This window comes from Bombella apis (genome assembly GCF_018221685.1).
GTDB classification, from domain to species: domain Bacteria; phylum Pseudomonadota; class Alphaproteobacteria; order Acetobacterales; family Acetobacteraceae; genus Bombella; species Bombella apis.
In genome coordinates, this window is sequence record NZ_JAGJTM010000004.1 from 340274 (window position 1) to 438266 (window position 97993).

Below are 97993 nucleotides of genomic sequence, written 5' to 3' on the forward strand. Positions count from 1 at the left end.
CGGAGGATGCGGAATGAATCGTGCCTCGGCCCGGACCTGGAGGGCGGCCCCTCATCATGCGGGGGCGGGCAAGGCCCTTCCGGCCTCTCCGCCCATATTGGGATAGGGGCGGCGGGTTATGCAACCACCTGTTCTTCTTTTTGGTTTTGAGACGGGAGAAGAGTATGCTCAGCTCAACTCTCAAGGAGAACAAGGACAGACATCATGGCTGATTCACAGACCAGAAAAATCCCCGTCACGGTTCTTACCGGCTTTCTGGGAGCGGGCAAGACCACGCTGCTCAACCACATCCTGACAGCCGATCACGGGCGGAATTACGCCGTGGTGGTCAATGAGTTCGGGGAGCTGGGCATCGACAATGATCTGGTGGTCGATGCTGACGAAGAAATCTTCGAGATGAACAATGGCTGCATCTGCTGCACGGTGCGGGGCGATCTCATCCGGATTCTCAGCCGTCTGCTGCGCCGCCGTGGCAAATTTGATGGCATCATCGTCGAGACTACCGGCCTGGCCGATCCGGCCCCCGTGGCGCAGACCTTCTTCGTGGATGAGGGCATCCGTGAAAAAGCCGAGCTGGATGCCGTCGTGACGGTCGTGGACGCCTACAACGTGCTCCAGACCCTCAAGGAAAGCCCGGAAGCCGTCAATCAGGTGGCTTTTGCCGATGTCATCATCCTGAACAAATGTGACCTTCTGGATGAGGCCGCACTGGCCGGGGTGGAGCAGAAGCTGCGGGCCATCAATTCCGTCGTGCGGATTCATCGGGCCGAGCGGGGCAAGGTGGCTCTGGATGACATCCTCAACCGTGGCGGGTTCGACCTCAGGCGTGCCCTGTCCACCATGCCGGACTTCCTTGAGGAGGACGGGCATGACCACCATCATCACGATCACGATCACGATCACGATCACGACCATTGCCATTGTCATGACCACGACCACCATCATGAGGCAGCCCACGGGCCGGGCGGGCATCATCACGCCCATAGCGAGGATGTGACGAGCCACTCCTTCACCGTCACGGAACCGCTGGATGAGGAACGTTTCCACGCCTGGATCGGCCTTGTCCTGCAGGAGCAGGGACCGGACATCCTGCGGGCAAAGGGCATCCTGCATTTCAGGGGCAAGGACGAGCGTTTTGCCTTCCAGGCCGTGCACATGATGGCGGATGGCGACTATATCGGGCCGTTCAGGGCGGGAGAGACGAAACAGTCCCGCATCGTGTTCATTGGCCGCAAGCTGGACTGTGCCCAGCTTCAGCGTGGCTTTGAAGGGTGTGTGGCCGTATGAGTGCGCCGCAGAGCAGGACCCTGTTGCAGACCCGTGGGGCCGAGCGTCAGTTTGAGGCTCCGATCACCGGCGTGCAGGCCAGCCGTGATGGCCGGACCTTTGCCGCCCTGACGATGGATGGAGAGCTCATCCTCATCTCCCGGGACGGCCTGCGGGCTTCCGAAGACTGGCAGTGCCTGTCTGTGCATGACGGGGCGGTGTCCCTTGCGCAGGGTTGCGGGAAGGACAGCTTCCTCAGTGGCGGGGAAGATGGCCGTGTCGTGGAAACACGGGCCGATGGCACCATGACAGACCGTCATGAGGGCCGTGGCTGGGTGGACTGTCTGGCCAGTACGCCTACCCACTGGGCCTGCGCCAGCAGGAAGGAGGTTCATCTCTACGCCCACGGCGCGGATGAACCCCTGAAGGTGCTGGAGCATCCTTCGGCCCTGAGCGGTCTTGCCTTCGATGCCAAAGGCAAGAGGCTGGCTGCCTCGCATTATAATGGCGTGTCCATGTGGTTCGTGCAGGCGAAGGACGCCAATGTCCGTTCTCTGGAATGGAAGGGCAGCCATACCGGGCTGTGCATCCATCCGGGCGGCGAGGCACTGGTGACGAGCATGCAGGAGAATGAGCTGCATGGCTGGCGTCTGTCTGACGGGCACAACATGCGCATGAGTGGCTATCCTCGCAAGATCGGGTCCATGAGCTTCACCCGCAAGGGTCGCTGGCTGGCCACATCAGGGGCGGATGCCGCCGTGCTGTGGCCGTTCTTCGGGGGGGGGCCGATGGGCAAGCCTCCCATGGAGCTGGCCCGCCTTCCGGGGTTGTTCGTGACCTGCGTCTGTGCCCATCCCACGGATGACATTCTGGCCATCGGGTTTGAGGATGGCACGGTCCTTCTGGCGGAAGTGCCCAATCATGCTGACGAGGCTGCCGCAGGAGAGGGCCGCATCCTGCCACTCTGCAATGGCCAGCGCAGCGGTGGTGCCGCCCGTGGTGCTGTGAATGCCATCGCCTTCACCCCGCAGGGGGGAGCCGTCATCTTCGGGACCGAAGAAGGCTATGTCGGGGTTGTGGACTTGTCCGCTCAGGGCTGATGTCCTCAGGGATGGTCTGCCTCCAGTCCGGCAGACCATCTTTTTTTCTCAGTCCTTGGACTGTTTGTTCTCTTCGTGTTTCTTCTGGAGATACCCTTCCTGCCGGGCCATGAACTGGTCGGCCAGACGCCCGTAGAGGGAGTGGGGGCAGACCATGCGTGAGACACCAAAGGCCAGAAAAGCCGTGGCTAGCAAGGCCAGGGTGATCTGCTGGTTGTCGCACATTTCCATCACGATGACGGTGGCCGTCAGCGGGGACTGCACCACACCGGAGAAATAGCCGACCATGCCCAGCAGCACGACGGCTCCGGGGGCTGTGTGAGGCAGGAAGCGGGCAACCCAGCCCCCCACCGAGGCTCCTATGGAGAGGGACGGCGCAAACAGCCCGCCCGGTATGCCGGAGCAGTAGGAGATGATGGTGGCGGCATATTTCATCAGGAAATAGGACATGTGGGCATGGCGGGAGCCAGCCACCAGATGATGGGCCTGCACATAGCCCGTGCCGAACGTGTCACCGTGGCTGGTAAAGCCCAGCATGGCGAGGATGACCCCGCACAGGGCCGTGAACAGGATGGGCCGGTTCTTCTGGATGGACCCGATGAAGCCGGGCAGACCCTTGCCGACCCGGATGAGAATGGTGGAGAAGAGCCCCCCGCCCAGCCCGCCGAGAATGCCGCAGGCCAGCACGGCAATCCAGGCCGTTCCGACGGGAACATCCACCGAGGCATGGCCGAAATAGGTATAGTTTCCGCCCGTCAGGACAATGGCTGTCACACCGGCGAGGACGACGCCCGTCAGCATTACGCCGGATGTCCGCTGCTGGAAGGAACTGGCCAGTTCTTCGATGGCGAAGACAATGCCAGCCAGCGGCGTGTTGAAGGCGGCGGCCACACCGGCAGCCCCGCCTGCCAGGATGACACCCCGACGGGTCGAGACGTTGGCATGGCCCAAGAAGCGGGAATAGGCGTTCATGATGGCCGCCCCGACCTGCACCGTGGGGCCTTCCCGCCCGATGGAGGCCCCGCAGAGCAGGCCGAGTGTGGTCATGCACACCTTTCCGACGGCAATGCGCAGGGCAAGGATGCGGTTGACGAGGGAGAAGTCCTCAATATGTAGCGTGGCGATGGTCTGCGGGATGCCGGACCCCTGCGCCCCGGGGAAGAAGCGTTTTGTCAGCCACATGGAGAGGGCCAGCCCGCTGGGAATGACAGCGAACATGACATAGGGATTCCAGTGCTGGAGGCCCATGCAGAGGGAGCTGGCATAGTCAGCCGCCCGGGCGAACAGCCACGCCGCAATGCCGACCGTGATGGCCCCGGCCCAGAAGATGAAGGTCCGTCGCCACTGCGAGGTGCGCATCCGGGCCGAACGGCGGAAATGCGTGATGCGGTTGCGCCGCCTCATGGCGTGGGGTGAACCGGGGGCAGGAGCGGGGGCGCTTTGGGAAGAATCGGACACGTCTGGGGTGGATCCGCCACAGGGCTGGGGGTGAAGAGGTCATGCCCTGTTTCGGACGGAGCCTTCCCTGCGGTCAAGGGGGGCCATGGTTTTGCATGGCAGATGTGACATGACGGTTACATGACGAGCACACCGCTGGCCCCGGGCTTGTGGCGTTTGGCGAGGTCCTCCGGCTCCACATGGATATGGATGGAGGAGCGGCCCAGCACGGCCCGGATGGCATTTTCGATCCGGTCGCAGATGTCGTGGGCGTCCGTGATGCGCATCTCATCCGGCACGATGAGGTGGAACTCCACGAAATAGAGGGACCCCACCCGCCTCATGCGGAGGTCGTGGGCCTCCAGTGCTCCCTGGCCTGCCTGCGTGATGGTCTGGCCGACCTCATGGACCAGTTCCGGCGGTGGGGCTTCGTCCAGCAGGCCGGTCATGGAATGGCGCATCATGCCGAAGCCGGTCCAGAGGACATTCAGGGCCACAAGGGCGGAGAGCAGCGGGTCCAGCCAGAGCCAGTGCAGCAGGGGGATGAGGCAGACACCGACCAGCAGGGCCAGGCTGGCCCAGACATCGGAGAGAACATGATCCCCGGCCGAACTAAGGGCCTGTGAGTGATGTGTCCGGCCCATCCGTCGCAGGATGAGGGCCCAGATGAGGTTGATGACCCCGGCAGAGGCATTGAGGAGCGCCCCCGGCAGGGGGGCTTCCGGGGCCTGTATGTGCAGGGCATCGTGCCCGGCAATGGCCAGGATGACCAGGGCCGTCAGCACCACCAGAACCCCCTCGATGACGGCCCAGACATATTCCGCCTTGCCGTGCCCGTAAGGGTGGTTGTCATCTGCCGGGCGGGCGGCAAAGGCCACGGCCCAGAGCGTGCCGACGGAGGCCAGAACGTTGAGGATGGTTTCGATGGCATCGGACAGCAGGGCACCGGAGCCGGAGACGGCCCATGCCGCATATTTGACGCCCAGCACCACGAGGCTGACGAGGATGGAAAGACGGGCCACCCGCAGACGGAGTGGCGTGGTCGTGTTCTCCCTTGGCACGGCGGTTTCAGGCGTGGTGGTGGTCATGGGGGCAGTCCGTCTCTTTCGGGGCGGTGTGGGGGGTGTTGCAGCCGGGTGTGGCGCAGCCGGCTCCTTCGGGCGGTTCCACCTGGAAGGTGGGATGGCCTATGGCGAATTCCTCCCGCAGCAGGATGGTCGCCCGGGCCAGAAGGTCGGCCGTCCGGCTCTGGGCTTCCAGAATGGTGCAGTCTTCCGGCACGGGGTGGAGGACCAGATGGACCGTCAGGGCCGTCTCGGTCGTGCTGATGGGCCAGATGTGAAGGTGATGCAGGTCGGCAATGCCGGGCAGGCTCCGCAGGGCGTCTTCCACGGCACGGGGAGTGATGGTCTGCGGCACGCCATCAAGGGCCAGGCCGAGCGCATGGGTCAGCAGGGACCATGTCCCCCAGATGATGAGTCCCGACACGATGAGGCTGGCCAGAGGGTCGATGCAGGAGAAGCCGGTCAGCGTGATGAGGACACCGGCAATGACCACGCCCAGGGCCATGAGGGCATCGGAGGCCATGTGCAGGAAGGCTCCCCGCATGTTCAGGTCATGATGGGCGCCCCGCATGAGCAGCAGGGCCGTCCCGCCATTGATGAGGATGCCGATGCCCGCCACGATGCTGATGGTCTGTCCCTGCACGGTCTCGGGATGGATGAGGTGCCAGATGGCCTGCCAGATGATGCCCCCGGTGACGAGCAGGAGGATGGTGGCGTTGAGCAGGGCCGTCAGGATGGTGGCGCGTTTCAGCCCGTAGGTGAAGCGTTCGCTGGGGGTGCGGCGGGCGAGTATCTGGGCCCCCCATGCGGCCAGCAGGCTCAGCACGTCCGAGAGATTGTGCCCCGCATCGGCCAGCAGGGAGAGGGAGTGGGCGGCGAAGCCCCATCCGGCTTCCCCGACGAGATAGAGCGTGTTGAGGATGATGGCGATGAGGAACGTGCCACCAAAGGAGGCCGGAGCGTGGACATGCCCGTGCCCGCCATGATGATGGTGTCCATGCCCATGCCCATGCCCATGCCCATGCCCATGCCCATGCCCGTCGTGGTGATCATGGTCGTGGTGGGAGCAGGCTGTGCCTTCTGCCGGCTCGTGTGGAGGATGGGGCGTGGTCGTCATGGAGGAACCCTGATAGGCACGAAGATGTATGAGGGGATGCAGTATAAGTTAGACCTATCCAGCTTTCACCATTTTTCTTGTCCTGTTTCACATGGAGCAGGGCAGGGACCGGGACCGGTGGCCTGTCTGTCCTCCCTGCTTGCCAGTGCCCCGGTGCTGGCTTTAAAGGAACGGGCATGACAGCCTTTTCCCCCATGCTCCGCCTCAGCAATCTTGCCCTTCCTCTCGACCACACGCCGGAAGCCCTCCGGGCCGCCATCGTGGCCCGTCTGGCCGTAAGGCCGGAGGAGCTGCTGGCCTATCATGTCTTCCGCCGGGGGCATGATGCCCGACGGCGGGGGAACATCCAGCTCGTCTATACGCTGGACTGTGAGCTGCGGGAGCTGGATGCCGTGCTGGCCCGTTTCAGCGGGGACCAGCATGTCCGTCCGACGCCGGACATGCGCTGGATTCCGCCCGTCCTGCCCTCTCACGCCGCCGGGCGCACGCAGCGGCCCGTCGTGATCGGGGCGGGGCCCTGTGGCCTGATGGCAGCTCTCGTGCTGGCCCAGGCGGGGCTGAAGCCGATCATCATAGAGCGTGGCCGGGCCGTGAGGGACCGTACGGTCGATACGTTCGCCCTCTGGCGGAAATCCCGCTTCACGGCAGAAAGCAACGTGCAGTTCGGTGAAGGGGGAGCCGGAACATTCTCCGATGGCAAGCTCTATTCCGGCGTGTCGGATCCCCGCCATCTGGGGCGCAAGGTGCTGGAGGAGTTCGTGAAGGCCGGTGCGCCGGAGGAAATCCTGACCCTCTCCAAGCCGCATATCGGGACGTTCCGGCTCGTGACGGTCGTGCAGTCCCTGCGGGCGCAGATCGAGGAGCTGGGAGGGGAATACCGTTTCGAGACCCGGCTGGAGGGCATCGAGACGGCACCCTGTGAGGGTGGTGGCCGACAGGTGACGGGGCTGCGTCTCTCCACCGGGGAAGTACTGCCTGCTGACCGGGTCATTCTGGCGGTCGGTCATTCTGCCCGGGACACGTTCGCCATGCTGCATGAGGAAGGTGTGCCGATGCAGGCCAAGCCTTTCTCCATCGGAGTGCGGATCGAGCATCCGCAGGCGGTGATCGACGTGGCCCGGTTTGGCCCGCAGGCGGGGCATCCGCTGCTTGGTGCGGCCGATTACAAGCTGGTGCATCATGCCAGCACGGGGCGGGGTGTCTATTCCTTCTGCATGTGTCCTGGTGGGCAGGTCGTGGCGGCAACCTCGGAGAAGGATCAGGTCGTCACGAACGGGATGAGCCAGTATTCCCGGGCCGAGCGGAACGCCAATAGCGGCATCGTGGTGGAGGTCCGCCCCGGTGTCGATTTCCCGGATGAGCCGCTGGCGGGGATCGCCTTCCAGCGTCAGTGGGAGAAGGCGGCCTTCGTGGCAGGTGGCGGGGATTATCGTGCTCCGGCGCAGCGTGTGGGGGACTTCCTTGCAGGGCGGGCCTCCACCTCTCTGGGCACGGTCGTGCCCTCTTACCAGCCCGGTGTGACGCCGACTGACCTTTCCCGTTGTCTGCCGGATTTCGTGGTGGCCTCCATCCGGGAAGCCCTGCCCCGGTTCGAGTGCAGGATCAAGGGTTACAGCATGGATGATGCCGTGATGACCGGTGTCGAGACACGGACATCCTCGCCCTTGCGGATTGACCGTGACGCCACGGGCCAGAGTCCAGCTCTGCGGGGGCTTTTCCCTGCTGGTGAGGGAGCTGGCTATGCTGGGGGAATCCTCTCCGCCGGGATTGACGGCATCCGTGTGGCGGAGTGGCTGGTGGCCTCCCTGTGATGGGAGGCCAGATGGGAGTTCTGCGGGCTCCCTCATGAATATTGGAAATCATTTATTAATGAAACATATCATTATCACCTAACACAGCAGAGCATATTAACATAAAATTAAAAGAAGTAATTTGTTAGTCAAGTTTCTGCCAAAGTTATGTGATAATTAGACCCCAATCATCGGATACCGGTCTCCATAGTGGGCGGAGGTATACGCAGCACCTCCATTTGCAACAGTGTGGATATTAAAGGATAAGCCGGTGTTGATTACTGGGCAGAGCGGGCAGGCCCCGCTGCGGTATCTGGCGAGCCACAAGGCAGGGTATCGCCGTTTTGGTTACATGTTGGCTCTGCTCAGCGGAGTATCCTTGGTCGCTGGGGTGGGCAGTGTGGCCCGTGCCGATGATGGTGCGTCTGTTTCTTCCGGAGACATGACGAATACTCAGACGCGCAATCTTCCCCAGGGAACGGAGGTCAAGGGGGACCTGTACCAGAAGGATGGTCAGCTCGGTCTGGATGGTACAAGCGTGGCTGGTACCCTGCATCTGGATGGGGGCACGGCCATTTTCGGGCATAACGGGGCGAGCCATGGTGGTACGCTGGTGCAGTCCCTGGCAGGCAGTGCAGATGCCGTGCTCGACAAGGCGGGTGACAACACCAGTTTAGTCATGACACCGTCCCCCGATCCGTCCGCCCCTTATCAGGGGGAGCTGGCGATCGCCCAGGGTAAAGGGGAGACGTATGGCGGGTCCCTCAAGGGAACGGGTGTCCTGAGTCTGCTGTCTGGCACACAGGTGCTGACAGGCCAGAACCAGATCGACGGCACTGTGGACATCCGCAATGGTACGCTGATCCTGCGGGACAAAGGGTCCTTGTCCACGGCAAAAGGCAGTCCAATAGGTCCGCTGAGTGTTGGTCTGGCACGGGGGAATGAGGGTCATCTGGTGCTGGAAGGTCCGGACGCCAGGATACAGCGGAAGTCCGTCTTCATCGGTAACGGCGACCCGACTTATGGTGGTGGGTCTGGCCCGATCGGGAAGAGTGATGCCACACTGACGGACGGAGCGCAGATCAACAACCGTACCAACGAGGGTGCGTATGTTGCCGTTGGCATTTACCAGAATGGTGAGCTGAACGTCGAGAATGGTTCCCGTGTTGAGGCTGATGAATTTTATGCCGCAGCTTCACCGTCTCTGACTGGCACAGTGAATGTGACGGGCAGAGGCTCTGCCGTGGAAGCTACCAATGCCCACATCGGTAACGAGGGGACCGGTGTTGTGAATATCAGCGACGGTGCCAGCTTCCGCGCTGATGAAGCAAGGTTTGGCGAGGATGGCGGCAACGGGAGCCTCGTTGTCGGTGTCGATGGTACGATGCAGAACGGCAACACGATCATCGGTGCTGGTGGCAAGGGGACCGTGACGGTTGATGGCGGGCGCTTCCAGAATGACAGGACGATCCGCTTCGGTGTGCCGGGGACCGGCGCAGCCTCCGATGGCACGCTGAATGTGCTGGATCATGGTGTGCTGGTAGCTGGTGATGATGGCTCTTCTCCTGCCATCGCCGCAGAGGACGGAGCCAAGGCTGCCATCAATCTTGATGCCGCCACGATACGGAACATCCAGGGGCGTGATTTCACCAGCACGGTTGCTGCCAATCTGACTGGTATGAACGAGTTCAATGTCCAGGACAGCAACACCATGTCATGGAAAGGCGGCCTGACGGGGGATGGTGGGGTCGACAAGACCGGCACGGGGACCCTGGGTCTTTCGGGTAATCTTGCCTACAAGGGCATGACGAACGTGGAAGCCGGTACCCTGTCCGTGACGGATGCGACGCTGTCGGGTCAGGTCATCAACCAGACCAACGGCACGTATGTGCAGAAGGGTGGTGAGCTGGACGGGACACTGGCCAATATCGGTACGGCGTCTGTTGATCATACCAACGTCAAGGGCGTGGTCACGAACAACAGCAGCTTTACGGCCACGGACAGCACGCTGGCCAATCTTGTCAATCTTGGTGGCAATGCGACCCTGAGGAACACGCTTGTTCATGAAGTGACCAGCACCGAAAAAAGCATGCTGGACTTCAAGGATACGGTTGTTGATGGGCGGTTTGCGAATACCGGCAAGGTTCTGGCTGTCCATTCCAAGGTTCCGGGCCTCCCGTCCGCTGCGGACTCGGAGAGCAATTCGGACGTTCTGGCAGGCCGCAGTGGGGATTCCGGAGCAACGATCACCAACCGGATGGGGGATGAGGATGACCTCACCAACCGGGCGGGTTCCGTGCCCAGGAAGGGCAACTTCACCAATGGTGGCGATGCAGAGTTCTATGACAGTGAGCTGGCGACGTTCACCAACACGGGGACATTCCTTCTGGCGCAGAAGAGTGTCGTCAATGGTGATATCCTTCAGAATGACGGCAAGCTGACCCTTGATGATTCTCAGGTCAACGGCGTGCTTTTTGCCAGGGGCGGCACGTTTGACATTACCAGCGGTGGCGCCAGTGTAGAATCGCTTGCCGGTCGTGCGAATGGTCAGCTGGAAGGCACGCTGAACCTGACCAAGGCAGCTGACACCTATGCAGGCAACATCTCCGGCAATGGCGGGCTGACCATCTCCGGGGGACGTGAGACCCTGGCAGGCAACAACACCTACACGGGTGAGACCGATGTCACGCAGAATGGTGGCCTGACCCTGAAAGGGAGCCTTGCCAGTGCGCTGAACAATGCCGGAACGACAGACATCACTGGCGGACGTGTTGCTGGTACGACCACGAACAGTGGAACACTGACCGCCAGCAAGGCGACACTGGCTGATGTCACCAACGAATCCGGCGGGACCTTCAGTGCAGCGGGCGGGCAGCTGGACTCTGTCGTGAACAATGGCAACATGACGCTGGATCAGGGTGTCATTGTCCATGGGAACATTGCCCAGCACGCAGGCGACCTGATGCTGGATGGTTCCAAAACAAAGGGCGTGCTGGCAGCTCATGGTGGCCAGTTCACCGTCGGTAATAACGGCTTCACCGCCGGATCTCTTGAAGGGAGCGGCAATGCCCAGTTGGAAGGCACGCTGAACCTGACCAATGCCAGCAGTACCTATGCCGGTAGCATGGGTGGCAATGGCGGGCTGACGGTTTCTGGTGGGCACGAAGTCCTGACAGGCAATAACAGCTATTCTGGCAACACTCTCGTGCAGACGGGCGGGCAGCTCGATGTGAACGGTGACAACAGCGCCGCCAAGGGTCTGACATCCGTTACCGATGGCGCCACGCTGCGCGGTACGGGGACGATCGGTGGCGATGTGAATATCGGCTCTGGCGGGACACTGGCCGCCGGGACGGCTGAGGCGCCGTCCACACTGACCGTCAACGGGAGCCTGAATCTGGCCGATGGGTCCCGTCAGGTTTTCCGTCTGGGGCAGGCTGATACGGAAGGTGGCGCCTACAACGACTTCATCAACGTCAAGGGGAACCTGGCGCTTGGTGGCACGCTGTCCATCCAGCCGGTTGATGCTGGTCCGGATGTGAATAATTCTTCGCTGATGGCCGGTCTGTACCGTCTGTACAGCTACGGTGGTGTGCTTTCTGGAACTCAGCAGTCGGTTGACGTGGCCTCCAAGCCTCTTCCAGAGGGGATGGTTGTCCAGACATCCATCGACCATCAGGTCAACCTGGCGGTCAATACAGGTGGACTCAATTACTGGGATGGTGGCAGCAGCGCCCACCGCTCCGATGATGGAAGGGGCAATGGCCGCGTTGACGGTGGGGATGGTGTCTGGACGGCAGCAAGACCGCAGGGCACACCCAGCTGGGCTACAGCCGACGGCTCTGCCAACGGCCAGTGGCAGAATGGCAACATGGCCATTTTTGCAGCCTCTGCCGGTACGGTCCATGTCAATGACAAGGCCGAGGATGGCACGCAGGCTCCGGTCATCTTCTCCGGTGCCCAGTTTGCCAACCTTGATGGCAAGAATTACCTCGTGACAGGCGACAACCTGTATGCCTCCACCGGCAAGACGGTCATCCGTGTGGGTGACGGGACGTCTTCTGGCAAGGACATCACGGCAGAGATCGCTTCTGTCATTGATGGCAGCAAGGTTGATGGCGGCACAGGGCTGGAAAAGACGGACCTTGGTACGCTTATCCTCAGCTCCGACAATGACTTTGCAAAGCCGACCCATGTTGAGGCTGGCACGCTCCAGCTCGGCAATGGTGGGACGACAGGGTCTGTCGGCCAGCAGGACATTGTCAATGACGGGACTCTGGCTGTGGATCACAGCAATGATGTCACGTTGGGTCAGACGATCTCCGGTACCGGCTCCTTCGTCCAGAAAGGGCAGGGCACGACAACGCTCAGCGGGGCGAACAGCTACACGGGGGATACGGATGTCCAGAGCGGTCGTCTGAACCTGACAGGGTCCCTTGCTGGCAAGCTGAACAACGCTGCAGCGACTGACGTCAATGGTGGCAAGGTTGCAGGGACCACGACCAACACTGGTACCCTGACGGCACAGAACGCCACGCTGGCTGATGTCGCCAACCAGGCTGGTACGGCCTCTCTGGCAGACAGCACGGCTGGTCACGTGACCAATGCTGACGGGGCGACCTTCAAGGCGACGGGTGGCACTCTGGCCTCTGCGGACAACAGCGGCAACATGACGCTGGGTGCAGGCAACCATGTCACGGGTGATGTCACCAACAGCAGGGGTGACCTGACCCTTGACGGGAACCAGATTGCCGGGACGACGACCAACCATGGTCAGTTGACGGCACAGAACGCCACGCTGGCCGATGTTGCCAACCAGGCTGGTACGGCCTCTCTGGCGGACAGCACGGCTGGTCACGTGACCAACGCTGACGGGGCGACCTTCAAGGCGACGGGTGGCACTCTGGCCTCTGCGGACAACAGCGGCAGCATGACGCTGGGTGCAGGCAACCATGTCACGGGTGATGTCACCAACAGCAGGGGTGACCTGACCCTTGACGGGAACCAGATTGCCGGGACGACGGCCAACCATGGTCAGTTGGCGGCACAGAACGCCACGCTGGCTGATGTTGCCAACCAGGCTGGTACGGCCTCTCTGGCGGACAGCACGGCTGGTCACGTGACCAACGCTGACGGGGCGACCTTCAAGGCGACGGGTGGCACTCTGGCCTCTGCGGACAACAGCGGCAGCATGACGCTGGGTGCAGGCAACCATGTCACGGGTGATGTCACCAACAGCAGGGGTGACCTGACCCTTGACGGGAACCAGATTGCCGGGACGACGGCCAACCATGGTCAGTTGGCGGCACAGAACGCCACGCTGGCTGATGTTGCCAACCAGGCTGGTACGGCCTCTCTGGCGGACAGCACGGCTGGTCACGTGACCAATGCTGACGGGGCGACCTTCAAGGCGACGGGTGGCACTCTGGCCTCTGCGGACAACAGCGGCAACATGACGCTGGGTGCAGGCAACCATGTCACGGGTGATGTCACCAACAGCAGGGGTGACCTGACCCTTGACGGGAACCAGATTGCCGGGACGCTGGCGGCCAATGGCGGATCTTTCAGCGTCACGGATCATGGTTCTGATGCCGGCTCCCTTGCCGGGTCTGGAAATGGTGTTCTCAATGGCACCCTGACTCTGACCAATGCCAAGGATACCTATGCCGGGTCCCTGTCCGGCAATGGCGGGCTGACACTTTCCGGTGGTCATGAGACGTTGATAGACCAGTCCCATCTTGGGGGGCCTGTCTCCGTGGCTGGTGGTACGCTGGCTCTGGCCGGGGCGAAGGCTCAGCTGACGACAGACAGTAGTGTGAAGATTGGTGCAGGCAAGGCGGGTGACGTCAGCCTCTCTGATGGTGCAGCTCTCCACAGCCATGGCCCGGTCGTGTTTGCCAAAGCGGAGACAGCTCCGGCTGATGGCACCGACGCCAGACTCGATGTGCTGAGTGGCAGCAGGCTGAGTGCTGGTGATGTTGACGGCAAGCCCGGCCTGGTGGCCGAAGAGGGTGCCAAGGCCCAGCTGACGCTGGATGGCGGTACGCTCCAGAACATCAAGGGTTCTGATCTGACCAGCAACGTGAATACGGCCATCGGCTCCAAGGGGGCAGTGTTCGACGTGCAGGATGAGAACCGGATGACACTGGGTAATAATGTCGTCCTGACGGATGATGGCAGTGCCGGTGATCATGCCCTGACCAAGACGGGCACTGGGGTGCTCACGTTTGCTGGTGATGGTTCCAGCTTCAATGGTCCGACGGACATCCAGTCCGGAGACATGATTGTTGATGGCAACATGGGCCATTCTGCCATGACCGTGCAGCATGGTGCCGTTCTGGCCGGTAATGGCTCCGTGGGCAGCACGGTCGTGTCCAGCGGTGGTATGCTGGGAGCTGGCAACGAGACAGATGCGGGTGCCCTGCATGTCATGGGTGATCTGACCATGGCCAAGGGCTCGGTCCTGTCCATCCGCGGGAGCAATGAGGCGACCGGGCGTCAGCTGGTCGCACCGGACGGCTTCTCCTACAGCGAGCTGAAGTCTGACCAGGTTCTGGTCTCAGGCAAGGCGGACCTCCAGGGGGGTACGCTGGCTCTGAAGGTGAAGGACCCGACGGCCCTGAAATATGGTCAGGCCTACCATGTGCTGACGGCCAATGGTGGCGTGAATGGTCATTATGATGACCTGGAGACCAATATCGGTCAGGATTACGCCTATCTTGATCCTCGTCTTGTCTATCAGGGCAATGATGTGGATGTGATGCTGCGTCGTTCCATCCATGGTTTCGAGTATGTGGGCCAGACCCGCAACGAGATCGCTGCCGGGGAAGGGCTGAACCATATCTCCGAAAACAGTGATCTGGCCAAGGCCATGACGGTCCTGACAAAAGACCAGGCCCGTCATGCGCTGAACAACCTGTCTGGTGAGCTTCACGCCTCCATCCGTACAGGGTTGATCCAGGACAGCTTCTATATCCGCAATGCAGCCCTGAACCGTCTGGCTGCGGCCGACTGTGACTATGGTCACAATGGCCAGAGCTTCTATGACCTGAAGACACGCAGGAAGGATGGCGCCTGCTATTCCGATCATGCGGTCCTGTGGGGGCAGGCCTATGGTGGCATGGGCTTCAACAGTGGGGACGGCAATGCTGCCCTCATGCACCATAACACCGCAGGCTTTGTCATCGGGGCGGATGGGCCAATCAACCATAGCAACTGGCGTGTTGGCGGGCTGATCTCTTACGGTCATTCCCAGTTCAACGTTCAGCGTGGTCGTTCCTCCTCGGCCAACAGCAACAATATCAGCATTGGTGCCTATGCCGGGACGCACTGGGGTCGCCTGAATCTCCGCTTCGGGGCCATCTATAGCTGGAACGTCATCAATACCCATCGTCATGTTGCCGTGGGTGATTATGGCGGGCGTCTCAGCAGCAGCTATCTGGGTGGTACGGCCCAGGGCTTCGGGGAGCTGGGTTACAAGTTCCGTGGGGAACGCAGCATGTTCGAGCCGTTCATGAACGTGGCTTATGTGAACATGCAGAGCGACAGCTATCGTGAGCATGGCAACGAGGCTGCCCTGCACAGCCACGGGACGGATACGGGTGTGACCTTCTCGAGCTTCGGCTTCCGCACGGCAACGACTGTAGGCATTGGCAAGGCGGTCTTCATGCCGCACCTGTCCGCTGCATACCGTCACGCCTTTGGTCGGACGGGCTCCCGCCAGCGTGAGACCTTCGCCATGGGTAGTGGTGCCGGTGACATGGATGTGGCCGGTGTGCTGCTTTCCAGAAATGCGGCCGTCGTGCAGGCTGGTGTGACCGCCCGGGTGAGCGAGCGTGTTGACCTGGACCTGTCCTATATCGGGCAGTATGGCAACCAGTCCACCGAGAGTGGTGGGACAGGGTCCGTCAAGGTCCGCTTCTGAGAGGCGGACCGGGGGACATCTCCTGCTGGAAGGAACGGGGTGGGGCGCAGGCTCCACCCCGTTTTTTCATGCCCTTCTGCCAGGGAGAAAGGCCTTCAGGGAAGGCGGAACGGTTCAGAAATCCTGCACGTCTTTCGGGCGGAAGACTGTGATGCCGAGGCTGATGAAACTTCCCGAAAGAACGCAGAGGATGGCGGCAGCAGGCAACCCTCCTGCCAGCAGCGGAGCAAGGGAGGGGACCAGCCGCCCGGCCACACCCTGCCCCAGAGAGCCGACAGCATAGCTGGTGCCCATGCCTGCGCTGCGGCCTGCATCGGGGAAGCGCTGGGAGAGATAATGGGGCACCAGAGCATAGATACCGGAGGCCGCTGCCCCGATGAAGAAGGCGGAGGCCAGCAGGATGGCCCATGGTCCAGCTGTGAGGAAGGGGATGATCAGCAGCATGACAGCTCCGAGCGCCACCCGCATGACGAGCCCTTCCCCGAAGCGGGTTGCCAGTGCCCCGCAGAGGATCTTCCCGGCAAGCGAGCCGAGGCAGTAGAGGGCCACCGGCCAGAAGATGAGCTGGGGGCTGAGATGGTGGTTGTCCCGCAGGATGGCAGGATAGAATGTGTAGAGGGCGGCCTTCTGGAACTCCAGAAAACACATGAAGGCAATGGCCTGGAAGGCGGCGCCGTTCCAGAACTGCCGGGCAGTCTGCCAGAAAGAGGCGGCCGGTTCTGCCGGAGCCTGATCGTGCTGACGCTTTTTCTCTTCCTGCGCAGCGAGCCAGAGAGGGCTTTCCTTCACCCTGAAACGGATGAAGAAGATGAGCAGGGCAGGCAGTAGCCCGATGAAAAACATGACACGCCAGCCATGATGGGGCAGGATGAGGGCCTGTGCTCCGGCCGCTGCCATATAGCCGATTTCGTAACCGGCCATCATGGTGGCGGAGGCCAGAGGCCGCAGCGGGCCGGGAACACTTTCCATCAGCAGGGTGGCGGAGGCCGTCCATTCTCCACCAAAACCGATCCCGAACAGGAATTGTGTGATGACCAGCGTGGTGATGCTGTGGGTTGTCCCCGTGAGGGCGGCAAAGAGGGCGAAGAAGAGGATGCCGAGCGTGAAGGCAGGCTTGCGGCCGAAACGGTCGGAGAGCCAGCCCCAACCCGTGTTGCCTACGGCCCGTCCCAGAGCCTGTGCCAGAAAGACACTGCCAAGGGCGGCCAGCGTGCAGCCGAAATCCCGGGCAATGTCGGGCAGGGTGAACATCAGGGTTGTCTGGTCAAAGGCATCGAGAAACCAGCCGCTGAAAGCAGCAAGGGTGACCTGCCAGTAAGGCAGCAGGGCGCTGAATCCGGGCCGGCCACCCGGAGAGGAGGAAGAAGCGGAAACAGGCAAGACAGGCCTCCGGCAAACGATGTTCCCCGCCTGGGGAGATATGGAGCCACCAGCTATAGAGGAGTGGGTAAAAAAACTGTAGCCAGATAGTCCTGTTTAATGGGTCCTGTAACCATGTTTTCGTTTATAACAGTGTTTAAACCTTGCTTTCTGGGGGGCGGACCATAAATTGATGGCCGTGAGGAGAGCAATGTCTATGAATTATGATACCCTGTTCCAGAATGCGCTGGATGGCCTCCGGGCTGATGGCAGCTATCGTTATTTTGCGGAGCTGGAACGTCACGTCGGCAGGTTTCCCAAAGCCTTCCACCATGGCGTCGGGCGTGATGTAACGGTCTGGTGCTCCAACGACTATCTGGGTATGGGGCAGCACCCCGCAGTGCTGGAGGCCATCCATAAATCTCTGGATGAAAGTGGTGCAGGTGCAGGCGGGACACGGAACATCTCCGGCACCAACCATCATCATGTCCTGCTGGAAAAGGAGCTGGCCTCCCTGCATGGCAAGGAAAGTGCCCTGCTTTTCAATTCCGGTTATCTCTCCAACTGGGTGACGCTGGGCACGTTGGCCGCACGGCTGAAAGGCTGTGTCGTGCTGTCTGATGAACTCAATCATGCCTCCATGATTGAAGGCATCCGCCATTCCCGTGCGGAGAAACGCATCTTCAGGCACAATGATCTTGAAGACCTTGAGGCCAGGCTGAAAGAGCTGCCTCTGGATACGCCGAAGATCATCGCCTTTGAGTCCGTCTATTCCATGAATGGCGACATTGCTCCGATTGAAGAAATCTGCGATCTGGCCGACCGTTACAACGCCATGACCTATCTGGATGAGGTCCATGCCGTGGGCATGTATGGCCCGCAGGGTGGCGGCGTAGCGCAGGAGCGTGGTCTGGAACACCGGCTGACCGTCATCGAGGGGACGTTGGGCAAGGCCTATGGCGTGGTGGGGGGCTATATCGCAGCCTCTGCTGCCCTGTGTGATTTCGTGCGCTCTTTTGGCTCAGGCTTCATTTTCTCCACCTCCCTGCCGCCGATGATTGCGGCGGGTGTGCTGGCCAGTGTCCGGCATCTGCGCCACAGCGATGCCGAGCGCAAGGGGCAGCGGGAGGCCGTGGCCCTGCTGAGGAAGAAGCTGGACGAGGTGAAAATCCCCTACATGCCTGGTCAGTCGCACATCACGCCCGTCATGGTGGGAGATGCCACCCTCTGCCGTGAGCTGACGGACAGCCTGCTGAAGCGCTTCGGCCATTATCTCCAGCCTATCAACTATCCGACCGTCCCCCGAGGGACGGAGCGCCTGCGCCTGACCCCGGGGCCGCTCCATACGGAAGAGGAGCTGACCTCTCTGGTCAGTGCGCTGGACACGCTCTGGACAGAACTGAAACTGCCCCGTTCGGAGGCTTAAAAGCCTCCGACAATCTGAAAGTCGCAGAAGGTCCCACGACGGTTTGCCAGTTCCGTCGTGTGGATGCGGCGTAGGCGGATGCCAGCATCAAAAGTGACGTTGATGTGCTGGTTCAGGCTGCCGGTAAGGTCGGCGCCTACGCTGGCGAGGGTGGCCGCCCGGGCGCCCGTGCCCACATGGTGGACCTGCCGGTTGTCCGCCCAGTCCCAGAAGATGCCAAGCTTGTTGCTGTCCGGCTGTCCCGGCGTGGGCAGGTGAGCCAGCTGGAGCAGGGAGAGAGCGGGAGTGAAGACTTCCTCGCTGACGGCATTGCTGTTGCTGCCGAAGGATGTATTGGCAAAATAGCCACGGGCATTGCCCATGCCGCCGATCATGAGCTGTTCACTATAGAGCAGGTTCTTGCTGGCCCGCTGGAATGTTACCTTCGTTGTGGAAGAAAAGCCGTAGGGCAGGTTCTGTGTCCGGGTGAGCATCAGCCGGTCATAGACATAATTGGGGCTGGAGAGAGGGAAGATGCTCTCATAGGCTCGCCGCGTATCATTTTTCATCAGGCCGCCGGGACCGTAGAAAAACTGGTTGTTGATCTGCGTCTGCCCCCACGGGTCCTGTATGGACCCTGTATAGCCCACGACAAACTGGGCCGTGGCGGCTTTGGAGAGCGTGATGGTGTGGGCATGGTAGAACTGGTCGGAATGGGTGTTTTTCCAGTCAAAACCGAGCTGGATCATGCCGTCCAGCCCGGCATCCCGGCCAAGGGCAATATGGTCGAACATGTGCAGCCAGCGCAGTGAAATCTGCCCGCTGAGACCCCGGTTTATGAGGCCCGGCGTGTTGCTGGTCGGGTGGGAGAGGGCATAGTTCCCGAAAATCTGCAAGGCATTATGGCCGAGGAGCGGGATGGTCCAGCTGCCCGTGTGGTTGTCGAACCGGTTCATGAAGGTGCGGTTGAACTGGTAGGTCAGTATCTGCCCCAGCCCGAAAGCATTGCCCCATGAGGCCCCCGTGTACCAGTTGAGCCGGCCCAGTGAGCGGTCCGCCTGATTGTTCATGGCGGCATAGCCATAGACGGGAAAGCGGTCTGTCACGTTGATGTCCACATCCGTGCTGCCGGGGTGGCTGCCGGGGCGGTAGATGAGGTCCGCCGTGCGGAAGGGGTTGAGGTTCAGCCAGTCCAGGTCTGTCTGGAGGGCCGTCAGGGCCATGGTCTGGTTGGGAGTGAGGTTGCTGGCCTGCCGGACCTGCCAGGCAGGTGTCCAGCGGTTGCCATGCACGGTGATGCGGTCAAGCCGGTATTCCGAGACATCAATATGCAGCACGCCCCCGTGTACACGCTGGGGAGGCACGGTGATGCTGATGAAGGCCCGGTCATGCTGGCGGAAGAAGATGGCGATGGCTCCCGTCAGCTCATGCATTTTCTGGAATGTCAGAGGATGGCCGATATAGGGGAGGATTACCCGATAGAGACCGGGTGCGTGGCTCAGCTTCAGCCCTTCGGAAGAAATGGGCTGCTGGGCTGTTCTGTTGCCTGTATGGCCTGCCGGCTGCAGGATGACGGCCTGGAGGCGGGGCAGGGCGAGAGTGTCTTCCAGATGAGGGGTCGGGTTGGGGCCCGCAGTCCCCGGCTGGAGAGGGATGATGGGGTGGGATGGTGGTGTACGGCTGGTATCCGGTTCGGTCCCCCTGGTATCGGCAGAGGGCCTGCCGATCGTATGATGATTGAAAAACCCCAGGGGGGTGGGCAGGGCTGTAGCCGGAATCCCGGCGGGGGTGCTGGCCGGAGGAATGGTCTGGGCCATGGCTGTTCCCGGTAGAAACAGGGCCGCCAGAGCCATGGCGGACCCGCAGGACGGGAAAGAGAGGACGGGCAGGGCGAAAAGACGGAACGGGCTGACGGTCACGGGGCAGCAGCACCGGGGAGAGCACTGTTGCGCAGCTCCACATCTCCATCAGGCAGGGTTTCCGCCTTGTTGACGGGAATTTCGCTGGAGCGGTTTCCCGCAAGGGTAAAGGCATTCCCGTCGGCACTGGCCAGGCTGGCGGCGGCATCCAGCGTCAGGGCGCTGTCGCTGGAGCCGGTGCGGGCGCAGGGTTCCGGGAGAATGTAAAGCCCGGTCGGGCCGAAGGAGGCATTCAGGGTGGCACGGCGTGCCCTGGGCGCCTTGGGGTCTGTCGTGGTCAGGTCGGGTTGGGTGCTGACTCCGATGGTTACCGTCTCGAACCCTTTGCCGTGTCTCAGCGTGCCGAAGCGGTACGGCGTGTGTGGCACTGCAGTTTTCATGGAGGTTGGCAGATGGGCCGTGCCCGGTGTCTGGCACCCGCCGGGAGAGACAAGCAGCCCGTTGGGCGCTGTGACCGTGCCATCCGCTGCAATATGGTAAAGTTCCCCGGTGAGGCTGGTCTGGTTCTTTATGGGGGAATGGGTGTTGCCCACGACACTGTCGAGCATCGTGTTGGCGGTGGTTGCGCTCCGGGCGCCCGGGGAATAACCGGCCACCGGTGTGCTCTGGCCCAATGCTGACCGGGGAGCAGAGACATACAGTACACCGCCAGCCAGCAGGGCAGGCAGGATTCTGGTCAGAATGGCTGTGGTGCAGGCACCCATGACAGATGACCCCCCCCTTGGTGGACAGACAATGCAGCCGTTCACGGACAGGGGATGTATAAAGTATCTTTCATGAGTGGCAAAGTATTTCGGGGGAGTGGGAACAGTCCCGGCGGGTCCCGATATGGTCGGGACAGGCCGGGAGGGGCCTCATCTCTGTGCCACACTTTCAGGCAGGGCAATGGTTGGCTGGGTTATCCCGGCTTCATCAACATAGGGCCCTTCCGCCAGGAGCTGGATGCTCAGCATGTCCCGCTCATGAATGGCGGGAAACTCTTCCAGAGAGAGGAGGGCGTTACCGTTTGTCCAGCGGCAGGGGCTGTTCTCCACCACATCCCAGCCGGAAGCGTGGGGATCCAACATATGGGATGTCAGGCTGTGGGTCTGCTTTTCCTGGTACAGCTCCACGGCACCGACGAGGACACCGAGGAAACGGCGGTCATCCACATAGGGGCCGATGGTGTCGCAGGGGCGGCTTGTGCGGGAGCGAAGGTAAAGGGCTGTCACGCCTTCCGGCAGAAGGAAGATGGCCCGGTCCTGTATCCGGCGGACAGGATAGAGAACGTCCCCGGCATTGGTGACCAGATGGAAGTCTGAATCCTGCACCAGGGAGACAGGTGGTACCTGCCGGGCAAAACCGAGGGCACGCGCCCGCTCGTCCAGCGCCTCATGCAGTGGCCGGATGGAGGCGGTATCCACGGTCAGCGGAGCGCAGGCATCCTTTTCCCAGCTCTTGGAGGGCGGGAAGGCCACGACATTTCCTTCCTGGAGGAAAGTCATCTCATGGAAATTGCGGCGGCTGCTGCCGCTGAGATAACTTTCCGTCATCACGCTGTTGGCACGGACGATGCTGTGCTCTGCCGTCTCAAAGTGATAATAGTCGTAAGAGAGACGTTCACGGTCATAGTGGATGGACCGGTGATTGACGAGCATCCGCACCGGGACGAAATGGCCATCAAGATAGAGCGTGTGCTCTGATGTTACATACAGGTCGGCATCAGGGCAGCCATCTCCCAGTGCATTTTTTCTGATGCAGACGGCATAGCCTGCCCGGTCATCCGGCAGATGGGGCTGGACATCGATACGGCCCCGCCCTGCCCATGTTATCGGCTCCAGCTTCTGGTTGCCGTCAGGGCCGGTCAGGACGAGGTCACCGACAGCGAGAGTTTCGACAGCCCGAGGCCCAGCATCCGTCATGATCATGGACCCGGGGAGGAAGCAGGCAATGTCGATGTTGGTGACGCCGGTGTCAAAGGTCCAGTCGACATTGCTGAGTGTTACAGGCGATCCCGGTGTCGCTGGGCTGCCCTGATTCAGGGAATCAAAGCCCGTATTGGGGACAAGCTGTAGATAGAGATAATGCTTCCCGGTTTGGACGGCTGCTGCCAGATTGGACAGGCCAAGATACGTCTGTTGTTCGTCAGGAGGAAGAGGGGCATACTGTTGCCCGTCCCCGATCTGTTTTATGAATTGAACATTCTTTATCGCAAACTCTGCAACGACAGAAGGAGTTGGAGGAATGACATCCCTGTAGGTAAACGAACCTACATAAGACAGGTACGTTACAGCAAAAACATTTGTGTTGGGGATATGCATGAGGACAACAGCCTTGTCCCCCGACTGGCTTATGTTCACGCCCTGGACCATGGCCAGCTGATATATCGGCTGGGCAGAAGTGAGCTGGTTTGTTGCAGTGAGCCGGGTATTGAAAACGTTCCCGGTCGCTGGGTTCGGGAGGGTCTCCGGACCAAACCAGAAGCCGGGGAGACCAGCAGTATTGCCGCCCCCTGTATCAGGAGACAGGTTGGAGTACTTCTGTGGTTTTTCCCATGTGATTGACATGACTGTTCTCCAGTAGGGTGCAGACCGTCGATGATTCTGTACGAAATAGGGAGATGATGATGAGGCTCTGTGGTATTTTTGTGGTGTAATTTCAGCGATGGTATCTGAATTCCTTGAATGGTATTAGAAAAAGAAAAGATTTTCCTGTTAATGAATTGTATTATTTTTCACTAACATAGTATTAATCAATTTATTATTGAATTTTTATTAATTTCTGTTCCTCCCTTGAATGTGGGTAACAGACCTGTGTGCCCTCTCCTCTTTTGCAGGAGAGGCAGGGTGGATATGATGGGAGCCGAAATGACACAGTCTGCACGATATGGGCCAGCCATGGCTGGGGTCAGAAACAAGGATGGGCAGGAATGCAAGATGCTGGCCGAGCAGGCTACCGATTGTCTTCTGGACTATCTGTACGGGGAGCCGAAGGCCCTGGTCGAGGATAGTGCGGTGTTCCTGCTGGAGATACGGAAGATATGGCAGCAGCATGGTGTGGATGAAAGTGCCATCTGGCAGGAACTGAGTGAGCGGATTGACCTTTCATCCGATTTGCTGAAACGTGGCATCCGGGCCCGCAAGGGGGGCCGTTACCGCTCCACGAAACTGCCCTGACAGGCTGGTGGCAGGTAGCGGGATTGATGGTGGAAGAGCGACGGGAGCCGCAATGACAGGCCTGCACGGAACGTTTCTGGAGCATCTTGGCGCGATGGACTGGGCCATGCTGGTTCTTGTTGGCCTGTCGGCCCTCTGGGGGCTGGTGAGAGGGCTTTCGCACGAGAGCGGAGCCCTGCTGGTCTGGATAGGCAGTTTCTGGCTGGTAGGCCGCTGGGGGGGCGTGGCCTTGTCCCATCTGGCTCCGCTTGTTTCTCCTACCTTTCAGGGGACGGCTGTTTTCACCTGGGGCGGGCGGCTGGGGCTGTTCGTTCTGGTCATGATTGTTCTGAATCTGGTGACCAGCCAGCTGGCCCGTGGCATGAGAGGGCTGCTCTCCGGCCCCTTGGACGCGCTGCTTGGGGCTGGTTTCGGGCTGGTGCGGGGTTATGTCGTGCTGGTGCTGCTCTTCTGTGCGGGCAGCTATCTGGCGCAGGACTGGCTGGAAGCCGCCATGCAGGGGAGCGTCCTTGCACCCTTCGTGGTGCGTGGCGTGGCTTTTTTGCAGGGATATATACCGCTTTCATGGTCGGAACATCTTGCCTTTCTGCCATCGAATAGCCATTGAAGGGGGGTCGCAGGCATCACCCTGACGGACAGGCTGCCCTGAAGAAGGGCAATGGCCGGTTTTTTCAAGGGGTTGGCTGCCTGTGCCGCTGTGCCACTTAGATATGAGCGGGATTCGCCCGTCAGGTTTGCTCCATCGATATGTCTTTTCCTGAATCGTCCAGTCGTCCCTATGAGGAATGTGGTGTTTTTGGTGTCTGGGGTGTGCCGAATGCGGCAGCGCTGACAGCTCTCGGCCTGCATGCCCTCCAGCATCGTGGTCAGGAGGCGGCCGGTATCGTCAGTTTTGATGGCGATACGTTCCACCAGCACAAGGCGCTGGGCCTTGTCGGGGATGTGTTTGGCAATCAGGACGTGATAGCAGGCCTGCCGGGGGAGGCGGCCATAGGGCACAACCGTTATGGCACAACGGGTGGCAGCCATGTGCGCAATGTCCAGCCCATCTATGCCGATTACGCCTTTGGTGGTCTGGCCGTGGCCCATAATGGCAATCTGACCAATGCCGCCACCCTGCGCAAGGCGCTGGTAAAGCGTGGCTGTATTTTCCATTCCACGATGGATACGGAGGTCATCGTCCATCTTGTCGCCATTTCGCTCTATGACACGGTGATCGAGCGGTTGATGGATGCGGCAAAGAAGATCAAGGGGGCTTATTCCCTCATTACCCTGACACCGGATGACGGGATGCTGGGGATGAGGGACCCGCTGGGCGTGCGACCGCTGGTTCTGGGCCGCATGCCCGGGCATGAGGACAAACAGGGCGGCTGGGTGCTGGCCAGTGAGACCTGTGCGCTGGACATCATCGGTGCTGACTATGTGCGTGACATCGAGCCGGGTGAAATTGTCGTCATCAATGCGGATGGGGTGAAATCTCTCTGGCCGTTTGGGGATGTTGGCCGCCGGTTCTGCATTTTTGAATACATCTATTTTGCCCGGCCGGATTCCGTGCTGGAGGGACAGTCAGTCTATGAAGTGCGGACCCGCATCGGTGGCGAATTGGCCCGGGAGAGTGGGGTCGACGCTGATGTGGTCGTGCCTGTGCCGGATTCTGGCGTGCCTTCTGCCATCGGGTATGCTCATGAGAGTGGCCTGCCCTATGAGATGGGCATCGTGCGCAACCATTATGTAGGCCGGACGTTCATCCAGCCGACCGATCAGGTCCGTAATCTTGGCGTGAAGATGAAACACTCGGCCAATAAGGCCGTGCTGGAAGGACGCCGGGTCATTCTGGTGGACGATTCCATCGTGCGCGGCACGACATCCCGCAAGATTGTGGACATGGTCCGGGCAGCGGGAGCGAAGGAGGTGCACATGCGCATCACTTCTCCACCGACCAAACATCCCTGCTTCTACGGGATTGATACGCCCTCCGAGAAGCATCTTCTGGCCGCCCGTCATTCGCTGGAAGAGATGTGCAAGGCCATCAATGCGGACAGTCTGGCGTTCATCAGTTTCGATGGCCTCTACCGTGCCCTTGGTCATCAGGGGCGCCCGGTGGAGAACCATACAAACTGCGATGCCTGCTTCTCCGGGGATTACCCTATCACACTGGTGGACAAGGATGGCAATCTGATCCAGCAGTAAGTGGGTCAAGCCCACGCTGCATAAAAAAGGGCCTAGCGGCTGGTTCTGCCAGGCCTTTTTTGTGTGTGGATGCTGCCTCTCAGTTTTTGGGTGGTTTGATGTTCGGCTGGAGCATCAGTTTCGGGTCGGCCACACGGTCATACTCCTCACCTGTCATGAAGCCGAGAGCCAGCGCACTCTGGCGGGGGCTGAGACCGTTCTCCACGGCATGGTGAGCGACCTGCGAGGCTCTGTCATACCCAATGCTGGGGGACAGGGCCGTGACCAGCACAAGGGAATGGTCCAGCTGCTGGCGGATATGGTCCTCATTGGCGGTCGTGCCCTCGATGAGGAAGCGGCGGAAATTTTCCATGCCGTCATGCAGCAGGGTCAGGCTCTGCATGATGTTCTGGATCATCACGGGCTTGTAGGCGTTCATGTCTAGCATTCCGCCAGCGCCTGCCATGCCTACGACCACGTCATTGCCCATGACCTGAAGGCACAGCATCGTCAGGGCTTCGGCCTGTGTGGGGTTGATCTTGCCGGGCATGATGGAAGAGCCGGGTTCATTCACCGGCAGGTTCAGCTCACCCAGCCCCGCCCGGGGTCCGCAGGCCAGCAGGCGGATGTCGTTGGCGATCTTGAAGAGGCTGCCCGCCAGCGTCCGCAGGGTAGAGGAGAGATGCACCAGAGCATCATGCGCTCCCTGCAGGGCAAATTTGTTGGCCCCGCTGGTGAAGTCCAGCTGGGTGAGGCGGGCAATCTCCTTGCAGGCCCGGGCAGCGAACTGCGGGTCGGTGTTCACGCCCGTACCAAGGGCCGTCCCCCCCAGAGCCAGCGGCAGCAGTCCGTCACGGGCCTGCTCCAGCCGCTGGAGGTTGTCTTCCAGCATCCCGGCATAGCCTTCCCATTCCTGTCCCAGCGTGATGGGCACGGCATCCTGAAGATGTGTCCGTCCTACCTTGACGATATGCTTCCACTGTGCGGCTTTGTGGGCAATGGCCCCGTGCAGACGTTCCAGCGCCGGGATCAGGCGGCGATGGGCCGTCAGGGCGCTGGCGATGTACATGGCACTGGGGAAGGTGTCGTTGGTGGATTGTGCCATGTTTACATGGTCATTCGGGTGCAGCGGCTTCTTGCTGCCCAGTTTCTGCCCGGTCATCTGGCTGGCCCGGTTGGCGATGACCTCATTGACATTCATGTTGAACTGCGTGCCGGAGCCAGTCATCCAGACATGGAGAGGGAAGTGCCGGTCATGCATTCCGCTCATGATCTCGTCACAGATGCGGACGATGAGCTCTGCCTTGTCCTTTTCCAGCCGTCCGCTGGCCGCATTGGCTACGGCGCAGGCCCGCTTGAGAATGGCATAGGCCTCGATCATCTCACGGGGGATGAGTTCCTGCCCGATGCTGAAATAGCGGAGTGACCGCTGGGTCTGGGCCCCCCAGAGGGCTGTCTGGGGAACGTCGATCGGGCCGAGGCCATCAGTTTCTGTACGGTTTGCCATGATGAAGAGGTCCTGCCGGAAGTAGGGTGAAAAGGGAGGGTCAGGCCGCCTGATAAGGCTGGTAGCGGGGCCGCCAGCTCAGGGTGGAGAGGGCTTCCTGCAAGGCTTCATCATCAAGGGCAGGGCAGAGCTGTTCTTCCTGGGCCTGCCGGGCTACGGCGTGGGCAACCTTCAGGGCGACATCATGAATGGTCTCAATGGGGGGAAGCAGGTTGCTGCCCCCGGTCTGCATCGGGGAGAGGGCTGCAACAGCCTGTGCTGCGGCCATGATCATCCCCTCGCTGATGTTTTCTGCCTTGCAGGCCAGCGCCCCCAGCCCAAGACCGGGGAAGATGTAGGAATTGTTGGTCTGGTCAATGATGATGCTGCGGTCATCAAGTTCAACCGGGGAGAACGGGCTGCCCGTGCTGACGATGGCCCGTCCGCCTGTCCATGTCAGAATGTCCATCGGAGTGGCCTCGACATGGCTTGTCGGGTTGGAGAGAGGGAAGATGAGGGGATGGGAGCAGTATGACGCCATCTCCCGGATCATGGCTTCCTTGAAGAGGCCCGCCTGACCGGAAACACCAATGAGGATGGTCGGGTGATTCTTGCTGATGACCTCCGCCAGAGTCCGGCCCTGTCCATTCTGGGCTGTTTCATCCTGCCGGGCAAAGAGGGCCTGCCCTTCGCTCAGCCCGTCCATGTCATGGGTCAGCAGGCCTTGGCGGTCCACGATATAGAAACGCTTCAGGGCCTCTTCCTGCGACAGCCCTTCGGCCTTCATGGCGGCAAGGAGAAGCCCGGCAATGCCAATACCCGCCGCACCGCCGCCTGCAAAGGCAATGCACTGCTGCTCCAGTGTTTCGCCTTTGGCCTTCAGGCCGCTGAGGATGGCAGCCGTGGCAATGCCTGCCGTGCCCTGAATGTCATCATTGAAGCTGGGTATACGGTTCCGATAACGCTGGAGAAGTGGTGCGGCATTGCGTCCGGCAAAATCCTCCCAGTGCAGCAGGCAGCCCGGCCAGCGCGTCTGAAGGGCCGTTACGAATTCCTCGATGAAGTCTTCATAGTCCTGCCCTCTCAGGCGGGGGGTGCGGCTGCCGATATAGGTAGGGTCATTGCGGAGGGCGACGTTGTCCGTCCCGACATCCAGCATGATGGGCATCATCAGGGCTGGATTGATCCCGGCGCAGGCCGTGTAGAGGGAAATCTTGCCAATGGGGATGCCCATGCCATTGGCTCCCAGATCGCCCAGCCCGAGGATGCGCTCACCATCCGTGACGATGACAAGGCGGATGTCGTCATTGGGGATGGCAGCCAGCCGACCTGCCATGTGCCCACGGTCCGACCCGGAGAGAAAGAGCCCCCGTGGTTTCTGCCAGATTCTGGAGAACTCCTGACAGGCCTGCCCTACACCCGGTGTGTACACGACAGGCATGAGCTCCGTGAGATACTTCTGCAACAGGGCATAGAAGAGGGTCTCGTTCGTGTCCTGTATGGCACGGAGGCGAACATGCCGGTCCAGCATGTCCGTTTCACTCATGATGTTTTCATAGGCCTGTGCGACCTGCTCTTCCAGCGTGTGGATGCCGGGTGGAAGGAAACCATGCAGCCCCAGGGCCGTGCGTTCTTCCCAGGGGAAGGCGGTGCCCTTGTTCAGGAGGGGATCATTCAGCACTGCCATGCCACGCTGGGTGACGGGATGGGAAGATGGCGTAGCGGACATGGGTATGATCCTCCGGAATCATGCAGGCTGGAAAACGGGGCAGATGATAGGCTCATGAAGGGTGAAAAGGAACCCGCCTTCAGTCTTTGTGGAGGTGCAGCCACCGGTCTCCGGCAAAGCGGAACTGGGCAAAGATGAACCCTACGGCCAGTCCTGCCAGCATGAGCAGAATCAACCATGGGGAGAAGGGGGCGAAGAGCTGGGGAAAAAGCAGCCGGGTGAGGCCAAGGACCAGCGCCAGACCGCAGAGAGAGGAGAGCAGGACCTCCCGTTTCACAGGGCCATAATGTTTTTCGGCCCGGCAGTGCGGGCAGACACTGGCCGTGTTCTGTAGCGGCTGATGGCAGCAGGGGCAGGCACTCATGCTGCGTGGGGGCAGGCTTTGCGGGGTGCTGTCCAGACGGGTGGCCGCACTGCGTGTCAGGCGGGGGAGTGGACCGGGTTTCATGGCTGTTGGCCACTCTGGGGAGTGGATGATGGTGTCATGGTGCTGGCCGGTGGGCTGATGGGCGAGGTCCTGAAGGCGGATGCTGGAATCTGGCTGGCAGGCTGCGGTCCGAAGAAGGGCTGGCCATTGATGGCATAGAGCAGTAGGGCCAGCAGGGGGATGAGCAGCAGGGTGGCAAGGCCGATGATCTTGTGGGCATTGCCTGCACCGGAGAGGCTCCGGGGCGGGGTGGAGACATGGTTGACGATCTCCCGCTCCGTCTCGATGCGGGCTGCATCATAGGGCTGTTTTTCCAGCAGGCCGGCCTTCCGGTCCCGTTCCAGCGAATCAAGCCGACGTCTGTAGAGGGACAGGGTGGGGTCGTCCGTCTGGCTGGAGACCTTCATCCGCAGGATGAGGCTGAGGCCGATGGGCAGCCCGATGAACAGGCAGATGAGGGCAACGATCAGCAGTGACATGGGTCAGTCCTTTTTCAGCAGGCTGTCCAGAGTGCGGCGTTCTTCCGGTGTGAGGGGTGCCGGTGGCGGAGCGGGACGGTACCAGAAACGGCAGGCCAGAAGCAGGGCCACCATGAGGCTAAGCAGGGGCATGAGCCAGAGCAGCGCCGTGGCTGGCGAGAAGGCGGGGCGAAGCCGGATGAATTCTCCGTATCGCTGGACCATCCAGGCCCTGATCTCTTTTGCCGTATGTCCCTGCTGGAGCTGCTGGCGGACAGCATGGCGCAGGTCCCTGGCCAGAGGGGCAGAACTTTCCTCGATGCTTTCATTCTGGCAGACGAGGCAGCGGAGCTGCTGGCCGATCTGCTGGGCCTTCCGCTCAAGAGCCGGGTCAGACAGCATCTCATCCGGCGTGTCCACGGCCAGACAGGTCGGGCTGACGAGAAGCAGCAGGAGCAGGGTGACGGCCAGCCTCATGGTGCTGCCTCCAGATGCGGAACGACACGGGTCTGGTAGACCGCCTCCGTCAGGCCACCCGTTCCATGCCAGACAATCCGTCCGCCCACCTGCGGGTCAGGCATGATGAGAAAGGCTTCCGGCACGCCGGTCACGCCCCATTCAATAGCGGCCTGTCCATCCTGATCCAGACCAAGCCGGGTGAAAGGCTGGCCTGCCCGTTCCAGCCAGCGGGAGGCACTGGCGGGCTGGTCTTTGTAGCAGAGGCCCCAGAGGGCCAGCGGTGCATCACGCTTCTTCCGGGGAGCGGCGAGGGAGGCGGCAAGCTGGCTGATGAACGGGATTTCTTCCACGCAGGGCAGGCACCATGAGGCCCAGACGGACAGCAGGACCGGCTGCGTCATGGTCCTGAAATCTTCCCGGGTCAGCCCGGCCTGTCCGGGCAGGGAGGAGAGGGCGGGGAACTCCGGCACGGGCTGGCCCGTCAGCGGGGTGTTGATGGCTCTGGGATCAAACTGCCCCCGATCCAGTCCATGAAGCATCCTGATGAATCCAAGTCCCAGCCCCGCAGCCCCCAGGGAGGGCAGGGCGGCCAGAAGATGGCGGCGTGTCAGCGGCATGATCTGAGCTCCCCTTCCACCGGTTTCGGACGCCGCCGTGAGGGGAGCAGATGCAGCCCCCCGCCAAGGGCCATGACGATGCCGCCCAGCCATATCCATGAGGCCAGAGGATTTTCATGCAGGCGCAGGATGGCACTGTAATGGCTCTGCCCCTGTGGGTCACGCTCTTCCTTCACGCTGCCAAGGGCAGCATAGAGGTCTTCCAGCGGGCGGTGGAGGATGGCGACATGCAGTGTACGCTGCCCCTGCCGGGGGAAGAGGCGGATCTCTGGCGTCAGTTCGGTGAGAACCGGCCCGTGGGCATCGTGATGGCGGATGGTCAGGTGGGCTTCCACGACCTCATAATTGGGGCCGTGATGGGCGGTCAGGGCGGTCAGTTCCCAGTCCCGCCCGGTCAGCGTGGCATGGGTGCCGGGTCTGGCCTCTATGAGGCGTTCCTGGCTGCCCGCCATGCCGCAGAGACCGAGGATGGTCACCCCCACGCCGACATGGGCCAGGCTGGCGGCCCAGAGACTGCGGGGCAGGCGGTGCAATTGGCGGCTGCCTTCAGGCAGGCCACGCAGACGGAGGATCAGGTCACAGAGGGCGGCGCTGATGACCCACAGGGCCAGCAGGGCCGACAGGGCCGCCAGTGGTGTGGGGAACAGCCAGAAGGCGGGCAGGATGTTTCCGGCCGTGATGAGCAGGGCCGGGGCCAGACGGGGCAGGAGCCTGTCCGCTCTGGTCTGTCGCCATGGCAGGGCCATGCTCACCCCCATGACGGCCAGAAGTGGCAGGGTGAGCGGAATGGTCGTGGCGTCAAAGAAGGGTTTGCCAACGGAGAGGGTGCGGCCAAAGAGCAGCTGCATGAAGGGGGGGTAGAGCGTCCCCGTCAGCACGACGGCGCAGAGCGTGCAGAGCAGGATGTTGTTGAGCAGCAGCGCACTCTCACGGGAGAGGGGCGAGAAACCTGCCTGCGGGGTGGGCAGGGCAGGAGCACGGATGGCGAAGAGCAGCAGGCTGCCGCCGCCATACAGGCCCAGAAGCCCCAGAATGAACAGCCCCCGGGCCGGGTCGTTGGCGAAGGCATGGACGGAATTGAGAATGCCCGACCGGACGAGGAACGTCCCGGAGAGGGAAAAGGCAAAGGTGGCAATTGCCAGCAGCAGGCACCAGACGTGCAGCAGATTGCGTTTCTCCACGACCAGAACGCTGTGCAGCAGGGCCGTGCCCGTCAGCCATGGGATGAGGGCGGCATTTTCCACCGGGTCCCAGAACCAGTATCCCCCCCATCCCAGCACGGAATAGGACCACCATGACCCGAGCGTGATTCCCAGCGTCAGCAGGGCCCAGGCACTGATGACCCACGGGCGCATGTGGCGGGCCCAGAGCGCATTAGCCCTGCCGTCCAGCAGTGCACTGATGGCAAAGGCGAAGGGCACGGCAAAGCCGACATAACCGCTATAGAGCAGCGGGGGATGCACGGCTAGGCCGGGGTCCTGAAGGAGCGGATTCATGCCCATCCCGTCGGCCGGAACGGGCCAGAGCCGCAGGAAGGGGTTGGAGGTCGTCAGGCAGAAGAGCTGGAAGCCAGCTCCCACCAGTCCCAGCAGGGCCAGAAGCCGTGCCCGCAGGCGGAGGGGCAGCCCTTCCGGCCGGGCGGCACTCTGGCCGGGGAGAAGGGCCAGCCCTGCACACCAGAGGCTCAGCAGCGTGACCCAGAGCAGGAGGGAACCCTCATGATTGCCCCAGAGACCGGCGATCTTGTAGGCCCACGGCTTGTTGATGGCCGAGGTTTCGGCAATGAGTTTCAGGGAGAAATCATTGCCCAGAGAGGCGGTGACGAGGCAGGTCCATGCAAAAAGCAGGGCAAGGCACTGGCTGAGGGCCAGAGGGCGGGCCAGGGCCGTCAGGGGGCTGTCCGTCCGGCGGAGACCGGCCAGCGGCAGGACACCCTGCATGAGGGCCAGGGCACAGGCCAGAGCCAGCGCAAAATGCCCGCCCTCGGGGCAGAAGATGGTGGCCAGCATGGTCATGTCACGGTGCGGCCCCTGGCCCGGGAGGCGTGTCCGGGTGGGGCACGGTCATGCTGTTCCAGTCGGCGGCATTGGGAGGAGGGCCGAAACGGGGGTCCCACCGGCCACTTTTCTGGAGAGCATCGGCAACCTCTTTGGGCATGTAGGTTTCATCATGCTTGGCGAGAACCTCGCTGGCGGTGAAGCCGTGGCCATCATACCGGCCCAGAGCCACCACGCTCTGCCCTTCCCGGAACAGGTCCGGCAGGATGCCCCTATACTGCACGGTGACGGCAGCCTGCCCGTCCGTCACGTCAAAGCGGGCCTCTGGCGTGTCGTCGGAGGCCCTGCCAGTATGGAGGGACCCGGCCACGACCATGCCGCCCAGCCGGATGGTCCGGGTTGGTGTCGGCGGATGGGCCAGCACCTGTGAAGGAGCCATGAAGAAGACGATGGTGCTGGAAAGCGCATTGAGAACCAGCCCGACCGCCCCACCTAGGCAGAGCAGGCAGGCCAGGATGATCCAGAAACGTCCGGCCTTGCGGCGGGTGAGGGGAAATGACGCAGACATACCGTTCCCGTTTAAAGACACGAGGGCGGGCTGTTAATCCCTTTCCTGTCCGGCAGGCAGATTTGCCGTTTTCTGCTGGAGACGCCGCATGAGGGCAAGCCGCCGTTTGGCCCGGCGAAGGCGGAGCAGGCTGCTGCTGACCGTCACGGCCAGGATGACGATGACCAGCCCGTAGCTGGCCAGCACGAACCCCCAGTGCGGGGGCCAGAAGGCGGGTGCGGTCATGGTGAGATGTCCCGCAGGGCCAATGCCTGGGTGCGGCGCTCCAGCAGGGCGGCCCGGCAGCGTATGAGGAGCAGGGCCGTTCCCGTCAGTGTAAAGCCTGCCGTGCAGACGAGCAGGGGCCAGAACATGCTCATGGCCATGGTGGGGGCACCGGTCAGGGTGATGCTGTCGGGCTGGTGCAGGGTGTTCCACCACTGCACGCTGAACTTGATGATGGGCAGGTCCACCACACCGGCCAGAGCCAGCAGGGCAGCGGCCCTCTGGCCCCGCACGGGGTCGTCAAAGGCCCGGATGGTCAGGATGTGTCCGAGATAGAGGAAGAACAGCACAAGCATGGAGGTCAGCCGGGCATCCCAGACCCACCATGTCCCCCAGCCCGGCTTGCCCCAGAGTGACCCGGTGATCAGGCACAGGGCGGCGGCCGTGGCTCCCAGCGGTCCGGCTTCTAGGGCGACGATACCGGCCAGCGGATGCCGCCAGACGAGGGACAGAAGCCCGCAGGCAGCCAGCAGCACGTAACCGGCAGAAGCCAGCCACGCCATGGGGACATGCAGATACATGATGCGCACCGTCTCGCCCTGCTGCCAGTCTGCCGGGGCGAAGCCGAGGCCCCAGATCAGCCCGGCAGCCAGTACCGCCAGCCCGACAAGCAGGCAGGGCAGGGCCATGGGGCGGGTGACATGCAGGAATCGGGCCGGGCTGCCTGTCCATCGTCCGGATGGTGCGGGGTAGGTGGAAAAAGACATGGGGCAAGTATGGCGGCTTCACGGAAAGAAGAGAAATGAAAAATGGTGTCATCATGGCGGCAGACGTTCCGGGAAGCTCCCGCTTTGAAAAAGCCTCAAAGTCAGGCATTGTAGAGTGGCTGGCCACACACGATATGGCCGTGGACAGATGGAGCGGAAAAACCGGGAGTGCCGCCCCGGAAAACAGGGAGATTGTGACGCATGGCCTTCTGGCTGATCAAATCGGAACCGGCCTCTTTCTCATGGGATGAGCAGGTGAAGAATGATGTCGAACCGTGGACCGGCGTACGGAACTACCAGGCACGCAACAATCTTGCCGCCATGAAGTGCGGGGACAGGGCCTTGTTCTACCATTCCGTGACGGAAAAGCGCATCGTCGGTGTGGTCGAGGTCGTGCGGGAGGCCTTTCCGGACCCGACGGCGGATGATCCCCGCTGGGTCTGCGTGGACGTGAAGGCCGATGGAGCCTTTCGCTCCCCCATCACGCTTGCGGAGATCAAGGCTGACCCGGCTCTGGAAAGCATGGCATTGCTCAAGCAGTCCCGCCTTTCTGTTGCCCCGGTGACAGAGGAAGAATTCGCCTATCTGACCCGCAAGGGCCAGTGGGAAAAAGCGCAGTAACGATGGACCCGGCCCCCTGCTGTGGTGGCCCGCTCTGGAAATGAGGAGATTCAGACCATGACGGAACAGCGTAAGGACCATGTGCCCAGTGCGAGTTTCCTGTCCCATGATCTTGATGCAGAAGCCCTGTCCCAGCTCCATGCCGTGCTGGATGGGGTGGAGAAAGGTCGGGGCACGCTGGCCCGTCTGGGTGACCTGATGGGTGGTGCTGTGGGCCGGGCAGCCCATATGGGGTTGCAGGGCCTGTCTCTGGCGCCGGGCCTTCAGGAAAAACTCCAGAAGCTGGCCAGTTCTGCGCTGGACCAGGCCTACCGTCTGGCCATTCTTGGTCTGGACCGCAAGGCAGGTGGGGCCGGGGCACGGCGTGAGAATCTGATCCAGGCCGCCGTGGCGGTCTCCGGTGCGGCGGGTGGTTTTGGTGGCTTTGCCAGCATGGTGCCGGATGTCGGGTTCACCACGCTGGCCATCATGCGGGAGATTGCCGCCATCGCTCAGGAAAATGGTGAAGACCTGCGGAGTGAGGAGACACGCCGGGCCTGTCTGGAAGTCTTCGCCCTGCGGAGCATGGGAGAGCAGAAAGGCGAGGGGGAGCTGGGCTTTTTCGCTGCCCGTGGCCTGATGCGTGGCCAGCCGCTTGTGATGCTGATGGCCGAGGTGGCGGGACATTATGGCATGGCCCTGTCCCGCAAGCTGGCAGCCCAGATGGTGCCGGTAGCCGGGGCTCTGTGCGGGGCGGCCATCAACTCGGCCTTCCTTGCTCATTATCGGGCTCTGGCCAAGGCCCATTTCACCATCCGCAGGCTGGAGCGCCTGCACGGGGCTGCTGTGCGGGATGCCGCCGAGGCGTATCGAGGTCGCAGCGCAGAAGCGTGAGCAGGGCTGTCTGCACGGCTTTCAGAGGGGCGGACTCCGGCAGGGGCCGCCCCTCTGTTTTTCTGTCCGGGTGGCGTTTTCAGCGTGGGGCCATGCGGTAGAGCTGATACAGCTCCAGTGGTCCGAAGACGAGAATACCCATGAGGGCAAAAACGCGCATGACACCCATGAGGGGAGTCAATGCAGGCCAGACCAGCTGAAGAAGGAAGGACAGGGCCAGTGCGATCGTATAGATGTAGGTCTGCGATGAAGGGCGTGAGGGAGACTGGCTGGACATGATTCGGCTTCTCTGTAGGGAAAGATTATCTGATGGAGCCTATCACATCTGACCTGCTTCTGCGTGCTTATGGGGAAGGTCTGTTCCCCATGGCACCGGATGAGCAGAGCGATGAGCTGGAATGGTTCTGCCCGCAGGAGCGGGGGATCATTCCCCTGGAGACACCAGCCCTGCCCCGGCGGCTGATGCGGACCGTCATGGCCGGGCAGTACCGCCTGTGCAGTGATGAGGATTTCGATGGCATGATGCAGGCCTGCGCCCGCCTGACGCCCTTCCGGCCGGAAACATGGATCAGCGGGCGCATCCGCCAGCTTTATGGCGAGCTGCACCGTCTGGGCCATGCCCATTCCGTGGAGGTCCGGGACAGGGAGAGCGGAGCGCTTCTTGGGGGGCTCTATGGTGTGTCCCTGCATGGTGCCTTCTTCGGGGAGAGCATGGTGTCCCATGTGCGGGATGCGTCCAAGATAGCGCTGGTACATCTGATGGCGGCCCTGCGGCAGGGGGGATATGGCCTGCTGGATACGCAGTACGTCACCCCGCATCTGGCCAGTCTTGGCTGTGTGGGAGTGCCCTTTGCGGCTTACAGGCAGCAGCTTGCGGCGGCCATGCAGCAGCCTGCCCGATGGCCTGGAGATGTCAGCCTTGCTGCTCTGGGGCCGGAACTGGAGGCCATGGTGCAGGGCTCTGCCGGGCGGGCAGAAAGGTAACCAATTTCTCTCTGGCCCTGCTGTCATGGTCTGATATGCTTCTGCCCGTTTGCAGGCTGGGCGGTGTCCGGCGCCGGTCATGGATGGAGATGGAGGAAGACGTGCGGATGCAGTGGTGTATCAGGGAAGTCATGCCGGGGCGGGATAAGGTCGTGCGGCGGGCCGGGGGGACAGTGCTGGCGGCCCTTGGGGCTGCCGTGCTGGCCTGTGGCATTGCCGAAGCCGCTGCGCCAGCGGATCATCCCCCTCTGGCACCGATGCGGGATGCCGTGGTGACCTACCGGTTCCAGACAGAAGTGCTGCCGGGCAAGGGGAAGGGAGCCGGGCCGGAGCATCAGGTGGCGGTTTCTTTTGCTGCTTCGGGTGACCGGCTGCGGATTGATCCTGATGATGGGCAGAGCGCCACCATTCTGGACCGCCCCAACCAGATCATGACGCTCGTCAGCATGCAGGAGAGGCGCTACATCCAGTTCCGTCCCATGCATGGGCTGCACAATACGTTCCTGCTCAGTCTGGATATGACCTACCATGCTGGCGGGATGAAGCAGATTGCTGGCGTGCCTTGCCGGGAATGGGCCATTGAAAGCCCTCGTGGCAAGGCAACGGCCTGCGTGACGGAGGATGGCCTCATCCTCGCCGAGGATGGTGTGGATGCTGATGGTCTTCAGGGCCATCTTCAGGCCGTGTCCGTGCGGTATGAGGACATTCCGGCAGACCGTTTCCAGCCGCCTGCCGGGTTTCAGAGGGTCAGTCCCTTCCTCAAGGGCAGGCCGGCATCCCAGCCGGCACAGGCCCGTCCCGTTCCGGATGCTCCACTGGATGGTACGGCGCATGGTGCCGCCCGTACCGGGGGTGAGGGCAGCAGCGTGCCGGATCAGCCACACAGCCCTGATGATTCGGTGGGAGATGGCAGTGTCTCCCATGGTGACCAGCCCAACAGTGCGGAGCAGTAAAAGCATGACACAGGCAGAAAAGGTTTCAGGTTCCGGTGAGGGGCTGGCCGTGGGGGCCCCGGTGCCCGATTTCGATCTGGCGGGGATGGGCCCCACAGGCGAGGAGAGGGTGAGCAGCCATGCCCTCCGCGGGCAGCCCTATCTTCTGTATTTCTATCCACGGGCTTCCACGCCGGGCTGCACCACTCAGGCCTGCGATCTGCGTGACCATCTGGCCGAGCTGCGTATCCCCGGTGGGGATGGTCTGCGTGTGCTGGGTGTCAGTCCCGATGGTGTGGGAGCACTGGAAAAATTCATTCTGAAACAGGCGCTCAGCTTCACCCTGCTGTCAGACCCCGATCATGCATTGGCCGAAGCCTATGGCGTGTGGGTGAAGAAGAAGCTCTATGGGCGGGAGTTCATGGGGATTGAGCGGAGCTCCTTTCTGGTCGATGCGGAAGGGCGTCTTGTCGCTTTCAAGCGGAAGGTCAGCCCCGCCAGGCATGTGGCATGGGTGCAGGAGGCTCTGTCCCGGCTCTGACAGCCGGTTTCCGCCAGTCTCCGGTCTGTTCCGGGCAGCCGCTCTCCTGTTTTTCTGTTTCAGGACATCACGGGATGTCTCTTTATCCGGGGTATCGTGGACATGACATGGCAGACAATCCTGCGCCGTGTGGCCTTGGGGCTTCTGGTGCCGCTGGTGGGGCTGCTGCTGGCGGTGGCCCTGCTGTTGGGACGGATGGCCCAGGGGCCTCTGGATGTGACGGGGCTGTCCCATCGTTGGGGAGGGGCCCTGACCCATGCTGGTGGGGGGCGTCTCCACTGGGAGCGCATGGCCCTGTCGTGGAAACCCGGAAAGAACGGTCATTCGGCCAAGATTCTGCTCAGCCTTGAGGGTGTCCGGTATCGTGCCCTTCCAGAAGGCGGGGGGGCTGATGAGGTGGCTGCCGAAGTGCCGGAACAGCAGCTTGATCATGTCGGGGTTGTTTTCCGGCTTGCGAGCCTGCTGCATGGGCAGGTGGGCCTGCAGTCGTTGGATGTCCGGGGGCTGCGCCTTGTGGCGTTCCGGGATGCAGAGGGTCATGTCAGCCTGGGCGGTGTGAAGCCCGGGGCGCAGCATCCGGGTGGAGGCACTCTGCCACCTCTGGCTGCCATCATGCCCTGGCATCTTGATCTTCAGGATATCAGGCTGACCATAAGGGATGAGACGGCACCGGATTCTTCGCTCATTGTAACCCTGCCGGAACTGAAGGCGGATCATGACAGGCAGACCGGCTGGCAGGGGCGGATGGAGGCGTCCCTCCAGGGGGTCGGGCTGGGTGCAGGGCAGGAGGAGGCCACGGTCCATCTGGCAGGTGACATGGCTCCCGACGGAGCGGCACGGACACGCTGGCAGCTGACTGTTTCTCCGGTCCGTTTTCCGGCTCTGGCGGCCTGGCTGCCGCTGTCGCCAGCCGGGAAAAAAGGCATGGGCATCCCGAACATGCCTCTGGCGTTTCATCTGGAAGGGATTCTGGAGGGGCATGGGCTGGTCGGCCATTTTGCTCACATGGCAGGGGAGGTGGACGCTGGAGCTGGCGAGATTGACCGGCCTGGCCGCATTCCGTTCCGTCTCTCATCGGGGAAGGTATCGTTCCATCTGGACCCTGCGGAGGCTGGCCAGCAGGCTCCCCTGGTTCTGGCATTGCATACGGAGCTTGCGGCACTGGACTCCCTGGGGCGGACGGTCCCTTTCATCATTGATGCCCATGGGCGGCTGGATCATCTGGACAGGCCAAAGGATGTGGAGCTGTTGGTGGATGGCCATGTGCCAACATTCGATTTTGCCACATTGGCGAGTGTCTGGCCGGATGGCACAGCCCGTGGAGCCCGTCGCTGGATGACCACCAACATGACGGCAGGACGTGGTGAGAATCTGCATCTTCAGCTTGATTTTACCAGCAATACCGGTCTCGACGGGTTGGATGTCAGGGCGTTGGGGGGTGAACTGACAGGCCATAGCCTGAGCGTGACATGGATGGAGGGTATGCCACAGGTCACGGGGGAGGATGCCTACGCCCATTTTGTGGATGATGACCGTCTGCTGATCGACGTGCAGCATGGTCATCTTGCGGATGGTCGAGGGGGCTCGGTGACCGTACCGACGGGGCATATTGTTCTGAGTGATCTTCTCAAGCGGGAGCAGACAGGTGAATTCTCGTTGGGGATGGAAGGTCCCCTGTCAGCTTTTGTGGCGGTCCTTTCCTGTCCACGGCTCAATCTGCTGTCCCGTCATCCGGTCAATCCAGCCAATACGGGCGGGATGCTGAAAGGCACGCTCTCGCTGAAGCTGCCGCTCAACAGTCACCTTCTGATGAAGGATGTGGGATATGGGGCAGAGTTTGATTTCCAGAACATCTGGTTCGCTCTGCCGTCCCTGGGGCGGATACAGCAGGGGAATGGGCACTTTTCGGTCAATGAAGCCGGACTTGCCGTGAAGGGAGGTGCCCGGTTCCGTGGCGTGATGATGACGGGCAGCCTGTTCGACAGTTTTCAGGCCAATGTGCCGGGACGCCTGATGTTGAAAGCAGATCTGCAGGCCTCATTGGGGGCAAAGGAGTTGCGCAGTCTCGGGGTTCCGGCGGGGCTGGCGCAGGACTCCATCATGCAGGGCAGTGGCGTGGGGCATGTTGTCTACAGCCAGTACGGTGGGGGCCCCGGCCATAGTCGGGGGACTGCCTCGGTGCAGGTGGACCTGAGAGGTTTGGGTGTCCGGGCCCGTTTCTGGCACAAGCCTGTTGGTGTCCCTGCGGGCTTGCAGGCAGGAGTGACATGGCAGGATGGGCAGATGATTCGTCTGGATGATGTTCGCGCCCATGGTCCCCAGCTGGCCCTTCAGGCAGAAGGGCGCATGAGGTCTGGTCAGCTGGGAGGGATCAACCTCACCCATTTCCAGTTTGGACGGACGAGCGGCAGTGCCGTGATGGACTGGCCGGTGCGGGACGGAACGGCGGATGACCGGCGGTACCAGATATCCGTGCAGGCCAGTACTCTGGACCTGACCCCCTGGTTCGGGCATCCGGCCACCGGAAAGTCACGCTCACAGCCTATTCATCCCGTGGAGAAAAAGGTCAGACGGGCACCCGGCAGCGCCAGCCAGGCATCCATCCTGCCGGAGGGGATATGGGCTATCGGGTTGCGGGCTGACAGGGTGATCTATGGAGCTGAACAGACAGCCAGCCATGTGTCAGCCAACCTTCGCTGGGCAGCGCAGCGGGTGCAGGGGGCTTTCCTGCATGTGGCCCAGCCGTCCCTCACGTTTGATCTCGCACAGGATTCCAGACGGATAGGCGTGCTGGATGTAAGGCTCATTGCTGCTGATCTGGGCAGGATTCTGGCGTCTCTTGGTGTGTATGACCGGCTGGCTGGTGGCACGGTGGACCTCCAGGGCCATTGCCAGCCCGTGGCGGCCGATGCGCATGTGACCAGTGCCGAGCGTACCATGGGGCTGGGACTGGGGCTGCCGCCCTTTGATGGCACGCTGGCCGTGGACCATCTTACGCTGAAAAATCCGCCGACGGCTCTTGTCATTGCCACGCTGGCTGCCCCCCTGCATTGGGGGCAGATTTCCCGCAAACAGTTTGAAGATGTCCAGTTGCGGGCGTCCTTCCGGGTAGCGGGGGAGCGGCTTGATCTGGCAGAGGCGCGGGCCGGCAATGCCATTCTGGGGGTGACGATGAAAGGGCAGATGGATTTCGGGCAGGCCATGATGCAGATGCAGGGCACCATCTCGCCATTCTTTGGGATCAATCAGGCTGCGGGCAGTTTTTTCGGGGCCCGGAAGGGAAGTGGTATCATGGCCATGACCTACAGGCTGGATGGCAGTTTGGCCAAGCCACAGATGCATGTTAACCCTTTCTCCGCCCTGCTGCCCGGTGGGCTGCGGCGTCTGTTCGAATGAGAGGCTGCCGGGTCTGGCAGTGGTGGGAAAGGCAGGAGGGATGATGATGTCGGATACCATGCCGGATCTCTTTGGGGGTTCCTCATCGGGTGGTGTTTCCCGGCATGAGGAGGGAGCACGCCGGTCAGAGTCCTCTCCGTCACGCCGTGCTGCGGGCACCCAGCCGCTGGCGGACCGTCTGCGTCCGCAGTCATTGGATGAGGTGCAGGGGCAGGTCCATCTTCTGGGGCCGGAGGGTACGTTGACCCGGATGCTGGGAAGCGGCCATCTGTCCAGCCTGATTCTCTGGGGTGGGCCGGGATGCGGCAAGACAACCATTGCCCAGCTGCTCGCCGAACGGGTGGGACTGTTTTACACGAAGATTTCCGCTGTTTTTTCCGGTGTGGCGGATCTGAAAAAAGCCTTTGATGAAGCCCGCCGCAAGGCTGAGGCCACCGGGCGTGGCACGCTGCTCTTCGTGGATGAGATTCACCGCTTCAACCGGGCGCAGCAGGATGGCTTTCTGCCTTATGTGGAACGGGGAACGGTCGTGCTGGTGGGAGCCACGACCGAGAACCCGTCCTTCACGCTGAACTCCGCCCTGTTGTCACGCTGTCAGGTTCTTGTCCTGCACAGGCTGGATGATGCTGCGCTGGAGCAGCTTCTTGTGCGGGCCGAAACGGCCACGGAGCGGACCCTGCCCCTGACGGATGAGGGCCGGGCCTCCCTGCGGGCCATGGCGGATGGGGATGGGCGCTATCTGCTGAACATGGTCGAGCAGCTTCTTTCCCTGACGAAGGATGGAACCCGCCCGCTGGGGCCGGAGGAGCTGGCCCGGTCCCTGTCCCGGCGGCCTGTCCTGTATGACAGGGACCGGGACGAGCATTACAATCTGATTTCCGCTCTGCACAAATCCCTGCGGGGGAGTGACCCTGATGCGGGACTTTACTGGTTCGCCCGTATGCTGGAAGGCGGGGAAGACCCCCGCTACATTGCCCGCCGTCTCGTCCGCTTTGCCAGTGAGGATATTGGCGAGGCTGATCCGACCTCCCTGCCGTTGGCACAGGCCGGAGCGATGGCTTATGAGAGGCTCGGCTCTCCAGAGGGGGAGGTGGCCCTGGCGCAGGTTGTGGTCCATCTGGCGGTCGCCTCCAAGTCCAACGCAGTGTATCGGGCTTATAATGAGGCCAGGGCATTGGCGAAGCAGACGGGCAGCCTCATGCCTCCGGCCCATATCCGCAATGCTCCGACAGCCCTGATGAAGGAGCTGGGTTACAAGAAGGGCTACGAATACGATCATGACTGCGAGGATGGTGTTTCCGGCCAGAACTACTTCCCCGACGGCATGGAACGGGTGACGCTCTACAGGCCGGTCGACCGTGGATTTGAAGAAAGAATCAGGAAACGGCTGGACATGCTGGCGCAGAAACGGGCATCTCGCCAGTCATGAGTGTTGAGAATCGTATTGTCAGCGAAGATGAGGCCGATCTGCGTCTCGACCGCTGGTTTCGCCGTCATTATCCCAACCTGACACAGGGCGGGTTGCAGAAGCTGTGCCGCAAGGGGCAGGTGCGGGTTGATGGAGGGCGGGTGCAGCCCAATAAAAGGCTCAATCCCGGCCAGAGCATCCGTATCCCCCCTCTGCCGGACCAGAGCCGCCCGGCCCCGCCGCCACCGCCCAACCCGGAACTCGTCCAGCAGCTGCGGGACATGATCCTTTATGAGGATGACCATCTCATCGTGCTGAACAAGCCGTCCGGTCTGGCAACACAGGGTGGCCCCGGCATCACCGTACACGTGGACATGATGCTGGAGGGGCTGAGGCCGGAGGGAGGCGACAAGCCCCGCCTCGTGCATCGCATTGACCGTGACACGTCCGGCATCCTGCTGCTGGCCCGCACGCCCGGTGTGGCGGCAAAACTGGCAGCGGCCTTTCGGGGTCGTGAGGTGAGCAAGACCTACTGGGCGGTGGTTGTCGGGCGGCCCAGCCCTGCTGAAGGTGTGATCGACCAGCCTCTGGCCAAGGTCGGGGCCGGGGGTGCCTCGCTTATCGTGCCTGTCTCCCGTGGGGAAGAGGATGCGATGAGTGCCAAGAGTTCTTACGAGACGCTGGATGCCACAGGCAAGCGTTTCAGCTGGCTGGCCCTGTCCCCCTGGACGGGGCGGACGCACCAGCTGCGTGTCCATACGGAGAGTCTGGGCACGCCCATTCTGGGTGATCCCCGCTATGGGGGCGAAACGGCCCATGTGGAGGGTTTCCCGGACAGGCTGCACCTCCATGCAAGGATGCTGGAGTTCCCTCATCCGGCGGGGGGAAGGTTGCAGGTGGCGGCTCCCTTGCCGCCCCATATGCGTGAGACGTTCCAGACGCTGGGTTTCATTGCTGGTGACACACCAGCACCACGCCGGACACGGTGAAAGACTGACAGGGACGGCTGGCCCTTTGCAGGGGGACCTGGCCGCCTGAGAAAACGAGGACACAGGCAGATGAAAAAGCTGGCAGCAATCCTGATCGGGCTGGTGGTGGTGGTGACAGGCGTGAGCCTTGCTCCGCAGTTTCTGATAGACCAGAACAGGCTGCGGCAGCGTGTCACGGAGGCCTTCCAGCAGCAGACGGGGCTGGAGCTGAAGATGGGGGAAACGTCCTTCCAGCTGCTGCCATGGCCGTCTTTTCAGGCAACAAATGTCGTACTGACAAGACCGGGCTGCACGCCCTTCGTGGCGGCCCGGTCCGTCCATGCGGACCTGTCTCTGCTAGCGATACTGAACCGGGAGATTTCCTTTCAGGAATTCACGGTGAGGGGAGCGGGCATCATGCTGCATCGGGCCAGCGAGAAACAGTGCTCCACGTGGCTCCCTGTAATCTCGCAGGATCAGAGGGCCGCAGCGCCTGTGGCCGGTGATGCCGTCACCCCCCGCTGGAAGGTCAGCTTCGGAGGGCTGCATCTGACTGATGCTGAACTCTCATGGCAGGATGATCTGTCGGACAGTCATGTCCCGGAAGGAGGCCACCTTCATCTGGCAAGTCTGGAGATGGCGGGCATGCGCAGTGTGAGCCCGTGGGTGGATCTGCGGGGCACATATGGGCACACGCCTTTTACGCTGCGGGGACGGCTTGGCCCTCTCCATCAGCTTCTCTCTGCGTCTGCTGGACAGAAAGACCCGTGGGCTTTCAGCCTGGGGCTGACGCTGGGGACCGGCGAGCACCAGGACCATGCCACGCTTGATGGCCTTATGCGGGACGCCCACCGGCTGAAAGGTGTGAATTTCACGCTGTCCGGTCGCTGGACATCCCTGCGGGGCCTGCGGCATCTGCTCTCACGGGCGATGCCGGTTGATCTGGGGCAGCTTGAGGGGACAGTCCGTTTCCACAGTGATGATGACATGGTGGCTGCCAGCAACGGAACGGACATGGCTCTGACGGATGCCCTGCTGCATCTGCCCCGGCGTCTGGTGCTGGATCAGGTTCATGCCCATTTGGGCAGTGCGACCCTGCCTGCGGGCATGTGGCATGTGGCGGCACCGCTGCAGCTGAGCGACATCCAGATTGATGCTGACAGTGCGCAGGCACCATTTGTCCTTCAGGGGCAGGCTGCCTGGGGGCGTTATGCCTGGCTGTTTCATGGTGAGGCAGAGAGTTTGCAGAGGGCACAGTCTGCTCTTCTGGGCCGCATCCCGGCATCTGTCGGGCTGAAGCTGAACGTGCAGGGGCAGGACAGAACATTATCCAGCCTGTTCAACCGGGGTGATGCCGCCAGAACGGATGCCAGACAGGACAATGTGTCTTTCGACCTTCAGGGACAGGCCGGGCGGCAGGGCAGTACGCTGGCTTTTTCCGGCCAGGCAGCCCTGTTCCAGTTTCCTGACATCAGGGGAATTCCGGGCCTGCTGGTGCATGATGGTCATGTGAAGGGGCAGCTTGTCTTGGGGCCGGTGAAGGATGCAGGCCTTTCTTCCCTGTCGCTTCAGGATGTGGTGTTTGACAGTCAGGAAGCGGGCGGAAACCTGTCGGCGGACCTGCCCATGCAGCCGGATGCGGGGCTTGTGGGCAAACTGCATCTGATCCATCTGGAGGGGGAGCGTGTCTCTTCCGCATCGCTCACACCTGCTGCCGAGCCGACAGTGCAGGCGGGGCCTGTGCCCACTGCGGGCAAGGGAGAGCCCGGTGATGCTGCGCAGGCATCCCGGCCGCCAGAGGTGGCCCCCGCGGAAGGAAAGGCGTCTGAGACCCGGCTGACGCAGTGGTTCGGAAGCATGGCGGGGCGACCGTTCGATGTGGATATGACGGCAGATCAGCTCCATGTGGCAGGCATCGCCTATCAGGGGCTGCATCTGCATCTTCTGGGGCTGGAGGGGCGGTTGAGTCTTTCCGTGCTGGGAGGGAGCGTGCAGGACGTGCCGCTTGCTGGTGAGGTTGTGCTGGATGGCACGGCTGACCCTCTGCGGATGGGCATGAAGGCGCATCCATTCATTCTGCCGGCCAGCTGGGTACAGAGCCTGCTGGGGCAGCCTGTGATGTTTGAGGGGCCTGTGCAGCTGGAAGGGGCTCTCGGGACGGAAGGCGCCCAGCCTGAGGCCCTGTGGCAGGCCCTGGATGGCCAGATGGGCCTGTCCCTTGTGGATGGCCGTGTCCAAAGGGAGGTTCTGGCACCATTGGCAGGCCCTGCGGCCAGTCTCCTCAAGCTGGGTTCTGGCACGATGGGGCTGCGCTGCTTTGCCGGGACGGCGACATTCGGGCATGGTCAGGCACATTTCAGTGACATGGCTCTGGAGGTGAAGCATCTTTCCCTCATCGGGCAGGGGACGATGAAGCTGGGTGACATGAGCTACACGTTCCAGCTCATGCCGCATGTCACGCTTGTAGGGGCGGATTTTTCCACACCACTGGCCCTTTCAGGGCAGAATGGCACGGTTCATATAGGAGCGCAGGACAAGGATCAGGCTGCTCTGGATACAGCCCGTTTTGGCAGTGATGCTTGTGCTCATGCTGTCCAGCAGGCTCGTGGCGGGCAGAAGGGTCTGGCCCTGCCTGCACGGGATGATGGCCATTCTGGCGGGGCAGGCGGGATTCTCCGGGCCCTTGGTCTTGGTGGCAACTGACAGGAAGGAAGAGCAGCGTCATGGCACAGTTGCACAGGCGTTTCTGGAAACAGGTGACAGTGGGGCCAGTCGGTGAGTCTGGCCAGCAGGGACCATTGCTGGATGGCAGGCCCGTGAAGCTGCCTGCCGGAACGGCCCTGGCCGTGTCATCTCCTGCTCTGGCAGAGGCCCTTGCGGAAGAATGGCGTCAGATTGCCGAGGGTGCCCAGTTCACCCCGGATGATCTGGTCCTGACCCGCATGGCGGGCAGTCAGATCGAGCGCATCCTGCCCGATCGTGCAGCGATGGAAGCCGCCCTGCACGCTTATGGCATTGATGACAATCTCTGCTACCGGAGTGTGGCGCAGGATGATGCCGTGACGGCCCGCATCCGGGCCTGGGCTGCGGAACAGGGGCTGCATCCGGCCATGACGGATGGTCTCATGCCTCTGGAGCAGCCTGCCGCCTATGGCGAGGCCCTGACGCATTACCTGTCGCAGCTGGAGCCTGCCCAGCTGACGGCTCTGGGTGTCATGGTGCCCATCATGGGCAGCCTGCTTCTGCCGCTGGCTCTGGTGCATGACGTGGTCAGCTTTGACGAGGCCGTGCATCTTGCCCACGCCGACGAATACCGTCAGCTGGAAAAATGGGGCCACGACAGGGAACTCGCCACACTGCTTGAGAAGCGGAACACGGATATTGCCGATGCGCTCCGTTTCCTGAATCTGGCGCAGGGGCGGGTGAAAGCAGCCTGACCGGACAGGAAGCGTGATTTCATGGAACGGAAAAGCCCCTCCAGAACGGGTCTCTGGAGGGGCTTTTTCACGACTGGCCCTGCGGAAGGAGGGAGCGTCTTACTCCCCGCTGTCCGGCACCATGATGCTGACGGCAGCCGTGGCGGCGATGCCTTCTTCCCGCCCCGTGAAGCCCAGACGCTCGGAGGTCGTGGCCTTGACGGAAATGCGGCTGGGACTGACCTTCAGCAGCTCGGCAAGACGGGCACACATGGCCTTGGCATGAGGGCCGATCTTCGGGCGCTCGCAGATGATCGTCAGGTCCGCATTGACCAGCATTCCTCCTTTGGAGCGGATCAGCTCTCCGGCATGGATGAGGAAGCGGGCGGAATCCATGTCACGCCATTTCTCATCCGTGGGGGGGAAGTGACGGCCAATGTCGCCCTCATTCAGCGCACCATAGATGGCGTCGCAGAGTGTATGGATGCCCACATCGGCATCGGAGTGACCGGCAAGGCCCTTCTCATGAGGAATCTCGATGCCACAGAGGATGAGCTTGCGGCCTTCGGCAAAGGCATGAACATCATAACCCAGACCGACACGGGGCAGAAGAACGGTAGCCTGCGCAGGCTGGGTCTTCTGGTCCTCAATTACACGTTCAAGCCGCATCAGATCCTCCGTAACGGTCAGTTTGATATTGTCTTCCGAACCCATGACGATCGCCACCTTGTGCCCTTCCGCCTCCAGCAGGCCGGCATCATCGGTCAGGGCGGTGCGGTGCCGGTCATGCAGGTCCCGCAGCAGCGGGAAGGAGAAGCCCTGCGGGGTCTGGGCACGCCAGAGGCCCTCCCGTGAGACCGTCCCGGTGATGAGGCCATTCTCCACCTTCTTCAGCGTGTCGCTGACAGGCAGGGCCGGGATGACACCCTCATGGGTCTCCAGTGCCTCAAGGGTACGGGTGATGACAGCAGCCGGGACGCAGGGGCGGGCCCCGTCATGCACGAGAACGACATCAGGCGGCTCGGGCAGTTTTGCTAGGGCCTCCAGTCCGGCCCGCACGCTGTCATGCCGTTCGGCTCCGCCCTCGACCGGGGGAAGGACATCCAGCCCTGCCAGGGCCTCGGGCAGGAGCGGGTCGCTGCCAACCGGCTGGAGGACATCGACATGCGGCAGCAGGGCCATGGCGGCGTGCCGGATGACCGGCTGCCCGGCCAGAAGATGGAACTGCTTGCTTATGCTGGCCTGTTCCTGCGGGGCACCGGCAGAGAACCGCCGCCCACGCCCCGCCGCCAGAAGAAGGGCGGCAATGCGTCTGTGTTTCGGGCGGGCATGAGGGGCGTTCAAGATGGCGGGTCCTTTTCTGCTGTCCGTCAGTGGGTCATGCCCATGTGATGGGGACTGTCCAGACTGAATACGGGCACGGTGACATCAAAACGATGGCCGCTGGCCGGAGTGACCATGTGGTAGAGGCCCTCCATGAAGCCGCTCGGTGTTTTGAGTTCAGCTCCGGATGTATATTGATAGCTGCTGTCTGGAGCAATGACGGGCTGCTCGCCCACCACGCCTTCACCATGCACGTCTTCACGCCCACCCCGATCATCCGTGATGGTCCAGCTGCGTGAGAGAAGCTGGATGCTCTCCTTGCCTCTGTTTTCAATCAGCACATGATAGAGCCAGACATAACGGTGTTCCTCCGGGTCGGAATGTTCATCAACCCAGAAAGGGCGGACATTCACGGTCACGTCGCCGGTATGGGCCGTAAAGGCGGGCAGGGACGTGATGGGCTCCATCTCGAGGGTTTCCGTCTCGGCCATCGGGCCTTCCGGGGGGAGGGAATTATCGGACATGGGCCTTTACTAGAATCATTATGGGGATTTGTCAGGTCATTCTGTCAGGAGCGGCGGATTTTCCCTTACTGGTATTCTGGAATGTCTTCATATGTCTGACCTGTCGTGGCCGCCCGTCCCGTTCACGGGGAGTGCGGGGACGGGCTTGCAGGCCGGGTCGTTCAGCCTGCCTGCCGGGCGGCTTCGGCCCCACGGCGCAGGTCCTCGATCAGGTCCTCCACATCTTCCAGCCCGACCGAGAAGCGGATGGACCCATCCGTGATGCCCAGAGCATCACGCTGTTCCTGCGTCAGCTTGCGGTGGGTGGTGGTGGCGGGGTGGGTGGCAAGGCTGCGGGCATCCCCCAGATTGTTGGAAATGGCAATGAGCCGGAAAGCGTTGAGGCAGGCAAACGCCCCTTTCTTGCCATTGGCGACGCTGAAGGCCACCAGTGTTCCGCCATTGCTCATCTGTTTCCGGGCAAGGTCGGCATGGGGATGATCCTTGCGGCCGGGATAGCGGACGGACGTGATGCCGGGCAGTTCGCTCAGGGCGTCAGCAAGGCGGGCCGCATTATGGGCCATGGCCTCCACACGCAGGCGCAGCGTTTCCAGCCCCTTGGACAGCACCCAGGCATTGAAGGGAGACAGCGTGTTGCCTGTATTGCGGACGAAGGGCTGGAGTGTTCCGGTGATCCATTCCTGACTGCCCAGAATGGCCCCGCCCATCACACGGCCCTGACCGTCAATATGCTTGGTACAGGAGTAGATGACGACATCCGCCCCGAGTTCCAGCGGCTTCTGGCCGACAGGTGTGGCGAAGACATTGTCCACCATGAAGATGGCCCCCGCCTTGTGGGCAAGGTCGGCAATGTGGCGGATGTCCAGAACATCCAGCATCGGGTTGGAGGGGGTCTCGATCAGCACGGCCTGGGTGGGTTTGGAAAGAGCCTCTTCCCAGGCCTTGAGGTCGGTGCCGTCCAGCATGACGGTCTCGATGCCATAGCCGGGCAGTAGCGAGTCCAGCAGCCAGTGTGTGGAGCCGAAGAGCGCACTGCTGGCCACGACACGGTCACCAGCCTTCAGCTGGGCCAGCAGGGCACAGGAGACGGCCCCCATGCCGGTGGATGTCGTCTGGCAGGCCTCGGCCCCTTCAAGCAGGGCAAGGCGATCCTGAAGCGCATCAACCGTGGGGTTCCCATAGCGGGAATACTGAAGATGCTGGATTGTTCCTTCAAAGGTGGCTTCGGCCTGTTCTGCACTGTCATAGACAAAACCGGAGGTCGGGAAGATGGCGTCCGACGTTTCACCATGTTCGGTGCGGTTGCGGGCCTCGTGCAGCAGACGTGTGTCGGTGCGGCAGGAGGAGAGGAAGGACTGGTCGGTAGAGGGCATGGGTTCCTCCAGCTGAAGAGGCAGACCACCCGGCGGCCTGCCCGATTAGGATGGAGGCCGTATGAAGTCCTGATTCTGCGGGAGAGAAACAGGGCCTCTTTAGCGCATGTTCTTTTACCTCGCCGCAAGCCGGCCTATCAAATCACGAGGGTGGGTTACCGTCCAGCAACGCCACGCCCCGACTATGCGCCCGGTGGAAGGGGGCGTCAAGGAGAACCGGTCACGGTTCGCCGGAAGATGTTCGGAGAAGGGCGATACTCTGCTGGAAAATATGATGGAAAGGGGATTGCGCAGGGTTTTGCCAGCCGGTATAAGAGGCCCCACGAAGCGGATGTAGTTCAATGGTAGAACGGCAGCTTCCCAAGCTGCATACGGGGGTTCGATTCCCCTCATCCGCTCCAGTCTTTCCCCTGAAAATCAGAAGGTCGTCTCTTCATCCGCCCGGTTGTTGGGTGTGGTGGGCTTTTCCGTACCGTGCCAGCAGAAGATAGCTGAGCGTGGAGACGAGCAGGGCCGTCAGCCATGAGATGTCCACGCCATGCAGCCGCTCCAGCAGCGGGCCATGATAGAAGGACAGGTTCAGGAAGGGAATTTCCGCCAGAATCCCCAGCCCGTAGCTGAACAGGGCCGGGCCGTTCACAAGCCCATAGACCCCGCCATCCCGTTCGAAAAAGGATGGGACATGATAGTCCCCTTTGCGGATGAGGTAGAAGTCCGCAAGGTTGATGGCTGTCCACGGGATCATGACGGCCATGAGCAGGTCCAGCAGGGCGCTGTAGGCGGCATTGAAGGACTTCGCCATGAAAAGGGCCATCGCCGTGGCTGTCAGGATGATCAGCAGGGTGATGATGAGGCGGCTGCGCCCCCGTGGCTGCCAGCTGGTGCGGCAGCTGTGCAGCAGCGTGATGAGGGAGAGCGTGCAGCAGTAGAGGTCCATGGCATTGGCGAAGGCGATGGACAGCCCCAGGACGAGGATGATCAGCCCTGCCCATGGTCCCGTCATGTGGGTGATGGCGACGGCGGGTGATAGCCCTGTGGCGGCACTGAGGAAGGCCCCCGCTGCCATCGCCAGAAAGGTTCCGCCGATCGTGCCGCCATAACAGGCGAGGAAGATGCGGGGATAGCTGGCCTTCTCATCCGGCAGGTAGCGTGAGGAATCGGAGACATAGGGAGCCGTGGCGATCTGCCAGAGCACGGCGATGGAAAAGGCCTGGAGAAACCCGGCAAAGGAGCCGTGCATGTCTGCCAGAAAGGCCTGCCCGTGTGGCAGGCTCGCCAGCCCGACAAAGAAGCAGAGCAGGATGACGGCCGTCGTGATGAAGGAAACCGCCGAGGAGAATATCTCGATCGTCCGGTAGCCGATGATGCAGGGCAGCAGGCTGAGGACGGCCATGATGAGGATGGCCGGATGTGCTCCCAGCGAGGGCAGGACACTCCGCAGCGCATCGCCGCCCACCACGCAGTTGGAGGCGACGAAGCTGACATACATGACGACGACCATCAGGATGACCGGCATGGCTCCCCATGCACCGAACTGCCCCCGGCTCTGGATCATCTGCGGCACCCCAAGCCGTGGCCCCTGCACGGCATGAAGGGCCATGAAGACAGCCCCGAGCAGGCTGCCAAGCAGGAAGGCAAGGGTCGTTAGGGTGAAGGAGATGTGGCACTGCAACGGCCCCAGCGCACCCGTCACGACCGTCAGCAGCGTCATGTTGGTGCTGAACCAGATGGTGAACTGGTCCCGCGGGCGGCCCCGCCTGTCCGAGGCGGGGATGGGGTGGATGGTGTGCTGCTCGATCGCTGAGAACATGGTGGTCTGCCCTGTCGTGGTCCGTGCCTGTCTCCGGGGTTACAGGCTGATGTTGATGCGCCCGTAGTAATAGCCGCCCGTCATGGGGATACCGGCGGAATTGTTGTCGTAGAACAGTGAGCCGGTGTAGGAGTTTTCCAGCGGCATCCGGCGGGGCCGGACGTTGAAGAGGTTGTTCCCGCCGACGGCCAGATGGATGCGCTTCGTGGCCTGGAAGCCGACCTCAAGGTCCGTCAGCCAGGCAGGTGTGTTCACGAAGCGGTGGAACTGGCTCTGCGAATATTGCAGGGCCGCCGGGGCCTGGTCCTGATAGGTCACGTTGTTGACCGTCTCGCCATAGCGTGTCTGGCGGAGGTTCACATTCCAGCGGTCCAGCTTCCAGTATGCGTTGAGAACGATCTTGCTGCGGGGTGACGCCGTGGTGAGGTAGCCGATCTGCTGGGCATTGAGGATGGGCGATCCGTCCGCATAGGTGTTGAGATGGTGGATGCGGGTGCGGTTCAGATTGAGGGCCAGGCTGAGATTGAGTGACCCGTAGCGGTGCAGCTTCAGGGCGTAATCGGCCATGATGTCCAGCCCCTGCGTGCGGGTGCTGGCCCCGTTGGTGAAGTAGGTGGCCGTGACGTTGTCCGGGTCCAGCCCGCCGGGCAGGGAGGCCCCCATCAGGGCGATGGCATTTTCTGCCGCACTGCCCTGGAAGCTGCCGCCCGGTGAGATGCGGTTGCGGATGTTGATCTGGTACACGTCGGCCGAGACATGAAGGTTCGTGACGGGTTCCAGCACGATGCCGCCGCTGGCGTTGGTGGAGCGTTCCGCCTTCAGCCGCTGGGCCCCGAGGGAGCTGGCCGCTGCGGAACTGACAGGCAGACTGGCCGAGGCCCCGTTGGGGATGACGCTGAGCACGCTGTAATGCTGCTCCAGCAGGGTGGGAGCACGGTAGCCGTTGCTGATGGTGGCCCGCAGGGCAAAGCGTTTCGTCACGTCATACCGGGCGGCGATCTTGCCCGTCTCGGCATTGCCGGAATCGGTATAATGCTCATACCGTCCGCCGAAATCGACATCGAGATGCCGGAGCGGGTGGAAGTCCGCATCAATGTAGCCCGCCCAGACGTTGCGGGTCCATGATCCCGCATTCTGCGGCATCAGGCCCGCAAAGCCCTGGAGACCACCCTTGTAGTAGGAGGCAGGCTCACCGGCCCCGATGGTGTATTTCTCCAGCCTGTGCTGGGCACCGAAGGAGAGATCCAGCGAACGGCCAGGGGCAAAGGCGAACCTGTGGCTGATGTTCAGCGTGTTGTTCCACTGTTCGTTCTTGAAGCGTTCCGTCCGGACCTTCGTGGGGGATGTGCCATAATCGGCATAATAGGCCGGGCTGCCACTGTTCTTCAGGGTCATGTGGTCATCATCGGCCCCGTATGTCGTGTTGGCATCCCAGTGGAACCCGGCAGGCAGGCGGCCCTTCAGCCCCAGTGTGACGGCGTAGTCCTGTTCCTCCATGGCCTCGATGGGAGAAAACCCGTCGGGATAATATTGCGGGAACGTGTCCGGCGTCCGGTAATCCTGGAAGCCTTCACCGTGACGGTGGGCATAGGTGACAAAGCCGTAGCCTTCCAGGGATTGGGTGAAATGCTTGCCGAAATTGAGGCTGAGGGTCTGGCGGGTTTCCTCGGCAAGGCTGAGGGCCGGGTCGTCATAACGGTTCGTGCGGACGTCCAGACCTTTCTGGATGAAATGGTCGGTATGGTACATCTGCCCGGCCAGATTGACGTACCCCTCCTCGCCCAGGGCTAGGCCCTTGTCGAAGCCGAACTGGTACTGCCAGCCATCGCCGTTATAGGCATTTGCGCCTGTCTGGGCATCAATGTCGGAGCTTCTGACGTCCTTTTTCAGCACGATGTTGATGACACCGGCCAGCCCGTCCGCCCCGTAGCGGGAGGCGGCACCGTCCCGCAGGATTTCGATATGGTCGATGGCTTCCGGGGGGATCATGTTCAGGTCCACCGGGCTGGAGCCTTCCTCCGGCCCGCTGTCGGCACTGATGTTCGCCGTGGTGTGGCGGCGTATGCCGTTGACGAGCACGAGCGTGTGGTTGGGGTTCAGCCCCCGCAGGCGGATGGAGGAGGTCAGGGCCGAGGCGTCATACCCTGCTGCACTGATGGTGATGGACGGATTGATGCGGGCCAGAGCTTCCGCCACGTTCAGCTGCCCCGTGCGCTGGAGCTGCTGTGCCGTGACGATATCCACCGGTGAGGTGCTGGCCCGTGCCCGTTTCAGCGGTGTGTTTGTCCGGTGGACGGTCAGATGTTCGGCTGATCTGGCATTGATGGCATGGGGCCTGTGGCGGGTTGTGGATGTGCTCTTGCGGGCCTGTGTCTTTCTGCTGGCCGCTGGGGAGGTCGTGGCCGTGCCTGTCACTGTGGCGGCTCTGGCGGTGGATAGTGAGCCTGACAGGGCCGTGGCGAGGCCAAGGCCCATGCCGCATGACCCCATAAGCCAGGAGAGGGACAGCAGGGAGGCAGGCAGACGGTGAAAGCCATGCAGGCGGGGCATTGTGGTGTCTCCAGAGTGCGAAATGGGCGGTGGGTCAGCAGGTCAGGAAAAACGGGCGGCGAGGGCGGCGACATGCTCCGGCCCGATGCCACAGCAGCCCCCGATGATGTCGGCCCCGGCAGCAAGCCAGTGCTGGGCGAAGTCGGCGTAACGCTGGGATGTCAGCGTGCCATCCAGTGGCGTGATGCTTTCATTGGCTCCTTCGCCTTCGCCGTCATGATGGTTGTGGGCGAAACCGTTGGCATACACGCCCAGTTTCAGGGTGGTGGAATCTCCGTGGGTTTTCAGCACCTTTCGGGCTGTGTGCAGGGCCGTTTCCATGATGCGGGGGTCGCTGCAGTTGAAGAGCAGGGCCTCCAGCTTCAGCTGAAGGGCGGCTTCCACGGCTTTTTCCAGCAGTTCACCCGACCGCAGGCGGACCGGGGCGTGCTGGTGGATGAGAGCGGCGGGATCGGAATCATCCAGCGTGAAACTGCCCCAGAAGGGGCGTGCATCGTCCGTGCTCTGCTGGACGAGCCTGTGGGCTGTCTGCAGTTCGGCGATGCTGCTCTGTGTTTCTGCCAGCCAGAGATCGGCCGAGGGTGCCAGCCCACGGATGAGCGGCGTCAGGATAGCCTCTGCCTTCTGGGGGGTGAACAGGTCGGGACGGTAAGAGCCGCCTGCCGGTGGCAGGGAACCGGCCAGAAGAGACGGCTTTCCACCCTGGGCCTGTGCTGCAATGGCCTGCCGTCCCAGATGGCCGGAGAGGCGGGCCAGTTCCTCGCCCCGTGCGGCAAAACGTTCCTCACCGATATGGAATGGCACGACGGCATAGCTGTTGGTCGTGATGACATGCGCCCCGGCCTTGAGGAAGTTCTCATGGGCCTGCTGCACCAGATCGGGCCGCTCCATCAGGCTGAGGGCTGACCATTCCGGCTGGCGGAACGGAGCTCCCATGCGGTGCAGCTCCCGCCCCATGCCACCATCAAGGATGAGAGGTGTCCGGTCAGCTACGGAAGAGAAGGGCGTGGTGGAAGGAGGCATGGCGCTGGCTCATTGGGGGGCTGTGGTCTGGTCCCCGTTTTCTGTCTGTTGAAGGAGCGCCATGGGTAAAAAAACTTGACGAAAATATCAATCCCATACACATATAAGCATGATGTTATATGCAAAGTATAGAAGTGGGCGGAGATGGGTATTATTGAGAGCTAAAGGTGACGGCAAGTTAATGTATTGTATTTATCATATAATGATATGATTATATCCATATAAAAAACTGTAAAAAATATTTTCTCCGGTATCAGCCGGATTTTGTCATTCCTTTGCAGAAAGATGAAAAAGGGCCCCAGCGCCTGCCAACATGACGGTGGGGCCCGAAGAATCAGGGGCTGTTGAGAGTGTCCTCGTATTTCTGCCCGTCAAATACCCAGCGGTCGTTGCCATCAATAATGATGTCAGCCAGACCGTTGTGACGCTGGCGGGCAATACGGATGGAACCGTTCACGCTGTCCAGCAGTGTGTCCCATTTGTTGCCATTCCTGCGATAGATGGAGGTGGTACAGCCTGCAGACCCGCAGAGGCGGTATGATTGCAGCTGCACGAACAGGATCATGTTTTTCTGCTTTGGGGCGAGTTTGGCTGTCCCTGTCAGGACGATGGGTGTCTCGTTGTGGCGGGCCGCATCGTCCAGAAGGTCTGCATTCAGGCTGCGGGCCTGCCTGTCCAGCTCCGTGCCGGGCTGGGCTTTCAGCTCCACGGGTGTCGTGCTGGAGTGCTGTGCTGAATGATGATGACGTGACGGATGCTTCTGGCTGGCCGCCTTGGCCGGGCTGGTCTGGATGAAACCGAAGAGACCCATGACGATGGCGGAACGGCACAGGTTTCCGGCAAGGCCACGGAGGCGGACAGGAACAGGTGATGAACGTGTCATGGCGTCGTTATCCTCTGGGGGACGGGTCAGGAAAAGACAGGGAAGCCCGCCATGAATGGCAGGGTAACAGGGTTGTGCTCATTCATACCGCAAGGTGACGACGAGCACGTCACGGTAGGCGGGCAGGGTGGGGTCTTCCGGTTCTACCGCCGTCACGCCGTGATAGACGCGGTGATCGTCCACAATGGCAGTATCCAGCGGCTCTGTCAGGGTGAAGGACCCCAGTACGGTCTGCTGGTCCAGCGCATGGATGCTCGTGACGCCTTCCCGTATGTTGCAGCGGTTGACCATGAAGACGAAAACCCAGTCCACGCCATCACGATGCATCCCTTCCGGCGTGGGAAGAGCCTCTGCATCGCTGGCGGCCTCGATGCGGAACTGATGGACCTCCACATGCCACGGGGCTGGCTGGGGTCGTTCCGGGGAGAGGTGGTCCGCCATGGTGGAGGTGGCCTGGAGAATGGCCGCAAGGGCCGGATGTCGCCCCACCTCGTCAGTGATGGGACTGAACCAGCGTTCTACCCCGCCATTGAGCAGATTGTAATCCCGGCTCTGATAATGGGGCTGATGGTCCTTGCGGGTCAGGCTGTTCCCAGTGATGGAAAAGGTCCCATAGCGACGACGGCGGTAGCGCCCGCCATCAGCCATGTAGAGGTCCATGCCCAGATCATTCCAGCTTTCAGCAAAACCCTGCCAGTCTTTCAGGCCGCAGGGCTCCAGCCACGCTCTGGCCTGTCGAGCGGGGAGAAAGGCAAAACCGTTTTTGATGATCTGCTGTTCGATAGAACCGGTGGAAGCTGTACAGGATAGGGTCATGGCAGGCGTTCCCCTGTCGCCGCAAGGGGAGCAGACTGGGGCTGCCCTTTTCTGGCGGTACGGATCATGATGGCACAGAGCCCGAGTATAAAAGGTCTCCCGGCAACTGTCTTGCGCCTTGTGCCGTCCTGGTGAGAAACCTTGATGGTGGAGTGTACAGGCCTTTTGAGCCCCCGCAGGGCAACCCCCCTTCACCTGCCGTGAAGGGGGCTGCCGGGTTGGGGGGAAGGGCCGCTTCAGTCCTGTTCCGGCTGTGCTGACGGTTTCTTGCCGTTCAGATCAGGATTGTTGGGCTTGAAGCGTTCGCCGAGGGCTGCACAGACGGTACGGAAAAGACCGCTGATGCCCATCTGGTGCTGGCGGAACAGACCTTCATGGATGAAGCGGGCCAGCTGGGCTCCAAAGCCATGGCCGCCGAACCCCTTCTTGGAGGGCCACATGCCCCAGGCATTGTACCGCCCCAGGGCCACGACGGCGCCACGGTCGTTATAGACGAACGGGACCGCTGCCTTGCCAGCCAGCTGGCGGGGAATGGCAACCCGGCCGACATAACGGCCTTCCTGCCGGGCGGCCTGCGCCGTGGGGGCTGTGGGGTTGACCTCCATGCGGGCGCAGTCACCGATGGCATAGATGGACGGGTCTTTCGTGGTCTGGAGCGTGTTGGTGACCATGATCTGCCCGCTGCGGCTGAGCTCAAGATTCTTCAGGAGGGAGGTCGCCACGCAGGCTTTCACCCCAGCAGCCCAGATGGGGAAGTCGGACTCGATGCGCCGGCCATCCTTGAGGGCGATGTAGCCGCAGCCGACCTCACTGACCATGCCGCCGGTGATGACATCGAATCCCAGCTTCTCCAGTTCGGCCTTGGCCTCGGCCGAAACCTGCTCGGGGAAAGGCGGCAGCAGTCTGTCCTGCGCCTCGATCAGTGTGGGCCTGAGCAGCCTTTTGCGGGCAGAGGGGCCAAGGCCGGGAGTGCTGTCGATGGCCTGGCAGAGCTCGGCAGCCAGCTGCACCCCAGTGGCACCACCCCCAACAATGTTCAGGTGGACAGGCTTGTTTGTCAGCTGCGCCCGCTCAATGAGTGTACGGAAACGGTCGTGGATGGCGTTGGCATCAGCCAGGGAATTGAGGAAGAGGCAGTTTTCTTTCGCCCCGGGCGTGCCGAAGTCGTTTGCGCAGGAGCCCAGAGCCACGACGAGCAGATCGTAATTCAGGACCTGCCCGTTTTCCAGGTTCAGCGTCTTTGTTGTGCTGTCGATGGTGTCCAGCGTGCTCTGGATGAAGGAGAAGCCGAAACGTTTGGAAAGCTCATTGAAGGCGAACAGGTTGCCTTTCTGGCCGATCGTGCCGGATGCCAGCTCATGCAGGACAGGCTTCCAGATATGGACGGCGTTCTGATCAATCAGGGTAATGCGGACATGGGAGTTGTGGCTGAGCTGGGTTGCGGCTTCCAGACCGCCAACACCACCTCCCAGAATGACGACATGTTTCTTTGCGGACATGGAACCGTTCCTCGTTTTTCCGACGTGACAGGCGCAAACAGAACGCGCAGCAATATCTGAGCTCTAGCGGTCCGCCCTGCCATATACAAGCCCTGTCATGGTCATCGATGTTGTTTTCTGATTGTCCCGGTCCCCTGTCACCCCGGGGGGTACCGGTGCCTGCCGGGGCAGGGCCTGCCCCCGTCCGCAACTGGGGGTTGACCCTGCCGGATATGGGCGGAAATGCCCCCGGTATCAGCTTCTGTATGAGCCGTTTATGTCGATGTAACCGTGTGTCAGATCACAGGTCCAGACGCTCGCACGGCCGGATCCAAGCCCCAGATCTGCCGTGATCGTGATCTCCTGCTGGCGCATGTAGGCATTCAGCGCCTCGACATCATGGTCCTTCACACTGCCCTGGCTGGCCACCCAGTGGTCCCCGATGGCAATGGAAAGGCGGTCCCTGTCGGCAGGCTCACCACTCTTGCCAACGGCCATGACAATACGCCCCCAGTTGGCATCCTCTCCGGCAATGGCGGTTTTCACCAGCGGAGAATTGGCAATGGCCATGGCGATCCTGCGGGCGGACCCGTCATCCTGAGCTTCCTGCACATCGACACGGATCAGCTTGGTGGCACCCTCGCCATCACGGACGACCAGCAGAGCCAGCTCATGGAGCAGGTCCTTCAGGGCCGTGCGGAATTCCGCCAGGGCGGCATCCTCATGACTGCCGATCTCTTCATGCTCGGCCTGCCCGGTGGCAAAAAGCATCAGCATGTCGGATGTAGAGGTATCAGAGTCCACCGTGATGGAGTTGAAGCTCGGCCCCACGCCTTCTTCCAGCAGGGCCTGAAGGACCGGCTGGGGCAGGGAGGCATCTGTGGCGACGTAGGCCAGCATGGTGGCCATGTCCGGCGCAACCATGCCCGACCCCTTGGCTATGCCCTGGAGGCAGACCGTTGTGCTGCCGATCTTCACTTCACGACGGGCCGCCTTGGGGAAGGTGTCCGTGGTCATGATGGCCCGGGCTGCTTCCTCCCATCCATCATCATGCAGGGCTTCAATGGCTGCGGGCAGGGCAGAGAGGATCTTCTTGTAGGGAAGCGTCTCGCCAATCACCCCGGTAGAGGCCAGGAAGACATCCTCGACAGGGCAGCCCAGCTGATGGGCGACCTCTCCGGCACAGGCTACCACGGCCTCTTCCCCGGCACGACCGGTGAAGACATTTGCATTGCCGGAGTTCACCAGCAGCGCCCGGGCATGGGGCGTGCTGGCGAGCGCACGGCGACACCAGGGGATGGGAGCCCCCGGGCAGAGATTGCGGGTATAGACACCTGCGGCCGTCGTGCCAGGGGCGAACTCGACCAGCATGAGGTCGGTCCGCCCGCTGTAGCGGATGTTGGCCTCCACACCACTGAGCCGCACCCCGGCAATCGAGGTCAGCTTGGGCAGTGAGAGTGCCAGTGGGGAGCGGGGGTATGGTTTGGCCATGGCTCAGTGTGTTGCCTGTGCCGGGGCAGCGGCAGGCGCCGGTGCACTGGTGATGGGTTGGCCCTTGGCATCATAATGCACGATTCGGGCCTGCTTCTCGGCAGCTTCCACCACCTTGCGGACTTCCTGGCGGATCAGGTCGCGGCGGATCTGGTCACGCACCTGCTCAAAGCTCGGCACGGGGGCCGTGCGGGTCCCCAGAACCTGGATCACGTGCCAGCCATACTGGGTATGGACCGGCTTCTGGGTGATGGTGCCGGACTTCATGGCAAAAGCGGCGTTGGAGAAATCCGGGATCATGTCCCCACGCTTGAACCAGCCAAGATCGCCACCATTCGTGCCGCCGGATGCCTTGTCCGTGGAGAGACGGCCAGCCAGCTTGGCAAAGTCGGCCCCCTTGTTCAGCTGCCGGATGATCCCTTCAGCCTTGGCCTCGCTATCCACGAGGATGTGGCGGGCATGGACTTCCTCTTCAGGCTTCTTGGAGGCGAAATGCTCCTGATAGTAGGCCTTCAGGGCATCGTCCGTCAGCTTCGGTGCAACCTGCTCTTCCAGATAGGCATTCTGGAGCACATTGTTTGCTGCTGCTTCCATGGCAGCCTTGACAGCCGGCTTGCTGGCCAGCCCGGCCTTGTCCGCCTGGAGCTGGATGGCCTTCTGGTCGATGAGCTGGTTGATCAGGAGCGGAATGATGACGGCCGGCTGGAGCTGGCGCGCTTCCGGCGGCAGGGTGGCAGCAGCGCGCTGGACATCGCCCAGGGTGATCTTCTGGTCATTCACGGTGGCGAGCAGCATGTTCGGGTCTGCTGCGGGCTTGGCCTGCGGCTGTGCGGCGGGGGCCGGCTGGGCGTCGGCGGCCACGGCCTGCGCTGTCAGCGAGGCAGAAGAGGAGACACCCCCGATAAGGGCCGTGCACAGGAGAAGAGAGCGGGAAAGCCGCATGTAAGACCTCATCATTTCGATCTGTTAAAACTCAGCCCTTTCACCATGACAAAGCCTGCCTGCCCTAGCAAGGGCTTTGGTGCCGGAAAGGCGAAGTATTGCCTATATTTTATGTTGGTACGGACGTCAGGTTGGGCTGCTGGTGCCTGACAGGGGAAAAAGCGGAGAATTGCGCTGCGTCCGGAAGCCGGACGGGGGCTTTCCCATTGACCATGATGACGAGGGCCCTTATGTCGGACATGATATGAAAAGCGTTGTGACCATCCGCAGCGGGCGTTTCCTTGTTTCCCATAGGGGAGAGGGGCGCACATGGTTGCTGGTGGCAAAATTTTCAGGGTAACTCATGCTTTCACGCCTTGCTCGCGCCCTCTTCGGCCACTCCAACGACCGCTCACTCAAGAAGTATCAGCGGCGCGTGCCGGAGATCAATGCTCTGGAGCCGCAGATGCAGGCTCTCACGGATGATGAACTGAAGGGTAAAACTGCGGAATTCCGCCAGCGTCTGGCTGAGGGTGCCTCCCTTGATGATCTCCTGGACGAGGCCTTTGCTGTCTGTCGTGAGGCCTCCCGCCGTGTGCTGGGGATGCGTCATTTTGATGTGCAGCTCATCGGGGGCATGGTCCTGCATGATGGGCGGATTGCCGAGATGCGGACGGGTGAGGGCAAGACCCTTGTCGGGACCCTGGCTGTCTATCTGAATGCCTTGTCTGGCAAGGGCGTGCATGTTGTTACCGTCAATGATTATCTGGCGAAGCGTGACGCTGAGGAAATGTCCCGCCTCTACGGCTTCCTTGGCCTGACCACCGGCGTGATCATCCCGAACCTGACGGACGACCAGCGCCGTGCGGCCTATGGAGCGGACATCACATACGGTACGAACAACGAGTTCGGCTTCGACTATCTGCGGGACAACATGAAGTATTCGCTGGATGAAATGGTCCAGCGTGCCTTCAGCTTTGCCATTGTCGATGAGGTGGACAGCATCCTCATTGATGAGGCCCGTACGCCGCTCATCATTTCCGGTCCGGCGGATGACAGCTCCGACCTTTATCGTCATGTGGATGCCGTGATTGCCCGGCTGGTGAAAGAGCCGGATGTTTATGACAAGGATGAGAAGCTGCGTACTGTCACGCTGACGGAAAAAGGCTCCGACCGTGTCGAGGAGCTGCTTCAGGAGGCGGGCCTGCTGCGTGAAGGCGGTCTGTATGACCTCCACAACGTCTCGGTTGTCCATCATGTCCAGCAGTCCCTGCGGGCCCGGACGCTTTTTACGAGGGATGTCGATTATATCGTCCGTGACGACAAGGTGATGCTGATTGACGAGTTCACGGGCCGCATGATGGATGGCCGCCGGTACTCTGATGGCCTGCATCAGGCGCTGGAAGCCAAGGAAGGTGTGGAAATCCAGCAGGAAAATCAGACGCTGGCCTCCATTACTTTCCAGAATTATTTCCGTCTTTATCCCAAGCTGGCTGGCATGACCGGTACGGCCATGACGGAAGCTGACGAATTCGCCGAGATCTACAATCTTCAGGTCGTGGAGATTCCGACCAATCTGCCCGTGCGCCGCAAGGATGCGGATGACGAGGTCTATCTCACGGCGGAAGAGAAATATGAGGCCGTGGCTGAACTCGTCCGCAAGGTGCATGAGACAGGCCAGCCCATTCTTGTCGGTACGGCCTCCATCGAGCAGAGCGAGGTTCTGTCACACCTGCTGCGGCAGAAGCGTATTCCGCATAATGTGCTGAATGCCCGGCATCATGAGCGTGAGGCCAGCATTGTCGCACAGGCCGGTGCGCCGGGTGCCATCACCATCGCCACGAACATGGCAGGGCGTGGTACGGACATCAAGCTCGGTGGCAATGTCGAGATGCTGGTGGCTGAAAAGACTGCCGGTATTGAGGATGAAGCTGAGCGGGCTGCCATTGCGGAACAGGTCCGGGCGCAGGTGGCCGTTGACCACAAGCGGGTGCACGAGCTTGGTGGGCTGTATGTCATCGGGACGGAGCGGCATGAGAGCCGCCGGGTGGACAACCAGCTGCGTGGGCGGTCTGGCCGTCAGGGAGACCCGGGCAATTCCCGCTTTTTCCTTTCCCTTCAGGATGACCTCATCCGCATTTTCGGCTCCGACCGCATGGGGGCGATGATGCAGAAGATGGGTCTCAAGCGGGGTGAGGCCATCGTGCATCCGTGGCTGAACCGTGCGCTGGAAAAGGCGCAGAAGAAGGTCGAGGCCCGCAACTTCGACATGCGCAAGAACACGCTGAAATACGATGATGTCATGAATGCACAGCGCAAGGAGGTCTATGCCCAGCGCCGTGAATATATGGCATCCGCCGATGTGTCTGGCGTGATTGCCGAGATGCGGGGTAAGGTGATTGAAGAGCTCGTCCATGCCCATATTCCGGAGAATTCCTTTGTGGAGGCCTGGGATGTGGATGGCCTTGCTGGTGAGCTGCATCGCATTCTGAATCTGGACATGCCGATTGCCGACTGGGCAAAAGAAGATGGCATGGATGAGGAGCATCTGATCGACCGCATCGAAGAAACAGCCACGAAGGCCCATGCAGCCCGTTCAGCGACTGTTGGCCCGGAAATGATGCGGTTGATCGAGAAGCATATTCTTCTGACGTCATTCGATGCGGCATGGAAAGAACATCTGCACGGGCTGGACCAGATGCGTCAGGGGATCGGCCTGCGGGCTTATGCCCAGCGTGACCCGCTGAACGAGTACAAGCAGGAAGCCTTCCAGATGTTCACATACATGCTGGAGGACCTGCGGCTGCGTGTCGTGCAGTCTGTCGGGCATGTCCAGCCCGTCAGCGAGGCACCGTCCATGCCGCCGGGGCCGACTGCTTTCATGGAGGAGGATGGTCCCGCTGATGAGGAGGCGCTGGATACGGCCACGCTGGCCCGCTGGCTCAATGAGGTCCCCCGCAATGCTCCCTGTCCCTGCGGGTCCGGGCAGAAATTCAAGCACTGCCACGGCAGGATGATCTGAGAAGGCGGGCTGCTTCCTGCTGGGGGCAGCCCCTTCTGATGCACGGTGTGCTGGTGCATGGTAATGGGTGTTTCAACATTGTTTTGGGAGAAGTAAGGTCCATGGCAGGACATTCACAGTTCAAGAACATCATGCACCGCAAAGGTGCGCAGGATGCCAAGCGCGCCAAGCAGTTTGCCAAGGTCATCCGTGAGATCACGGTGGCCACACGGTCCGGCATGCCAGACCCGGCCATGAACCCCCGCCTGCGTGCTGCCATCACGGCAGCCCGTGAGGTCAACATGCCCAAGGATACGGTCGAGCGTGCCATCAAGAAGGCCAGCGGTGCCGGTGGTGGTGAGGATTATGTGGCCGTCCGTTATGAGGGCTACGGTCCGGCTGGTGTGGCCATCATCATCGAGGGGCTGACCGATAACCGCAACCGTACGGCCTCCGAAGTCCGGGCGGCTTTCTCCAAGCATGGTGGTTCCATGGGAGAAACCAATTCCGTGTCCTTTGGCTTTGACCATATCGGCGTGATCACCTATCCGCAGGATGCTGCTTCTGAGGATGACATGCTGGAAGCCGCCATTGAAGCCGGGGCTGATAACGTGGAGACCACGGAAGACGGCCACGAAATCACCACGGCCATGGAGGCCCTGATGAGCGTGCGTGATGCGCTGGAAGGCCGTTTTGGCGAACCCCGTTCCGCCAAGCTGGACTGGCGTCCGCAGACGACCGTCACGCTGGATGAGGATCAGGCCCGCTCCGTTCTCAAGCTGATTGACGTGCTTGAGGAGAATGACGATGTGCAGGCCGTCTATGCCAATTTCGACCTCCCTGATGAGGTGGCCGAGGCTCTGGCAGCTTGATCCGTCTCATGGGGATCGATCCCGGCCTGCGTTTTATGGGCTGGGGTATCGTGGATGTGGAGGGGAACCGCCTGCGCCATGTGGCTGACGGTGTGCTGGCGACCCAGAGTGGTGATGACGTTCCCCGCCGTCTGTGCGACCTGCATGAGGGGCTGATGAGGCTCATCCAGCAGTATGGTCCTGCAGAAGCTGCCGTTGAGGAAACCTATGTGAACCGCAACGGCTCCTCCACGCTCAAGCTGGGCTATGCCCGTGGCGTGGCCCTGCTTGCGCCCGCCCTTGCCGGGCTGAGCGTGCATGAATATGGGGCCATGGCTGTGAAGCGGGCTGTGGTTGGTACGGGGGCGGCCACGAAGGAGCAGGTCAGCATGATGGTCCGCCGTCTGTTGCCGGGGGCGGAGGTCCGGCGGGCTGATGCGTCTGATGCACTGGCTATCGCCATCTGCCATGCCCATCATCGGGCCAGTGCCCGGCATGTAGCCGCAGGAGTACGCATGGCATGATCGGACAGCTGACAGGCCTTGTCTCTCATATCGATGGTGATCACTGCCTCATTGATGTGAATGGGGTGGGGTATGTTGTCTCAGCCTCCAGCCATACGCTGGGGCTGCTGCCCCGCCCGCCGGAAGTCGCCCGTGTACTGGTGGAAACGGTTGTGCGGGAAGATGCCATCCAGCTTTTTGGTTTTGCGGAGGCGGATGAGCAGGCATGGTTCCGTCTTCTCACGACCGTTCAGGGTGTAGGGGCCCGTGTGGCTCTGGCCATTCTGTCAGTCAGCCGCCCCAGTCTGCTCTGGCAGGCTGTCCATGCTGAGGACAGGACAGCCTTTACGCAGGCTGCCGGGGTTGGCCCCAAGCTGGCAGTCCGCCTCCTGACGGAGCTCAGGAGCAAAGTGGCCAAAATGCCGGCTCCTGCCAGCATGAGTGGGACGTCCATGAGTGCTGGGGGGGGCGGAGCAGCCATCAGTACCAGCCTGCATGGCAGTGCCGGGCTGGAGCAGGATGCCCTCATGGCGCTGGAAGGGCTGGGCTTCCGTCGGGCTGAAAGCTGGCCCATCATCAGCCGTCTCATTGGAGACCACGTTGGGGAAGGGCTGGATGTCATCATCCGTCTTGCTCTCAAGGAACTGGCCCGGTAGGCAGAGGGTAGAGGGAAAGAACGGGGCCGATGAACCAGTTTGTGCCAGATATGCCGCCCGGCCGTGCGCCGGAGACGGATGCCACACGCCAGCCGGAGGATGTGGCCGATGCCACCCTGCGGCCGCAGACCCTGGCTGACTTTACGGGCCAGAAAGCCAGTCGGGAAAATCTCTCCATTTTCATCGAGGCAGCCCGCAAACGGGGTGATGCGCTGGACCACGTCCTGCTGCATGGCCCGCCGGGGCTGGGAAAGACGACTCTTGCGCAGATCGTCTCCCGTGAGCTTGGCGTGGGCTTTCGTGCCACGTCCGGGCCGGTGATCCAGCGGGCTGGAGACCTTGCGGCCATCCTGACAAATCTTCAGCCTCGTGATGTGCTGTTCATTGATGAGATTCATCGTCTCCAGCCAGCGATTGAGGAAATCCTCTATCCGGCGATGGAGGACTTCCAGCTGGACCTCGTCATCGGGGAAGGCCCCGCGGCCCGTTCCGTGCGGATTGATCTGGCGCCTTTCACGCTCGTGGCAGCCACGACACGGTCCGGCCTGCTGGCCACACCATTGCGGGACCGGTTCGGCATTCCGTTGCGTCTGGTGTTCTATGCGCCTGATGAATTGCGGCAGATCGTCAGCCGGGGGGCGGGGAAGCTGGGCATGGCCCTGACAGATGAAGGAGCCGAGGAAATTGCCCGCCGTTCCCGAGGGACGCCGCGCATTGCCGGAAGGCTGCTGCGCCGCGTGCGGGACTTTGCGCTTGTGGCGAAGAAAGAGATTGTTGACCGTGCGCTGGCAGATGCAGCCCTCTCCCGGCTGGAGGTGGACAGTCATGGTCTTGATGCGATGGACAGGCGCTATCTGCGCCGCATTGCCGAGCATCACAGGGGTGGCCCAGTAGGGGTGGAAACTCTGGCGGCAGCTTTGGCAGAAGCCCGTGATACGCTGGAGGACGTCGTGGAACCCTATCTGATACAGGAAGGGCTCGTCCTGCGGACCTCACGGGGGCGGATGCTGGGTGAACCGGGCTGGCGTTATCTCGGTCTCACACCGCCATCAGACAATCTGGCACCACGGTTCCTGTAGGGGCCGTCATCGGGGGAGAACAGCATGGCGGCACATCACTGTCAGTTCCGTATCTATTATGAGGATACAGATGCAGGGGGCATCGTTTATCATGCCCGGTATCTGGGTTTTGCCGAACGGGCCCGGGCTGAGGCCTTGCGCAGCCTTGGGCTTGGCGTCGGAGAGATGGCAGAACAGGATGGAATCGGTTTTGTCGTCAGGCAGCTGGGTATCCGGTATCATGCGCCCCTGCGGCTGGATGAACTGATGGATGTGGAGACGGTGCTGCTTCAGATGTCGGGAGCCCGGCTGAATCTGCGGCAGGTCATCACCAATCTTTCCCGTGCGGGGCAGAAGTCAGTGGTGATTGAGGTGGAACTGGCCTGCCTGAAGCTGGCTGGCATGAGCCCCTTGCGTCTTCTGGCATCCTACAGGGAAAAACTCTCAGGACTGACGGTGCCGGAAGAACGTTCCGCCTGACAAAAGATTTAAAGATAAAGATGTTTGCTCTTTCTGCGTCCTGTGCCATTGAAAAAGGAGCATCCTGCCGCAACATGGGGCAGTAGTCCTTTATCCAACAGAACCATAGAAAACAGGAGAAAGCGGAGTGGATCAGGCTGTGAATTCGAGTGCTCTGGGTGCTGCCGGGGCAGCGGGGCTTTCGCCCTTTCATCTGTTCCTGAATGCTTCGCTGGCTGTGCAGCTGGTCATGATCGGGCTGGTGCTGTGCAGCATTTTTGTGTGGGCGGTGATTGTGGAGAAGGTGCTTCTCCTCCGTCGGGTCAATCGCGAGGCCACGGGGTTTGAGGACAGATTCTGGTCCGGCGGGTCTCTGGATGATCTTTATGACAGCGAGGGTGCCCGGCCTGTCCATCCGATGGCTGCCGTTTTCGGGGCGGCGATGGGGGAGTGGCGTCGGTCCTCCCGTATTGCGGGCATTGACGTGATTCATGGGGGTACGTCCGAGCGCATCGACCGGGCCATCAGCATTACGGTCGCTCGTGAGACCGAACGTCTGAGCCGCTACCTCGTCATGCTGGCCACCATCGGCCCGGTAGCTCCGTTTGTCGGGCTGTTCGGGACGGTCTGGGGTATCATGCACGCATTCAGCTCCATCGCTTCCATGCACAATACGAACCTCTCCGTCGTGGCACCGGGCATTTCCGAGGCCCTGTTTGCGACGGCCATCGGTCTGCTCACGGCCATCCCGGCCTATGTGGCCTACAACCTCATCAGCCGTAGCGTGGACAATTTTGCTGAGCGGATGGAAGGCTTCGGGACCGAGTTTGCAGCCATCCTCTCCCGCCAGTCCGAAGAGCGCGGCAGCGGGAGGGGCTGAGCATCATGGAGGCTTCATCACGCAGTGGACGCAGGGGCAGGCGGCGGAGCCAGCCTGAAGCTGGCATCAATGTCACCCCGCTGGTGGATGTCATGCTCGTGCTGCTCATCATCTTCATGGTGACGGCACCGATGCTGACCAGCGGTGTGAATGTCGATCTGCCGCAGACAAGCGCCAAGCCGGTCAACTCGGACGACAAGCCCATTACGGTATCCATCAAGAGCGACGGCAGCCTGTATCTGGGGGATGACCCTGTCAGTGGGGATGACCTCGTGACACGGCTGAAGCAGATGGCAAGCGATGATCCTGGCCGTCGCATCTTTGTGCGGGCCGATGCCCATATCGACTATGGCAAGGTGATGAGCACGATGGGGCAGATCACATCTGGCGGCTTCACGCATGTTGCCCTGCTGGCACAGCAGCCGCAGGGCGGCCAGTAAGGAGAGACTGTGTGAGCCTCTCTGCGTCATCACCGTTTGACGAAACACCACCGCCCTATCAGCGGCGGGAAAGGAAGCAGTCCAGCCTGGTGACGGGCGGGGTGCTGGCTTCCCTGCTGCTGCATGGGGGAGTGCTGGGCTTTCTGCTCTGGCATCCACAGCCACCGCTGCCGGAACCTCAGCCGGACGAGCAGACGGTCACCATGGTGTATGAGACGACCGGCGGGGCCCGGCCAGCGGCCCGGTCTTCTCACAAGGCCGAGGTTCCGGCGCCGCAGGCACCTACGGAGACAAAGGCCCCACCGGCGCCACAGCCGCCCAAGCCGAAGCCGGTTGAGCCACCTCCGCCCGCTCCGCCACCACCCCGGCCTGTACAGGCTGCGCCGGAACCTTCCCATGTGGCGGTGAAAACGCCGGTCCAGCAGCGTGCTCCCGTGCAGGAAAAGGGTGAGGTGAGTGAACAGGCAAAGCCGAAGCCGGAGCCCGTGCATAAGCAGGCACAGGTCAAGGCGCCGGATCACAAGGTGGAAAAGCCCCCTGCCAAGCCGCAGCTCTCCCATACCCAGCAGGAGCATGAGGCAAAAAAAACGCAGGAGGACAGCCGCTCCCTGCTGGCCACGCTGGATGAGTACCGGAGCCAGGAGAAGCAGGAGCGCCCGCCCAAGGCGATGCCCAATCAGGCGCAGGGTGGGTCACCCCGTGGTGGTGGCCGTCCTGATGGCGATACCGGGGCGCTGACAAGTGGTGAGCAGAATGCCATCGGGTCGTCCGTGCAGCGCTGCTACCAGGAGGATACGCTGGCCCGGAATTACCAGAATTTCTCTGCCCGCATGATGGTGACGGTGGATGCCTCCGGCGAGGCCCGCATGGTCACATTTCTGCCGGAGACCCGTGCCCGTATGGCAGCGGATCCGACCTATCGGGTCCAGGCCGAGCGGGCGAGGGATGCCGTGTTGAGTCCAACCTGTTCCCGCCTGCCCGTGCCGAAGCGCCTGCTGGGGCAGGTGCGGCAGTTCCGTTTTCTGTTCAAGCCCTGAGGCTGGATTTATCTGAGGTTGTTTCATGTCGTTTTTTTCTGATACCGAAGCCGGCATCCTCCAGCGGCATCTGTCCCGCCGCTCCCTTCTGGGCGGTGCTGCCGCCAGTGGTGTGCTTGTCACGCCGCTGGCTCTTCTGGGCGGGACGGCCCGGGCAGCAGGTGACAGCGCTCCGGCAGAGATCACGGTCGCTGGCGCCCATCAGGCCCCCATTCCCATCGTGATTCCTGATTTCGGGCCGGGGCTGGGGAACCAGATTTCTGGCGTCATTTCGGCCGACCTGTCCAGCACAGGGCTTTTCCAGGTCATGGGGGGAACGGTACCGGCTTCCGTTCAGCCGGATTTCTCGGCACTGAAGGGCCGTGGGGCCCGTGTGGCTGTGGCCGGCAGTGCCGCCGGGTCTGACAGTGTGCGGGTCGAGATGCGCCTTTGGGACGTTGTGGCGGGCCAGCAGATGGAAGGTCGGGCCTATACGGCCTCCCAGAGCAACTGGCGCCGCATTGCACACATCATTGCGGATGCCATCTACAAGCGCCTGCTGGGCGAGGATGGTTATTTCGATACCCGCATCGCCTATATTTCCCGTACAGGTCCCCGGCGGCATCAGTCCACCCGTCTGGCCATCATGGATCAGGATGGGGCCAATGCCCACATGCTGACCAATGGCAGCTGGCTGACGCTGGAACCCCGCTTCAGCCCGATCAGCGAGCAGCTGGCATTTCTGTCCTATGCCAACAATCGGCCCCGTGTGTATGTCTATGACCTCAATACGGGACAGCAGACCATTCTGGGCACGTTCGAGGGGATCTCTTTCGCTCCCCGCTTTTCTCCTGATGGGCGGAGCATCATCCTGTCCGCCACGACAAGGGATGGCGGGGCGGATCTGTACCTGATTGATCTGGCGACCCAGCATCGGCGTCGTCTGACATCGGCCCCGGGTGTGATTGATACCAGCCCGTGCTTCAGCCCGGATGGCCAGAACATCGTCTTCAACTCTGACCGTGGCGGTTCGCCACAACTTTACGTGATGAGCGTCAATGGTGGGGATGCCCGGCGCATTTCCTACGGCCATGGTCACTATGGCTCGCCCGTGTGGTCACCAAGAGGGGACCAGATCGCTTTTGTCCGCATTGGTTCAGGGGGGTTCACCCTTGGCGTGATGGGGCCGGATGGCGTTGGTGAGCGGTCTCTGACACAGGGCTTCACGGTGGAAAGCCCAAGCTTTGCTCCCAATGGCCGTGCGCTGGCATTCTGTCGCCAGAATGCGGCAGGGGCTGGGGGAGCGGGCTTCAGCTCTTCCATCGCCGTGATTGACGTGGCAGGCTTCAATGAGCATATCATTCCTACTACGACCGGGGCTTCTGACCCGGCCTGGTCGCCGCTGCGGCGCTGAGCGCAGGGAATGTTTTTCTGGCCATGGGAGACCTTGTGCTTCCATGGCATCGGTGGCCTTCGGGCTGCCAGCCGCCTTTCCCCATCTGCGTCTTGCAGGTGGGTGAAAAACTCCCCATCTACTGGGGTGCATCTTTTTGCAGGAGATTGTCATGAAGTTGAAGATGTTCGCCGTGCTGGGCATGGCCTGCGCTCTGACCGCCTGTAGTGGTAACCACAAGGACCACGACAACAATGGCGATGGGCAGAACATGCAGCAGATGAGCCAGGGTCCCGTTCCGGGCAGCCAGGCTGATCTGGTCGCCACTGCCGGGGACCGCGTCTATTTCGAGCTGAACAAGAACCAGCTCAACAGCGAAGGCCGTGCCACGCTGGACAAGCAGGCTGCCTGGCTTGCCCGTTACCCGCAGGTCAACATCCTGGTGGCTGGCAACTGTGACGACCGTGGCACCGAGGAGTATAACATTGCTCTGGGTCAGCGTCGTGCCAATGCCGCCCGTGAGTATCTGGAGGCCAAGGGTGTGGCGCCGTCCCGTATCATGACGATCTCTTATGGTAAGGACCGGCCGACGGCTGATGGTGATACGCCGGAAGCATGGGCACAGAACCGTAACGCCATTACGTCTGTCCGTTAAAGCAGGCCCGGTTCCGGGAAACCTGTAGGAAGGGGCAGATGATGCCCTTTCCGGGAAAGGTCGGGCCGGTTGAGGAAACCGGCCCGATTTTTTTATGTGTGATGATTGCCTGTCCGTTGGGAGATGAGATCATGGGTCATTCTGCTCGGCCTGTTCTGGGGCCTGTTTCAGCCATTCTGAAAAGTGCGCTGGGGGCCGTGCTGCTCTCCTGCACGGCAAGCGCAGCATTTGCTCCGGCATGGGCGGAGGATGGTCTCTCCCGCGAGGCCATCATGCGGCAGCATCAGGCACTGGCCCGTCAGCATGATGGTGGTGGCCTGGGTGATGGTGTGGGCAGTGTTGATGAGCAGGGTGAGGATCTTTCCGCTCCCCTTCCGACATCCAGCGGTGATGACAGCAACCGGTCTTCGGGTGTTTCATCAGGGCGTAGCGGAGGCGATCTTGTGGCCAATCTGCTGGAGCGTGTGAATTCTCTGGAGAGCCAGGTGCGGGAGATGCATGGCCAGATGGAGCAGATGAGCAATCAGCTTCATCAGGATGAGGCTGCGGTGGCGAAGCAGATGGGGGACATGCAGTTTGCCCTCGAGAATGGTCATCATGCTGCGCCCCGTCCGGCTCCCGAGGCCGGGGAAGCGGCGGCATCAGCCCCGGCGGCGGTCGTAGCGGCACCGCCGGCAACGCCACAGGCAACCTCCGTGGCCGATACCCTCAAGGCAGGTCGTGCGGCCCTGAAGGCCCATCAGTATGAGGCTGCGGAGACACAGGCCCGGCAGGCCCTCAAGCAGAGCAAGACGGGCTGGAGCCGCACGGAGGCCCAGTATCTGCTGGCGCAGTCGCTGGCCGGGCAGAAATCCTACAAGAATGCCGCCCTGACCTACTACGATGTGTACAGCCATTCGCCTGATTCCCCACGGGCACCAGAGGCCCTGCTGGGTGTTTCGGCGTCCATGCTGGCACTGGGCAACAGGACGGCATCCTGCGAGGCCCTGCAACGGCTGCACAAGGAATTCCCCAATGCTTCGGCCCGGGTGAAGTCGTCCGAGAAAATTTTCAGCGAGCGGGCAGGCTGTCATTAAGGAGCATGGTGGGGACGACGGAGCTGGATAAAGATGGGGTGAGGCCCGTCACGCCCGGTGAGTTTTCTGACATCATGTCCCGGATCGGTCCTGTGGGGCCGGATGAGGTGACGCATCCACTCTGCATCGCCGTGTCTGGTGGAGGCGATTCCATGGCATTGGCCCTGCTGGCCCGGGGGTGGAGGCGCCATGTTCTGGCGCTGGTCGTGGATCATGCCCTGCGGCCTGAATCGGCCGGGGAAGCTGCTCTGACCTGCCAGCGTCTTGCGGAACTGGATATTCCGGCACGGCAGCTCACGTTGGCCCCTCTCAGGCCCGGCGGGATACAGAACCGGGCCAGAGAAGCCCGTTTCGGTGTTCTGGAAAGTGCCTGTATCGACGCTGGAGGTTCCGTTCTGCTGGTGGCGCATCATGAGGCAGACCAGGAGGAAACACTCTGGATGCGTCAGGAGCGGGGCAGTGGACCCCGGGGACTGTGTGGCATGGCGGCCCGGACTGTGCGGGGGCGGATCACTCTGCTGAGGCCGTTATTGGGGATTCGGCCGGAACGGCTGAAAATGACGCTGCGCACCGCTGGGGTGTCCTGGTGTGAGGACCCATCAAATCAGAACCGCCGTTTCCGCCGTGTGGAAGTCCGGCAGGATCTGACAGATGCCGGGCGGCGGGCGATGCATGTTCTCAGGCAGGATGCCTGTGCCAGACAGAAGAGGGTTGAGGATCGGCTGGCGGCTCTCATGGCCTGTGGGGTGGCCTGGCAGCCGGAAGGATGGCTGAAACTTGCACCGGAAATTCTTCAGCTGGGGGGCGGTGAGGATCATGACATGGAGCCGTTGCTGGAGGATGAATTGCTGGGGCGGCTGATCCGCCTTGTGGGGGGGCAGGATTATGTGCCTTCCCGTCAGGCTGTTGTGGCCCTGCGGCGGGCTGGAAAAGGCTCTCTGGGGCGGGTCTGCCTGCATCCTCTCCGGGGGCGGGAAACAGGCTGGATGCTGTACCGCGAGGCCAGGAATCTGACGGAAAAGCGTCCGGCCCGGCATGGGCAGTGCTGGGACGGGCGCTGGCGGTATCTGGGGCCTGATCATACGGATGCGGTCGTGGCGGCTCTGGGGCCGTGGCAGCGGGCGGGCCGGGCCGTTCCGGCCTGTGTTCTGCCCGCTCTGCCTGCCCTGTGGGTTGGGGGTGAACCTGTTGCAGTTCCAGAGGGCATGAGAGGGCTGCGGCCCGACCTGCCCCGTGTGACTTTTGTCTGGGATGGGGGAACGCCCCTGACAGGGGAACGGGACTGGACGGGATGAAACAGGCCGTGCGAATGAGGCGGAATCAGGGTTTTTCATCCATTTTGGCCTGATGGGGGTGGGAACGCTGCCAGAAATACCTATCTTGAAGGCACTGAGTGTGACGCCGGCCCGGCCTGTGCGTCCCGATTTGTGAGGTTTTTGAAGAGATGAAAAACATTGGCCGTAATGTTGCGATCTGGGTGGTCATCGTCCTGGCGGTCATCGGCATGTTGGCGGCATTCCAGCCTGGGGGCAGCCGACAGGCCGTTCAGAAGATCGCCTATTCCGACTTCGTGCATGATGTGGAGCGTCATGAGGTCCGGTCCGTTACCATCCGGGAGCAGAACATTTCCGGCGTGCTGACCAATGGTACGTCGTTCGAGACCTATGCTCCGTCCGACCCCTCGATGGTGTCCCGGCTGACGGCGGCTGGAGTTGAGGTGACTGCCCACCCGCCCCAGAGTGATGACAATCCCGTTCTTCGTTACATTGCGGCTTATCTGCCGATCATCCTGATGCTGGGCCTGGGCTTCATGGTCTTTCGCCAGATGCAGAATGGCGGGGCCGGGCGGGGGGCGATGAGCTTCGGCAAGTCCCGTGCCAAGATGATGGTGGAGAAGAAGGGGCGTGTCACCTTTGCCGACGTGGCCGGGGTGGATGAAGCCAAGGAAGACCTTGTCGAGATTGTCGACTTCCTCAAGGACCCGCATAAATTCACCCGTCTGGGGGGACGCCTGCCCAAGGGTGTTCTGCTGGTTGGTCCTCCCGGTACAGGGAAGACCCTGCTGGCCCGTGCCGTGGCTGGCGAGGCCAATGTGCCGTTCTTCAGCGTTTCCGGATCCGATTTTGTCGAGATGTTCGTCGGTGTTGGTGCATCCCGTGTCCGTGACATGTTCGAACAGGGGAAGAAGAATGCGCCCTGCATCATCTTCATCGATGAGATCGATGCCGTAGGCCGCCAGCGTGGTGCTGGTCTGGGAGGTGGCAATGATGAACGTGAGCAGACACTGAACCAGATGCTTGTGGAGATGGATGGTTTCGACAGCAACGAGGGGGTCATCCTCATTGCAGCGACCAACCGTCCCGATGTGCTGGATCAGGCTCTGCTGCGTCCGGGCCGGTTCGACCGGCAGGTCGTCGTGCCCAACCCGGACATGCTGGGGCGTGAAAAGATTCTCCAAGTTCATCTGAAGAAGCTGCCCCTGTCTGCGGATGTCAACCCAAGGGTGATTGCACGGGGCACGCCGGGTTTTTCGGGTGCGGAACTGGCCAATCTTGTCAATGAGGCCGCCCTGTTTGCGGCACGGCAGAACAGGAAGGTCGTCTCCATGGCCCAGTTTGAGGAGGCCCGGGACAAGATATGGATGGGTGCCGAGCGCCGGTCTGCCGTCATTGAGGAGGAAGAAAAGCGCATGACAGCCTATCACGAGGCTGGCCATGCCATTGCTTCCGTGCTGACCCCGGGGACAACCCCCATCCACAAGGCTACGATCGTGCCTCGTGGGCGGACCCTTGGCATGGTGATGAGCCTGCCGGACAAGGACCCTGATGTCATATCCCGTCGGGAGGCCTATGCCCGCATCGTCGTGGCCGTGGCCGGGCGTGTGGCGGAGGAGATCATTTATGGTCATGATGCCGTGACCAGCGGTGCGGCCTCCGACATCAGCCAGGCGACCAGCACAGCCCGGTCCATGGTGGCACAGATCGGCATGAGCGAGCTTATCGGCATGGTGGACTGCACGGACAGGAGTCAGATTTCCGGCCAGACAGGTCGTGAGATCGACCAGGAAGTCCGCAAGCTGATCGATCAGGCATATGGCCAGTGCAAGCATACTCTTCTGACCCATATTGATGCCCTTCATGCCCTTGCTGCGGCGCTGGTGGAATATGAGACGCTGACGGGCGAGGAAGTGAAAAAGGTCATCCGGGGGGAACCGCTGGGCAAGGAAGAAGAGGAGGAATATTCCTTCAATGGGCGTCGTCCGTCGGTGCCATCTTCCGGTGCCATGTCGGGCGCTGCCAGTGGGGGAGAAGTGGCCTCCCAGCCGGCCTGATCGGGCTGAGGCTATTCTGGTCTGACTGACAGGGATGACGGGCGCATGGCAGCATTGGCCATGCGCCCGTTCTGTTTATGAAAGGCTTGCGTATCGGGGGAATGGCTGGCATTGCAGGGAGCATCTGGTGCAGGAAGGTAAGCCCTGTCAGCTGTTGGCAGAAGCCGCATATGGTATGGAAGACGGAGGGGAAGTCATGGCAGACGGGCGGAAGTTTTTCGGGACTGACGGGATCCGTGGCGAGGCCAATACGGCACCCATGACGGTGGAGATAGCCCAGAAGCTGGGGCAGGCGGCGGGTCTGTATTTCTGCCGGCAGACAGGGCGCCAGCATCGCCACACGGTTGTGCTGGGCAAAGATACGCGTCTTTCCGGTTACATGATCGAGTGTGCCCTGGTGTCCGGTTTTCTCTCGGCAGGTGTGGATGTCGTCCTGCTGGGGCCGCTGCCTACGCCTGCTGTTGCTTTTCTGACCCGCTCCCTGCGGGCTGATCTGGGTGTCATGATTTCGGCATCCCACAATCCTTTCACGGATAACGGGATCAAGCTGTTCGGCCCGGACGGGTTCAAGCTTTCCGATGCTGTTGAGGCAGAGATTGAAGCCCTGATGGGGGACGATCTGAGCGGACAGCTGGCATCGCCTGCGGCCATAGGGCGGGCCTCCCGCCTGAATGATGCGGCAGGCCGGTATATTGAGAGTGTCAAATCGTCCTTTCCGCGGGGATTGCGGCTGGATGGCCTGAAAATCGTGCTCGATTGTGCGCATGGTTCTGCCTACCGTGTGGCACCTGCAGCCCTTTGGGAGCTGGGGGCAGAGGTCATAACCATAGGGGCCTCACCGGATGGGTTGAACATCAATGATGGTGTCGGCTCTACCCATCCGCAGGCACTCTGTGAAGCTGTGCGGGCTCATGGGGCAGATTGCGGTATTGCGCTGGATGGGGATGCGGACCGTGTCCTGTTCACCAATGAGCGGGGCGAGCTGGTGGACGGGGACCAGATACTGGCTCTCATCGCTACACTCTGGAAGCGCATGGGGCGGCTGAATGGTTCCGAGATCGTGGCGACTGTCATGTCCAATATCGGGCTGGAGGATTATCTGGCAACGCAGGGGCTAAGCCTGTATCGCACAGCTGTCGGGGACCGTTATGTTGTGGAGCGCATGCGCCAGACGGGAGGCAATCTTGGCGGGGAGCAGTCCGGCCATATGGTGCTGTCCGATCACGCCACAACAGGGGATGGCCTGCTGGCGGCGCTTCAGGTTCTGGCAGCTCTGGTGGAATCCGGCCAGCCAGCCAGTGAGCTGTGTCATCTTTTTGAGCCTTATCCCCAGACCCTGAAAAATGTGGCCTACAAGGGTGATAATCCTATGAAGCATCCGGCCCTTGGGGAGATTGTCAGCTGGGCGGAAGAACGGCTGAAGGGGAAGGGGCGTCTTGTACTGCGGGCCAGCGGGACAGAACCGTTGATCCGCGTGATGGTGGAGGCCCGGGACAGGGCTCTGGTAGCCGAGGTCGTGGACCGGGTCAGTGCCCATATCCAGACGTTGGCCGGAGCCTGAAAAGCCTTTCCCTTTCAGTAAAGAAAAAGCCCCTGCACCATGGGGCAAGGGCCTTTTTCTTTACTTCACGGGAGATGGGAGGGCTGCTCCGTGCCTGGATTTCAGCCTGCCTGACGCAGGGGAGCCGACCCTTCGGTAAAGCCTTGCGAAGAAGCAGAGGTACCAGCCGCCACGGCCGGATCCTGAAGGATGTAACCCCGACCCCAGACAGTGGTGATCATGTGTTCGGCACCGAAGCGCTGAAGCTTGCGCCGCAGCTTGCAGATGAAGACATCAATGATCTTCATTTCGGGTTCGTCAATGCCACCATAGAGATGGTTCAGGAACATGTCCTTGGTGAGGACTGCCCCCTTGCGCAGGAGCAGCAGCTCCAGAATGGAATATTCCTTGCTGGTGAGGTGCAGGAAGTGACCATTGACGCTGACCATCCGGCTTTCAAGGTCCAGTTCCAGCGGGCCAACGCACAGGCGTGATTCAGCGATGCCGTAAGAACGGCGGGTCAGAGCCTGGATGCGCGCCTGGGTCTCGCTCATGTCGAAGGGTTTGGTAACGTAGTCATCAGCCCCAGCTGAGAAGGCGGCCACCTTGGTCGGGGAGTCTGTCCGGACGGACAGAACCATGATGGGCGTGGAGATCCGGGAGCGTCGGACCTGACGGATGAGCTCTTCTCCCGGCAGGTCGCTCAGTACCAGCTCGGTTATGAAGAGATCATATTCATAGTGCTTGAACATGTTGAGGGCTTCATCGGCGGTTTTGACGTGGTCGACCGCGTAAGAGGACTTCCCCAGTACCTTTACCAGATGGCTTACAGCGCCGCTGTCGCTATCAGCGATGAGAATACGCATAATTTCAACTCCCCTTGGAACGGTTGTATTATGGAAGAGATTTTTTATGAAATGCAACCTTTGATTGTTTTTTTAGCAATCCATACAACCAGAACTTTCGTCGTATATGTCGGAATCATAGGACTTTTTTGTGTCAAATAAGGGGTTTTTTGATGTTTTTCTTTACAGAAAAGAAGAATATGATAGGCTTCTGATAAGGTAATATGAAGTTATACTTACATTTAATTTATAATTTTTTTTCGCATACTGAAATTATTTTCAGCAATTACCATAGTAAAAAATTGTATTTAAATATAAGTGAAAAATTAAGCAACAATATAGTTTTGCTAAATGGGCCTGTCGAACAAGGGTTATAGAACGTTCCTAATTTTTTTTATGGGAACGGGGCAGGTCATCAATTCTTTTAATGATAAAATAAAACTGTTTTAATCCTATTTCGAGGGTAAAACATTTGGAAATAGGATGTAGGAGGTCCGAATCGTTTCAGGCTTCACCGCTCTTCGTATCGGTGGAGGCCAGAAGCTGGGTGATCTGTTCTGGCGTGCCGATCAGGGCGCAGGCAACGGGATGGGTCCTGTCTGCAACCAGGACAATGCGTGTCTGCGTAGAGCTGGGGAAAAGGTCTGTTTCCACGGTAAAGACGGAGGCATCCTGCCTGTCCTGTGCCTTTGCCCCACGGGCCGCCTCGCTGAGGAGGCGGGCGCAGATGCGCTCCAGTGCGGGGAGCAGGCGGTTGGCTGTCTGCTCCTCCGTTTCAATTCCGTCGGTTGTGGAGCGACGGTGATGGGTGACCAGCTCGACCCAGCCTGACCGGGTCAGGAAACTGGGAATACCCGTATCGGGTGTCTCCCGCTCGGCACGGAGGATGAGGCCGGTCCGGGCGAGGGAGAGGATGTCCAGCTTTGGCAGGCGGGCGGGGTCAAGAGCAATGGTCACGGTTACTGTTTCCTTGGAGGGGTCAGACCCATTCGCCAGAGCGCATGAGGGGTGTGCGCTGGCCATCCTTCAGGCCGTCAATGTTGATCCTGTCGGAACCGATCATCCAGTCGATATGGATGATGGAATGATTGGCTCCACGGGCGATCAGCTCTTCTTCGCTCTGCCCTTCAGGGTTGGTCATGCATTTCGTGTAAGCCTGCCCAAGAGCGATGTGGCAGGCGGCATTCTCATCGAACAGGGTGTTCTGGTACAGGATGCCACTCCGGGAGATGGGGGAGGAGTGGGGTACGAGGGCAACCTCGCCAATGCGGCGTGCGCCTTCATCACTGTCCAGAATGCGTTTCAGCACATCTTCGCCTTTGCTGGCATGAGCCTCCACGATGCGCCCCTTTTCGAAGCGGACCCGGATTCCGTCAATCAGCGATCCCTGATGGAAGAGTGGCTTGGTGCTGGAGACGGTCCCTTCCACACGGGCACAGTGTGGGGTGGTGAAGACTTCCTCTGTCGGGATGTTCGGGTTGCAGACAATGCCATTCTTGGCTTCTTCGGCACCACCGGCCCAGAGGTGGCCATCCGCCAGCCCGACCGTCAGGTCTGTGCCCGGTCCGGTGAAGTGCAGGGCGTCGAAGCGGCGGTCATTCAGCATGGCAGCACGGGCATGGAGGGTCCGGTTATGGTCCGCCCAGGCGGCTACCGGGTCGGCCACATCCACGCGGGAGGCCTGGAAGATGCCATTCCACAGGGCGGTGAGGGCTTCCTCTGCTGGCAGATGTGGAAAAACCTGCTCGGCCCAGGCCGGTGTGGCGCAGGCAATGATGTTCCAGTTGATGTCAAAATTGGTGATGCGTTCCATGGCCGGACGATAGGCCGTGGAGCTGGCCCGGCTGACACGGGAGATGTGGTCCGGGTTCTGGTCCTTCAGCAGGGTCGGGTTCCCCCCCGTGATGGCCATGCGGGCGGCTCCTTTGCCAAAGGCTTCCGCCATGCCGTTGGCCAGCCAGCCCGCTGCCGTGTCAAAGCTGTCTTCATGACCATGCTGGAAGCGGGCCAGCGTAGTCTCATCATCCTGATACAGGGTTGTGACCAGTGACGCTCCGGCCTTGTATGCATGGGCCGTGATGCGCCGGATGAGGGGTACGGCTTCCAGCCCTGCCGTGATGATGAGCTGCTGGCCAGGTGTGATGTTCAGCCCCGTACGGACGGAAACTTCGGCCAGACGGTCCAGAAGCTGGTCATGTGTGAAAGAGGATGTGGGCATGGGTCTGTCCTGTTAATCTGTAAAATGATGAGGGGGCTGATGCGTCAGCGGGGCAGCAGGTCATCCAGTGCGGCCAGCAGGGCGTCCATCTCCTCATCCGTGCCGATGGTGATGCGGAGCCAGTCGCTGATGCGGGGGCTGCCGCCCTGATGGCGGACGATGATGGCCCGCTCCCGCAGGCCGGTGAAAAGCGTGTCAGCTGGGCATGAGGGGTGATGGGCCAGAATGAAATTGGCCGTGGAGGGCAGGACCGTCATGCCACGCTCCCGCAGGGCTGCCACGGTGCGCTCCCGTGTGGCGATGATGCGGGTGGTGGTCTGTTCCAGCCACTCCGTGTCCCGGATGGAGGCTTCAGCCCCGGCCTGTGCCGGGCGGGACAGCGGATAGGAGTTGAAGCTGTCTTTTACCCGTGTCAGCCCTTCCACCAGCTCCGCCGAGCCGATGGCATAGCCCACGCGCAGCCCCGCCAGACCGGAGGATTTGGAGAAGGTACGGACGATGAGAAGGTTGGGATAACGCTGTGTCAGGGCCACGGCGCTGGTCCCGCCGAAATCGACATAGGCTTCATCGATGATGACCGTCTGGGCATTGAAGCGCTTCAGAAGTCCTTCAATGGCTGGCAGGGGCAGGCTGATGCCGGTGTTGGCATTGGGATTGGCGATTATGACACCACCAGCCGGACCGTCATAATCGTCTGGTGCGATGGTGAAATCATCCCGCAGGGGAATGGTGCGGTAATCCAGCCCGAACATCTGGCAGTAGATCGGGTAGAAGCCATAGGTCACATCGCTGAACAGGACCGGCGCATCGTCACGGAAGAGGGCCCGGAAGGCGTGGGCCAGGACCTCGTCAGAACCGTTGCCGGTGAAGACGCACTCGACCGGAACTCCTTCCTGTTCAGCAATGGCCGTGCGCAGGGCCAGGGCTGTCGGGTCTGGATAGAGGCGCAGGTCATCAGTTACGCTGGCCTTCATCGCTTCCAGCGCACGGGGGGACGGACCGTAGGGGGACTCATTGGTGTTCAGCTTGACCAGATTGGTCATGCGGGGCTGTTCACCGGGGATGTAGGGCTGGAGGTCGTGGACCTGCCGGTTCCAGAAACGGCTCATGGGGCGGTGGCCTCCGCAAAGAGGCTGCCAAGGCCCTGGCGGTGGGCAAGGTCTCTGGCGGAAAGGCCTTCCGTATCCCGGATGTCCGGGTTGGCGCCACGTTCCAGCAGCAGGCGGGCCATGCCCTGCCGTCCGAACATGATGGCAAACATGAGCGGCGTGCGCCCGGCATGGTTGGCCTGGTCGATATTGGCGCCACGCTCCAGCAGCAGGCGGGCAATGGCCTCATACCCCTTGAAGGCCACACCGGAGAGCGCCGTGGCCCCCTTGGCGTCCACGCCGTTCGGGTCGGCCCCGTTGTCCAGCAGCAGGCTGGCCGTGTCGAGCTGGTCGTTGTAGGTGGCGACGATGAGGGGTGTATAGCCCCGGCTGTCGGCACAGTCTGCCAGCATGCCGGCCTCAAGAAACTGCCTGACCAGATCATTCTCACCATTGCGGGCCGCATCGATGAAGAGAGCGGTGATCTGCTCCGGGGTGAAGGACATTTCGGGCTGCGTCATGGATGGGCTGCCTTTGCGGTAAAAGAATGGGTCGTGTCAGAGGCCTCTGAATGTCCTGCCTGCCGGTGGTCAGGTCAAGGGGGAAAAGGCCTTTCTGGCGTGCAGGATATGTGGTTGCGGCAGGCCTGATGGAAGAGGGCAGGCTGACCGGAATCTGCCGCCGGGTCTGACAGGTCCAGCCTGTCTGTAAGGGATGGGTAGGAAAATTGATCTTATTTGCCGGTAGGGCATTGCGTTCTTTCGCAGGATAAGGCCACTTGTGAAATATCCGGACTGCATCGGGCCGTGTTAAGGGGCATGAGCCTGCTGTGGGTGATCGGATGATTGTTTGAATTGAGGACGTTAGATCAGTGAACAGTATGCTGTCGAAAATGAGCATAGACACGATCCGCACATTGGTGATGGATAGTGTGGAGCGTGCAAAATCCGGCCATCCGGGTACCGCAATGGCTCTGGCCCCGGCCATGTATGCTTACTGGCAGTTTACGATGTATTATAACCCGGCTGATCCCTTTTGGCCGGGGCGTGACCGATTTATCCTCTCGGGTGGGCATGCGTCCATCCTTCTCTATGCCACGGTGTTTCTGGCCGGGGTGAAGGATATTGAGAACGGGCAGGTGGTCGATCGCCCCGCCCTGACGCTGGAAGACCTGAAAAATTTCCGCCGTTTTGAATCCCGCACACCGGGCCATCCCGAATACGGGCTGACAGCCGGGGTGGAGATCACGACCGGCCCGCTGGGGCAGGGGTGCAGCAGTGCGGTGGGCATGGCCATGGCCGAGCGATGGCTTGCCACACATTACGGCCGCCCGGGGTTCGACCTCTTTGGCTATCACATTACCTCTTTCTGTGGTGATGGGGATATCATGGAGGGGGTTGCGGCCGAGGCCGCATCCTTGGCCGGACATCTGAAGCTGGGCAACCTGACATGGGTGTATGACAGCAACCGCATTTCCATTGAGGGCTCCACGGATGTGACCTTCACGGAGAATGTGGCCATGCGGTTTGAATCCTATGGCTGGCAGGTGCTGGAAGTTGCTGATGGCAACGACGTGCCTGCCATCTGTGAAGCCCTGAAACAGGGACGGGAGGAAACCTCCCGCCCGACCCTGATCATTCTCAGGACGATCATCGGTTATGGGGCACCGGGCAAGGCGGGAACGGCCTCTGCCCATGGTGAGCCGCTTGGCATGGAGGAGCTGGCAGGGGCCAAGAAGGCCTATGGCTGGCCCGAAGATGCGCCGCATTTTACCGTGCCGGATGGCGTGCAGGAGCATTTCGAGGCACTGGCCGGGCAGCGTGGGGCCAGAGCACAGGCGGAATGGGAGGCACGGTTTGCCGAGTACTGCGCCCGGTATCCGAAGGAAGGGGACGAGCTGCGGCACATTTTTGCCGGAACCCTGCCAGAAGGCTGGGAAACGGAGCTGCCTGTCTATCCGGCGGATGAGAAAGGGCTGGCCTCCCGCCAGAGTTCCGGGGAGGTGCTCAATGCCGTGGCATCCCAGTTCCCCTGGCTGGTTGGCGGGGCGGCGGACCTTGCGCCTTCTACCAAGACGCTCATCAAGGGCGCCCGGTCGGTGCAGGCCCCTTCAAACATGGTGCAGGAAGGGGCTGGCTATGATGGCCGCAACATGCACTTCGGTGTGCGTGAACATGCGATGGCCGCCATCTGCAACGGCTTGGCCCTGAGTGGCCTGCGGCCTTTCTGTGCGGGCTTCCTGATCTTTTCTGATTACATGAAGCCCGCCATCCGTCTGGCAGCGCTGATGCACCTGCCGGTGATCTATGTGTTCACGCATGATTCCATCGGCGTGGGGGAGGATGGCCCGACCCATCAGCCCATCGAGCAGCTTGCTCAGTTCCGGTCCATGCCGGGGCTGACCATGCTGCGTCCGGCAGATGCCAATGAGGTGGTGGAAAGCTGGCGTGTGGCCATGCAGCATCGTGCTGGCCCCGTGGCCCTTGCCCTGACACGGCAGAACCTGCCAACGCTGGACCGTACCCGGTATGCCTCGGCCGAGGGTGTGGCCCGTGGTGGCTACGTTCTGGCGGACTGTGAGGGTGAGCCGGAGATTCTGTTGATGGCGTCCGGCTCCGAGGTTTCGCTCGTGGTCGGTGTCTATGAGCGGCTGAAGGCTGAAGGCGTGCGGGCCCGTGTGGTCTCCATGCCAAGCTTCGATCTGTTCGAGAGCCAGGACAGGGCCTATCGTGACACCGTCCTGCCACCTTCTGTCCGTAGGCGTGTCGGTGTAGAGATGGCTTCCGGCTTTGGGTGGGACCGCTATGTGGGGCTGGATGGTGTCGTCATTGCCATGAACAGCTTTGGGGAATCCGGCGCAGCAGCAGAGCTGATGGCGAAGTTCGGCTTTACGGTAGACTCTGTTTATGAACAGGCCCGCCAGTTGTTACAGAAGGCAGACTGACTGGATAAGGAGTGAGAGTGATGGAAAACACCCCGCCAGAGACACCTTTGACCCGTCTGGTCAGCCATGGGCAGTCCATCTGGCTGGATTTCATCCGGAGGGATTTCATCGAGGATGGCCGTCTGGCAGCCATGGTGAAGGAGGACGCCCTGAAAGGGGTGACCTCCAACCCGGCCATTTTCGAGCAGGCCATTGGCCATGGTGCGGAATATGAGGAAGCCGTGCAGGCCCTCCTGGCCAGCGGCAGCCTGACAGCCGGTGCGCTTTATGAGGCGCTGGCCGTGGAAGATATCCGTCAGGCCTGCGAGGTTCTGCGGCCCGTGTTTGACAAAACCGGCGGACGGGATGGCTATGTCAGTCTCGAGGTTTCTCCTTACCTGGCATATGATGCTGAAGGCACGCTGGCAGAAGCCCGCAGGCTCTGGCAGCGTGTTGGTCACCCCAATGTGATGATCAAGATTCCGGCGACGGAAGAGGCCATTCCAGCCATTGAGCAGGCTACTGCCGAGGGCATCAACGTCAATGTCACGCTCCTTTTTGCGCTGGGCATGTACGAGAAGGTGCTGGACGCCTATCTGCGGGGGCTGGAGGCCAGGGTGAAGGCCGGTCTGCCGGTGAATCACGTTGGTAGTGTGGCGTCTTTCTTTGTCAGCCGGATTGATGGGCGCATTGATGCCCGCATCGACCGCCGTCTGGCCGCCGGTGACCCGGAAACCGAGGCGTTGAAGGCCCTGCGGGGGCAGGTGGCCATTGCCAATGCCCGCATGGCGTATCAGCATTATCTCAGGGTAACGGAAAGCCCGCGCTGGAAAGCTCTGGCAGGGAAAGGAGCGCAGACGCAGCGTCTTCTCTGGGCCAGTACGAGCACGAAGGACAAGGCCTATCGTGACGTGCTGTACGTGGAGGAGCTGATTGGCGCTGATACGGTCAATACATTGCCACCCCGTACGCTGGAAGCCTTCCGGGATCATGGCATCCCGGAGGAGCGCCTTGCGCAGGGTGGAGAGAGCGCCAGCCTGATTCTGGCAGAAGCAGGGCGATTGGGGCTTGATCTGGACAGTGTGACCACCACCTTGTTGGAAGAAGGTGTGACGGCTTTCGAGGTCGCTTTTGATGGATTGCTCGGTGCGGTGGCAGCCCGCCGGGAAGCTGTTTTGGGGGAACGTCTTATGCGAGTATCCTTGGCATTGTCGGGTGAGTTGGAAAATGCCGTGGTTGCGGCGGGCAAGAGCTGGAGCCAGGATGGCAAGGTGCGGCGCATCTGGGAGCGTGATGCGGCCGTCTGGACCGGTGGGCCGGAAAGCCGATGGCTCGGCTGGCTGGATGTGGTCAAGAATGGCCGTGCGGCTCTTGAGTCTTATGAGACCTTGGGCCGTGAGGTGAAGGAACGTGGCTACAGCGACGTGCTGCTGCTGGCCATGGGCGGTTCCAGCCTCGGACCGGAAGTGCTGGAGGAAACCTTTGGCCGAGCCCCCGGTGGCCCAAAGCTGCATGTTCTGGACAGTACGGACCCTCAGCAGGTTGCCAGCTTCGGCCGGGCCATCGACCCGGCCAACACGCTGTTCATCGTGTCCAGCAAGTCCGGCAGTACGCTGGAGCCGAACATCCTGTTCGCCTATTTCTGGGATCAGGCGGAGAAGGCCCTTGGCCGTCAGCCCGGTGAGCGTTTCGTCGCCGTGACGGACCCCGGCTCATCGCTGGAAACACTGGCCAGAGACCGTGGCTTTGCCCATATCTTCCACGGCAACCCGGAGATCGGCGGGCGGTATTCCGTTCTGTCCGCCTTTGGTCTCGCTCCGGCGGCGGCGGCAGGGTACGATGTCCGGGCCCTGCTGGACAGCACGCAGCTGATGATCGAGGCGTGCGATGCTTCCGTTCCGCCTGTGACAAACCCTGGTGTCAGTCTGGGGCTGGCCCTTGGGGTGGCGGCCACCAGTTTCCGGCGGGACAAGGTCACGTTCGTGGCTTCGGAGAAGATCGCCTCCCTCGGTGCCTGGCTGGAGCAGCTTCTGGCTGAAAGCACCGGCAAGAACGGCACGGGGCTCATCCCTATTGATGGCGAGCCGCTGGGGGCGCCGGAGGCTTATGGTGATGACCGCATGTTCGTGGAACTGCGGCTGGGGCATGAGCCCGTCAGCCCGGGGATCAAGGCCCTGCGGGAGGCGGGACATCCTGTCGTGACCTTGCATCTCGAGGATGTCGGGCAGATCGTGCAGGCGTTCTTCGTGTTTGAATTTGCCACGGCGGTGGCTGGCTCCGTGCTGGGAATCAATCCTTTTGACCAGCCTGATGTGGAATTCAGCAAGGTTGAGACCCGCAAGCTGACCAAAGCCTATGCCGAGACGGGCCATCTACCGGAAGAGACGCCGTTCGCCCAGGATGGAAACCTCGCTTTTTACGCTGATGAGCGCAACCGTGAGGCGCTGGGCAGCGGTAGTGCAGAAACCATTCTGAAAGCTCATTTTGACCGTGTGGGCAAGAACGACTATATTGGCCTCCTCGCTTACATTGAGCGGAACAAAGCCCATATCGCCTGGGAGCAGACGGTGAGAACAGAGTTGAGGGATCGGCTTCATGTCGCCACTGCGGCGCAGTTTGGTCCACGGTTCCTCCACTCGACAGGTCAGGCTTACAAGGGGGGCCCCAACAGCGGTGTCTTCCTGCAGGTGACGGCGGATGATGCTGCGGACCTGCCCATACCGGGACACGCTTACAGCTTTGGTGTCGTCAAGGCCGCTCAGGCCCGGGGGGATTTCGACGTTCTGGCCGCTCGTGGCCGTCGTGCGCTGCGTGTGCATGTTGTCGGTCCCCTGCATGAAGGACTGGACCGTCTCGCTCAGCTGGTGACAGATATTCTAAAAGGAGCTTGAGGATGCGTATCGGAATTATCGGACTTGGCCGCATGGGTGGCAATATTGCCGTCCGCCTGACCCGCAAGGGGCATGATGTTGTCGTGTTCGACCGGACTCCCGCTGTCACCGAGAAGATTGTCGAGCGGTCAGAGAAGGGGCGTGCCCAGGGGGCCGAGACCTTCGAGAAAATGGCCGAACTCCTTTCCAGTGAGGAGCGTCGTGTCATCTGGGTCATGCTGCCAGCTGGCAAGGTGACGGAAGACTGCATACAGAAGCTCGCCCCGCTGTTGGGCAAAGGTGACATCATCATCGATGGTGGCAACACCTATTACAAGGAAGATATCCGCCGGGCGAAAGAGCTGGGCGAGCGCGGCATTGATTATATCGATGTCGGGACCTCTGGTGGTGTCTGGGGGCTGGAGCGTGGCTACTGCATGATGTATGGCGGCGAGAAGCACGCTGCGGATTATGTGGACCCCATTCTGGATGCGCTGGCTCCGGGCATGGGTGATGTGCCCCGCACGCCGGACCGTGAGGATGATGGCCGCCACGACCCGCGGGCCGAGAGGGGGTATCTTTACTGTGGTCCGGCCGGGGCTGGTCATTTCGTGAAGATGATCCATAACGGCATCGAATACGGCATGATGCAGGCCATCGCTGAGGGTTTTGATGTGCTGGCCAGCAAGAACTCCGAAAAGCTGCCGGAAGATGAGCGTTATGACCTGCATCTGGCTGATATTGCCGAGGTGTGGCGCCGTGGCAGTGTCGTGTCCTCTTGGCTGCTGGACCTGACAGCCGAGGCGCTGGCCCGTTCTGGTGATCTGAGCGAGTTCAGTGGCGAGGTGCAGGATTCCGGTGAAGGCCGCTGGACGATCGAAGCCGCCATTGAGGAGGCCGTGCCTGCCCCGGTAATGACCGCAGCCCTTTATACCCGTTTCCGGTCCCGTACCGGCAACAATTTCGCCGAGAAGGCTCTTTCGGCCATGCGGTATGGATTTGGTGGCCATACCGAGCGCAAGAAATAAACTGTTCTGGAGAATGGGGGATGCGGTAGGGGGCCGCACCCCTTCTTCCCCCGTGAGGGAAGAAGATACTCATGACAGAAACATCCCCCAGGATCAGGCTGGTGCTGTCCGATATGGATGGCACCATTCTTGGTTCTGACAGAACCATTTCTCCCACAACAGGCACGGCCGTCCAGCATCTGGCAGAGCGGGGTGTGGCTCTGGCGCTCGTCAGTGCCCGCATCCCGGCGGCTGTGCTGCCTTATGTCCGGCAGCTCGGGCTGAAAGGGCCCTGTGCCGGATTTAATGGGGGCGTCTTTTTCATGCCGGATGGCACCATTCTGAAGAGCCACCATTTTTCTGTCGGGGATCTTGCGGCCATTCTCGAAGCTCTGTCTCCTTTCCCTGTGGAGGTCTGGTTTCAGACAGAACAGGAATGGCTGGTGCGTGACAGTCGGACGCTGCTGGCAAAGCGGGAGCAGGAGTTGACGGGCATCACGCCCCGGGCAGTATCTTCATGGCCCGTCACGCCGAAGACCGTGAACCGCCTTATGGTCTGTTCTGACGATACAGCCCTGATTGCCCGGCTGGAAGCCGAGCTGGCAGCTCCTTTTGCCGGGCGGGCGAGCCTGCTGCGTTCGGCCCCACACAAGTTGAACATCACACCTGCCCTGGCCACGAAGGGCGAGGCGGTGGCAGAGCTGGCCAGACTGTATGGCGTAACACCGCAGGAAGTGGCTGCTCTTGGCGATGCCCCCAATGACATCCCGATGCTGCAGGCGGCTGGCATGGGCATCGCCATGGGGCAGGCGCCGGATTCCGTGAAGAAAGAAGCCACCCATGTGACCGGAAAACCTGATGAAGGTGGCTGGGCATATGCTGCCGAGACGTTCATTATGCCGCTAGCCCCCTGCCAGCAGGGGAGATGACGTGATTCGGAGGGTACGGGTATGACGACAGACATGCGCCATGCGGTCGTAGAGGTTCTGAAGGACTCAGAAGCCGTGGCTATGGAAATGGCCAGACTGCTGATCAGGACGGTGAAAGAAAAGCAACAGGGCAGGGTGCGCATTGCTCTCTCTGGTGGATCCACGCCCAAGCAGCTTTTTGCGATTCTTGCCCAGCCCGACATGGCCCGGCAGGTGGACTGGTCCCGTGTCGAAATTTTCTATGGGGATGAACGTCACGTGCCCGAGGGCCATGCGGACAGCAACCATGCCAGCGCCCGGGAGCTGCTGCTCTCCAGGGTCTCCATCCCGGCGGCTCAGGTCCATCCGATGCCGACAGCCGCTACGGTTGCGGAAGATGCTGCCAGCTACCAGACCGTTCTGGAACAGGCCTATGGTGCCACGAAGCTGGAAGCAGGCCGCCCGCTGTTTGATATCGTCATGCTTGGCCTGGGTACGGATGGGCATACGGCATCCCTGTTCCCGGGGGAGCCTGTCCTTGAGGAAAAGAAGGCCTGGGTTGGCGTCGCAGCGCCCCGTACGGCCCCGCATGAGCGCCTTACGCTGACCTACCTGGCCATTGCCTCCAGTGCACTGGTCGTTTTCCTTGTCACCGGGGAAAATAAAGTACCAATGCTGGCCCGTTTGCGTCAGGGGGATGGCAGCATCCCATCAGGGCGTATTGTTTCCGAGGGGAAAATCCTCATACTGGCCGATGAAGCCGCTGCTGGAGAGCTTTCATGAATGTAGATGACTGTAAACGTGCTGCTGCCCATCTTGCTGCAAGCCTCGTCAAACCGGGGATGGTCGTCGGGCTGGGGACAGGCAGTACCGCAGCATTCATGATTGAAAGGCTCGGTGAGCGTGTTGCCGGGGAAGGGCTGGATATTCATGCCATCCCGACCTCCGAGGAATCGACAAGACTTGCCCGTGCAGCGGGGATTCCGATCACGACGTTTGCAGAACATTCCGTAGTCGACATCACCATTGATGGCGCAGATGAGGTGGAGCGCAAGACGCTGAATCTCATCAAGGGGCTGGGGGCTGCTCTGCTGCGTGAGAAGATCGTTGCCCAGGCGTCACGGCGTTTTGTCGTGATCGTGGATGTAACCAAACCGGTTGACCAGCTTGGCCAGCGGGTGCCTGTACCAGTGGAGGTTGTTCCATTTGGCTACGAGGCAACGGCAGCCCGTCTGGAGGCTCTGGGGGCAAAGGTCATCCGTCCCCGTCGGCATCTGACAGGCGAGCTGCTTATTACCGATAACGGGAACAGGATACTTGATTGCGCTTTCGGTCCGATCAGTGACGTGCAGGCTCTCGCCACGCGTCTGGATGGTACGGTAGGCGTGGTGGAGCATGGTTTGTTCCCCAATATGGCAACCGATGTGCTGGTTGCCACCGAACGGGAGGTTGAACAATGGACGCCATGACAGAAAAAGAAGCCGCCAAGGCTGCATCGGGTATTGCTCCGCATTACATTGTGGTGATGGGGGTTTCCGGCAACGGCAAGACCACTGTGGCTGAGCTGCTTTCCAAGAGCCTTGGCTGGCCGTTTCAGGAAGGTGATGACCTGCATCCCAAAGCCAATGTGGAAAAGATGCGCAGTGGCCACCCGTTGACGGATGAAGATCGTGCCCCCTGGCTGGAGCTGTGCCACGACTGGCTGGCCAAGTGCGCCGAGAAGGGGACCGGTGCCGTGCTGACCTGTTCCGCCCTGAAGAAGAAATATCGTGATGCGTTGGCCAAGCATATTCCGGTCCAGTTCGTCTACCTGAAGGTGGACCCGAAGATCATAGAGGACCGGCTGAAGCACCGTGTCGGGCATTATATGCCGCCGACCCTTCTGCCGAGCCAGCTGGCCACTCTGGAGGAGCCGACAGATGACGAGCCGGTGATCCGTGTTCCTGGTGATGCAACGCCGGAAGAGCTGCGGGACCGTGTGATTGAGCGTCTGCGTGTTGTCCCCCCGCCGAAGGTGGTGGACTGATACAGGGTCGGTTATTACCGGTTCAGTGATGGCCCTTTCTTTGGGCATCAGGAAAATGGCGGGGCCTCTGGCTCCGCCATTTTTCGTGGGGAAAGGAGACCCTTGCCCGGGCGGCTCCTTCCCATGGGGGCTGTTCAGGGGGGTCAGGCCGGGGAGGCTGTCTGCCAGCCCGGGCCAATAATGGCGATCCGACGGTGGCGGCCCGTGCCCTGAAGGATGATGGCCTCGCATTTCTCAAGATAAGTAAGCTGCCGCCGTGCCCGCCCTAGAGAATGGGTACCATAGGCCCGGGCCAGAGCGGCATCATCCGGGCAGGGTTTGCCTTCCATGGCTGCATGGGCGAGCAGGAAATAGACAGGCTGCATGTCGTCCGGCAGGCGGCTGGCCCGCTGCTGGATGTCCTGCCAGGCCTCGCTCTCAGCCCGTTCACGGGTGATACCGCAGCGGATGGTGCTCAGCATGGTCTGGAACTGCGGCATGGGCAGGATGTTGCGGGAGAACCCGGCCAGCCGTGCCCTCATCTGGAAGTCCTGATACAGGGTGGCGAGTGGCCGGTAGGCGGCATCCTCATCCTGTCCGGCTTCGGCGACGAGAGTCCAGAGAGTTTCCGGGTCCGGTGCGGCCATCTGCTGGCTCTGCTGCTGCTCTCTGGCGTCACGGGAGGAGCTGTAGGCATCAAGCTGCGCCAGCAGGTCCGGTTTGGGGGCAGCCGGTTCCTTGCGGGGGCGGGAAGCGGGTTCCGGCGGGGCCTCGAGGATGAGATCCCGCAGCTCATCCACAGGAATGTTGGGCTGTTCAAGTGGCATGAGGGCAGGGCCACCTGCATGGCTGGCTGTCTCGACCGGACCGATGGTGACACGTTGGGGGCGACGGGCGAGGGCGGGTCCCAGCGCCATGAACTGCCCACGGGCAAGGTCCCTGAAGCCTTCGGCAGCACGGCGCTCCATGCCCAGAAGGTCGGCGGCACGAGCCATGTCGATATCCAGAAAGGTCCGTCCCATCAGGAAGTTGGAAGCCTCGGCGGCGACATTCTTGGCCAGCTTGGCCAGACGCTGGGTGGCAATGATGCCTGCCATGCCCCTTTTGCGTCCCCGGCACATGAGGTTGGTCATCGCATTGAGGGAGAGGCGGCGTGCCTCGTCAGAGGTATCACCCCCGGCAATGGGGGCGAAGAGCTGGGCTTCGTCCACCACGATGAGGACAGGATACCAGTAGGCCCTTGGCGCTTCGAACATGCCGGTCAGGAAGGCACCGACAGAACGGAGCTGCCCTTCCGGCTCGCTCTGCTCAAGATTCAGCACGACAGAGGCCCGGTGCATCCGGACCCGTTCCCCCGCACTTCGCAGGCTGGCTTCGGACTGTGTGTCCGTCTCGATGACGAGATGGTCGTATTTTTCTGCCAGCGTGACGAAATCCCCTTCCGGGTCGATGATGACCTGTTGGACGAGAGTTGCGCTCTGCTCCAGCAGACGCCGGAGGAGGTGGGATTTTCCAGAGCCGGAATTGCCCTGCACGAGCAGGCGGGTAGCCAGCAGTTCAGGCAGGTCGATGTGGGCATCCTCACCACGGGCTGTGGTGCCAAGAAGAAGGGGGCCAAAATGTGATGAACTCATGGCGCCACTTTACCGGGCAATGGACGGGAGAGCCAGTGATGAACAGCCTCTGCACAGAAGCAGGCGGTGGAAAAACAGCCCTGGAGCAGATAGCCCCCTGTAGGAGCATCCCAGTCCAGCATTTCACCACAGGCGAACAGGCCGGGCTGGTGGCGCAGCATGAAGCCTTCATCCAGCGCTGCCTGTTTCAGCCCTCCGGCGGTGGAAATGGCCCTGTCCAGCGCAGCAGGAGCCACAAGGTGCAGGGGGGCCTGCGTGATGGCGTCTGTCAGCTCACCGGGTGTGCGGGCGTCCGGGCAGAGCTGGGTGAGCAGCTCCCGCATGGTACGGTCCAGCCCCAGAGCCTTGCGCAGCCTGTTGCTCCGGCTTTCACGGAGACGCTGGCGGGCGAGGCGTTCCAGTATGCGTTCCTGCGTCAGAGTCGGGCGGAGATTCAGGTGGACGGTTACGGTGTCTCCGCCTGATTTTGCCAGAGCCTGTCGCAGTGGAGCTGAAAGGGCGTAAAGTGGTGCTCCCTCCAGCCCCCGTTTCGTGATGATGAGATCGCCACGATGTGTCTGGCCGGCGAAGTTGAGCGTGACTCCCCGCAGGGTCTCGCCTTCGTGGCGGAGCAGGAATTCGGCAGGCCAGTCCGGCATGAAGCCGCAGTTGGAGGGGGCAAAAGGCGTGCAGTGCTGTCCCAGCAGCGATGCCCACTGCCCATTACTGCCCAGTCGTGCCCAGCTGCTGCCCCCCAGGGCGAGGATGACGGCACGTCCTGTCTGCTGGACCGGGCCTTCCGGTGTCTGGAAGGTGAGAGACAGGCCCTGCATATCTGTCAGCCTGTGGCGGGGAAAGAATTGCACGCCCTGTTCCTGAAGGCGGACCAGCCAGCGGCGCAGCAGGGGAGAGGCCTTGAGGGATTTCAGAAAGACCCGGCCAGAACTGCCGGTGAAGCAGGGTTCGCCCAATCCTTCAGCCCAGAGGCGGAGAGCCTCGGGCGGGAAGTGGCGGATGGCAGGTTCCAGCCAGTCCCGTGCTGTCCCGTAGCGTTGCAGGAATGGTTCCAGCGGTTCACTGTGGGTGAGGTTCAGGCCGCTGCGGCCTGCCATGAGGAATTTCCGTCCCGGCCTGGCCATGTGGTCGAACAGATGGACCTCATGGCCTTTCCGGCTCAGACATTCAGCGGCAAACAGCCCTGCCGGGCCAGCCCCGATGATGGCAATGGGGAGTGTACGGGCCGTACTGGTGTCGGGCATGGGCAGTCCGTTCTGGCTGGGTGTGGCGGCGGTGAGGTGTTGTTAGCCTGTTCCGGCCTGTCGGGGAAGACAGACAGGAGGCAGACAGGGTATGGAAAGGCGTAGCCTGCGAGGGCAATCATCCGGGAAAGGGACGACATGAAACTCTGCACGACGGTTCAGGAGATGCGGCAGGAGCGGGCGCAGCTTGGCAGGGTCGGCTTTGTACCGACGATGGGCTTCCTGCATGAGGGGCATCTTTCGCTTGTTCGCCGTGCCCGGGAGGAGACTGATGCTGTTGTCGTCAGTCTCTTTGTCAATCCCATACAGTTCGGGTCGGCGGATGATCTTGCCAATTATCCCCGGGCGCTGGAACGGGATATTGCCCTGCTGCGCAGGGAGGGCGTGGCCTGTGTTTTTACGCCGGAAGCGGCAGAATTCTACCCTGAAGGGTTCGCCACGCAGGTGGATGTTGGTGGTGTGGCGCTGGAGCTTGAGGGGCCGTCCCGTCCCGGCCATTTTGCGGGTGTGGCGACGGTGCTGGCGAAATTCTTCAACATCATCCAGCCGCAGCGGGCCTATTTTGGGCAGAAAGATGCCCAGCAATGTGCTGTTGTCCAGCGGTTCGTGCGGGACCTGAATATTCCGGTAGATATTGTGACCCTGCCAACATGGCGGGAGGCGGACGGTCTTGCCGGGTCGAGCCGCAACAGTCGTCTGACGGAGGCGGAACGCCACAGGGCCCCGGTGCTGCATCAGGCTCTCTGCCGGGGCCGGACCCTGGCGCAGGCTGGTGAACGCCGCCGTGCCGTGCTGGAGGGGGCCATGCGGGATGTGCTGGTGCAGGCCGGGCTTGTGGATATTGACTATGTCACCATCGTGAATCCGGATACGTTCCAGGCTGAAGAGGAGGTCCGGGAGGGGGCTCTGGCCTTGCTGGCCGTGCAGCTGGGGGCCGTGCGGCTGATCGACAATATGCCGCTGTTCTGAAAAGTGGTCCTGACCTTTTGTTGAGAGCAGGATGCAATAATTCTCATATTGGTAATTGCGTTTGCCGGATATTCATCCCTCAATAAAGAGGGTTGTATTTGTCCTGTTATTTGCCAGCCATGAGGTGAGATCAGAGAGGAGGCGGGACACGCCTGTCACATATGCATGGCAATACATGCTGGCATGTTGTGAAAGCCAGTAATGTCTTCTGGTCAAGTGGCGGGCGAAGGGGTAGCGTGGCGGGGTAACAAGGCATTTACATATGCTTGAAGGAGATATCGAGCATGGTTGAGAAAACCCCGCGCACCGTTTCAGCCCCCAAGAAATTCATCATCGGTACGGGTCTGCTGGCCCAGCTGCATGACTATGTAAAAGATTTTGGCGACAATGCTTTCATCATCAGCGATGAATTCTTTGTGGAGCGTGTCCAGAAGGAATCCGTGGCTGGGCTGGAGAAAGCCGGGCTGAAAGGCACAGCCGAGAGGTTCGGCTGTGAATGTACGGATGCCGAGATCAAGCGTCTGGGCGAGCTGGCCAAGACACGTGGTGCCAATGTCATTGTCGGTATTGGTGGTGGCAAGACGCTGGATACCAGCAAGGCCGTTGCCCATTATTACAAGCTGCCACTCATCCTCTATCCAACCATTGCCTCCACCGATGCACCCTGCATTGCGCTGGCTGTGATCTATACGGAGAAGGGCGAGTTCGACCGGTACCTCTTCCTGCCGCAGAATCCCGATGTCGTTGTGGCTGATACGGGTGTGATTGCCGGTGCCCCGGTGCGCTTCTTTGCTGCTGGTATCGGTGATGCCCTTTCCACATACTTTGAGGCCCGTGCCTGCTACCGGTCTGATGGGGTGAACCTTTCCTGCAAGCGTCCGTCCCGTACGGGACTCGGTCTGGCCCGCATGTGCTATGACCTGGTCTGCAAGAATGTTGATCTCGCCATGGATGCCGTGCGCAACAAGGTGCCGACCCGGGCTCTGGAAGAAATGGTCGAGGCAACCATTTATCTCAGCGGGACCGGTGCCGAGACGGGTGGTCTTGCCGCTGCTCATGCCGTGCATAATGGCATGACCGCTATCGAGGATCTCCATCATGCCCAGCATGGTGAGAAGGTGGTCTTTGGTCTGATGACCCAGCTGGTGCTGGAGAATGCACCGAAGGAAGAGATTGAAGAGGTGCTGCGTGTCGTGCGGGCAGCTGGCCTGCCGATGACCCTCAAGGAGCTGGGTGTCAAGGAGTTTGTGGAGGCTGACTGGCGCAAGGTGGCCGAGATCGCCTGTGACAAGGACGATACGATGGGCAATCTGCCCTTCAAGGTCACGCCGGATGATGTCTATCATGCCATGGTGGCTGCGAACGCCCTTGGTGAGCGCTATCGTGCCGCCCATCAGGCCTGAAAAGGTCCGACAGGGTGAGGTCATGGCAACATGACCCATTAGGGAAAAGGTCCGGGGTGCTAGACTCCGGCCTTTTTTCATGGGGGATGGACACCATCAGTGATCTGTTGTTCAGTGGGGCCGTCTTCCGCTGTCTGGCCAGTGCGGCTTCAGGTTGGGTGGATGGTCAGAGAAGGGCGTTTGTTGTCCTGTCTGTCCTGTACTGCTCCATGGTGCAGTATGCCGACCGGCTGGAGGGGCACGGAGGGGCGGGGGGGGGCGGGGGGGGCGGGGGGGGG

At 61.4% G+C, this 97993-nt stretch carries 79 protein-coding genes, 1 tRNA gene and 1 riboswitch; of the genes, 44 read left to right on the forward strand and 36 right to left on the reverse strand.

All coding sequences use genetic code 11. The features are described from left to right. The first annotated feature begins 204 nt into the window (after positions 1–204). Complete coding sequence (locus J8Z04_RS04800; protein WP_103765826.1) at positions 205–1287, forward strand: CobW family GTP-binding protein; 1083 nt, start codon at positions 205–207, stop codon at positions 1285–1287. After that, the gene (locus tag J8Z04_RS04805) at positions 1284–2366 is read left to right on the forward strand and encodes a WD40 repeat domain-containing protein (protein WP_043560946.1); all 1083 of its coding nucleotides are present in this window, start codon (positions 1284–1286) and stop codon (positions 2364–2366) included. Before J8Z04_RS04800 ends, J8Z04_RS04805 begins: the two co-directional genes overlap by 4 nt. Positions 2367–2414: 48 nt before the next feature. Here J8Z04_RS04805 and J8Z04_RS04810 read toward each other — a convergent pair whose 3' ends face one another. The 3 genes from J8Z04_RS04810 to J8Z04_RS04820 all read right to left on the reverse strand — a co-directional run bounded on the left by J8Z04_RS04810 (position 2415) and on the right by J8Z04_RS04820 (position 5984). Continuing rightward, positions 2415–3770, reverse strand: a complete 1356-nt coding sequence (locus tag J8Z04_RS04810) for a chloride channel protein (RefSeq protein WP_192848645.1) — start codon at positions 3768–3770, stop codon at positions 2415–2417. A 170-nt stretch (positions 3771–3940) separates the two neighbouring features. Beyond that, entirely contained in the window at positions 3941–4891 is a 951-nt protein-coding gene (locus tag J8Z04_RS04815; RefSeq protein WP_081562591.1) for a cation diffusion facilitator family transporter, read from the reverse strand. Next, complete coding sequence (locus J8Z04_RS04820; RefSeq protein WP_192848624.1) at positions 4872–5984, reverse strand: cation diffusion facilitator family transporter; 1113 nt, start codon at positions 5982–5984, stop codon at positions 4872–4874. The genes J8Z04_RS04815 and J8Z04_RS04820 overlap by 20 nt, the downstream gene beginning before the upstream one ends. Positions 5985–6178: 194 nt before the next feature. Here J8Z04_RS04820 and J8Z04_RS04825 point away from each other — a divergent pair, with 194 nt between their 5' ends. Next, positions 6179–7795 carry an NAD(P)/FAD-dependent oxidoreductase gene (locus tag J8Z04_RS04825; protein WP_192848646.1) on the forward strand — a complete coding sequence of 539 codons (1617 nt, stop codon included), beginning with the start codon at positions 6179–6181 and terminating at the stop codon, positions 7793–7795. Between the two features lie 250 nt (positions 7796–8045). Continuing rightward, positions 8046–15698, forward strand: a complete 7653-nt coding sequence (locus J8Z04_RS04830; protein WP_212125584.1) for an autotransporter domain-containing protein — start codon at positions 8046–8048, stop codon at positions 15696–15698. Positions 15699–15812: 114 nt separating this feature from the next. Here the strand turns inward: J8Z04_RS04830 and J8Z04_RS04835 are convergent, their stop codons facing one another. Beyond that, a complete protein-coding gene (locus J8Z04_RS04835; RefSeq protein WP_086431179.1) occupies positions 15813–17078 on the reverse strand; it encodes an MFS transporter in 1266 nt (421 codons plus the stop codon). A gap of 196 nt (positions 17079–17274) precedes the next feature. Here J8Z04_RS04835 and hemA point away from each other — a divergent pair, with 196 nt between their 5' ends. Then, a complete protein-coding gene (gene hemA / locus J8Z04_RS04840; protein ID WP_043560936.1) occupies positions 17275–18483 on the forward strand; it encodes a 5-aminolevulinate synthase in 1209 nt (402 codons plus the stop codon). Here the strand turns inward: hemA and J8Z04_RS09450 are convergent. The 3 genes from J8Z04_RS09450 to J8Z04_RS04855 all read right to left on the reverse strand — a co-directional run bounded on the left by J8Z04_RS09450 (position 18480) and on the right by J8Z04_RS04855 (position 22927). Next, the gene (locus J8Z04_RS09450) at positions 18480–20381 is read right to left on the reverse strand and encodes a ShlB/FhaC/HecB family hemolysin secretion/activation protein (RefSeq protein WP_192847972.1); all 1902 of its coding nucleotides are present in this window, start codon (positions 20379–20381) and stop codon (positions 18480–18482) included. The genes hemA and J8Z04_RS09450 overlap by 4 nt on opposite strands. Continuing rightward, the gene (locus tag J8Z04_RS04850; protein ID WP_192847973.1) at positions 20378–21085 is read right to left on the reverse strand and encodes a hypothetical protein; all 708 of its coding nucleotides are present in this window, start codon (positions 21083–21085) and stop codon (positions 20378–20380) included. The genes J8Z04_RS09450 and J8Z04_RS04850 overlap by 4 nt, the downstream gene beginning before the upstream one ends. Before the next feature lie 150 nt (positions 21086–21235). Then, complete coding sequence (locus tag J8Z04_RS04855) at positions 21236–22927, reverse strand: Hint domain-containing protein (protein ID WP_192847974.1); 1692 nt, start codon at positions 22925–22927, stop codon at positions 21236–21238. Between the two features lie 285 nt (positions 22928–23212). Here J8Z04_RS04855 and J8Z04_RS04860 point away from each other — a divergent pair, with 285 nt between their 5' ends. From J8Z04_RS04860 to purF, 3 genes are all read left to right on the forward strand, one after another. Next, entirely contained in the window at positions 23213–23536 is a 324-nt protein-coding gene (locus J8Z04_RS04860; RefSeq protein WP_052349163.1) for a hypothetical protein, read from the forward strand. A 52-nt stretch (positions 23537–23588) separates the two neighbouring features. Further along, a complete protein-coding gene (locus J8Z04_RS04865; RefSeq protein WP_081562928.1) occupies positions 23589–24143 on the forward strand; it encodes a CvpA family protein in 555 nt (184 codons plus the stop codon). 140 nt (positions 24144–24283) lie between these two features. After that, positions 24284–25726 (forward strand): amidophosphoribosyltransferase, encoded by a 1443-nt coding sequence (gene purF / locus J8Z04_RS04870; RefSeq protein WP_086431176.1) that lies wholly within the window; start codon positions 24284–24286, stop codon positions 25724–25726. A 79-nt stretch (positions 25727–25805) separates the two neighbouring features. On the opposite strand, the gene J8Z04_RS04875 is transcribed toward purF, so the two are convergent. The 10 genes from J8Z04_RS04875 to ccmC all read right to left on the reverse strand — a co-directional run bounded on the left by J8Z04_RS04875 (position 25806) and on the right by ccmC (position 34417). After that, positions 25806–27212, reverse strand: a complete 1407-nt coding sequence (locus tag J8Z04_RS04875) for a class II fumarate hydratase (RefSeq protein ID WP_043560926.1) — start codon at positions 27210–27212, stop codon at positions 25806–25808. 40 nt (positions 27213–27252) lie between these two features. Next, positions 27253–28920, reverse strand: a complete 1668-nt coding sequence (locus tag J8Z04_RS04880) for an NAD-dependent malic enzyme (protein WP_192847975.1) — start codon at positions 28918–28920, stop codon at positions 27253–27255. A gap of 79 nt (positions 28921–28999) precedes the next feature. Continuing rightward, complete coding sequence (locus tag J8Z04_RS04885; RefSeq protein WP_052349162.1) at positions 29000–29368, reverse strand: hypothetical protein; 369 nt, start codon at positions 29366–29368, stop codon at positions 29000–29002. Next, complete coding sequence (gene ccmI, locus J8Z04_RS04890) at positions 29365–29826, reverse strand: c-type cytochrome biogenesis protein CcmI (RefSeq protein WP_086431174.1); 462 nt, start codon at positions 29824–29826, stop codon at positions 29365–29367. The genes J8Z04_RS04885 and ccmI overlap by 4 nt, the downstream gene beginning before the upstream one ends. Positions 29827–29829: 3 nt before the next feature. Beyond that, the gene (locus tag J8Z04_RS04895) at positions 29830–30282 is read right to left on the reverse strand and encodes a cytochrome c-type biogenesis protein (RefSeq protein ID WP_192847976.1); all 453 of its coding nucleotides are present in this window, start codon (positions 30280–30282) and stop codon (positions 29830–29832) included. Beyond that, positions 30279–30881, reverse strand: a complete 603-nt coding sequence (locus J8Z04_RS04900; RefSeq protein WP_192847977.1) for a redoxin domain-containing protein — start codon at positions 30879–30881, stop codon at positions 30279–30281. Before J8Z04_RS04900 ends, J8Z04_RS04895 begins: the two co-directional genes overlap by 4 nt. Beyond that, positions 30872–32878: a heme lyase CcmF/NrfE family subunit gene (locus J8Z04_RS04905; RefSeq protein WP_408860486.1), complete on the reverse strand. Its 2007-nt coding sequence runs from the start codon at positions 32876–32878 to the stop codon at positions 30872–30874. The genes J8Z04_RS04900 and J8Z04_RS04905 overlap by 10 nt, the downstream gene beginning before the upstream one ends. Positions 32879–32897: 19 nt before the next feature. Next, positions 32898–33446: a cytochrome c maturation protein CcmE gene (ccmE, locus tag J8Z04_RS04910; protein WP_192847978.1), complete on the reverse strand. Its 549-nt coding sequence runs from the start codon at positions 33444–33446 to the stop codon at positions 32898–32900. Positions 33447–33479: 33 nt separating this feature from the next. Beyond that, on the reverse strand, positions 33480–33671 hold the full coding sequence (gene ccmD / locus J8Z04_RS04915) for a heme exporter protein CcmD (protein WP_192847979.1): 192 nt from the start codon (positions 33669–33671) through the stop codon (positions 33480–33482). Continuing rightward, positions 33668–34417 (reverse strand): heme ABC transporter permease CcmC, encoded by a 750-nt coding sequence (gene ccmC / locus J8Z04_RS04920; RefSeq protein ID WP_086431171.1) that lies wholly within the window; start codon positions 34415–34417, stop codon positions 33668–33670. The genes ccmD and ccmC overlap by 4 nt, the downstream gene beginning before the upstream one ends. 201 nt (positions 34418–34618) lie before the next feature. On the opposite strand from ccmC, the gene J8Z04_RS04925 reads away from it, so the two are divergent. Both J8Z04_RS04925 and J8Z04_RS04930 read left to right on the forward strand, forming a co-directional pair. Beyond that, positions 34619–35038 carry an EVE domain-containing protein gene (locus tag J8Z04_RS04925; RefSeq protein ID WP_081562934.1) on the forward strand — a complete coding sequence of 140 codons (420 nt, stop codon included), beginning with the start codon at positions 34619–34621 and terminating at the stop codon, positions 35036–35038. A 57-nt stretch (positions 35039–35095) separates the two neighbouring features. Continuing rightward, positions 35096–35911 carry an EcsC family protein gene (locus J8Z04_RS04930; RefSeq protein ID WP_043561605.1) on the forward strand — a complete coding sequence of 272 codons (816 nt, stop codon included), beginning with the start codon at positions 35096–35098 and terminating at the stop codon, positions 35909–35911. A 79-nt stretch (positions 35912–35990) separates the two neighbouring features. On the opposite strand, the gene J8Z04_RS04935 is transcribed toward J8Z04_RS04930, so the two are convergent. Beyond that, positions 35991–36188, reverse strand: coding sequence for a hypothetical protein (locus J8Z04_RS04935; RefSeq protein ID WP_043560907.1), 198 nt, complete (start codon positions 36186–36188; stop codon positions 35991–35993). A gap of 32 nt (positions 36189–36220) precedes the next feature. On the opposite strand from J8Z04_RS04935, the gene aat reads away from it, so the two are divergent. From aat to J8Z04_RS04975, 8 genes are all read left to right on the forward strand, one after another. Further along, a complete protein-coding gene (gene aat / locus J8Z04_RS04940) occupies positions 36221–36895 on the forward strand; it encodes a leucyl/phenylalanyl-tRNA--protein transferase (protein WP_192847980.1) in 675 nt (224 codons plus the stop codon). A gap of 35 nt (positions 36896–36930) precedes the next feature. Next, positions 36931–37848, forward strand: a complete 918-nt coding sequence (locus J8Z04_RS04945; protein WP_156878838.1) for a hypothetical protein — start codon at positions 36931–36933, stop codon at positions 37846–37848. Positions 37849–37852: 4 nt separating this feature from the next. Further along, positions 37853–38368, forward strand: a complete 516-nt coding sequence (locus J8Z04_RS04950; protein ID WP_081562936.1) for a peroxiredoxin — start codon at positions 37853–37855, stop codon at positions 38366–38368. 102 nt (positions 38369–38470) lie between these two features. Next, complete coding sequence (locus J8Z04_RS04955) at positions 38471–41764, forward strand: YhdP family protein (RefSeq protein WP_192847981.1); 3294 nt, start codon at positions 38471–38473, stop codon at positions 41762–41764. 43 nt (positions 41765–41807) lie between these two features. Further along, complete coding sequence (locus J8Z04_RS04960; RefSeq protein ID WP_373364564.1) at positions 41808–43193, forward strand: replication-associated recombination protein A; 1386 nt, start codon at positions 41808–41810, stop codon at positions 43191–43193. Beyond that, positions 43190–44161 carry an RluA family pseudouridine synthase gene (locus tag J8Z04_RS04965; RefSeq protein WP_192847982.1) on the forward strand — a complete coding sequence of 324 codons (972 nt, stop codon included), beginning with the start codon at positions 43190–43192 and terminating at the stop codon, positions 44159–44161. Before J8Z04_RS04960 ends, J8Z04_RS04965 begins: the two co-directional genes overlap by 4 nt. Positions 44162–44230: 69 nt before the next feature. Next, the gene (locus J8Z04_RS04970; RefSeq protein ID WP_192847983.1) at positions 44231–46843 is read left to right on the forward strand and encodes an AsmA family protein; all 2613 of its coding nucleotides are present in this window, start codon (positions 44231–44233) and stop codon (positions 46841–46843) included. A gap of 20 nt (positions 46844–46863) precedes the next feature. Then, a complete protein-coding gene (locus J8Z04_RS04975) occupies positions 46864–47577 on the forward strand; it encodes an ATP12 family protein (RefSeq protein ID WP_192847984.1) in 714 nt (237 codons plus the stop codon). A gap of 99 nt (positions 47578–47676) precedes the next feature. On the opposite strand, the gene ispF is transcribed toward J8Z04_RS04975, so the two are convergent. From ispF to metZ, 3 genes are all read right to left on the reverse strand, one after another. Beyond that, on the reverse strand, positions 47677–48900 hold the full coding sequence (ispF, locus tag J8Z04_RS04980) for a 2-C-methyl-D-erythritol 2,4-cyclodiphosphate synthase (RefSeq protein WP_192847985.1): 1224 nt from the start codon (positions 48898–48900) through the stop codon (positions 47677–47679). Between the two features lie 26 nt (positions 48901–48926). Further along, positions 48927–49403 carry a Co2+/Mg2+ efflux protein ApaG gene (gene apaG, locus J8Z04_RS04985; protein ID WP_154981641.1) on the reverse strand — a complete coding sequence of 159 codons (477 nt, stop codon included), beginning with the start codon at positions 49401–49403 and terminating at the stop codon, positions 48927–48929. Between the two features lie 161 nt (positions 49404–49564). Beyond that, positions 49565–50776 (reverse strand): O-succinylhomoserine sulfhydrylase, encoded by a 1212-nt coding sequence (metZ, locus tag J8Z04_RS04990; RefSeq protein WP_192847986.1) that lies wholly within the window; start codon positions 50774–50776, stop codon positions 49565–49567. 78 nt (positions 50777–50854) lie between these two features. After that, positions 50855–50935, reverse strand: a riboswitch (SAM riboswitch). 168 nt (positions 50936–51103) lie between these two features. Between metZ and J8Z04_RS04995 the strand changes: the two genes are divergently transcribed. Next, positions 51104–51177 (forward strand) — tRNA-Gly (locus J8Z04_RS04995). 32 nt (positions 51178–51209) lie between these two features. On the opposite strand, the gene J8Z04_RS05000 is transcribed toward J8Z04_RS04995, so the two are convergent. The 8 genes from J8Z04_RS05000 to J8Z04_RS05035 all read right to left on the reverse strand — a co-directional run bounded on the left by J8Z04_RS05000 (position 51210) and on the right by J8Z04_RS05035 (position 61769). Further along, a complete protein-coding gene (locus tag J8Z04_RS05000; protein ID WP_192847987.1) occupies positions 51210–52586 on the reverse strand; it encodes a purine-cytosine permease family protein in 1377 nt (458 codons plus the stop codon). Between the two features lie 39 nt (positions 52587–52625). Continuing rightward, positions 52626–55136, reverse strand: a complete 2511-nt coding sequence (locus J8Z04_RS05005) for a TonB-dependent receptor plug domain-containing protein (RefSeq protein ID WP_232086304.1) — start codon at positions 55134–55136, stop codon at positions 52626–52628. 42 nt (positions 55137–55178) lie between these two features. Then, positions 55179–56159: a homocysteine S-methyltransferase family protein gene (locus tag J8Z04_RS05010; protein WP_192847988.1), complete on the reverse strand. Its 981-nt coding sequence runs from the start codon at positions 56157–56159 to the stop codon at positions 55179–55181. Between the two features lie 334 nt (positions 56160–56493). After that, positions 56494–57042 (reverse strand): hypothetical protein, encoded by a 549-nt coding sequence (locus J8Z04_RS05015; RefSeq protein ID WP_192847989.1) that lies wholly within the window; start codon positions 57040–57042, stop codon positions 56494–56496. A 78-nt stretch (positions 57043–57120) separates the two neighbouring features. Then, positions 57121–57858 carry a 2OG-Fe dioxygenase family protein gene (locus J8Z04_RS05020; protein ID WP_043560882.1) on the reverse strand — a complete coding sequence of 246 codons (738 nt, stop codon included), beginning with the start codon at positions 57856–57858 and terminating at the stop codon, positions 57121–57123. A gap of 236 nt (positions 57859–58094) precedes the next feature. Beyond that, positions 58095–59357 carry an NAD(P)/FAD-dependent oxidoreductase gene (locus J8Z04_RS05025; RefSeq protein ID WP_192847990.1) on the reverse strand — a complete coding sequence of 421 codons (1263 nt, stop codon included), beginning with the start codon at positions 59355–59357 and terminating at the stop codon, positions 58095–58097. Between the two features lie 234 nt (positions 59358–59591). After that, entirely contained in the window at positions 59592–60827 is a 1236-nt protein-coding gene (gene argJ / locus J8Z04_RS05030; protein ID WP_192847991.1) for a bifunctional glutamate N-acetyltransferase/amino-acid acetyltransferase ArgJ, read from the reverse strand. A gap of 3 nt (positions 60828–60830) precedes the next feature. Further along, entirely contained in the window at positions 60831–61769 is a 939-nt protein-coding gene (locus J8Z04_RS05035; RefSeq protein ID WP_043560875.1) for a peptidylprolyl isomerase, read from the reverse strand. A gap of 343 nt (positions 61770–62112) precedes the next feature. Between J8Z04_RS05035 and secA the strand changes: the two genes are divergently transcribed. From secA to glmM, 15 genes are all read left to right on the forward strand, one after another. After that, positions 62113–64770: a preprotein translocase subunit SecA gene (secA, locus tag J8Z04_RS05040; protein WP_086431161.1), complete on the forward strand. Its 2658-nt coding sequence runs from the start codon at positions 62113–62115 to the stop codon at positions 64768–64770. A 101-nt stretch (positions 64771–64871) separates the two neighbouring features. After that, the gene (locus J8Z04_RS05045; RefSeq protein WP_043560868.1) at positions 64872–65621 is read left to right on the forward strand and encodes a YebC/PmpR family DNA-binding transcriptional regulator; all 750 of its coding nucleotides are present in this window, start codon (positions 64872–64874) and stop codon (positions 65619–65621) included. After that, on the forward strand, positions 65618–66124 hold the full coding sequence (gene ruvC, locus J8Z04_RS05050) for a crossover junction endodeoxyribonuclease RuvC (protein ID WP_192847992.1): 507 nt from the start codon (positions 65618–65620) through the stop codon (positions 66122–66124). The genes J8Z04_RS05045 and ruvC overlap by 4 nt, the downstream gene beginning before the upstream one ends. Further along, entirely contained in the window at positions 66121–66759 is a 639-nt protein-coding gene (gene ruvA / locus J8Z04_RS05055) for a Holliday junction branch migration protein RuvA (RefSeq protein ID WP_043560863.1), read from the forward strand. Before ruvC ends, ruvA begins: the two co-directional genes overlap by 4 nt. Before the next feature lie 29 nt (positions 66760–66788). After that, positions 66789–67838: a Holliday junction branch migration DNA helicase RuvB gene (gene ruvB, locus J8Z04_RS05060; RefSeq protein WP_408610201.1), complete on the forward strand. Its 1050-nt coding sequence runs from the start codon at positions 66789–66791 to the stop codon at positions 67836–67838. A 24-nt stretch (positions 67839–67862) separates the two neighbouring features. Beyond that, a complete protein-coding gene (locus J8Z04_RS05065; protein ID WP_192847993.1) occupies positions 67863–68297 on the forward strand; it encodes a YbgC/FadM family acyl-CoA thioesterase in 435 nt (144 codons plus the stop codon). A 127-nt stretch (positions 68298–68424) separates the two neighbouring features. After that, positions 68425–69156 (forward strand): protein TolQ, encoded by a 732-nt coding sequence (gene tolQ, locus J8Z04_RS05070; protein WP_043560857.1) that lies wholly within the window; start codon positions 68425–68427, stop codon positions 69154–69156. Between the two features lie 5 nt (positions 69157–69161). After that, complete coding sequence (tolR, locus tag J8Z04_RS05075; protein ID WP_043560856.1) at positions 69162–69596, forward strand: protein TolR; 435 nt, start codon at positions 69162–69164, stop codon at positions 69594–69596. Between the two features lie 11 nt (positions 69597–69607). After that, positions 69608–70633: a hypothetical protein gene (locus J8Z04_RS05080; protein ID WP_052349152.1), complete on the forward strand. Its 1026-nt coding sequence runs from the start codon at positions 69608–69610 to the stop codon at positions 70631–70633. 25 nt (positions 70634–70658) lie between these two features. Then, positions 70659–72026, forward strand: a complete 1368-nt coding sequence (tolB, locus tag J8Z04_RS05085; protein WP_043560854.1) for a Tol-Pal system beta propeller repeat protein TolB — start codon at positions 70659–70661, stop codon at positions 72024–72026. Positions 72027–72177: 151 nt separating this feature from the next. Then, positions 72178–72660 carry a peptidoglycan-associated lipoprotein Pal gene (pal, locus tag J8Z04_RS05090; RefSeq protein WP_043560851.1) on the forward strand — a complete coding sequence of 161 codons (483 nt, stop codon included), beginning with the start codon at positions 72178–72180 and terminating at the stop codon, positions 72658–72660. Positions 72661–72698: 38 nt separating this feature from the next. Further along, complete coding sequence (locus J8Z04_RS05095) at positions 72699–73736, forward strand: tetratricopeptide repeat protein (RefSeq protein WP_212125587.1); 1038 nt, start codon at positions 72699–72701, stop codon at positions 73734–73736. 5 nt (positions 73737–73741) lie between these two features. Then, complete coding sequence (tilS, locus tag J8Z04_RS05100) at positions 73742–75031, forward strand: tRNA lysidine(34) synthetase TilS (RefSeq protein WP_192847994.1); 1290 nt, start codon at positions 73742–73744, stop codon at positions 75029–75031. Positions 75032–75180: 149 nt separating this feature from the next. Beyond that, a complete protein-coding gene (ftsH, locus tag J8Z04_RS05105) occupies positions 75181–77067 on the forward strand; it encodes an ATP-dependent zinc metalloprotease FtsH (protein ID WP_043560846.1) in 1887 nt (628 codons plus the stop codon). 196 nt (positions 77068–77263) lie between these two features. After that, a complete protein-coding gene (glmM, locus tag J8Z04_RS05110; protein WP_043561575.1) occupies positions 77264–78628 on the forward strand; it encodes a phosphoglucosamine mutase in 1365 nt (454 codons plus the stop codon). 101 nt (positions 78629–78729) lie between these two features. Here glmM and J8Z04_RS05115 read toward each other — a convergent pair whose 3' ends face one another. The 5 genes from J8Z04_RS05115 to J8Z04_RS05135 all read right to left on the reverse strand — a co-directional run bounded on the left by J8Z04_RS05115 (position 78730) and on the right by J8Z04_RS05135 (position 83279). After that, complete coding sequence (locus J8Z04_RS05115; RefSeq protein ID WP_043560843.1) at positions 78730–79473, reverse strand: response regulator transcription factor; 744 nt, start codon at positions 79471–79473, stop codon at positions 78730–78732. Positions 79474–79956: 483 nt separating this feature from the next. Then, complete coding sequence (locus J8Z04_RS05120) at positions 79957–80409, reverse strand: hypothetical protein (RefSeq protein WP_081563440.1); 453 nt, start codon at positions 80407–80409, stop codon at positions 79957–79959. A gap of 22 nt (positions 80410–80431) precedes the next feature. After that, positions 80432–81670 (reverse strand): aminopeptidase, encoded by a 1239-nt coding sequence (locus J8Z04_RS05125; RefSeq protein WP_043561572.1) that lies wholly within the window; start codon positions 81668–81670, stop codon positions 80432–80434. Between the two features lie 44 nt (positions 81671–81714). Next, positions 81715–82779 (reverse strand): histidinol-phosphate transaminase, encoded by a 1065-nt coding sequence (gene hisC / locus J8Z04_RS05130; RefSeq protein ID WP_086431155.1) that lies wholly within the window; start codon positions 82777–82779, stop codon positions 81715–81717. Next, positions 82776–83279, reverse strand: coding sequence for an ankyrin repeat domain-containing protein (locus tag J8Z04_RS05135; protein WP_192847995.1), 504 nt, complete (start codon positions 83277–83279; stop codon positions 82776–82778). The genes hisC and J8Z04_RS05135 overlap by 4 nt, the downstream gene beginning before the upstream one ends. 371 nt (positions 83280–83650) lie before the next feature. Here J8Z04_RS05135 and tkt point away from each other — a divergent pair, with 371 nt between their 5' ends. The 7 genes from tkt (at position 83651) to J8Z04_RS05170 (ending at position 92492) form a co-directional block, all read left to right on the forward strand. Beyond that, positions 83651–85702, forward strand: a complete 2052-nt coding sequence (gene tkt / locus J8Z04_RS05140) for a transketolase (RefSeq protein ID WP_232086305.1) — start codon at positions 83651–83653, stop codon at positions 85700–85702. A 20-nt stretch (positions 85703–85722) separates the two neighbouring features. Continuing rightward, positions 85723–88572, forward strand: a complete 2850-nt coding sequence (locus J8Z04_RS05145; RefSeq protein WP_192848321.1) for a bifunctional transaldolase/phosoglucose isomerase — start codon at positions 85723–85725, stop codon at positions 88570–88572. A 2-nt stretch (positions 88573–88574) separates the two neighbouring features. After that, positions 88575–89579, forward strand: a complete 1005-nt coding sequence (gene gnd / locus J8Z04_RS05150) for a phosphogluconate dehydrogenase (NAD(+)-dependent, decarboxylating) (protein ID WP_043560825.1) — start codon at positions 88575–88577, stop codon at positions 89577–89579. A gap of 71 nt (positions 89580–89650) precedes the next feature. Beyond that, the gene (locus J8Z04_RS05155; protein ID WP_192847996.1) at positions 89651–90487 is read left to right on the forward strand and encodes an HAD family hydrolase; all 837 of its coding nucleotides are present in this window, start codon (positions 89651–89653) and stop codon (positions 90485–90487) included. A gap of 21 nt (positions 90488–90508) precedes the next feature. Beyond that, positions 90509–91249, forward strand: a complete 741-nt coding sequence (gene pgl / locus J8Z04_RS05160; RefSeq protein ID WP_192847997.1) for a 6-phosphogluconolactonase — start codon at positions 90509–90511, stop codon at positions 91247–91249. Beyond that, positions 91246–91935, forward strand: coding sequence for a ribose-5-phosphate isomerase RpiA (gene rpiA, locus J8Z04_RS05165; RefSeq protein WP_043560820.1), 690 nt, complete (start codon positions 91246–91248; stop codon positions 91933–91935). Before pgl ends, rpiA begins: the two co-directional genes overlap by 4 nt. Further along, positions 91932–92492 (forward strand): gluconokinase, encoded by a 561-nt coding sequence (locus tag J8Z04_RS05170; protein WP_043561569.1) that lies wholly within the window; start codon positions 91932–91934, stop codon positions 92490–92492. The genes rpiA and J8Z04_RS05170 overlap by 4 nt, the downstream gene beginning before the upstream one ends. A gap of 143 nt (positions 92493–92635) precedes the next feature. On the opposite strand, the gene J8Z04_RS05175 is transcribed toward J8Z04_RS05170, so the two are convergent. Both J8Z04_RS05175 and J8Z04_RS05180 read right to left on the reverse strand, forming a co-directional pair. Beyond that, the gene (locus tag J8Z04_RS05175; protein WP_086431152.1) at positions 92636–94105 is read right to left on the reverse strand and encodes an ATP-binding protein; all 1470 of its coding nucleotides are present in this window, start codon (positions 94103–94105) and stop codon (positions 92636–92638) included. Next, positions 94102–95343, reverse strand: a complete 1242-nt coding sequence (locus J8Z04_RS05180) for a TIGR03862 family flavoprotein (protein WP_192847998.1) — start codon at positions 95341–95343, stop codon at positions 94102–94104. Before J8Z04_RS05180 ends, J8Z04_RS05175 begins: the two co-directional genes overlap by 4 nt. Positions 95344–95481: 138 nt before the next feature. Between J8Z04_RS05180 and panC the strand changes: the two genes are divergently transcribed. From panC to J8Z04_RS05195, 3 genes are all read left to right on the forward strand, one after another. Next, on the forward strand, positions 95482–96312 hold the full coding sequence (gene panC, locus J8Z04_RS05185; RefSeq protein ID WP_192847999.1) for a pantoate--beta-alanine ligase: 831 nt from the start codon (positions 95482–95484) through the stop codon (positions 96310–96312). A 284-nt stretch (positions 96313–96596) separates the two neighbouring features. Beyond that, positions 96597–97715, forward strand: coding sequence for a glycerol dehydrogenase (locus tag J8Z04_RS05190; protein WP_081562951.1), 1119 nt, complete (start codon positions 96597–96599; stop codon positions 97713–97715). 56 nt (positions 97716–97771) lie between these two features. Next, positions 97772–97993, forward strand: a 222-nt coding sequence (locus tag J8Z04_RS05195; RefSeq protein WP_212125589.1) for a hypothetical protein, incomplete at its 3' end; no start/stop codon positions are given.

Excerpts from the sequence above, each read along its gene's own strand:
- J8Z04_RS05045 (WP_043560868.1), top strand. The coding sequence starts at position 64,872 with ATGGCAGGACATTCACAGTTCAAGAACATCATGCACCGCAAAGGTGCG.
- gnd (WP_043560825.1), top strand. The coding sequence starts at position 88,575 with ATGCGTATCGGAATTATCGGACTTGGCCGCATGGGTGGCAATATTGCC.
- J8Z04_RS04955 (WP_192847981.1), top strand. The coding sequence starts at position 38,471 with ATGACATGGCAGACAATCCTGCGCCGTGTGGCCTTGGGGCTTCTGGTG.
- J8Z04_RS04855 (WP_192847974.1), bottom strand. The coding sequence starts at position 22,927 with ATGTCAATCACATGGGAAAAACCACAGAAGTACTCCAACCTGTCTCCT.
- J8Z04_RS05025 (WP_192847990.1), bottom strand. The coding sequence starts at position 59,357 with ATGTCCGCAAAGAAACATGTCGTCATTCTGGGAGGTGGTGTTGGCGGT.
- J8Z04_RS04850 (WP_192847973.1), bottom strand. The coding sequence starts at position 21,085 with ATGGGTGCCTGCACCACAGCCATTCTGACCAGAATCCTGCCTGCCCTG.
- J8Z04_RS05095 (WP_212125587.1), top strand. The coding sequence starts at position 72,699 with ATGATGCCCTTTCCGGGAAAGGTCGGGCCGGTTGAGGAAACCGGCCCG.
- purF (WP_086431176.1), top strand. The coding sequence starts at position 24,284 with ATGTCTTTTCCTGAATCGTCCAGTCGTCCCTATGAGGAATGTGGTGTT.
- tolR (WP_043560856.1), top strand. The coding sequence starts at position 69,162 with ATGGAGGCTTCATCACGCAGTGGACGCAGGGGCAGGCGGCGGAGCCAG.
- J8Z04_RS05125 (WP_043561572.1), bottom strand. The coding sequence starts at position 81,670 with ATGCCCACATCCTCTTTCACACATGACCAGCTTCTGGACCGTCTGGCC.
- J8Z04_RS04925 (WP_081562934.1), top strand. The coding sequence starts at position 34,619 with ATGGCCTTCTGGCTGATCAAATCGGAACCGGCCTCTTTCTCATGGGAT.
- ccmI (WP_086431174.1), bottom strand. The coding sequence starts at position 29,826 with ATGTCACTGCTGATCGTTGCCCTCATCTGCCTGTTCATCGGGCTGCCC.
- J8Z04_RS05020 (WP_043560882.1), bottom strand. The coding sequence starts at position 57,858 with ATGACCCTATCCTGTACAGCTTCCACCGGTTCTATCGAACAGCAGATC.
- J8Z04_RS05180 (WP_192847998.1), bottom strand. The coding sequence starts at position 95,343 with ATGCCCGACACCAGTACGGCCCGTACACTCCCCATTGCCATCATCGGG.
- argJ (WP_192847991.1), bottom strand. The coding sequence starts at position 60,827 with ATGGCCAAACCATACCCCCGCTCCCCACTGGCACTCTCACTGCCCAAG.
- J8Z04_RS05170 (WP_043561569.1), top strand. The coding sequence starts at position 91,932 with ATGACAGAAAAAGAAGCCGCCAAGGCTGCATCGGGTATTGCTCCGCAT.
- secA (WP_086431161.1), top strand. The coding sequence starts at position 62,113 with ATGCTTTCACGCCTTGCTCGCGCCCTCTTCGGCCACTCCAACGACCGC.
- J8Z04_RS04895 (WP_192847976.1), bottom strand. The coding sequence starts at position 30,282 with ATGAGGCTGGCCGTCACCCTGCTCCTGCTGCTTCTCGTCAGCCCGACC.
- J8Z04_RS05175 (WP_086431152.1), bottom strand. The coding sequence starts at position 94,105 with ATGAGTTCATCACATTTTGGCCCCCTTCTTCTTGGCACCACAGCCCGT.
- rpiA (WP_043560820.1), top strand. The coding sequence starts at position 91,246 with ATGAATGTAGATGACTGTAAACGTGCTGCTGCCCATCTTGCTGCAAGC.
- J8Z04_RS04875 (WP_043560926.1), bottom strand. The coding sequence starts at position 27,212 with ATGGCAAACCGTACAGAAACTGATGGCCTCGGCCCGATCGACGTTCCC.
- hemA (WP_043560936.1), top strand. The coding sequence starts at position 17,275 with ATGAATTATGATACCCTGTTCCAGAATGCGCTGGATGGCCTCCGGGCT.
- J8Z04_RS05115 (WP_043560843.1), bottom strand. The coding sequence starts at position 79,473 with ATGCGTATTCTCATCGCTGATAGCGACAGCGGCGCTGTAAGCCATCTG.
- J8Z04_RS04825 (WP_192848646.1), top strand. The coding sequence starts at position 6,179 with ATGCTCCGCCTCAGCAATCTTGCCCTTCCTCTCGACCACACGCCGGAA.
- J8Z04_RS05145 (WP_192848321.1), top strand. The coding sequence starts at position 85,723 with ATGGAAAACACCCCGCCAGAGACACCTTTGACCCGTCTGGTCAGCCAT.
- ccmD (WP_192847979.1), bottom strand. The coding sequence starts at position 33,671 with ATGACCGCACCCGCCTTCTGGCCCCCGCACTGGGGGTTCGTGCTGGCC.
- glmM (WP_043561575.1), top strand. The coding sequence starts at position 77,264 with ATGGCAGACGGGCGGAAGTTTTTCGGGACTGACGGGATCCGTGGCGAG.
- pgl (WP_192847997.1), top strand. The coding sequence starts at position 90,509 with ATGACGACAGACATGCGCCATGCGGTCGTAGAGGTTCTGAAGGACTCA.
- J8Z04_RS04860 (WP_052349163.1), top strand. The coding sequence starts at position 23,213 with ATGATGGGAGCCGAAATGACACAGTCTGCACGATATGGGCCAGCCATG.
- J8Z04_RS04975 (WP_192847984.1), top strand. The coding sequence starts at position 46,864 with ATGGCACAGTTGCACAGGCGTTTCTGGAAACAGGTGACAGTGGGGCCA.
- ccmC (WP_086431171.1), bottom strand. The coding sequence starts at position 34,417 with ATGTCTTTTTCCACCTACCCCGCACCATCCGGACGATGGACAGGCAGC.
- J8Z04_RS05000 (WP_192847987.1), bottom strand. The coding sequence starts at position 52,586 with ATGTTCTCAGCGATCGAGCAGCACACCATCCACCCCATCCCCGCCTCG.
- J8Z04_RS04930 (WP_043561605.1), top strand. The coding sequence starts at position 35,096 with ATGACGGAACAGCGTAAGGACCATGTGCCCAGTGCGAGTTTCCTGTCC.
- J8Z04_RS04865 (WP_081562928.1), top strand. The coding sequence starts at position 23,589 with ATGACAGGCCTGCACGGAACGTTTCTGGAGCATCTTGGCGCGATGGAC.
- ruvB (WP_408610201.1), top strand. The coding sequence starts at position 66,789 with ATGAACCAGTTTGTGCCAGATATGCCGCCCGGCCGTGCGCCGGAGACG.
- tkt (WP_232086305.1), top strand. The coding sequence starts at position 83,651 with ATGAGCATAGACACGATCCGCACATTGGTGATGGATAGTGTGGAGCGT.
- J8Z04_RS04965 (WP_192847982.1), top strand. The coding sequence starts at position 43,190 with ATGAGTGTTGAGAATCGTATTGTCAGCGAAGATGAGGCCGATCTGCGT.
- J8Z04_RS05135 (WP_192847995.1), bottom strand. The coding sequence starts at position 83,279 with ATGACGCAGCCCGAAATGTCCTTCACCCCGGAGCAGATCACCGCTCTC.
- J8Z04_RS05015 (WP_192847989.1), bottom strand. The coding sequence starts at position 57,042 with ATGACACGTTCATCACCTGTTCCTGTCCGCCTCCGTGGCCTTGCCGGA.
- panC (WP_192847999.1), top strand. The coding sequence starts at position 95,482 with ATGAAACTCTGCACGACGGTTCAGGAGATGCGGCAGGAGCGGGCGCAG.
- hisC (WP_086431155.1), bottom strand. The coding sequence starts at position 82,779 with ATGAGCCGTTTCTGGAACCGGCAGGTCCACGACCTCCAGCCCTACATC.
- tilS (WP_192847994.1), top strand. The coding sequence starts at position 73,742 with ATGGTGGGGACGACGGAGCTGGATAAAGATGGGGTGAGGCCCGTCACG.
- J8Z04_RS04935 (WP_043560907.1), bottom strand. The coding sequence starts at position 36,188 with ATGTCCAGCCAGTCTCCCTCACGCCCTTCATCGCAGACCTACATCTAT.
- J8Z04_RS05035 (WP_043560875.1), bottom strand. The coding sequence starts at position 61,769 with ATGCGGCTTTCCCGCTCTCTTCTCCTGTGCACGGCCCTTATCGGGGGT.
- pal (WP_043560851.1), top strand. The coding sequence starts at position 72,178 with ATGAAGTTGAAGATGTTCGCCGTGCTGGGCATGGCCTGCGCTCTGACC.
- J8Z04_RS04885 (WP_052349162.1), bottom strand. The coding sequence starts at position 29,368 with ATGAAACCCGGTCCACTCCCCCGCCTGACACGCAGTGCGGCCACCCGT.
- ccmE (WP_192847978.1), bottom strand. The coding sequence starts at position 33,446 with ATGTCTGCGTCATTTCCCCTCACCCGCCGCAAGGCCGGACGTTTCTGG.
- J8Z04_RS04820 (WP_192848624.1), bottom strand. The coding sequence starts at position 5,984 with ATGACGACCACGCCCCATCCTCCACACGAGCCGGCAGAAGGCACAGCC.
- J8Z04_RS05010 (WP_192847988.1), bottom strand. The coding sequence starts at position 56,159 with ATGCCTCCTTCCACCACGCCCTTCTCTTCCGTAGCTGACCGGACACCT.
- apaG (WP_154981641.1), bottom strand. The coding sequence starts at position 49,403 with ATGTCCGATAATTCCCTCCCCCCGGAAGGCCCGATGGCCGAGACGGAA.
- J8Z04_RS04900 (WP_192847977.1), bottom strand. The coding sequence starts at position 30,881 with ATGCCGCTGACACGCCGCCATCTTCTGGCCGCCCTGCCCTCCCTGGGG.
- J8Z04_RS04880 (WP_192847975.1), bottom strand. The coding sequence starts at position 28,920 with ATGTCCGCTACGCCATCTTCCCATCCCGTCACCCAGCGTGGCATGGCA.
- J8Z04_RS04810 (WP_192848645.1), bottom strand. The coding sequence starts at position 3,770 with ATGAGGCGGCGCAACCGCATCACGCATTTCCGCCGTTCGGCCCGGATG.
- J8Z04_RS04800 (WP_103765826.1), top strand. The coding sequence starts at position 205 with ATGGCTGATTCACAGACCAGAAAAATCCCCGTCACGGTTCTTACCGGC.
- metZ (WP_192847986.1), bottom strand. The coding sequence starts at position 50,776 with ATGCCCTCTACCGACCAGTCCTTCCTCTCCTCCTGCCGCACCGACACA.
- J8Z04_RS04970 (WP_192847983.1), top strand. The coding sequence starts at position 44,231 with ATGAAAAAGCTGGCAGCAATCCTGATCGGGCTGGTGGTGGTGGTGACA.
- tolB (WP_043560854.1), top strand. The coding sequence starts at position 70,659 with ATGTCGTTTTTTTCTGATACCGAAGCCGGCATCCTCCAGCGGCATCTG.
- J8Z04_RS04950 (WP_081562936.1), top strand. The coding sequence starts at position 37,853 with ATGACACAGGCAGAAAAGGTTTCAGGTTCCGGTGAGGGGCTGGCCGTG.
- J8Z04_RS04815 (WP_081562591.1), bottom strand. The coding sequence starts at position 4,891 with ATGACCACCACCACGCCTGAAACCGCCGTGCCAAGGGAGAACACGACC.
- J8Z04_RS05155 (WP_192847996.1), top strand. The coding sequence starts at position 89,651 with ATGACAGAAACATCCCCCAGGATCAGGCTGGTGCTGTCCGATATGGAT.
- J8Z04_RS05005 (WP_232086304.1), bottom strand. The coding sequence starts at position 55,136 with ATGCCCCGCCTGCATGGCTTTCACCGTCTGCCTGCCTCCCTGCTGTCC.
- ftsH (WP_043560846.1), top strand. The coding sequence starts at position 75,181 with ATGAAAAACATTGGCCGTAATGTTGCGATCTGGGTGGTCATCGTCCTG.
- ruvA (WP_043560863.1), top strand. The coding sequence starts at position 66,121 with ATGATCGGACAGCTGACAGGCCTTGTCTCTCATATCGATGGTGATCAC.
- J8Z04_RS04945 (WP_156878838.1), top strand. The coding sequence starts at position 36,931 with ATGCTTCTGCCCGTTTGCAGGCTGGGCGGTGTCCGGCGCCGGTCATGG.
- aat (WP_192847980.1), top strand. The coding sequence starts at position 36,221 with ATGGAGCCTATCACATCTGACCTGCTTCTGCGTGCTTATGGGGAAGGT.
- J8Z04_RS04805 (WP_043560946.1), top strand. The coding sequence starts at position 1,284 with ATGAGTGCGCCGCAGAGCAGGACCCTGTTGCAGACCCGTGGGGCCGAG.
- J8Z04_RS05065 (WP_192847993.1), top strand. The coding sequence starts at position 67,863 with ATGGCGGCACATCACTGTCAGTTCCGTATCTATTATGAGGATACAGAT.
- J8Z04_RS05190 (WP_081562951.1), top strand. The coding sequence starts at position 96,597 with ATGGTTGAGAAAACCCCGCGCACCGTTTCAGCCCCCAAGAAATTCATC.
- J8Z04_RS04960 (WP_373364564.1), top strand. The coding sequence starts at position 41,808 with ATGATGTCGGATACCATGCCGGATCTCTTTGGGGGTTCCTCATCGGGT.